Source organism: Nostoc sp., assembly GCF_036918015.1.
GTDB lineage: Bacteria > Cyanobacteriota > Cyanobacteriia > Cyanobacteriales > Nostocaceae > Nostoc.
Map to the genome: position 1 here is coordinate 57,672 of NZ_JBALEO010000091.1, position 115,343 is coordinate 173,014.

Consider the following 115,343-nt stretch of genomic DNA (forward strand, 5'->3'; position numbering starts at 1 on the left):
TAAGACAGCACACCTGCAAAATTTAGGCGGAGCGATCGTTATGGATATGGTAGGTTACGCTTGTTACACTCCTGGTTGTCAGAAATACCCTGCCGGATTGCCTGTTACGCCACCTAGCGACAAGGGCGACTTTTTAGTGGTAGTTGGTGATACAGAACATTTATCTTTGCTGAATGCCTTTCAAAGCTCACAAAATATCCCCTCAACCGCCCTGAATAAACAAGAATCAATGCCAGCAGTTCTAACACTACCAATTCCTTTTAAAGGTTTACTGACACCAGATACCCTACGCAGCGACCATGCACCATTTTGGTACCAGGGTGTGGGTGCTGTGCTGGTGACAGATACCGCAAATTTACGCACTCCGCACTATCATAAACCTAGCGATGTGCCAGCGACTATCGAGCGATCGTTCTTCACAGGAGCAGCACAAATTGTAGTTAATGCGACTAGTGCCTTATTAGAGAAAGACCAGATTTTGGAAACTCAACCACCAAGTTAACTGATGAATTATGAATTATCTTGACTAGCTTTTGGTTCCGGGAAAGTCAACGTCCAATTATTTTTATCATTCACCTGAGAATATAAACCTTGAAGAATAAGGCGTAGAGTTTTTCGAGTTCTAATCGGCTTCTTTACCAAATAAGTTCCTGGTTCAGCAAAGATATCATCAAAGTTTTGTTTATGACCAAATTGTTTTGAACAGTAACTACCAGCACCTTGGACTGTTAACACAAAAAATGGCGCTTGTTTGTATTCATCAGGAATCATAAAGATTCCATATACATGATGACGACCACGCCACGGCTGAACACTAACCTTAGTAGCGTGTACTTGGAATTTTGTAGTTTTGGATGCGATAAAAGCCTCGAAATTGCAATCAGAATCATTCACAGGCCACCACAGTGTAATAATACTCAGAGAGAGCAGAAAAATTAAAATATATGGGAGTCTGCGACGCATAAAGCCAAGAAAAATTGTTGATGCGGCTGGTAGAATTTGATGAGTAACAATCGTGCAGCTACAGCAATCAGACTATTCACCTGCAACACCTCTGCAAAACGTTTTAAAGTGCAAAGACAAAACATTAAGCAGTCGGTTTAATTTTCCTGTCAAAAAAATTGCAGATTGTAGATGCGTAGTTTACCGCCGTAGGCATCGCTTCCCCTGTTCTAGTAGCTCCGTTACAGTATTAAACCTAGCTGAGAAACAATCGAGCTTTTGTGGCTGTTAACACTGATTTATGCTCAAATTTTTAACTGTGATGAATTCTACAATTCGTTACTTTTGTTATGCTTGTAATATGGCTCTGTTTGCATCAGTAGATGCTTTGAGGAGATTAAAACATAGACGTAGCCCGTACTTCTCTACGAGACGCTGCGCGTAACTTGCTTCTACGTTCGTGGAGCGTGCCGTAGGCAAATACGACAAAGCTACTTCTCTGCGTTCGCGCAGCGTGTCGCAGATAGAGGCTGCGCCATAAGCGTAGCTATTTACGACTGCACTCAGCACAAGTCAGTGACCATCGTAGACATTGCCATCAAGTTAAGAAAAAATTTACTTTTATTTCTAGACAATTATTGGGGTAGTCAAATACACAAATATCCGTTATATTCCCGTAAGTAACAGTTGGTATAAAAGTTTATGGGAAAAAGTTGGAGAAGTCTTAAGACAGTTGCGGGTTTATTTAGCGCGATCGCACTTACACAGTTCGGGGCAAATACTGCGGCCATTGCAGCTGACACAGTTGTTGTGCGTTTGGGTTTATTTACAGAATCCATCTCTGTTACTGAGTTGCAAAAAGCTGTAAAAACAGGAAAATTGCCTGGGAGTTTACAGTCTTTATCTGAAGAACAACGCCGCTTCTTCTTGGGGGCGCTGGGTATGAATATACCTATGAATGTTGTCACACTTGATAAGTTAATTAATACCCAGATTGGTACAACTATTCTCAATGACTTTGCCACAGCCTTAGCCCGAAAGGATAAAGCTGGAGTACAAGCATTGAGAGCAGGATTGGTATTAGGTTCTACTGCACCGCAAGGTCTTTCTATACTGAGTTTTATTGCTGCTTATCCTAGTAAACGCTTAGAAATTGATTTGCCAAAGGCTTGGCTTGTTGCAGGGAATTTAAATACCGCTTTTTGGCGTACCCAGCAATTCATGTTAGCGATCGCTCCCCAACTCGACCCGATAACAGCACATCCGAGAACACCGCAGATTGCTTTCCCTTTTGATCCCAGCCAACCAGGAAGCGCCCAAGTAAAAATACTCAACTTAAGTCTGAACGATCAAAAGCGCGATCGTAAAATCCCAGTTGATATTTACTGGTCAACTGCTGCAACTCCCGACAAACCCGTAATTGTCTTTTCTCACGGCTTCGGATCGGTTCGCACGGACTTGCGTTACCTAGCAGAACATTTAGCATCCCACGGTTATGTAGTAGCAGCTTTAGAACATCCCGGTAGTAATGAGGCAAATGCTAACCTAGCATTTCAAGGCAAAACCAGAGTTATGAAGCCTGAAGAGTTTTTGTATCGTCCTCAAGATATTAGTTTTGTCCTCGACGAATTAGAAAAACTCAACCAAACAGCTAATCATCCCCTGCAAGGGAAACTTGCAACCACAAACGCGATGGTTGTTGGCTATTCTTTTGGTGGTGGCACAGCTTTAGCACTTGCTGGGGCCGAGTTACAACTAGAACATCTCAAACAACGCTGCAAAAAGAACCTGACTATCTTGAGTTTGGGAGAAAATATGCAGTGCATCGCTCAAGAACTACCAGAAAATAGCTATCAACTACGAGATCCCAGAATCAAACAGGCGATCGCTCTCAATCCCACAACTTCTCTGATTTTTGGCGAAACTGGGTTAACTAAGATACAAGTTCCTACCATAGTGTTAGCAGGTTCCGCCGATAAAACTACCCCAGCTTTAACTGAACAAATTGTCGGATTTGAAAAAATCCCATCCCCAAAATGGCTAGTTGGTATAATTGGGGGTACTCATCTCAGTGTAAAAGACCCCAGTAAGACTTTGGATCAGATCGGACAACCAAATACACCGATTAGTGGCGGTGAAGTTGTCGGTGAACAAGCAGCAGATATTCGCAAGTACGTTAAAGCTCTAACCTTGGCCTTTGCTTTCCAGATGACTCCAGAAGCTAAAAACTATGCTATCTTCCTGACACCAGACTATGCTCAGTTTGCTTCAACTGCCGCATTTCCATTTCGTCTAATTACGCAGATTCCTCCTGAAGCTATGGCAGTGGTGAAAGAATTTGTTGAGAAATAAGAGACTTCCAATAAACAAATATAGGACTTACGTATCATACATATTGACTATACTAATTTTGGGCTTTGGAGCCATGTCTAACACCCAGAACAGTAAATATGCAACAAAATCGGGGTTGCAATCAGCACCTGAAATATAAATTTGACTTAATGCATATTATGGTTAATTGGTATAGTGCTGTAAGTCCTAAAATATTTAATTTTGTGAGTAGCTTACTTAAGAATAGAGATATAAACGGTAGAAGTCGCCGCTCATTCTGCCTCCCCTTTTTATTTTTATTTTTAGACCAAATAAATATGCTGTGATTAATATACAGTTTATACAATTGGCCTTATACCAATTCTGTGTAAAATTTTTATTTACTACAAGTGTATTACCTTGATAGTAGCCCTAAAGTTGCTGTTAAATCTACACCAAATTTTCACAGTAAAAATAACTATTTACACATAAAATTTATAATATATTCATAAAAATAACAGAAGCTTAAGAGTGTAAAAAACGAGGAGTAGATGCCGAATAATGATGATACATACGTATCCTATAGAAATCGTAAATTCTTTTTGAAAAACTCTCTCAATTAATTGTAGAGTGTATTAGCAAAGTGTAGTACGCGCTACACGTATTTCAATATTCAAATATTAGTTCTGAAGCTATAGCGTTTCCTAATCACATGAGGTACATCTTAGCCCCCTCTCAAAGAGCGGGGAGGGGGTTGGGGGTGGGGTTCTTGTACCTCACAAGGGCCGAGAACCGCTATAACATATTACAAACTAATTTCAAAACAAATGAAAATAAGTTATTTGATGCGAAATATGTTTGTGTATGTAGTGAGGTAACTTACTTTAAGTTCGCAAAACAAAATGGGCGATCGTTGTTATCTTTTGCAAGTCACATATTAACCAAAAATCAACAACAAAGGGCTTGTTTTATTTACTTAAATAATTAGTTTTACCTATATGTGTATTGTAAAACTAATTTGGGATTCAGAATTAAACAATTATTCCATTTCACTCAAGCTTATGCAACTCTATACAACTCGTGAAATTGAACAACTCCAGCAACACGAAGACCTTTCTGCCTTAATTGAAATTATGGAGTGGGTGAAAAATTTTTTAGGAAGGCCTCATCCTAACTTAGGTAGACCCGGCGCAGTTTGCCCCTTTGTACCTTACTCTCTTAAATCAAATAGTATTCGTCTAGCAGTTATTCACACAAAAGATTTGTATCCAGAACAATTAGAAGAAATTGTTGGACGCTATCGAGATATATTTCTGCAAATAGATGTTAAAGAGCAGGAATTAGCAATTAATAAAGCTTTTTTACTTATTTTTCCTGACATCCATATAGAAGACGCTTCTACAGTAGTAGATAGTGTCCAACAAAAACTTAAACCTTTGTTTGTTGAGTCAGGACTGATGATAGGAGAATTTCATAAACGTAATGAAAGTCCTGGTCTGCACAACCCAAATTTTCGTCCACTTTGTAGCCCCATCCCCTTGTTGGCTATTCGGTTTATGGTTGAAGCTGACCTCCCTTTTCTTCAGAATCCAGCCGACCCACACTTACGTATTCGGTATTTGGAAGCTTATTTAAATAATTTTGAGCATAAATTTACAGATGAAACAAAGTTTAAGAATGCTCATCAAGCATTGGCTTTAGCAAAAGAACAAATTAAACAAGAAAATTTGGTGAGTTCTTGTATATAACAAATGTTTTAATTCAGGGCTAGTGATTGAGCATGGGTATGGAGGGTTAACAGTCTTTTCAATTCGCTGCACCTTGAAATAAGTGGAATAAAAATGACGAATTTACTGCTAGTTGCAATCGCTTAGTGCAGATAGCATAAAATTGTCATCAAGATGTAAATTATCGTACTACAGTAGAAGCGATCGCTAATTATCAATTAGTCAATATCAATACTTCAACAACTTCACTCTGATTTGTAATAATTGCGCACACATTTTTGTGAAGAAATTTAGGATTGCTATATTATTTGTGATATAAAAAAGCAAATAATTTGGTAAATAAAATGGCGAAAGAAATAGAGCGTAAATATTTAGTGAGAGGAGATAGCTGGAGAGGATTAGCTGAAGGTAGTGTATATCGTCAAGGATACATTGCTACGGAAGACAAAGCAACTGTACGTATACGTGTAGTAGGTGAAAAAAGTTATTTGACTATTAAAGGCCCCAATATTAAATATTCGAGATTAGAGTTTGAATATCCTATTCCTGTTAAAGATGCTCAAGAAATACTTGAGATATTATGTCAACGTCCCTTTATAGAAAAAACCAGATATAAAATAGAGTCTGGTGGTTTGATTTGGGAAATAGATGAGTTTGATGGTGTTAATAAAGGACTGATATTAGCAGAAGTTGAACTCACTGATGAAAATCAGCAAATTGAATTACCGAACTGGATTGGACAAGAAGTTTCTGATGACTCCAGATATTTCAACAGCAATTTAGTAAAATACCCTTTTTCACAATGGTAATAGCCTGATTCTGACTCTTGAATTCTGACTTCTGACTTCTTCAACAGATATTGATTTTAACTGCTTCTTGACAACAGGATGCTTATTTCGTTGCGTAATTGATTCCTTGGGAGTCTCATTAGGAAATACCGTATCTACGGACGTGTAATTACTTGGTTAGCAAATCAAGAAAGTATAAAAATTCTAGTATATTTTCGCCTATCAATTCAGCATTAGTCCCAATAGGATGTAGCGAAATACATATCACTCGCCAGATTAACAGGTGCGTTCTTAGCTAAATGACCATTAAGAAACCTTTGCTAATCAAGCAACCGGAAGTTGGAAAGCTCATCCATGAATTTCGTGGCATAACTAGTCTTACCCAAGAACAGTTTGCAGCATCTTTAGGTATAACTTATTCGACGGTAAACCGTTGGGAGAAAGAACATCCCAAGTCTTCATCTCTAGCTATGCAAAAGATTGAGGGGATGTTAAAGCAGATGGGTGAGCTGGGGCAGAAAGTCTCGGTGAAGTATTTGTCGAATTAGAAAGCAGGCTGAGAGGCAAATTAATTGAAGTTACTTTCCCCCAATTAACAGGTTATCGCTACGACATAACCACAAACAACTCAATTCTAATTTTATCGATGTTTGCAGATATGCATATTTGGCGGATTACTCAACCTTTGGGTTTGAGTTTACCGTAGCCGATATTTTTTGCAATTTTGAAGACGAGTTTAGGTTAAAAACGCGCAAAAACTCCCAAAATTTTTTTCTTAATTGAGCGCCAATATTTTTCAGTCAACCTTATCTGAACTGTACAATGTTTGATTATTCTACCCCCGCTTTAGCTACATATCTTAATATTTCTTCGCCAAGAGCAGCTTGCACTAACGGCAGCAAAGTTGCGGTCATCAATACTGAAGGTGTATGGGAAGTAGAAAGTAATGGGACGAAAAAACTAATCCCAAACTCTAATTACGATGCTCGTGACATTGTAGCAATTGACGGCAAAACTTATGTATTAGCCGTTCCAACAGGACTAGTAAAAATAAAAACTGACGGAACTAGGCAAAAAATAGTTAGCAATACAGCTAATTCAAAGACACGGGTAAAATTTTTGCAAAATTGGATTATTTACCAGTCTGCAAATACTCTATCAATTTATGACAAAAACCTCAATTTTAAAGCCAAACAGAGTTATGGCGTAACTGAGGTAATGGATTTTGAGTATAAAAACGGGTATCTCTACACTAGTGGCTACCAGCAACAAAAGAGGTTAGGCATTCCCGTCCAAATAGCTTTTCTTTACCGAATGGTTTTCGACGGAGCGAAAATATTTGCTTTGGCAAATTTAGCAGGAAATAACCAAGGCAAGCTTTGGGGCTACAATTCTGCTGCTCTTGCTAACGATATGGCAGATACAAGACTTAACCGATTACATATTTATGAAGACAAGCTTTATGTCCTCGGTTCAGTTTATGGGGGTAACTCAATCTACAGGTGGAATGGCAAAGACTTATTAACAAAGACTTTGATAACCACAGACTCCTATACCAATGCTGCACAAACCCGTGATGAGACAAAGGTATATATAGGAACTGTTAATCTGACTAATTTTACTGTCGAGCGCGGCCAGCTAAGTATTCCAAGAAGGCCTACAACTGCGGGGATGGGAGACGGCGCTAGCAATTTCCCTAAAACTATTTACTCAGATGGCAGTAAAATTTTTGTGGGTTCCTCTGCTGCTTATGCGATCGCCAATAGAGATAATCAAACCTTCATGGGTAAACCCATCTCGCCTTACCGTGGAGATGCATCTCTTTTAGTTGTCTCCAAAAACCTAATGACTCGCCACGCTTGGGTAACACCGGGAAATGGTGAAGTATTGCTATTTACTGATAAGTTTGCAGTCATCAAAACAAATAATAAAATCAATGACTTGGCTACAAATGTAGGAACTGCCCAAACATTACCAACAAATACTTATTTCGTTAAGTTTTAATTGAGCAACTAGATTGTAGAGACTCTCGTTGCTCAATTCTTTTTTGCAGAAAACTGTCAGCCAATACAGTTCAGATAAACCCAAAACCCGGATGTAGAGACGCGATTTATCGTGTCTGTAAAGACCAATTATCTACACCAATAACCCTTAACCCAGGCTTCTGGGACTATGAGCAAGATTAATTATTAGTTTTGTTCGCGTATATTTTACGCGAACAAGTTACTTTTTTATCCAAAGCCTAATACGTACTTTACATAACTATAATATGCATAGCAAGCTTGTTAAGCTAAAAGTTTTGCCCTGTCTCATCTAACTCTTATTCGATGCAGGATATATTATTTTAACCATTGATGACAAGAACTATACTTGTCCTTTATTTTTTTGAGAAAGTTTTCGCCACAGGCTGCATTTTATTCAAGGTAATATCAATAAATTTTAATAACCCCTTGTTTTTTAGCACAATCTATGTAAATCTCATAAATATATAATACGGTAAGCCGATACACTTATCGTATTATACTAGAAAATTAGGTGGGTTAGCCAATCAACTCAAAATTTAGTGGCAAGTAAACTTTTTAGGAGATGTAATCGTGACCCGGATTTCTCACAAGTGAGAAATCCAGGGGTTTAGTAGCTAGGTTGATTCCTGACCCTGGATTTGCATTTAATTTTGAGTAGAGAAATTGGTGATGATGATGCTCATGCGATCGCCTTTTTTTAACGAAGCATTGACTTTACAGGAAGCGATACCATCGACAATATCCGTAATGAAAAGTTACTTAACAATGCACAAGTTAGAGATTTTATTAACAAGCAGTATTAAGGGCGAATACTACCTGTATTTTAAAGATAGCGAAAGAATGAAGAATGACAAATTTGTTACTTCGTCTTTCCTAAATTAGGAGTTACTAAACTTAAAATTGAACATTCGTGGAGGTCAAATCATGTTTTCTGGAAAAATTGAAAAAGAATTATTTGATGGAGAAATTTGGTCAATTTGGCAAACAACTAAATTACCAGATCATCTACAGTTATTAGTGGATCAAGAACTAGGAAAACGCGATATCTGGGAATTGCAGTCTCAAAAGCCTGACAATCAGCCTATTTATCCAAATCTCTATGATGACTCTAGTCATTCAACAAATATTTAACAAAAGAGGCAGTTCTTGCGTAGGGCAGGATAGCGTAGCGGTAGCGAGTCCGTGAGCGTCGGCTAGAGGAATACTACCCTACTCAAGAACTACTGTAGTAAATTACGGGCTGAAAGTAAGGGTTTAAGTCCCCTATCAAAATCTTCTCTTATTCCCACTCTTAACCAAACTGGCTATGCAGTAAGACTATTATTATTAGTTATTTTGGGCGATAGTATGGCACTCCGTTGCTTAATTTTCACTATGCTAAATTGAGTTCTGTGCGACTGGTAGAGGGATAAACGGGTTTAAGTCTCCCACCAAATTTTGATATTTGCTGGGAGACTATAAAGTAAAGTGGTGGGTCTAAATTATCCACTGATTGCATTCTGAATTTTGACTTCTCTATTTAATTAATGCGAAATCGAATTCATGCTGCAAATCCCTCGCCAATTTATTTTACGTAGCAAGAGAAGGAATTAAGATTAATGGCACATCTATTTGAACCATTCAAGATTCGTGAAGTTGTTTTTCGCAACCGCATCGCCGTTTCACCGATGTGTCAATATTCCAGTACAAATGGATATGCTAATGATTGGCACGTTATTCATCTAGCTTCTCGCGCAGTTGGCGGTGCAGGAATAGTGTTCACAGAAGCGGCAGCTGTGGAGGCGCGTGGACGCATTAGCCCGCAAGATTTGGGAATTTGGTCAGATTCACATATCGAAACTTTAGCCAAGACTGTGGCATTAATTCATAACTTTGGCGCTGTTGCAGGTATTCAACTAGCTCATGCAGGTAGAAAAGCCAGCACTGCCAAACCGAGTAAAGGAGGGAAAGCACTAGATGAATCTCAGGAAGGTTGGCGGCCCTTAGTTTCGAGTAGTGCGATCGCTTTTAGCCAAGATAGTCCAGTTCCAGAAGCCCTAAATCTTGAAGGAATTCAAGAAGTTATTGATGCTTTTGCCCAAGCTGCCAAACGTTCTTTACAAGCTGGTTTTAAGGTAGTGGAAATCCATGCTGCCCACGGTTATCTACTGCACCAATTTCTCTCGCCTCTTTCTAACCACCGTCAAGATGATTATGGTGGCAGCTTTGAAAATCGGACTCGTCTGCTTAGAGAAATAGTTCAAGCAGTCCGAGAGGTTTGGCCCCAGACACATCCACTCTGGGTACGCATCTCCGCCACTGATTGGGTAGATAATGATGGCTGGGACATTGAGCAAAGTATTGCTTTAAGTGACAAACTCAAGTCTTTAGGAGTCGATCTCATCGATACTTCATCAGGCGGTATTATACCGGGCGTTCATATCCCAATTAAATCTGGCTATCAGACTCAGTTTGCCGAACGCATCCGCCGCGAAGCTAATATTCATACAGGAGCCGTGGGTTTAATTACATCCCCTGAACAAGCTGACGAGATTATTCGTACAGAAGTCGCTGATCTAGTTTTGTTGGGACGCGAACTACTCCGCAATCCTTACTGGCCACATCTGGCAGCCAAACAACTTGGACACGATAAACTCTGGCCTGTTCAATACGATCGCGCTTGGCTGTGATGTCAACTGTGTTTAATTGAGCATCAACCACCTCAAACCTTTGCTGTTTAGCGCTAGGGGTTGGGCTATTCGACCAAACATGGTATAGTATGCATTCTGGTCGTAGTGCCCACTTTTTTTTGATTCAATACTAAGCATACAAACTTTCTGAGTTGCTAACATTAAGCTTTGCTAATATTATTTCAAGGCTGGTGATATGCAAGTCTGCTAAAACTTCATCAAAAAAATTAGTAGAGACATTGAAATGCAATGTTTCTACCAATGCCCTCATCGGTTCAAATTATCTTAATCCAAAGGTAATAAAAAAGCACTATGAACAGAGTGAACGCAAAGCGGACTTACGCCCTAACAACTAGAAACGTCTATCCCCCTTAACCTAGTTCTCACCCTCGGAAAACAATAATCGAATCCAGCTTCTAAAACTTAGATTGAATCAAGGTTTGAGGCTTTATTTTTTAACAGAAACTAAAATTTATAGACAAAAAGTCAAAGCCAAAGCCTCATAAGAGGTTGTTTTAAAAATATTTGGCTGTGATTTTAGGCACTTATTGATCCCCCCTAACCCCCCTTAAAAAAAAGGGGGAACCGGAATCAAAGTCCTCTTTTTTAAGGAGGATTTAGGAGGATCTAGAACTTTTTGATACCAACAAGAGGACTTTTAAAACATCCTCTAAACCTTTGGGTTATTGCCTTCTCCAAAAGTGACAAAAGAGGATTAAAAAGAGGCTTAGGGGATCTCTTGTGGGCAAGTTCTAACAACGAACGAAGGATGAAAACCTTAAACAGGGTTGCTGTAATTTTCAAATAGGGAAAAGCTGATGATACCAAGTAATAGAGAAAAAATCCGAAAAGACAAGCCAAAGTTTTTTTTTGAACTTCCCCCTGCACTTAAATCTGTAAATTTTTCTTGCTTCGTTATTGGACAAAGCTTATCTTTTTTTGGGTCTTGGATGACTCAAATTGCTTTAGTATGGCTAGTTTATCAAATAACTAATTCGGCTGTATTGGTTGGTGTAGCTGGATTTACAAATCAAGCTATGGGCTTAATTATTACACCCTTGGTAGGAGTATTGCTAGATCGCTGGAACTTACGATATGTTCTATTAACTACTCAGCTAGTATCTATTCTGCTATCTTCTATCTTAACTTTTTTAACTCTTAGCAATAACATCAATGTTGCATGGATTATTGCCATAGGGACGATTCAGGGAATTGTAAAAGCTTTCGATTTACCAGCACGCCAAGTAATTATTCCCAGACTTTTGGATCGGAAATCAGATACTTATAGTGCAATGGCTTCCCATTCATTCTTGATTAATACAGCGAAGTTCGTTAGCCCGATGATTGGGGGTTTACTGATTGCTAGGTCTGGTGCAGCTTCCTGTTTTTTAGTAGATAGTATCAGCTATCTACCATTTCTATCTGCAATCTTAACTATCAAAGTCAACCCAGTTATCAATAATTCCTTATCTCAAAAACCCCAAATGTGGAAAAACCTTAAAGAAGGGTTTGTTTACGCATACGAATTTTTACCAATTAAATATTTATTGATATTACAAATTATTATTTGTTTTATGGGAATGACTCATGTCAATCTAGTGCCGATTTTTGCTCAAGAAGTACTAAATGGTAACGCTGAAACTATGGGTTTTTTGATGACAGCTTCGGCTTTGGGTTCCATAGTTTCAGGTATTTATCTCATCTCTAGAAAAAATGTTATGGGACTGGGAAAAATTATAGCAATCTCTGCCGCACTTTTAGGTTTAGGTTTAATAGGTTTTTCTCGCTCAACAAATTTAGAGATTTGTCTAATACTCATGTTTATCATCGGCATGAATAATACTCTAGCCTTGGCTTCAATCAGTAACTTTATGCAATCAATTCTCCTTGATGAAGATAAAAGAGGTCGAGTAACTAGTATATTTACAACTGGTTTTTTAGGAATTCTGCCTTTTGGTAATTTATTTTTCGGAGCATTGGCAGGTTACTTTGGCGTTGATAATTCTTTATTATTTGGCGGTGTTTGTTGTATTTTGGGAGCATATTTCTTTAGTAGACAACTGCCCAAAATAAGAAAAATAGTGCATCCAATTTATGCAGAGTTGGGCTTAATTACCCAGCCCAATAAAGGCTAATTCCATGTCTACGAGGGCTTACACCTAGTTCTCTCAACTCAACTTTTCAACAACAACCGCCTTTGAGACTCGATGAAAACCCATTGCGTCGCGTTTCATGCACAGTCTCAAGCAGAGAATACGACGCTGTGCGCCTGTTTCTCTGGGGCTTTCACGCTCTTGCTAAGTTTATTGTAAAAACCTCTTGATTTTTATCACCGATTGTGAGAAAGTCTGATTTAATGTCTAAAAAATACGGTAAGCCGATAGATTTACAGGATTATTTAGCTTGACTGGAAACAAGCGGTGGTTTTAGCTGTGCTTTAATCCCGGCAACATCCGATCGGACTGATTACAACTACAAAACTATAACAACCATGCAATGAAGGCATAATATCGGCATTTAGTGCTGGTATGACTGTCGGGAGAATCATATCAAGTTTGGGTAATTACTTCTAATAAAATCTATCAATGTAGGTTGAGTTTAACGGCAGTAAAACCCAAGATGAACAAGGATGAAATGTTGGGTTCCCCTGCGGGAAGCCCCTTCTCTACTAGACACTGTTCCCATTCGGTTCTACGTTCTTCAACCCAACCTACAGATATTATTAAATGTTTAACCGAACCTGATATCACTCCTATGCAAGTTACCTTCCAGTAAAGTAATCCCAGATATCATCACCAAATCTCGTTAGATTACCCTGTTTCTCTAGAGGTGGGCATTTTGTGTGTGGCTCGTTGTTCTAGTTTTCAGATGGTCATGTATTCACTTATGACTAAATTTTTGCATTATTTTTTCTAGTGGAGAACATCTCATGCAATTAGATCCAAATTCTCATCAAGGTTCCGAGCAAGATACTCAGGTTAATAGCGAAATAGATAAACTGAAACAACCCCGTGTAGCTAGCAAACGTTTTTTTGGTAGTCATGTCAGCAGACGCTCATTTCTCGGTCGCGCCGGTTTGTTTAGTGCAGCTAGTGTTGTGGCAGGGGTTTTCAGCTCATCCCTTTCCTTGAAGAAAGGAGGAAATGTTGTCCAGGCCCAAAGACCTCCTGCAACGTTTACTCCTGCAACGTTTAACTATAGCAACTTTCGTAATAGAGCTTTTCAAGTACGTACAAGAGCAGCCAAGGTTAATTCGGAAATTCCTATTCCTCCTCATCCCACCAATGGAGATGAGGCGAAGTATGCTAACAAAATTGCGACGGATACACGAGGATTACCCCATAACAAGCTGGGCGAAGTGGATCTGAAGGCTTATCAATCTTTTATTAATGCGTTGAACTCCGATGATCCCAATGAGTATGAAAAGATCATCCTGGGTGGCAAACGGAAGCTGGTACAACCGCTCGGTCCATTAGCGGTTAGCTTGAGTGGGCTGAATCCGACCCAATTGACAATTCCAGTGCCACCTACCCTCGATAGTGCAGAGCAGGCGGCTGAATTCCTCGAAATTGCTTGGCAACAACTGTTGCAGGATGTACCCTTTAGCGAGTTCCGCAATAATACAACTAACCCGCTGATTCTGGCAGCAGTTCAGGATCTGAATCGGTTGTCAGCATTCAAAGGGCCTAAACAGAACGGACGAGTTACACCCGAACTCCTATTTCGAGGCACCGCGATTTACGTTAATGGCTCTGGTGGAACGACTTACTACACATTACCAGGGGTAGATGTGGGGCCTTATGTCTCCCAGTTTTTACTGCGTCCTGTGCCCGCAGGAACACAGAGTTATGTTCAGCTTAACCGTGTTCCCCTAGCTATTCCCGAAAACAGTTTTCAAACCAACTATAACGAGTGGTGGCTGGTGCAAAATGGTGGCGATTCTGGTCGAACGATTAAGTTTGACTCAACCCCTCGCTACTTTATCAACGGGCGCGACCAGTCAGAGATTGCCCACACGCCACCACCCGTCTATGCAAATGCTGCTCTAATTCTACTCGCCAAGCCAGCCATTGATAACCTCCTAGCTGGTGGCGTTGGCTCACCTTACAATCCCGGTAATCCTTATAACAACTCGAAGACCCAAGCGGGTGGTACTGCGACATTTGGTCCAGGGTATTCACAATCTCTCATCGCTTGGGTTGCTCCACATGCAATCAGAGCGGCTTATTGGCAGAAGTATTATGTTCACCGTCGTCTGCGAGCAGAGGCTTATGGTGGGTTGGTTCACAACAACAAGGTGAATAAAACAAACTATCCGATTCACCCCGATGTTTTTAACTCAGAAGTACTAGACCGCTTCTTCAGCAAAAACAAATCCTATCTGCTACCGCAAGCTTTTCCTGAAGGGGCACCATTCCACTCTTCTTATCCAGGGGGTGCTTCGGTGTCCGCAGGTGCCAGTGTCACGATTTTGAAAGCACTATTTGATGAGAGTTATGTGATTCCGAATCCGGTGGTACCCAATCCCAAAGATCCCACCAAGTTAATTCCCTATCAAGGCCCACTGCTGACCGTGGGCGGCGAATTGAACAAACTGGCGGCAAATATTGGCTTGGGTCGTGATAGCGCTGGGATTCACTGGCGCACAGATGCAGCAGCGTCGTTGGCTCTTGGCGAAGCGATCGCCATCAGCATTCTCAGAGATGAAAAGCTCACGTTCCGCGAAAAATTTGCAGGTTTCACCTTCACCAAGTTTGATGGTACAAAAATCACAATTTAAAGCTTTAACTGTTTAGAAAATATAGAGACACGATATTTCGCGTCTCTATATTTACTTAAATCCTATTTAGTTTCAGAGTTTTACAATGTCTGATCTTCGGAGATTTTACTCTCGGTCGCGATCTATGTTATTGAGCATAGCAGTAGCGATCGCGTTCTTGATATCTACAACACAAGCACTCAATCCCAAAAATATAGTATTAGCAAAAGAAGCATCGCCGGACATAGAACTAGCTAAGAAATTAGGTAAAGAAATTATTGCTGCTTGTCCCGTTGTCTCTGATACTAAAAATTTAGCTGCCTTCAACTCATGCGCTGACAAACTCACTAAGCTAAGAACTCTCCGCGAAACTATGAATGCACCCTTCTTGTGGGGCGCTCAAAGCAAAGTCGGTAATTACAATCTCAAAGATAATCAAACAACTGAATTTGATCCGCTAGTTTGGCGTCGTATATATCTAGCCACTTTTATGTTCAAAGGTGAACCAAAAGTTGAACAGGTAAACAATTTAATTGTGATTCACCTTCCCATTCAGTTCCGCAATCAGCTTGATATTGGTGCTTATCCTTATCCTTTTTGGCACTCATCGAAAAAGTGGAATTCTTACCAGCAAAGTACTGAATTACTTCTGTTTCTAGAACAGAAAAAGCTCAAAGGGGCGCTACGTTCAGCTGTGGTTGACTCACAAAGACCAGTAGTAAATCATGTATGGGATGGTAACTGGGTTTGGAATGATGCTCATAGCAAAAAGCAACCTTATGTAACACTATATACCCGTTTGTTTTCTCCATCGAACCCACACGTTGCTAAAGTTGATGCTGCTTATCGTGCATTTGAGGTTAGTCTACGTCAACACGCTTGTATTGTTTGCCATAGTCCAGATAACGCAGCGAAGCAGAATCCTTTATTATTGCTGAGTTATCCAAATCAAGCGCTCTCCTTACGACACGAAACGGTGCGCCAAATTAAAGAAAAACGAATGCCGCCTCCGACTGGTATCGTTAACGACCAAGAACGACAAAAACTGCTTGAACTCGCCCAAGCATTTGCCCAAGCAGGCGACCAAGCCCTAGCTTATGAAGGAGAAAAAATAACTTCTTCTCAAGTTAATTCAAACAACTGATGATTGAATCTGATGTGGTGCTGTCAGTGCTAGTTCCTGCTGCCGCCACACAGGCAGCCTCAGAAGTCGCTCAAGCAATAGGCAACGTTGGTAAAAGCATTTTCAGTAAACCAAAAGGTTTTTCTCCAAAGAGCGATCGCTACAAGGTCTTGAAAAAATCTACAGTTATCAGTCTTGATGCCTATTGATTGTTTTCTGAATAGTGCTTGACTTATGTTTTCACAAGATGTAATTTATCAATATTAGAAAAACATCGTCAAGTCAATCGGCTTTTAGGATTATACTTAAAATAAATATCTTTATTGTAAATTAACCGTTTATCTAAAATCCAAAATAATATAAGTTTTAAGAAAAGTTAAATCTTTATTAATGAACTACAGGTATTCAATTAGAAATAGCAAAAGTGAGAATATTAGGTACGGAAAAAAATATTGCTTTCTCACACTAATATTCATTCAGGGAATAGCGATCGCACTCTTATTCATCAATACAACCGCATTGGCAGCCACAGTCAATCCCTGTCCCCAGGGTATGGCGATGATTTCAGGAGGAACGTTCAAAATGGGGTCTGATAATTCCAGTTTTGTGGAAGAGCGATCGCCTGGAGATGTAACGGTGACTAACTTCTGTATTGATAAATATGAGGTAACAAATGCACAATTTGGTGAATTTGTCAAAGCCACAGGATATGTAACAGTTGCAGAGCGTCCCTTATCTCAAGAACAGTTTCCCGATTTACCCAATGAGCAGCGATTACCGGGTTCTTTGGTGTTTGAGATGGTAAAACCAGGAGTCAAGGAAGTTTCCTTTTTGAGTTGGTGGCATTGGACTACTGGTGCGAATTGGCAACATCCCTTTGGCCCAGACAGTGCTATCACTAGCAAATCCAACTACCCAGTTGTTCACATAGCTTACGAAGATGCCCTAGCCTACGCCAAATGGTCAGGAAAATCCTTACCCACCGAAGCCCAATGGGAATACGCCGCCCGTGGTGGCTTGGATGGTGCAACATACACTTGGGGCAATCAATATTCTGAACATAGAGCCAACACTTGGCAAGGAATTTTTCCCTTTTTCAACACCAAAGCCGATGGTCACTTGGGTATTGCTCCCGTCGGTTCTTTTGCACCCAATGGTTATGGACTCTATGACATGACCGGCAATGTTTGGGAATGGACTACTGATTTCTTTCAAGTAAGACGCGATCGCAAATCCCATCAAATTAATCCTATTGCCTTAAATCAAAGCTTTGATCCCAATAAGCCTGATGAGTCAGCGTTACACGTCATCAAGGGGGGATCGTATCTCTGCGCTCCCAACTACTGTAGCCGCTTCCGTCCGGCGGCGCGGGAATCAGAATCACCTGATACGGGAACTACTCATATCGGGTTTCGGTTAGTTAAAAATTTACCGAACAGAATTCAGGAGTCAGAATTCAGAATGAATTCTGAATTCTGAACGACTGGCGGATAGCGCAGCGTTAGCGAGTCTGCGTTCGCTTTTAGCGTCTCGTAGAGAGCGTCTGAATAATCGGCGTTTTTGCACCCCCACATTTATCTGTGAAAAAAATCCAAAATCCAAAATCTAAAATCCAAAATTGTATGACTGATCCTCACAAAAGAGATTCTTTGTATGCATCTCTCAAGTTAACTTCTGGTGCGATCGCCTTTTTGACAGCCCTGACGCTAATATTTTCTACTCTGTTACCTCTACCTGCTTGGGCAGACTATGGTGAGAAATTACCATTACCCCAACCATCTTTTAAAGGCAAAATTGGTCTGACTTACAAAGAATCCGAACCAGACTTCCCCAAACCAATAAAGGCTCCAGAAAATGCACCAAACGTTTTGCTGGTATTGCTTGATGATGTCGGTTTTGGACAAACCAGTACCTTTGGCGGTTCGATTGATACGCCTAATTTAGACCGTTTAGCAGCAAGGGGATTGCGTTATAACCAATTCCACACTACAGCACTCTGCTCTCCTACCAGAGCCGCATTGCTTACGGGACGCAATCACCATTCTGTGAATACAGGTGTGGTTGAGGAGTTAGCCACAGGCTATCCAGGTTATACAGCGATTTTACCTAGAAGTGCGGCAACGATCGCTGAAGTATTGCGAAATTATGGATATAATACGGCGGCCTTTGGCAAATGGCACAATACCCCAGACTATGAAACCAGTGCAGCCGGCCCATTCGATCGCTGGCCAACAGGTTTAGGTTTTGAGTACTTCTATGGATTTCTGGGCGGTGATACCAATCAATGGAGTCCAGCTTTGGTGGAAAATACCCAACATATTCAGAAACCAAATCGCCCTGATTATCACCTTACCCCCGATCTAGCAGACCATGCGATTAAGTGGATTCGTACCCAACAAGCGATCGCTCCTGATAAACCCTTCTTTACCTACTTTGCTACTGGCGCAACCCATGCCCCACACCATGCGCCCAAGGAATGGATCGACAAGTATAAGGGTAAATTCGATCGAGGTTGGGATAAATTACGCGAAGACATCTTTGCTCGTCAGTTAGCCTTGGGTGTAATTCCCGCCGATACTAAGCTGACTCCTCGCCCGGCAGAACTCCCGGCTTGGGATTCCCTTACTCCCACAGAGCAGAAAGTTTATGCGCGTCAGGCGGAAGTATTTGCAGGTTTCCTCAGCCATACCGATGCCCAAATTGGTAGAGTCATTGATGCCATAGACCAACTAGGCAAATTAGATAACACCTTAGTCTTTTTCATCGCTGGCGATAATGGTGCGAGTGCTGAAGGCGGCTTAACAGGTAGTATCAATGAACTAAAAGTTTTTAATGGCGTAGCAGAAAATCCTCAAGAAGTTCTCGCGGCCTTAGATGATTTAGGTGGGCCAAAAACCTTCAATCATTTTCATGCAGCTTGGGCTTGGGCAGTGGATAGCCCCTTCCAATGGACAAAACAAATTGCTTCTCACTTCGGCGGAACCCGCAATGGTTTAGTTGTAGCTTGGGGCGATCGCATCAAAAATCGTGGTGGACTGCGAAGCCAATTCCATCATGTAATTGATATTGCCCCTACAATTCTGGAAGCTGTGGGGATTGAAGAACCAGAGGTTGTCAATGGTGTAAAACAACAACCCATCGAAGGTACTAGCCTTGTTTACAGCTTTGATAATCCTGCTGTACCATCCCATCACAAAACCCAGTATTTTGAGATGTTTGGCAATCGGGGCATTTACGATCGAGGTTGGGTAGCAGCTGCCCGTCATGGACGCTTACCTTGGGAGCGTGTCTCCAAAACTACCTTCGATGAAGATAATTGGGAACTATACGATATTACCAAAGACTTCAGTGAAGCCAACGATTTAGCCAAGCAGAACCCTGACAAGTTAGCGCAACTACAAGATTTATTTTTGGAGGAAGCAAAGAAATACAAAGTTCTGCCCTTGGACGATCGCTTACTTCAACGGTTTGATGTCAAAATCCGTTCCAACCTAATCACAGGACGCAATAGCTTTACTTATTACACATCTGTTGCAGGGATTCCCGAAGGTAGCGCTCCCAATATTAAGAATCGCTCCTTTAGCATCACTGCCGATGTGGATGCTGCCAAAGATGGTACTGAAGGCGTTTTAGTTACCCAAGGCGGACGTTTTGCGGGTTGGAGTTTCTTCTTGCAAGAAGGTAAACCCACCTTTGCTTACAACTTATTAAATAGCGATCGCACAATCATTCAATCTTCTCAACCAATTGCGATCGGCAAATCCCAAATCAAATTTGACTTTACTTATGATGGCGGCGCTCCGGGAGCAGGTGGTACTGGTAAGCTCTTGATCAACGATCAACAGGTTGCCGAAGGCCGCATTGATAAAACCGTAGGCTACCGATTTGGTTTAGATGAAACCTTTGATGTTGGTCAAGATACTGGCACACCTGTGGTAGATACTTACCAAACACCCTTTGCATTCACCGGCAACTTACAGCAAGTCACCCTGGAATTGAAGTAATAGGAATTGGGCGTTAGGAGTGCTGAGTGCTGAGTGCTGAGTTAGGAGTTAGGAGTTAGGAATTAAGAGTTAAGAGTTAAGAGTTTTGTTTATCTCCTTGTCCCCTCATCTCCCCGCTCCCCTGCTCCCCTGCTCCCCTGCCCCTCTGCTCCCCTGCTCCCCTGCCCCTCCGCCCTCTGCGTGAAAAAAATCATGAACGAAATCTTGTCACTAATCGATAAACTCGCACTTTTCACATTTATTGTGTTCACCATGCTGGGTGCAGGGTTAAGTCTCACCGTACAACAAATTTGGGAACCACTTCGCAGCCCCCGCTTAGTTATCTCATCGCTGCTGACAAATTTTGTGCTAGTGCCGCTTTTTGTATATTTACTATTGCAAGTAGTACATTTAAGCGAACCACTCAGAGATGGCTTACTGATCATGGCAGTAGCATCAGGGCCTCCAGCACTACCTAAACTTGCCCACATAGTCAAAGGCAATATAGCTTTCTCGGTGGGATTAATGATGTTGCTAATGCTGGGCACAATTTTTTATATGCCGATTGTACTGCCCTTAGTGGTGGAAGGTGTGCAAATTAACTCCTGGGACATTGCCAAACCCTTATTATTAATGATGGTTAGCCCATTGATTATTGGGTTATTTATCAAAGCAAAATTGAGTGCGATCGCCCCCATTATCCAGCCGATTTTGTTCAAATTATCTAATGCTGGATTGCTTTTAGGTCTGGTAGTCAGGCTGATAGTTCACACTGGCGATATCATTGGCTTATTACAAACAGGTGCAATTTTAGTTTGTGCTGTTTTCATAGTCTTCTCCTTTACCGTAGGTTATCTTTTGGGCGGCCCTGGTATTGATACTCAACGAGTGCTAGGAGTAGGAACAGCTCAACGTAATTTTGCCGCCGCATTATTAGTAGCTACAAGTAATTTTGAAGATCCCAGCGTCGTCAGCATCATCATGGTGACGAGTATTTTAATGATGATTGTAGTTCTGATCGCCGGGCCAAAGTTCATAGAACTAGACCAAGGAACGGGTGTAGAGATAGAACAGGTAGAAGTTTGAAACCCTCCCTAAGAACTGTGATTGGCAAATACGCTAAGTCAATAGTTTTATCGTATTATGTATTAGATACACAATTAGATGAAATAAAAAACTATATAGGATTACTATTTGATTTTTGAACAAAATTAGATACTGTAGTGGCGTGTCAAGGCTAAAATGTTGCAAAAAAATTGTAGGTTGGGTGGAGGCTTTGCTCCACCCAACATCCTGATATCTGTTGGGTGGAGCAGAGCGCAACCCAATAAAAGTCTAATGTACAATTTTTTTGCTTGCCAGACCACTACATATACTTAGATTTTTTCAGTAATCAAATCGAATTCTTATATGTGAGGTAGCAGATGATTCAATCACAAGCAAGCTCATTTGATGCAATTAGTCCAACAGCTTTGATGGTAGCTTATACTAGGCAGTTTACTGATATCCCTTATGGCAAGGAATTAGCTCAATTAGTTAATGCCGAAAGCTTCATGGAACAACTGCAACAAAAAAAATTAAGTCAGCCGAGTGAAGTGTCTGTTCTTGTTGAAGCTCGTTACAAAGCTGTTAATCAAGTAATATCTCAACACTTGCAATTTGAAACTACCCAAATTATCGAGTTAGCATCTGGATTATTGCCTCGTGGTATGGCAATGTCTCAAAATCAAAATATCACTTTTGTTGAAAGTGATTTACCTGCAATGATTAGTCAGAAGCAGCAACTCGTAAAACGATTGATTGGAGAACGGCAGAATTTGTATTTTGAAGCAATTGATGCTACTAATCAACCTAGTCAGTTTCCTTTGAACGTAAATTATTTACATCAAAATCAACCTGTAGTTGTTTTATGCGAAGGATTGTTAACATACCTAACCTTAGCAGAAAAGCAAAAAGTGTTTGCTAATGTTCGTGAGATACTGCGAGTTTACGGCGGTGTATGGATTACACCTGACCTAACCACTTTTGATGGCTTGAATCAACTACGGCAAATTAGTCCTGGGTTGCAAAGACTCAATCAAACTGCAAGTAATGTCTCAGGTCGAGCTATTAATAATTATCACTTTGAAAACATCGGCCATGTGAAACAGTTCGCTGATGAACAAGGGTTTGATATTAAAGAATATAGTATGCTCGAAGTGATGAATCAAATTACTTGTTTAAAGCCTTTAGGGATTGAGCCAGAGGTTGTTAAATCAATGTTGGCTATTGGCTCTACTTTTGTTTTAACTAACTGCTTTTGAAGTATTTCGTAACCGTTTGGTCAAATTATGGTTCAAATCATAAGGGAGAAATTGAGGGTATGACAAATATTGCATTGATTGTTGGGGCTGGTAGTGGACTCAGTGCCTCACTAGCCCGTTTATTGGCAAAAGAAGGCTTTACTATTGCTTTAGCGGCGCGACAAATTGATAAGCTCAAAGCATTATCTGATGAAATCGGAGCCGTCAGTTTTACTGCTGATGCTTCTCAACTAGATGAAGTTGAACAACTATTTACAGATGTCGAGCAAAAACTAGGAGTACCAACATTAGTTGTGTATAATCCTAGCTGGCGGGTTCGGGGTTCATTTGTGGAACTTGACCCAGCCGATGTTGCCAAAACACTAGAAATTACTGCCTATGGTGGCTTTTTAGTAGCACAAGCGGCGGCAAAACGTCAGTTAGCTGTGGGTGGAGGAGCGATCTTTTTTACAGGTGCTTCCGCCAGTGTTAAGGGTTATCCTCAGTCTGCACCGTTTGCAATGGGTAAATTTGCTTTACGCGGTTTGGCTCAAAGCATTGCTCGTGAATTGGCTCCTCAGAATATCCATGTGGCGCATTTTGTGATTGATGGAGGAATTCGTTCTGCTACCCGAATAGAACCAGACGATCGACCAGATAGTTTTCTCGATCCAGATGCGATCGCTCAAACTTACCTGAGTATTCTCCGCCAACCTCGCAATGCTTGGACATGGGAAGTTGAATTGCGACCTTGGGTAGAAAAATTTTGATTTTCACTCTGCTCTAGATATACATAGCAAAGTAATCATTGTAGATTTCTGTATTAGTCATGACTGTGAGTTCTATTTGTTTCTGTTCTTCATCTATTGCCGAACTTGTAGCCTGGTCTAAGCTTTCTTGAGGAATAAAATCACCACAGTATTGATTCGCAGGTACTGTTGCATTCATCTTTTGGGGATAACTCAAATTGAGATTATTCATGATGGTAATGAATTGACTACGACTGCGATACTCGTTCCGAGTCGCTCCGCGAACGCTAAATCTAGGATTAAGCCGTTTTTCTTCGCCAATGGTGGAAACAGTACGTCCTTTATAATCATGGGCAGGATATACCCAAGTATCATCTGGCAAGGTGAATAAGCGTTGTGTCACCACATCGTATAAAGTTCCAGGATCGCCTCCCTGAAAATCTGTGCGTCCACAACCACGAATAAACAAGGCATCACCAGTTAACAAATGGGTTTTGTTTACCAAATATGCTATATGACTGGCGCTGTGTCCTGGTGTGAAAATTGTTTCGATGATTACCGATCCTACCTCTAGGATTTCGCCACCGACAAGGGAGCGATCGGCTTTTGTCACAGCAGTATTCTGGGGAACGATTACCTGAGCGCCTGTTTGTTGCCTGAGTTTTCCTGCCCCTGTAATGTGATCGGCATGGAGGTGAGTTTCTAGACAGTAGCGTAGCTTTAATCCCAGTTCATCCAAAGATTCCAAATCGCGGTCAACTTGCTCTAATACAGGATCGACTAGAACAGCATCTCCTGTTTGCTTATCGGCAATTAAATAAGTGTAACTACTAGTTGCAGGGTCAAAAAATTGCCGGAATAGGAAAGTTGACTGCGGTATCTCTGCACTGCGCTCGTTTAACAAAGGCATCGTCGGAATAGTCCGTACACGCACTGGTAGCGACTGCAACAACGCCTTAGATAATTCCTGCGCTTGTCCCCGCAATTCTGGTACAGCGATAGTTTCCCACAAGTCGCCTTTGCGCGGAGTTCCCAAGGTATAAAACAGCGTCGAAACGTTACCGTCTGCTGCATATAAAGCACCGTGGGTATCTGTATCTAATCCTAAACCGATGGCATTGGGGCGAATTAAATGCTGCGATCGCAAATCAGTAATCAGAGGATGAGGCGATCGCCGATAATCTGCTGCTACCCCTGTACAATTCACCACCCGGTGGACGTGCAAGATATGATTAGCTTGGGTTTTGCGCTGGCATACGGTTACAGCTACACCGTCCGGCAAAGCTTGATATTCTCGAATCCGCCCGGCAGAGATGGTAAGTTGACCAGAATCCAGCATTTCAGTGACAACATCTGCTACCCTTGGGGCAATGCGGTGACGATGCACATCCCAATAGGGTGTTAGATGACGCAAAAAACGTTGCTGTTCTTCAGTTGGTAGTTTTTGCCAGATTTTCTGATTTATGGGGCGCAGAGAATCAATTACTGCGCGCCAGTCGTAGCCTTGGGCAGCAGCAATTTCCACCTCGGCACGCAGTTGATGTAACCAAGTGCGTACACTTTTTGGTGAATTTTCTGGCGTTAAGAAGCAGGGATAAGGTTGAGCCGCTTGATGTTTGAGGGGAAATAATCCTCGTCGGGACACAGCATAAATTTTACCGCGATGTTGGCGATCGCTCAGAGATAAAACCATATCCACCATCGTCAGTCCCGTACCAATTAGCAACACAGGCGCATCAGCATCAAGGTCTGCTAGGGCATCGGCTGACCAAGCATTCCGCAGATAATCATCATTACTGTTGGCGTTTTGTATGGTGGGGGGTGCAGAGGGTGAGTTCCCCAATGCCAACACAACTCTGTCTGCGGCAAAACAGCGACCACTACGCAAAGAAATCATTGCGCCTTTTTCTTCAGGCTGTACTCCTACAACTTCATCGGTGAAACGTTCTAGTCGCACATCACTAGGTGCTGTGGCTTCTGCTTCTGCTAAAATCGCTTGAATGTATAAACCATAGACCTTACGAGGTATGAAGGTACTGGCATTGACTTCTTCTGAAAAAAATGCTGTCAACTCATTGCGGTTCTGCTGAAGCCAACGTAACAAATGCCCTGGCTCGTAGGCAAATGCACTCATGTTGCCTGCCGATACATTCAGCAAATGACAGTTGGTATCTGTGCTGTAGGCAATCCCCTTGCCAATTTGATCGCTGCGCTCAATCAGCTTAATGGTGAGGGGTTGGGTGGCATTTTTCAATAGGTGGGTAGCGACTAGAGAACCACTAAAACCTCCGCCAACAATAGCGATCGTGGTTGGAGTATGGGCAGTTAAAAAACTAGGGGTCATGGCGGTTTTAGTTAGAATCAATAGTTATACTGATTTCATCAAGTCTCTTGACTGGCACTCAATGCTTTTCCAACCCAGATGAAAGAATTAAGATTTGATTTGCTTATAGATTCTTATAATACCTGCTTTCAGCTATTAAATACATCTAATTGATAAATTAACCGTTGTTTTGGGTTACACAGTAGACTTCTTGCAGAAGTGGCAAAAGGATAAGGGGTAAAGGTATGGAATTTTCCCAAACCCAGTAACCTTTCCCCAACACCTTGTAAAAGTAATTTTTGCAAGAGGTCTAATAGTGTAGCATTCACCCCCGATGGGAAAACCATCGCTTTTGCTAGTGATGACAAAACCGTGAAACTCTGGAATATATAGCCAAATCACCTTAAGAATTTAATAATTTCTAGTAGCCTCAACAAGCTAATGAACTACAGTTGCGATTGGCTAAATGCTTATTTACAATCAAATCCCAATGTAAGCGATCGCACCCTCTGCGATGGCATTGGTACTAAGAGCAATTAAAATGTTCCCTTCCCTGCGGGAAGCAAGCTACGCGGAGCGTCTGTCTGCGACACGCTGCGCAAACGTAGAGAAGTGCGGACGGTAGCCATTACATTTTGGCTTTGACTGAGGAGCGATCGCACAGGTTTTGATAATGCGCGGTGAAAAGATGGCGATGGGCTACGCCCCGTCGGAGACGATCGCACGCATCCACAGAACTAGAGAATTTGAGGCATTGTTGCTATATTTCATAACAATCTTTAGGGTAAGGGAAGAATTTTTGCTATGATATCTAAGCTCATAAACAATGTGAATGTAAAACTTTAACAAAGGCAATGAAAAAGGTTACACTAACGGAATTAAGTAATAATATTGAGCGTTTACTAGATGAGGTACTAGAAACAGGTATTCCACTAGAAATTAACAAAAATGGCAAGTTATTAAAAATTGTTCCTTTAGAAAAACAAGATAAGCTTCAAAATTTGACATTTAAATCTGATGCTATTCAAGGAAATCCAGATGATTTAGTTAATATCAGTTGGGAACAGGAGATTAATATTGATTTATCTTGACACTCGTATAGTAGCATGGCTCTATGCTGGCTTGACAGATAAATTAACTGATATTGCTAAAACTTTAATTAATGATAATGACGTTTACATTTCGCCAATTGTGAGATTGGAGTTACAGTATTTATATGAAATAAAACGTCTTAAGGATGAACCGGATGTGATTATTTCTAATCTCTCGCAGCAAATTGGTTTAAAGATATGTAACCAAAACTTTAATGATATTATCAGTACTAGCTTAACTATTACTTGGACTCGCGATCCTTTTGATCGGATTATTACAGCTAATGCTCTGTTAAATAATAATATATTACTGAGCAAAGATGAAAATATTCTGAATAACTATCTGTATGCAAAATGGCGTGATTAAAATTTATATTAATCACAACAGCATAATGCAATGCACAACAGCGCTCGCATAATTCATAAACAAGTTATTATGATGCGCGGTGACAAAATGGCGATGCCTGCGGCGGGCTGCGCTTACGCACCCTCTGCGATGGCATTGGTACTAAGAGCAATTAGAATGTTCCCTTCGACTCCGCTCAGGGAACGTTTTGCTTAAGGAAATCAATTACTGCTACTGCGATGCCTGCGGTGGGGTAGACATCGCACTTTCGGGATTTTGGAGCGATCGCTTCACTGGTATTTGCTGACTTAAAGTTGACTCCTGTTCAAATTTTACAAGGATGATGAAAATTCAGAAGGAGCGTTCCCTGAGCGAAGTCGAAGGGAGCGACTGATCTTGTAGCAACTTCCGCTTTGGTTGCAGCAACTTCTGCTTTCACGTTTCCGTGTTTCGCGCAAGCTGTAGCAACTTCCGCTTTGGTTGCAGCAACTTCTGCTTTCACGTTTCCGTGTTTTGCGCAAGTTGTAGCAACTTCCGCTTTGGTTGCAGCAACTTCCGCTTTCACGTTTCCGTGTTTCGCGCAAGCTGTAGCAACTTCCGCTTTGACATTATATTAATTCATAATTCGTAATTTAGAATTAGTAATTACGAATTGGTATAAAGCAAATAAATTTTAGGCTTTTTTAGAAAAATCAACAATTCTACGTATGACAACCTTTTCAACAATTGTCCACTATAGAGTTATGAGAAATTGAGAAAATGAGTATTAATTATGGGAAGGCGAAAACGCAATTCACGTACTCTTGGCAAAGCTGAACTACGTCTAGCAAGCGTTAAATCTATTAGTCAAACTCTCGATGTCGGAGAGGGGCTAACAGTCAAAGATTATACTGAAAAAATCGATAGGGTGCGGCAATCTCTAGAAGCATACAATACCACCCTCTCCACTATTGATGTTTTACTAACCCAACTCGTCGAAAATGAACAGGAATTAGCAGACTATTCTGAGAAACTTTTACGTGGTATTGCTTATAAATATGGTAATAATAGCCACGAATATCAGATGGCTGGAGGTACTCGTAAAAGCGATCGCAAGCGTACTGTGCGTCAAAGCGTGGTTTTGTCGAAATAATACCATTTTGGATTGAGAATTGCTGTCTGCGTCTAAGTTTGCCAATCCATCTGGGTTTTGTCTGGAAAGCGATTGCATCCTTTGCAGACTCAAGCTGTTGATTCAGCTTTGCGTTTGGGATGCGATCGCCTATGCAATATCTTGAGGTGTAGCGTCTGTTACTAACATCGTTATTTTTTGGTCAGGTTGGGGAACTCTATAAATACGGTTTAGTAGACCTCTTGCATAAATCAAAAATAAGAAAGAACCCCACCCCGCCAAAGCTACGCTTTGTCTCCCCTCCCCGCTTGCGGGGAGGGGTTGGGGGTGGGGTGTTAGGGACTTTTGCAAGAGGTTTAGTAATTGCCCAGCGCTAGATGTGGGCTGCTCTGAACCGTGTTGTAACAATATCTGGAGTTTTGAGGATCGGCTGATGGATAAATCAATTATTCAGTTGGTTGACGAGTTACCGACTGACAATATTACTGTCAAAGTTTTAAAAGCTCTTGATTATGTAGCACCAGGTGAATGGAGCAATTTGACGGGGTTTGACAATAATATCCGCGCCATTACTGGAGAAACCGATGCTAAGGTAATTCAGAAAATCCGCGATCGCGCTGTTGTTCTCTACGAAGATCCTCAAAAAGGCTACCAGTTTGCCATCAAACTTTATCAAACAATTGATAAGGCAGACACAGCGATGGCAGCGGCGGCTTTAGCGAATAAAGTTAGTGAGAAAATCGGCTTTCTCTCTTTTTTAGGTAAAATTACTCCTAAAGCTGATGTCACTCAATCTATTGACTTAGTATTGAAAATTGCCGTCGAAATCATTGCCTTTTGCAAACTAAATGGTATTCCTCAACCTAATCCCCAAGAGTTTGCTAATTCCCTGACTAACAACTATCAAAATGCATCTCTAATGCGGATGGTAGCTTTAGTTTGTCTAGATGGAATTCTGCCCTTGGGGCCTGATTTTCTCAACAAAATTCACGGAGTTATTAGTGGTACTGATTCTAGTGCAATAACTCAAAATCCGGTTTTCTTAGCCGTTAATAACTTTCTTCCAGGCAGTAATCCTTCTGATAAAGTTGGTTTTATCAATCAGAGTTTCAACTCTGTGCAAGGCTGGATGACTAATTTAGTATCCAAGACAGGCGTAACCCCGCAATCAATTTCTAGTCATTTGGGTAATTTTATTCAGATTGCTGATGATAATTTAGATTTAGTTGCAGCATTCCTAGATCAAACTACCAATTACTACGAGCATACAGGAATTCAAACTGTCGCTCGCAGTTTGATTTTGCAAGCATACACTCTAGTAAAAGAGGAAATCAAACAAGAGGAACAAAAGCCGATTCAAGATGTCTCATCTGCTGTTAAATCGGATAAATCAGATAAGACTCAGTATGAAGTCAGCAAAACAGTAGAAGTCTGGGATAATGATGACGAGGATTGGTATCAGGGAACTATTGAGAAAATCCAAGATGACCAGTTCTTTGTTCATTACCTTGGTTACGGTTCATCTTATGACGAGTGGGTAGGCGAAGATGACATTCGGACTCGCGATCTTCGCTCCACTGATGAAAATGGATATGCAGTAGGTCAAAAGGTAAAATGTTGGGATGATGACCAAGAAGCTTGGTATTCCGCAACAATTGAGCAAATCCAAGGTCAGCAATACTTTCTTCACTACGTTGGTTATGACTCATCTTATGACGAGTGGGTTGATAGCGATGAGATTTCTTAACTCTTGAATTAGCATGGGGTTGACGAGAATTGCAACCCGCAGATCCCCGACTTTTCAAAAAAGTCGGGGATCTTGTTTTTCACGAATGGATTCAGAATTGCTGTAGTACTTTTAAAAATTCATAATTGACAATTCGGTAATCAATTACGAATTACGAACTTGTACTGAGCGTAGCCGAAGTATTACGATTTACGAATTATCTTGATACTTGCGCTACGATATCCCCTATTGCTTTCGTGCAATGTACGTGAGGAGTAGTACCTGACTTTTCACGTTATGTGGAAAAGCCACGAAAAACCTAACCCCCTAACCCCCTTCCCTACGAGGGAAGGGGGAATATTCAAAGTCTCTCTCCTTTTAGGAGAGAGATTTAGAGAGAGGTTTTCCAGATACCGTGAAAAGTCAGGAGTAGTACAGGTCAAACAGATGATAAAAGAATTTAATACACAGGATACCCGGAATCTGGTGGCGATCGCTAACCAATTCGCCCAACTGGGGAAGGTTATAGACGTTAAAGCATTGGGCAGTGGTAATATCAATGACACCTTTTTAGCAACTCTAGATTCCTCAAAAGAACAACATTTTGTCTTGCAACGCATCAACACGCAAGTGTTTCGTCAGCCAGAACTGATTATGCAGAATATGTGTACCTTAACTGAACACGTTCAAAAAAGGTTGCAGGATACACCCCTGAATCGTCGCTGGGAAGTGCCACGCGTACTGTTGACCAAAAACGCTCAAGACCACTGGAAGGATGCAGACGGCTCATTTTGGCGGGCAATCAGCTTTATTGAAGGCTCCCAGTCTTTTGATAGTATGCGCGATCGCTCACACGCCAAAGAAATCGGTTATGCCTTGGGGATGTTCCACAATCTAATCAGCGATTTGCCAGCAGAAAAACTTGCTGACACCCTTGAAGGCTTCCATATTACACCGTTTTATCTCCAGCATTACGAGGAAGTTTTGGCGAAAACTAGTGTGAGTCAATCTTCTGAAGTTAATTATTGTTTACAGTTTGTTAGCGATCGCCAAACCTTTGCACATATCCTAGAAAATGCCAAAGCTGAAGGCAAGCTACCCCTGCGTCTGATGCACGGCGATCCAAAAATCAATAACGTGATGTTTGACATTGTTACCCAGCAAGCCGTTAGCGTCATCGACCTGGACACCTTGAAACCCGGTCTGGTACATTACGATATTGGTGATTGCCTGCGATCGGGTTGCAATCCGGCTGGTGAAGAAACCGAGAATTGGGAAAGTATTTATTTCGATACCGATCTGTGTCAAGAAATCCTCCAAGGTTATCTTGCTGTGGCTAAGGCATTTCTGACCGAGAATGATTATGCATACATCTATGATGCCATCCGTCTAATTACTTTTGAACTAGGACTGAGATTTTTTGCTGATTATTTAGCAGGGAATGTCTACTTTAAAGTTAAGCACCCAGAACATAATTTAGCAAGAGCGATCGTCCAGTTTAAGCTGACTGAAAGTATTGAATCTCAAGAAACGCAGATTCGCAAAATTATCCAAGATATGAAATGAACAACCAGACATTTTCTCTGCAACCTTTCCCTTCTACCGAGTCCTTTCCTCATTTGAAAATTACAGGCAATATTTTCCGAAATGCTAATCAACTTACCATCTGCTACAACCTTGGAGGCGATTTAAAAGAAATTGCAATTGTTCCACCATCAAATGCACCATCACGCAAGTACGAATTATGGGAAGACACTTGTTTTGAGTTCTTTCTTGGCATCAAAGATTCTGCACGGTATTGGGAATTTAACCTCTCCCCCGCCGGACACTGGAATATCTATCGTTTTGAAGGGTATCGTCAAGGGATGCAAGAGGAAACAGCTTTTAAAAAGCTACCATTTAGTGTTCAGAATCAAGTTGATAGTCTAGAACTGGCTTTAAATGTTGATTTGGATAAAATTGTCTCGGCAGAACAAGAAATTCAAGTTGCCATTACTACAGTTATTAACCACAGAAATAGTGATATTACTTACTGGGCGTTAACTCATCGAGGCGCGGAGGCTGACTTTCATCTCCGAGACAGTTTTATCGTTGAGTTGTGAGATTTACTGGTATCAATATGCCAGAACGAGAAGGTGGTATACAAGTCATTCATTGGGATGAGAAACAATTCAACCGTTTGGGTGAGCCAGTTGTATGAGTTTTATTTTTATAAATAAGATTAATATATTAGTAGAAACTATTGATTCTACTTTAGTCTTGTTAAGGAGTATGTTATGAAATTAACAACATTGATAACTTCTACAGCGATCGTTGCTTCTCTTGCCTTCACATCTGGCATCGCTAGCGCTCAAACAGGCGCGAACAAGAATACAAGTACTAATGCCACTAGTGAGAAATCAATAAACACAGCAGTTAATTCTGATGCATTAGGCAGTAATTCCAGCAATGTCAGCTATATTCAGCCGTTTAATCTTGTTAATCTTGCTTACCAAGGTGGTTTTAAACAGCAAGGAGTTCCTAGTGGAGGAACTTTGATTTCTAAAGGTCAACGCGGAAATATTACTGCGAAAGATTTAGTCAAAGCTGCGATCAATGCTAAAAAATTACCAGCACAAGTTTTAAACAATCAAGACTACATCAGTGCTGTTAATTTACAATTGGGGGTATTAACCGGAGTAGATTATCCTGAATAAGCATAGTTTTGTCTATGGCCATGTTTAAGTTTCCAATTGGATGAAATACAAGTTAACCTTTTCCTTGAACCATTCCGCGCAAGCTGAAATAACCCCTGTACATCTAAGGTATGGGGGTTTTAGATTAGGTGTCTGCTAAATAATTTCGGTTAAGGCAAGAGACGCGATGAATCGCCGTCTCTACAATAATCAGATAATAAATAAACTAATTTACTTCTTTCGTTTGATAGAGTTACTTAAAAGATAAGTAAGATATATAAATAAAAGCCAATTATCATATATTAGCTTTATGCAAACAAAATATGGCAATCTTCAGGGTAGAAAATCTAGTAAAACAAAACAATTACAACTATTTTTTAAACAAAGTCAACCAAAAGATAGATTCATTTTGTCGAAATTTATTGAAGCCTTAGCTGCAATTACTAAAGAAATTGTCTTTGACCAAGATTGGATGCTGCTGGCAGGAGTGCAGACAGAAAATGTATCTGTGCAACTGTTTAAGGGTGCGGTTTATGGGAGGGCTAAATGAACTCACAATATAACTTTCAATACTTTCAAGGGAGTTCTCTTTCCGATCTGTTTGCTCAAGATATCACAGATGCATCTTATGGGTTTATTCTAAATTACCCTGCAACTGCTAGTTGGGCTGCTTATCCCAACCTGGAAAAATATTTTATTCAAGATGGCAGTAGTGAAGCCACCAAAACCTCCTTTGACAAGATTTGCCAAAAGGAACCTTGGAAAATTTTAGCTGTATTAGGCGATCGCATTCCAGGAATTATGATTAATCCGCCGCCAAAGTCGCTGCTTGCATACTGGCAAGAGCATTTCGGCTTCAGCTACTCCAATAGGTTGATAATGGATCGCTTAACTTATTTGGACGATCTCAGCCACAGCGAACGCTTTGATAAACTCATCACTCTATTTCCTTTCGATCGTCTAAAACCTGAAAAACACGCTATTGATTCAGACACTCATTACCGTTTACTCAGCAAAGTAACCCTAGCCGAACTGGGGGTGCAATGTCCAAAATACGAGAGTTACAATTTACACACCTGTAGTCTAGAAGATATTCAGTTACCACAATTTCCCTACTTAATTAAAACGTCCCACGGACTCTCAGGGGAAGGCACTTATATCATCAAAAGCCTCAGCGATCTGAACTACTGTCTTGAAGAAATCAAGAAATATCTGGATATTAAGTTACTCGATAGGATTATTGTCTCGGAGTTCGTTAAGAATGAAGTGCAGAATTACTGCGTACAGTTTTATGTCAACAAAACGGGAGAGATAACCCTCATTGGCACTACCAGCCAACTCGTCACTCCAGAAGGTAACTATTTAGGAGGACTGATTGACTACCGTAACACTGACATGAGCAAGTTCTTTGAGATGATTGCCGCCATTGGTGAGTATGCTTACAAACATGGTTATTTCGGCGTAATTGGGTTCGATGTGCTGGAAGATCGGGACGGGGAGTTTTATGCAATCGATGCCAATTTCCGAGTCAATGGATCGACTCCGTTGTGCTTGCAGCGCCATACCCTACTGGGACTGGGAAAGGAAGTTGCTAAATATTCTAGTAGCTACCGCATGGAAGGAACGTTAGATTCAATTTTAGTGACTTTAAAACCAGAACTAGATCGCAAGGACTTAATCGTTCTGTCGGCTTTAGAGAGGGTCAAATACGGAAAAATTTACACCGAAATTTATGCGATCGTGACTGGAGAAACTATCCAGGAAATGCAGCAGATCGAGCAGAAACTACAGAATAAGGGATTACAATGGCTCCCTTAAACTTAGCAGTCCAGAGACATTCCAGCCAATGACAGACTATCAACGCACCTTACCGCCTCTGTGGATAGGTTTGGCGATCGCTTTCTATGCCTTTATTGCCATTGGCATCGCTGAAGCAGGATTAGGAGTTCTTCTACCCTCGATTCTCTCTACCTATAACCTGACTCCAGCAACCGTCACCCTGCTGTTTCTCAGTCAAATTAGCGGCTACATTCTGGCCGCATTCACCAGCAGTCTGGTGAGTAGTCGGCTGGGGTTAGCGCGAATGCTGTTGATTGCTGCGGGTGCGCTGACGATGGCACTGACAATCTATGCCATCTCACCTTCCTGGTATCTCATGGTTGCCGCTGGATCGGCGTTGGGATTGGGCATTGGGTTGATTGATGCAGGCATTAACACCTACATTGTGCAAGATTCCCGCAGTGCCAATTTGATTGGTTTGCTCCATGCTTTCTATGGTATTGGCGCACTTTCGGGCCCTGCGATCGCTACTACTTTATTAGCGGTTGGCATGAACTGGCGACAAGTTTATGGGGTATTAGCCGGGATTGTCAGCCTATTAATTGTGAGCGTGCTGGGCATCATCATCTTCAACTACACGCCAATGACAGTACGGGTATTGCCATCAAAGACAACTGCGTTAGAAAATCTGGGCAGAGCGCTGCAAACTCCGATAGTACTGCTAACTGGACTACTTTTGCTGGTTTATGTTGGTACTGAAGCCTGTATCGGCAACTGGGCATACACTGTGCAGTCTGTCGCTCGTCACACTCCCGCGCTAATTGCTGGTTACAGCGTTAGTGCCTACTGGCTGGGATTAACATTGGGACGTTTCATCTTAGGTTATTTCTTGCGATCGCTTGGGGCAGTCCGCACAATCAGTATGTCGCTCAGTCTTGTAATAATTGGATTGCTTGCTTGGTGGCAACTGCCAGATCAATGGATTAGCTTACCGTTAATTGGCTTCGGGTTGGCAGCCATCTTTCCTGCAACCATTTGGTTAATCCCTCAACGATTGCCAGACCCCCATGTTCCTGCGGCTGTTAGCATTGCCACTAGTGCCGCCAGTTTGGGGGCAGCGATCATACCCACTGGAGCCGGTTGGGTTGCAAGTTGGACAAGTTTAGAAATCATCCCAATGTTGATGCTGCCATTAGCGTTTCTAATGGTAGGCTTACATTTCTGGCTGGTGCAACATTCGGTAAAAGGCAAGTAATACCAATTTGAAAAAAGAATGCGACAAATAGACCATTTGTAGAGACGCGATTCATCGCGTCTTTAGCCAAGGATGTAGCTCAGGCGATCGCTACATACATGACAATTTTACACAAAGTTATACTTAGTGAGACAATTCAGCTTTCAGATGATCAGCTAATCGAATTGCCAACGCAATAATGGTAAGCGTCGGATTAGCATAGCCTCCTGTAGGGAAAACAGAGCTACCTGCCATAAATAAATTAGAGATGCCGTGTACTTGACAATTTGCATCGACTACTCCTTGTTTTGGGTCGTGATGCATACGCGTTGTACCCATATTATGATGAGTACTAAGAGAAGCAACTGGACGATCTCCATCCAATTCAATCTGCAACTCACCCAGTCCGGCGCTCGCAAACTCTTGTGCAAATACTAGCTGCGATCGCTTCACACTGCAAATATCTGTTTCGCTCCAATAATTAGTTAATTTTGCTTGCGGACAACCCAGCTTATCTAGTTGATCGCTGAGTGTCACTCGATTATTTGGATTTGGGGTTTGTTCAGTTTGGCTGAGAACTTCAAACTTTATATATTTCTGTTCATTACCTTCACGCTCAGACCATCCTCCATGACTCAAATCAGGGAATAAATATTCTTTTTTGAGATTATATTTATACCAATCAGCTACTAAATCATCAATATTCGTCATGACATTTTGCAAATGTTGAAAAATATTTTTAGGTAACTGTCTTTGTCGAACTGAAGAGAACAAAATTTTTGCAGAAGCCTTTGCAGCCGATCTATACCTTTCATCTCTGGGATATAACAACGCGGTCATATTTAGTAATTTCTCCCGGCGCATCACTTGTTCCGTCAGAGCAAATTTACCCATGACTGTGACATTATTCACGCGGCGTAAGTCATACAAAGCCATCGAATTAAAGATTTTGCGATTTTGCGGAACAAGCATACCACAACGGATAAATGGATGATCCATGAAGAATCTACCCACTAAATTATGTTGGTTGCCTAATCCATTCTTTTGAATTCTGTTTGATAGTAATAATAAACGCGCGTTTTCAATCCCACCTGCGGCTAAAATAAATACTTTTGCAACAACCCAAAATTTCTTACCAGATAAACAAGCAACTTGCACGCGTTTCACTGTTTGGGTTGTTTCGTCTGCCTCAATTTCTACCACATTGGCGTTGAGGAATGTAGTTATATTAGGAGATTGATTGATTTGATGGCGATATTCATTGGTGAAAATATCGCGTGGGCCAAACTGAAACATACTGGTAGTAACTCGGTCACTTGTGAAATGTGTCCGAGGAGATTGAGCATTTTCCCAAGCCTCAGCTTCATAAGCAAAAGAACCGAGTTTACAGACTGCTTGAGCGCGCTCATAAAATGGATTCAGGTAAGATTTACTAAAAGGCCAGCCACTGTATGGAATCCAATCTCGTTTTTCAAAATCTATTGCGTCTAACGGTACGTGCCTCAGACCAAGTTGATTTTTATTAATTTCAATATTCCAGACATTAGCCATCCCACCAAATTGACGATGACGCATATCTTGCAGTGGCGGAAAAGGATCTCCAACGGTTTCGCCTTCACCAAGAGATGCAGTTTCTTGATTAAATTCCAAATCACCACTTTCTAGTAAGCAGACTCGAAAATCTTGCCCAATTAATTCTCGTGCAAGTGTAATTCCTGCTGGGCCAGCACCAACTATACAAACTTCAGTATTGATAATTTCATCTATTGGCAATTTGCGGCTATCAATCAACATTGATTTAATTCCTTTTGCATAAATATTTTTTATATTGCGCAGATGCATAGAGGGTATTAATTATGAGGTAATACGGTTCAGTTAAGGCTAAAGCTCTTTGTCGAAGTCAATTTTTTTAACGAACCGCGAAGGACGCAAAGGACGCAAAGAGAAAGAAGAAATACTTAACTGAACCGTATTGAATTATGAGGCGTAAATGCTTTTGTAGTAAGGACTTTAGTCCTGGATTTTTAAGCACTAAAGTGCTTACTACAAACCTATTAAAACTTCTGTGATAGAGGACTAGGCATTACAGAACGAATTGCATTAATAAAATTTTGGGCATAATTCTGCGTTGAGAAATCGAGGGCGCGTTGTCTAGCAGCGACTCCCGCACTTCGGGCAAATTCTTGCTCGTCAAGATAGCGGAGAATTGCGATCGCTAATTTATCCGCATCGCCGTAAGGTGTTAATAGTCCATTCATGCCATCGGTAATAATCTCTGTCGGGCCGCCTGCACTGCCAGCAATTACAGGTTTACCCAGCGCCATCGCCTCAATAATCACAATCCCAAACGGCTCTTTATCTGATGCATGAACAAATACATCCATCGCCTGCACCCATTCCGGGATATTGCGTTGTAGTCCAGCCATAATTACTTGGTCTTTCAAGCCTAAAGCGGCGATTTCGGCTTTTAAGAAGTCCTCATAATCCGGTTCCAAATCGTGCTTACCGCCAACCACTACACAATGGGCATCAGGATACTTCTGTAAAATTTTGGGCATCGCTTGCACCAATACGTGCATTCCCTTCCATCGTTGCAATCGTCCCACAATTCCAATCAATGGCCCGTGTAAAGGTAAACCTAATTTCCGCCGTGCTTCTTCTGGAGTTGGTAAAGTATTAGGCTCAAATCGGTCTAATGCGACACCAGGATAAACCAAAGGTGTTGGTCTGTGGGGCCAAATCTCTGCCTGCGCTTGCTTGCCATCTTGTGAAAGAGTAATAATTGCACGGGCTGGAATTAAAGTTGCCAGTCGCACCAACCAAGTTTTATCACTAGGTACTTCTAGTTGATACCACACAGCAGGCAAGCCTGCCAACATTGCTGCCAAACCTCCAGATATATGCGTAATCCACATCCAATTGACAATTATATCTGCACGTTCGCGGCGTGCGATCGCAGCAATCCGCAAAACAGCGCCAATAAAACGGTGGATTTGGCGTAAACGTCCACTTTCTACAACTCGCGCATCAATACCGAGAGACTTTACTTGTGCGACCATCGGGCCGTCTTCTAAAAATATCACCAGCCACTCAACACCAGCATTACGTCCCTGCTGCACCAAATCCCAAAGCATCATTTCACCACCGCCTCGTTGTTCGGCCAGTGGCATGACAATAATTACTTTCATAATCTATATCAGTCCTATTTAAGTTATAAGATTTATGAGATTCTCGATTTATTAGAAAAGTTAGGAATATTGGAGAGCGTCTGAGGATTGCTATAGTACTTATGCCCTGCCATAGCCATAGCTAAAAATCCCCAAAGAATCATCCCTGATACGCTCAACATCCCGCTACCGATAACTAACTGTGAAGCGGCACTGATCCCAATGGCGCGGGCAGCACTGACAAAACTATCGAAACGACCTTCACCATAGCTGCTAACAGTAATAATCAAAAAGATTAATCCACCCATATAAAATATGCCTCCAAACCAACCAAGGGTGAAAAACATATCTAAAATGCCACTATCAATTACCACTACTTCAATTTGACCAGTTTTTTCGTTGACCTTCCAAATATTTCCTAAACCGTTACCTAGAGCATTAGAAAGGGCTAAACCGAGATTTCTATCATAAGTTCCCGATCTATCTTTAAAGCTGCCATCTTCTTGAATATTAGAAAAAGTTTCAAAACGTGCTGCTACTACTCCAGCAATTGGTTCGATAGTTGTCAATGGCACAACACAAATAGCCATGACCACAATTATGGTAATTAAGCGCATTTGAATTTTGGCTTTGACTGAACCCATAATCATAATTATTCCAAATAACCAGCCTCCCCAATTAGTACGTGCTTGTGTCAATAGAAAAGATAAGTAACCAACAGCTGAAGCCGGAAAAATTAAGTTTCCTGAACTCGTAAATAACAACAGTAACCCAGCCTGCATAACAGAACCAAAGGGGCCGACTGAGTGTAATGTACTCCAGACGCGCATCCCAAAAGGTACAGGGTTTCCAGAACTCATAAATAATTTAGATTGTATGAGCCAGTACCTATCCCACTCAGGAGCTACCACAAATTGATATACGCCATAAGTTCCTAAAATCAACACACACCAGAGAAATGTTCGCTGAATGTTCTGGCGATAGCTGGGATAATCTCGCCAGTTGATAAATAAGTGAAAAGCGAAAATAATCGGACTGAGCCAATCCATCAATCCGCGTGCTACAGGGATAGGTGCGTTGTAAATTAGACCGATGAGAAAGCCATAGAAAACTCCAATAAAAGCCAAAACAAACGGCAAACCCCCTTGGCGAGAAGCGCGGGGAAAGTGTCGCAAAAATGTTGCTATGGTAATAAACACCACTAAGTAGGGTGCTATGAGCATTTGACGGCTAGCATCCCACCCTACCCGATAATCAACTAAGCGAGTCGCTAAGGGTGTGAGAAACCAAATCCACCAGGTAAAGCCAATGTAGAGAATGGGATGCCGCAAGTATAAAAATAAGCCTACGACTAAGGCTGTCGCCGGGTAAATTAGGCGCAATCCGGCAGTAACACCACCAAAATAGCAAACTACAGTTAGTAATATAAAGCCTGCGATCGCCATCCAACCCTGTAGCGATCGCTCTTCGGGAGAATAGTTTTCTTGTAAAAAACTATTGAAAAGTATCTGTCTAGAATTCATTCAATTTTAGATTCTGAGGTTTGTAGTAAGCACTTTAGTGCTTAGAAAATAAGGACTAAAGTCCTTACTACGAACTTGTTTACCCATCAATTTCAACTTGGCTGTTTTAATTACGAATTACGAATTACGAATTACGAATTGTTTATATCCCTGCCAACGCCCACGCCAAGATGCTAATAACTTTTTCCCTGCCAACTGCCCTTGACTAGGTAAAAATCTCAGCCATTGTACTAAGCCCAAACTATCGCAAGTACCCACAAATATTGCCCAGAACAAAAATGCAATCCGGCGAATAAATGGTAAATGCTCTAGTAAAACTAAGGTTTCATTATGGACTAAATTAATAAAGGCAATTTCATTAAAGTTATTTCGCTGATCTTCATCAAAACGTTGTGCTGGATAATGATCTACAGCAACGCTAGGATCGTAAATTATCTTCCAACCAGCCCGCTTTAATGCCAGGGTGAATGCCATTTCAAAGTGTACCTGCGCTCCAGTACCACGCATCCGCTCGTCAAAGCGTAGTTGTCCGATAGCTTGGGTACGAAAACTCATGTTCACGCCCTTGAGAATATCGACTTCGCGGGGTTCTCCCACTCCCAGGTGATGGTTGCCAATGACTCGCCCAAACCATTGCAACTGTCCTACTACTGGGCGGGATTCGTCTTCTAATTTGCTGCCGTGGTATATCCAATCACGCCCTCCCAGACCGCCGAGGCGACGATCGCAGGTAAAGTAAGCTGCAATCCGCTCTAACCAATCAGGGTGGGGTGCGGCATCATCATCAGTAATGGAAACAATATCGCCCTCCACTGCTGCTAATCCGGCGTTGAGAGCTGCTACTACCCCCGGTTGTGTCACTTTCACGGGATGCAGTGGCAAATTGTGCGCTGTGTATTGCGCCAGAAATTGCCAAGTTTCTGCATCCGTATCGCGGACAACCACTATCACCTGATCGACTGGTTTAGTTTGCTCTTGTAGCGCCAAAAGGCAGCGTGAGAGGTCTTGTGGACGGCGATAAGTCGGTATCAGAACGGTGTTCCGCATTCTTGCTTAACTCCTCGAATAAATCCACATAAGTTTGTGCCATAGTAGTCCAGCTGTGTTGTTCTGCCACAGAACGAGCAGCTTGACTCATTTGCTGCATGAGCATATCTACACTTACCAAGGACATCATCGCCACAGCCAAAGCATCGATATCATTTGAGTCGGTTAAGACGATGCCACATTCTGGTGTCACCAACTCTGCACCCCCGGTAGCTGTGGCAGTAATTACTGGTAGTCCTGAAGAAAGTGCTTCTAACAATACGAGGCTACAAGCTTCATATCGGGAAGGAAAAATAAATAAATCTACTGACCGCATAATTTCGGGGATATCACGGCGAAATCCGACAAAATGCACGCGATCGCTTAATCCCAAGGATGCCGCTAGTTGTGGGAAGGGACTACCTTCGATATGACCTACCACCGCCAAATGTAAGTCGGGTACTTTTACCAAGGCGTGTAGGACTGTATCTAAATTCTTTCTAGGTGTGCGGATGTCTCCAGCAAAGAGGGCTAGGGTGACATTCTCCGGTAAACCTAATTTTTGGCGATTGCTTTCACCAGGGGTAAACTCTTCTAAGTCAACGCCATTGACAATTACTTTAATCCGAGAACGCGGTACACCAATATTGACTAATTCTTGGGCTACCTTTTCAGATACAGCCACCACAACCTGCGCTTTTTGGAAAGCTTGTTTTTCCCAACGGGCATTAAAAGCCGTAAATAGCCACTGGTAGAAACCATATAAATCGCGGCGGTTGCGAGAAATATGAACAGGCGATCGCAACCATGAACTGTGGACAAAATGTACAGCATTCACATCAGCCGCAGCCAGATTAATTGCACCATTGACTTTAACTAAATCAATGTCAGAGCGATGCTTACGCAACCAATCTGCGCTTTTTTGGGCAAAGATAAAATTACGTAAAAATTCTGTAGGATAGCCTTTGACTGGAATTTTAATCCAATTAACTTGGCTATTGTCTTCTAGTTCTGGTGCGACTTCACTAGCTAATAATGTCAATTGATGACCGCGACGTATTGCTTCTTTAGCAACCTCATAGTTTACCCGCCCCTGACCATCACCTTTTTTGATTTTATGAGTAACAATACAAAGTTTCATACACTACTTCCTTAAGGATAAAATCCTTGAATCACCTCTCCCGTTGGGAAGGGCCTACGGTGTACACACAAGTCGAATTACCCCCCTTAATCCCCCCTTATAAAGGGGGGAAACAAGAGAATCTTGTTCCCTCCCCTTTACAAGGGGAGGGTTAGGGTGGGGTAAAATAAATTCCTCAACTCAGAGATATTGAGATATTATTTCGATATTCCTATTAACTTACTTGTTAAAAATCGCGGCGTAAAACTAAGACTAAGTGCTGCCATAGTTCGCACATTAAATTTTTGTTGATTCAGCGCTTGCCAAAAATAAGGACGTGCTGCGGCTATCTGTTCGCTTCGTAGCAAACCAATTCCCAAAGTAGTATTAGCTTCTAACCATTTCTGTTGAAAATGAGTTCTAAATTCCTGTAGTCGAGGATCTTCCATAAATACTTGATAGCAAAACATTTCGCTTTTCGCTTTGCGAATTTTTGCTTGTACATCTCGACTACCACTGAGCATAGTATCAGTTTGTTCATGGGCACGATATTGCGTCAATCTTTCTGGACAATAGTAAGCGCCATAACCAGATATACAAAATAGATAGGTTAAATATAAATCCCACATCCCAGCAACTTCTGAGGGAATACTATACCAATCCACCAAATTATTCCGAATCACGCAAGATGCAGCAGTAGGTATACTTTTATCTACTAACCCAATTTTGGAAAAAGGTTTATAAATTCCTTTGGCGAGTTTGTCTCGCTTGTAAGCGCGTGTATTTTCTTCAGTACCAGCATGATTAATTATGCCATTAGCATCTATAATATATTGGTCAGAAAAAGCGAGAATCAAATCAGAATTTGCTTCTAGTGGTGGTACAAGCTTTGCTAAAAAGTCTTCATTCCAAATATCATCGTCATGGAGACTAGCAACATATTTACCTTGCGCTATGTTAAAGCCATACTGCTGATTAGCTAACATCCCCACATTTTGCGGATGCTGCCAAAATTTAATGCGTGAATCACCAAAAGATGCGACAATTGCTTGGGGATTTTCGGAACTACAATTATCAGAAATAATAATTTCAATATTTTGATAAGTTTGTTTTATCGCACTTGCGATCGCTTGCTTGAGATAGTGTGGTCGATTATAGGTGGGGATAACAACGCTGACTAAAGGTTGTTGAGATTCTTGATGTAATGACATATTTTTCTCACTTTATATTTTCTAAGTAAAAGATGTACTATCTAATTCAGCTTATTTAGCTGGAGAGATACTATATACTTTGTTGGCTTGGGAAGAGAATTCAGCTATTTTTTTTGCATAAATTGTTCGGAGATTATTGACATGAGCAGCCATTGTAAATTCCTTCATCAATAAAGTATGACCTTGCTCACCCATATATCGGCTTTTTTGATAATCTCTAGACAATTCATTAATAGCATCAGCCAGCTTTTGGATATTATTGCTTGGAACAAGAATACCCGTTTCTCCATCTCGTAAATGTTCTGGAATCCCTCCAACTGCACTACCAATTACAGGTCGACAACGAGAGTATGCTTCCAGAGTTACAAGACCGGCAGGTTCAGGCCAAACGCTGGGAAAGATGACTGCAAAACACTGTTGATAAAGTTTATCTAATTGATCCGAATCGCACCAACCATGCCAAGTGATTCGCTGATTCAATCCGAGTGTAGTTGCTAACTTTTCTAACCGTGGTCTTTCCCAACCTTCACCTGCAATATCGAGTTGAATTTTCGGGTCTGTATGTATTAAGGTTTTCAGTAACCATTCCAGACCTTTATCAGAAACAATTCTTCCAGCAAACAAAATTCGATGATTTTGATGTACTTCCAAGCTTAGGGGTGAACTTGCTGTTTCTGGTATAGAAATTCCACAATGTAGCGTTATAACTTGTTCAGGGGATACACCGTTTTGAATTAACTCTTGCCGTACATATTCGCTATTGGCAATGAAAGTAATTTTTAGCCTTTTCAAGACATCTAAAAACTGATGAGTGGTTTGAAGTTCTCTAATAGTTCTTAAAGGTCTACGGCTACCACATTTATCGACTAATTTACCCCAGGTACATCCTAAGTAAGAGAAGTTGCGATCGCAGATTGTCCGTTGCTCTGCTAAATACTTTGTGCCACTAGGGCAGTAAAATGAGTGATTATGAACGCTGAAGATAGCAGGACATTCGCCTGTAAGCTGCAATAGCAAATCTGGACTGTGTATGTGCAGCAGTTTGAACTGTCTTTGATCGATATTTTTAAGTGATTTTATCACGCGATCGCTAACATCATGTGGTCGATGTTTAAACAAAGAAGCTAAATAAGTTTCAACACCTCCGCTCCCACCGACACCGAAACTTGAGCATTGATAAATTAGGTCTTTGTCAAATATTCCCTGGGACATACTTTCTATGACTTTTAAGTATATAGGACTAATTTTAATAATTTACAATTTTGCAAAACTACTGATACATATTTAGTAGTTTACGGCTGTAGAGATTTACAGCCGATAAATATGTTGTAAGTGTTTTGTAATTGGATGTTGTTTCTAATCTGGCTGCCTTAGTTCATACTGCATTTGATGATATTTCCAAAGCTTGCCTTTTAGTTCCAACAGTTCTTGATACTTACCTTGCTCTACTATCCGTCCCTGTTCTAAAACTACAACTTTATCTGCTTTAGAAATAGTAGAAAGACGGTGAGCGATCGCAATTACTGTTTTACCAACAGATAGCTTTTCTAATGAATCTTGAATTAAGCGCTCAGATAGCGAATCTAAGGCACTAGTTGCTTCATCCAAAATCAAAATTTCTGGGTTCCGCAGTAAGGCTCGTGCAATAGCAATTCGCTGTCTTTGTCCTCCAGATAACCTAACACCCCGATCTCCTAATTGGGTATCAAAACCTTCGGGCATTTCCAAAATAAATTCTAGTGCATTCGCTAGTTTAGCAGCTTCTTGAATTTCCTCATTCGTCGCCTCTGGAGTGCCGTAAGAAATATTCTGCCAAACATTAGTATTGAAGATGAAGGTATCTTGACTGACGACAGCTATTTTGCGACGTAGAGAGTTAATTTCAAACTGCCGGATATCGATTTCATCAATGAAAAGATATCCATCTGTAGCATTATAAAATCGGGGAATCAAATCAGCAAGGGTTGTTTTACCAGCGCCAGACGATCCGACTAATGCTGTCATCTTTCCCTTTTCAATAGTCAGGGTAATATTATGCAGTACTAGATTTTCATCATCATAGCCAAAATCCACAGATACTAAATCTATTGACCTGTTTAATCCCTTAAACTCAACTCTGCCATTTTGAAAGTAATACTTTTCATCACTTTTCAACAGATTTTTAATATTGTCTGCTGAACCATGTAAAGTGCTAAGATATGCTCTCGTGCCATTAATATCTTGAACAAATGGGATAAAGCGGAATAGTACAAAGAAAAAGGTTAGCAAAGAAGCAACTTGTAGCGTTCCATTAGTGACAAGACTAGTGAATGCCAAAATAATCATTCCGATCAATACCGTAGTCGCTACCGCTTCGGCAATTGGCTTCACAAGTGTCCAGGTAAATACAACTTTTGTTGTGCTACTTATTACCTTATCGCTAGCTTTATAGTAACGCTGACGCTCAAATTCTTGAGTACCACAAGAATGAACAGTACGAATCCCATTAATAAATTCGATGGCTGTTGATGTAAAATTAGCATTAGCAGTTGTCATGCCAAAACTCGATTCTCTGACTCTGGCATTCAGATTTGACAACCCTACACCTAAAAGTGTAAATAGTAATGCTGAGATTATCGTCAATTGCCATGAGATCAAAAACATTGATATTAAGTAGACAAAGGTTGTTAGTCCTCTAGTTACTAAAAAAGCTCCGCCACTAAAACCTTGTCTGATCCTTTCAATCTCGGTGGTAATTGTGTTAATTAGTTCGCCAGAACGAGTTTTACTAAAGTAACTTAGCGATAAGGATTGTAACTGTTCAAAAATTTGCTTGCGTAAGCGATCGGCAAGATGTAGTTGAGATAATTCAGTATAAACTTGAGAAAAATAATTGAAGGTGGCACGTAACCAAGTACTCAATAAAATCAGCAAAGATACGCGATATAAACGATTAATTGCTGATGTCTTGGCTCCCAAAATCCAAAGATCGAACCATTCTATTCCTGTTTGGACGGGTTGAGCATTGGGGCTAGTTAAGCTTTGTAAGAAGGAAAGTAAGAAACCAATACTTACACCTTCAAAAGTTGCCGCCAAAATTGAGAAACCCAGAGCTAAAATTGCAATTTTGCGAAAGTGTTTAAATTCTCGCAATATCAAATAGTTGTCCTGCCAAAAGCTGCTAGCTTTGAGCAGATTACTGAGTGGTTGAGGAAGCTGTAAATTCATGAATTTTATCATAGTAGTTTGGCAAGGTAGATAGACCTCTATAGATCGATACAGTTCAGAATGAGCAACAAAACCCTGATGTAGAGATACAATTTATCGCATTTGGAAAACTAATTATCTAGAATCGTATGCTACATAAATAATTTTTCTGAGCCTCAGTGCGATAAATGAAATCATCAATTACCGCACCGATAAATTACAGAGTTTGGCTATCCAGATGTAACAGATGAGATTGTGCCTCTACTTCCCAGGAAGCTGTAATTTCTGGTAATTTATTTAGCTGTACTGCATCTTCCAAAGTCCAACAACGAGATCCGGTTAAACTCATATCACCCCGTAGCACGTTAAATAACTGTGGCAGATTGTCGAGATTGTATTTACCCATCCAACGCCCTAGTGGTGTGTTATTGTGGGTGCAAAAGCTGATCGCTTGAAAAAGTTTACCCCGTTCTCCAACACGCCATTCATGACAAAAAAGTGACCCTGGCGAGTAAACCTGCATTAATACAATCAATCCCAACATGACTGGACTTACTAATAGCAGCAATATAAAAGCAGCAATCCAATCAATTACTCGCTGCAATTGTCTCAAGGGTTGGTTAGGAAGTTTTTTGCCAGCGGGTATGCTTAGGAATATTGGTTTTTGAGCTGCTTCACATGCATCTGCCCAAAATTTGAGCAAAGTCTCACCCAATTTTGGATCTATGCTGACCAAACTTACTGGAGAATGTTGTAAGCATTCTACTAGCGATCGCTTATTATCTAATGAAGCCAGATATGGTTGTTTCACTCCTCCAAGCGGCTTCACCAAAAGCTTACCCCGTCGCCACAGGAGTGTGCAGTACCCACGATTATCTTGCTGTGACTGGGTTACATCATATAAATTCTCTAGAGTTGGAATTATTGAAGTTGTCATAATGTCTTTGGGTTTATACAGGAGTGAATTACTGAGGCGTTATCAAAGGCTATTAATGCCAAAGACCCAAATCCGAATCTTGTTGTAAGTCCAAAAATATGCTATAGTATTTGCCACTCAGCCAAGCACGTATTGCGTAGAATTCTGCTGGTGTAGAGATTTACAAATTAGACAGATACTAATTACATAGGTAGCAATCACCGCTACTATTAACATTCATGGGCAAATCTTGATTTTCCGGAAACTACTGACAGTAGAGAAGTGTAGAGGGAAATTACCCATGAATCTATATCTACGTTTAATTACGCTGAGGTGTTCATTGTCTCGATAGATTTGAAAAACCAGTCTGCTCTTGTCTTCTAGCCTTTATGAAGGTGCTTTAATCTCTAGAATATAAGACTCTGTAGAAATAGCGATCGCTCAAATAACTTCTTTATTTATTCTTTAAAAAGTCAGTGATTTCTCTGAAAAATCATAAAGATAGCATAAATATACTGAATTCTTCCCGATAGCAACAAAATTCAATTTGGTTCATCAAAACGCAGAGGCAATTCATGAATCATTGCTGTCAATTTAAGCTAAAAGCCAGTCTATAAACAGCTTTTAGCAGATTGCCTCGTTCTCAATCTGAGACTTGGAATGCCCGTCCTTGAGGCTCCGCCTCTTTTACTGACAGCAGCAGCCCAATGAACAGCATTTCTAACCAGAGGCTAAAAACGAGAAAAAATGCAAAACGCAAAATCCCCAACTTCTCTAGGAAGTCGGGGATTTATCATCTAGCCCTACTAGTACAGCACGGCGGAAATAAGCCACCCATTTGAAATGTCTAAAACACTTACGTAATGGTAATTACGAATTACGAATTCCGAATTCCGAATTCCGCCAAGCTGTACTAGCTACTTTTCTACAGCTTGACGTAGAGCTAATTGCTGTTGTTTGATATTAGGTACGTAATTACTACTAGAGTTTGATACCCCATTAGCTACAACCCCAATCAGATTTAACTTACTCAGCATAGCTGTCGCTTGATTAAGCTGACTTCGCGTCACAATACCAATGCTTGCCACCATAATCACACTACGACAAGATGATGCGGTAAGCATGGCATCCACCAAACCGAGAACTGGGGGCGCATCTATCAGAACCAAATCATAGTTTTCCTCAAATGCTGCCATTAATTGCATCATCCGCGGGGAACTCAACAGATTAGCTGGGTCGGCAGGTTTGGGGCCAGCAGTCAAAATATCGATGTAGGCGGAACCTGAGTATTGAAGACTAATTTGGTTAGGTAGAGTTGTATCACTCGCCAATAAAGTTGAAAGTCCCTGCTCATTAGGAAGATTCAGCTGATGGTGCAAACTGGGATCGCGTAAGTTGGCATCAATCAGCAGTACCCTTTTGTGTAAACGAGCAGCACTCATTGCCAAACCCAACGCCAAAGCTGATTTACCCTCATCCGCTAAAGCCGAGGTAATCATCAAAGATTTTAAATTAGTAACAGTATTTAAAAGTTCAATGTTTTTGTAAATCAGATCCAGTGATTCCCAACGCGGTGGAGATTGCAATACCTGAATCGTCCAAGGAGCGAGAACTTCTGGCTTACCAAAAGGCAACTTGATCATTGATTCTCTGGGTTTGGCTGGCGGTAACTTGGGAGTTGTTCCCAACAACGGCATGGCCATTTGCTTCTCTAATTCAGCAGTAGTGTGAACTGCATCATCAGCCGATTCCCGAATAAAGGCAGCAATGCCTCCTAACATTAACCCAACTACAGCACCTAACAGTAAATTCTGTTGGAGATTGGGGCCTAATTGTGCGCCTTTTTGCGGATCTTCTACTACTTCCCAATTAAATCCACCCTTGGAAAGTTCTTGCCTTAATTGCTGTTCTGCTCTTAAAAGCTGCTCTAATCTTTCACGACTAAATTGCAACTGCGGTAACATCCGATTGTAATAAGCCAAGAGAGGCGGGAAGCGTTTGATTTCCAAACGTAGCTCGTTTTCTTTCTGAGCCAAAGTTTGATCGCGAGCAGTTAAAGCAACTATAGTTGTCTGCGTTTCTACTAACTGACCGGCAAGGCTGAGATCGATTTGGCCCAGCTGTCCTTTTTCGAGAAGAGAGTCTCCATTCGTGAATGCACCAGCAGACTTTTCGCCTAAAGTTCTTCCTACCTCTTGTTGCAATAATTCCTTCTGGCCCTGAAGCTGCTCTTTCAGCTTTTGCACACTCGGAGTTTGATCTGTAAACCGTAAGCGTTCTTGTGCTAATGCCAATTCGCTTTTTTGGATTTCGTTTAGTAAGCCTTGATAGCGAGTAGACTGACTCAAACGAGAAGCAACTAGGGCATTTTGGGGAGAACGGTTAAGTTGTTCTTCTAAAGATTTTTGGCGTGCTAAAGCTTCCCCATACTGAGCGCGAGTTGTCTGTCTTTCTTGGGAAAGATTGTTTAAAGCTGTTTCAATTGCTTTGGCCTGTGACTCTGGATCGATTAAGTTCTGATTTCTGCGAAACCTTTGTAAATTTGTCTCAGATGCGTTTACTTCTTCACTGGCTTTACTTAACTGTTCCCTGATGATTTGCAGACCTTTTTGTAAACGCGAACTTTGTTGTTGTTTGTTATATTCCAGATAAACTTGTCGAATTGCATCCAGAACTTTTTGGGTCTTTTCTGGATCGCCAGCGGTATATTCAACTTGAAAGATTTTAGTAGCGACATTATCTTCTTTGCTCCTGATTTGAGTTAAGACCAAAGAAGCTTTAATTTCAGCCGAAGTTATATCTGGATAATTAGACTGAAGTTTATCAACTGCTTTCTGGATGAGTCCCGAACCTTGCATCAAGTTAAGCTGAGTGGCAGTATCTATGACCACGTTAGAGTCAGTAAACTGATTGTCTACCCCCGCACCACCTTCCGTTTTACCTTGATAGTTAGGTTCTACTAGCAGTTGCATAGAACTTTTATAAGTAGGCTTTGTTTTTACAGTTACTATGCTAGCAATAGCAATAGAACTAATTAATACTGCTAAGAACCAAGGAAATCTCCGCACAAATACGGCAAACATTTGCCCGTAACTTGGTTCACTTTCAGAAGCTAGAGCTAGGTGAGGATTTAGACTATTTTGAACCACTTTTATATCCTTGTCTTCAAGACTTACGCTAAGAGATTCTCCGAAGAATACCTATTTTTTTTACGAACCGCCAATGAGGAGAGAGCAAATAAGTAGGTAATCTGATAGTGGAAAGAGATTCAGAAATCAAATGAATAATTGCTGCACATTACAAGATTGATTGATAATTTGCTCAACCTTGCCAAAAAATGCATTTTCTGAAAAATTTGCTACTGCATGATTACGGATGCGATCGTAATCCCAAGAAATGCCGTTGGCTTCTTGTAATGCAATTTGTAGAGATTCGGGTGTTTGTCTTTTGAAAAAGACTCCTGTTTCACCTGGTATTTGAGTATCTAATACTCCACCCGCTCCATAAGCTATGACTGGTGTACCGCTTGCATTAGCTTCTACTGGAACTAATCCGTAATCTTCTAAGGCTGCGACAATAATAGACTTGGCTTTGGAAAACAAGTCTTTGCGGGTTCTATCACTTACGTGTCCCAAGAACACAATATTTTGTAATGCTTTGGATTTTAACCGTGCTAGTTCTGGCCCGTCACCAGATATTAATAGCCGCCACCCCAACCAATTAAAAGCTTCGACTATTATATCAAGTCGCTTATAACTGATCATCCGGGCGGAGGCCAGATAATATTCATCTTTTATATCTGAAAAAACAAATTTACTAGTATCAATTGGATAGTTCACCATCATTGCCTTTTTGCCATAAATCTTTTCAATTCGGCGGGCAACAACACTAGAATTAGCAATGTAAAGGTCAGGCTCCTGTGCATATTTCAAGTCTACCTTTCTCATGACTTGAAATACTTGTTCGATTAAAGGAGCAAAATATCTATAGTCCCCGTACTCTCTTAAATAAGTTGCTGTATCCCATAAGAAACGGGTGACGTTATGGCAAAAACAAATGTGGTGGGCATTGGGATTTTTTCGCACTGCTTTGGCGAAGCTGGTGCTACTACTAATAATTAAATCGTAGTCTTGCAGATCCAAGGCACGAAAGGCAGGAAAATATAGAGGAGCCATTGACCTGAAATATTTTGCTGCACCAGGAATCTTTTGCAAGAAGGTTGTATTAACGATGCGATCGCCTAGATCGATAGTTTTTTGGGGATCGTACAAAGACGTGAAAATATCTGCTTCAGGATAGCGCTTACAAAGCAGTTCAAACACACGCTCTGCCCCACCTCGCTGGGTTAAATAATCATGGACGAGAGCAATTTTCATGAAATTTGACCTAAAGTTTCGATCGGGTTTGTTTAAACGCTCCCCAGCAAGTTACTATCAACAACTTTAGTGTCCCGCAGTATAGCTTTCTATCCTCTTGATGAAATTCTGGCGACAAACATATAGGGGCGTACAGCTGTACACCCCTACAGCCAATTCATTGGTGGCAAATGTTTTGAGAACCGATATTATCCAACTGCTACTAAGATTTTTTCTGGAGCGAAATAGGCGTTTTGCTCAGTTCGTAGTTGGTCGCAAAGTCTGCCTTCAGGTAATTCTACATCCTCATAAGTGAGGACTTGATCTTTAGAAATATCTCGTTTGAGGCGGCACCCTTCAGCTAAACCCATTGGTAGAAGATTTTGCTGTTGGACGATATCGGAATTTTCACATTGTCCGTAGGTCATGTAGTAGCCAATGCCATCTAAGGTTTCTCCTGCTTTCAGGTCGATTTTGGCGGTGGTGACAACATCTACTAGCGGGCCTGCTAATGGAGACATAACGGCATCACCAAATAAAACAGCACGCGCTACGGACAAGGGAACTTCAAAATGACAGAGGTGATAAGGAGTATAGAAGCTGTAAAGTGGGCCTTCGCCTAATTTATATAAGTTGAGATAGTGGCGTTGCTTGGGGTCGTCGTGAGTGGCAAATACATATACGCCTGGGCCTGGTTTTGCTCCAACTACATAATCGACAATACCGCCCAGTTCTTTGAGTTGTTCAACATCATATAACTGGGTCATTTCATCGACATGACCGCTGAAGTCATATCCCAACATTCCCCGTTTGGCGACTTTCATGCCTGTGGCATTGGCAACGATCGCTTGCTCGAAGGAAATTTTGCTTCCGTCGGCGAAGCTAGCCACCATGTGGGGCTTTTGACCCCAACGTTTAGCAAATCCTTCCTGGGTGGTGGGATTGCGATAGGGGTCTTGGAGTCCTTTAATGTTACCGCACAATAAGGGAGTTAAACCAATGCTTTTTACAAAGCGATAAAGGTTCATTTGTACCCCTGGCTGATCGCCATCACAAGCGCTGAGAATCACGCCTGCTTTGTCGGCATACACTTTCAGGATGGGGCCAATGGTGCCATCGAGTTCGGCATTCATCATGATCACATGTTTGCAATGGGCGATCGCTTCCATAACGATCTGAGCGCCAAATTCCACTGCACCCGTGACTTCGATTAATGCATCGATGCCTTCAGCCCGACACAGTAACTTAGCGTCTTCTGTGACTGCATATTTACCGTTAGCGATCGCATCTTCTAATTCGCTGACAGTTGCAACAACTTGAATATCTTCAATTCCTGCTTCCGAATAAGCTTGTTTAGCTGCACTAATCTGGCGATTAGAGATAGCAACTAACTCCATTCCTGGCACTGAATTGACAATTTGGTTGGCAATTCCTCTACCCATAAAACCAGCACCAATCATTCCCACCTTAATAGGATTTCCTGCTGCTGCACGGGCTTGTAAGGCGCGATCGATAATAATCATGAACTAAACTCCTTTTTGGAACTGTTTGTTGTGTTACAAATTCTCGATAATTTTGCACTTAATAATTTATTACAACTAGATATTAAGTACATTTTCATGGAAATTATCATTAATGATAGCTACTAACTGGTTGCTTGCTAGATGCTATAACAGCAGTCTGTTTTTCTGGCTATAATTTTTGATAATTTGCTCCACAGCATTTCTGTAGGCTTGGGCAAACTTTTATTTGGTATGATTTGCTCTTGCTCCCCCTGCCTCTATAGCAATGGTATATTTTTTGGAAATACCTTACCTCATACAGAGGAGCCAGTGTGTTGTGTGGAAAACACCTGGCACAGAGAAATAGTCTATACGCCAACAGTCATCATTCTCAACAAGGGCCAATTTAAATCTTTCTCGGAGATTTCAGTCACATCTAGAGGCCAATCAATGTTAAAGAATGGATCGTCATAGCGTAAACCTCTTTCATATCCTGGGGTGTAAAATTCACCCACTTGATATACAACTTCAGTCTCATCGGTGAGCGCTTGATAACCATGAGCAAACATTTCTGGAACATATAAAGCGCGGCGATTTTCTGGGGTTAGCTCTACACCAATATGTGATAAAAAGCTAGGAGATTCAGGACGCATATCAATAATTACGTCGTAGATTGCGCCTTTAGTACAGCGAATTAATTTTGTTTCTGCTGCTGGCAGAACTTGATAGTGCATTCCCCGGATAGTGCCTTTTTTGTAATTAAAAGACAGGTTACATTGGGCAACTGTTGGCTTTAATCCGTGTGCTTCAAATTCTTGAGCGCAGAAAGACCGAGCGAAAAAACCACGGTGGTCTGGCTTTTCTTCTAAATCAATGATGAATGCGTCTTTGAGTGCAGTTTGAGTGAAGATCATGAATGAATAACCTTGATAGGAAGATTGACGACAACAAAACTTGGCAAATTTGAAAAGTTAACTTGTTATAAACCTCATCAAGGATAGTCTTGAGCGGTTTTTTAGATTAACAATTAGTTTGCTTTAACTGAATTAGATGGCGCTATTACTGACTGGTTCAGTTAACTTTGGTTGGGGAAAAGTATTGTCTCGATATTGAGTACAAACTTCTGGACGATCGGGAGAAGTAGAAGTGTAGCAGGAGAATAGAGTTAGCCTGTCTTCTGTGCGTGATGTACCGTGATGTATGGCTTTTTTGGGATCGACAATAATCACTGTCCCTGCCGATCCTGTACAAGATTTCCAAGCCTCTTTCGGGATAATTTCATTTAGTTCTTCATCTGTGATACCTAAATGACCAGATTGCCAAAGCTTGTAGTAAGTACGGTAATAGTTTAATCTAAATAAAGAGGTTAAAGAGGCTGGGATATATTCAAATGGCCCGTGCTTTTCTTCAACATCATTTAAGTAAATAATGATTTTGATCATGCGGCGGTCTTCTGCATCTTTATGCCATAGTTGTGTCCCAAACTGATTTTTATTAGGGAAATCTTTGCGGAGATGTACACCATGAAAAATGATTGGCAGACCAATGTAGTTTTCAATGATGTTTAGGAGCCTTTTTTCGCTTCCCCAAGTAGCAAATTCAGGTAAATATGTAACTGTGTAAACTTGGGGAAATTTTTCATGTGAATCGTCATGATTGCCAGATTCCATTTGGGACGAATAACCATAAGCTGCCTTGAGCAATTCTGGTGTTGAATCGAATCCCAGTTCAGCAAGTGTGGTAATATGAATACCATCACATTTAAGGTCATCAAGAATTTTGCGATCGCTTGCTTCTAGTGCAGGCAAATGAGCAGCGTGTTTCAAAAGTGCTAATCTATAAACTAACTCAGATCCCAGTGAAGATATTTTGCGTTTAATCTTGATCAGCATTGCATGACTACCTTTAATACCTATCGGCTATTTTCGACTTGCTGCCTTAACTCTGCTCTGGGATAAGTATCATCCCAGTATTGGGTGCAGAGTTCTGGTTTTTCAGGAGGGTTGGCGGTGTAACAAAAGAATAGTGTTAAGCGTTCTTCTGTGCGGACTGTGCCGTGATGCAAAGTATTTTTCGCATCTACAATCAAGACAGTACCTGCTGGGCCTGGGCAGGATTTCCAAGCTGATTTGGGGATGACTGTTTTCACTTCCTCATCATCGATGCCCCTATAGCCTGACTTCCAAAGTTTGTAGAACAGCCGAATATAATTCCAACTAAATAAGGAAGTCAAAGAGCGGGGAATGTATTCAAAAGGCCCAGTTTTTTCTTCGACATCATTCAAGTAAATAAAGATTTTGATAATGCGACGGTCTTCAGAATCGCCATGCCATAGTAGTGTGCCAAACTGATGTTTGCTAGGGAAATCTTTACGTAAATGTACACCGTGAAAAGCAATAGGAAGACCAATATAGTTTTCGATGAGATTGAGAAGTCTTTTCTCCATTCCCCAGGCATAAAATTCTGGTAAACCTGTAACTGTGTAAATTTGTGGCAACTTTTCGTCTAGATGGTCGTTGTTGGGATTTTCCATCTGAGACAATTGCTGGTAAGCAGCTTTGAGTAGTTCGGAGCTAGAAGTTAACCCTAAATCTGCTAGGGTTGTGACGCAAACGCCATCTTTTTTGAGAGCCTTGAGGATATTGCGATCGCGCCCTTCCAATGCTGGCAGATTTCTGCTATGCTTCCAACGAGCTAGATAATATTCAATGTCAGCAGATAGTGTAGATAATTTGCGTTTAATTAGATTAAACATCTGGTAAACTCTTTCTAATTTCAATGTCGATTTATCAGTAATTTAGTAGCTTATGGCTTATAGTTCCGTATTTCTTGAGCAGGTATTTCACTTGATTCTGCTAAACTAAATTCTTTAGAAATCATCACGTCAAAAGCACATAAACCGACTAAAGCCAAAAATGGGACTACTGTCTGAATAGCAGACATAGGCCATCTTCTTAAAGCACCTAAGAAAACTTTCAAGTTGACTTCTTTGCCGTTTTGCAAAAGCATCCGTCTACAAAACTGCTTAGAATATCCACTCTGTTCCAATTTCAAAATTACTTCGGGTATGTGTTTGTATTGCATTAAAAGTGCCGATTTTGGTTCTTTCTGCCAATAACTCACACCCACAACACATTCCAAATAAGTCTCTTTCGTGACAATTACACGACCATTAGCAGCACAATACCCGGCTAAATATGCTAAAGATATCCAATTATTCTCAGCATCTTGCCAATTTTGTAGAGCGCGTTTCACTAAATCAGTGCGGTAGATTGTCGCAGTCAGAAAAATGACTGCACCGACACTTTTTGAGAAACAATGCTCAAATATAGCTTTACCATCACCATCACCATCTTCACTATCTATATCAAACCAGCGATTACCAACAATTGTTGGTGGATGAACTGGTTCACCAGTAATTTGGTTCCGACCGGAAAAGTTGAGAAACAATAATGATAAATCTTCATATTGCTTAAGTTTACTAATCACATAAGCAATGGCTCTATCTTGAATTGGGTCATCATCACCAATCGTCCAAACATATTTGGTTGTAGTAGAATTTAGGCAATACATAATATTTTTGACAACGCCTAAATTCTGAGGATTTTTATTTGATTTAAATGGGATACTGCTAAGTATTATTTGCCATTTTTTAATCACATCCTGAGTATTGTCTGTTGAACAATTATCAGAAACTAAAATTTCACAATCATCTTCAAAACCTTTAATAGCTTGAGCTAGCCATGCTAACTGTTTATCCAGTAATTCAGCACGATTATAAGTCGGTATAGCAATGGTCAGTAATTTTTGCATGGTAAAAATAGTAGTTAACAAATTGATATATGAATGGTTACAGGTTAGTTTCTAGCTGTTTGGGTGGAAAAAGAATTGCCCAAGCTGATATGCTTAACAAACGTAGGTAAGGAATAAATATCTTGATTGTCAATAAAGGCCAACGTTTTAAAGCACCTAATAAGATTTTCAAGTCAGTTTTTTGATGGAAATTCTGCCAAATCATTTCCTGACAAAATTTATGAGGATATCCTACCTTTAGTAGTTTTATATAAACTTCAGGTATGTAGGCATATCGCATTTTAAAGTTCCATGTCGGGTCGAGATCCAAAAGACTAGCGCCCATAGTACATTCTAAATAAGTGTCTTTCGTGACGATGACACTCCCATGAGCAGCACAAAATGCAGTCCAATATGCTTGAGATGCCCAATTATTAGTAGCAGACGGCCATTTTTGTAAAGCGCGTTGCACTAGATTTGTGCGATAAATTGCAGCTGATATAAAAAGTACACCACCAAAATTTTCATTCAGATAACTTTGAAATACAGTTTTACCATCAACTCTTAATTCGTCGTTATCACTATTCAACCAGCGTTCGACAACAAGTTGACCTGTTTGTTTTTGACGACCAGAGAAGTTTAAAAACATTAGTGCTAAATCTGAATGTTTTTTTAGTGTTGTTAACACATAATTTAGGGTTCTCTCTTGAATTGGATCGTCATCACCAATTGTCCAAACATATTTACTAGTTGGGGCTTTTAAGCAACAAGCAATGTTACCCATGACCCCGATATTTTCACTATTCCTGTTTGATGTAAATGTTACATTGCTAAGAATTATCTGCCACTTTTTAATAACTTCTTGGGTATTATCTGTAGAACAATTATCAGAAATAAATATTTCACAGTCAGACTCAAACCCTTTAATAGATTTGGCTAACCAAGTAAGTTGTTTATCTAAAATCTGGGCACGATTGAATGTAGGAATTGCGATAGTCAGCAATTTATTCATCTTCTGCTTTGTTTCTTTGGCTTTTTCTCAAAATGTAGCGATGCAGTCCAGCGGCAATCTGTTTAGCTTTCAGATGGCTAACTCGTTTCTTAATACTGAGATGAGCGCCATCAAATTTAATTCACTGATTGCAAATAACTTGATGGATGGAATAAGTCCGAATCAATACTATTTGATTCGGAAGCTTAGATTCTTTTCCCGTTGCGGCTAGGCAACTTTAGCTATTTTTTATTCCAGAAGAAATCTTTGTCAATTTGCTCTGTGCGAATTAGATACTCTAGCTGTTTTAAGCGAGTAAATCCTCTAAATAAGAAAGTATCTTCAGCCATGTGTATCTGACTGAATAAATCAAATAGCTGCTTGGCACCAAGTTGGGCATTCCAATCACATTTAAATCCAGGTAGGATTGTGTTGATTTTCTCGAAGGATACGCGATAGCTGCGGTTATCTGAGCCGTTATCACCAAAGGACAATTTACAATCTGGGAAAACATCAGCAATAATTTCCGCGATTTCTTTAACGCGATAGTTATTCGCTGTATCTCCCACATTGAAGATTTGGTTATGTACAATGTCGCGTGGTGCTTCTAAGGTGCAGACTATGGCTTTGCAAATATCCAATGCGTGAACTAATGGCCGCCAAGGTGTGCCATCACTAATCATTTTGATTTCTTTGCTAGTCCATGCCAACCCTGCTAAGTTGTTTAAAACAATATCAAAGCGCATTCTGGGAGAAGCACCAAAGGCTGTTGCATTCCGCATAAAGGTGGGAGAGAAGTCATCGTCAGCGAGTGGTCTGACATCTCTTTCTACGAGAGTTTTACATTCTGCGTAGGCTGTTTGGGGATTAACTGGGGATTCTTCTGTGACATCACCTGCGGTTGCAACACCGTAGACACTGCACGAAGACATATATACGAAGCGACGCACACCCATAGCCTTAGCCAGACTAGCTAGACGAACTGAACCTACATGATTAATTTCGTAGGTAATATTTGGTGCCAATTGTCCGGCTGGGTCGTTGGAGAGTTCCGCCATGTGAACTATGGCTTCAATACCTTCCAAATCATCAGGGGTGATGTTGCGGATATCTTTATTCAGGGTTTTGGGTGTGACTCCACTAGGGTTGTACAGCCAACCAACTTTATAGAAGCCGGTATCTAGACCAATAACTTCATGTCCTCGTTCGATTAACAGAGGCGGTAATAATGAACCTAGATAGCCTTCTGTTCCAGTTACTAATATTTTCATTGTGGTTAATTCCTTTGTATTGTGTTGATGAGTTAAATTCTTCGTTTAGCTGGACGCACAGATGTACGCCCTAGAGTGTGTTGCATCTAGAAGGGAACCGCTATATTTTTCGTTTGTATGCAATAACTTGACCTCTCTCGAAACCTCTCTACTTTTAGGAGAGAGGCTTTGAATCTTACCCCTTTTCTTGACATTGGAGGTCATTGGACTCAACCTAGAAGCGCTATATATAAAGTCATTACATAGTTTGCCGACTAACCCATTGGGTAGAAGCACTCTATAGCGGTTCTGAATTGATGCACGACACTTTTTTGTTTGTTGTAGGATGGGTATCTTACTCGTCCCTTATATTTCGAGGCAGGCAAAGAAAGATGCCTACTATACAAGATTCATCCCTTAATTCAGCAGTCCCGGAAATAACAACTATGATATCTATGCAGTGACTACACTCTCTAGATGCGAAAGTTGGGGAATTTCTGCCACAAGCGCTTTGCCGATTTCTAGAGAAGATGTGGCAGCAGGAGAAGGAGCATTGCAAACATGAATGGAGTTGTGACCGGAAACAATCAAAAAGTCGTCTACAAGCTTGCCATCGTTCATTAAGGCTTGAGCGCGAACTCCTGCATGGGTGGGAACTAAGTCTTCTGCTTGCACTTCGGGAATTAGTTTTTGTAAACTTCTGGTGAAGGCTGCTTTGCTAAAGGAACGAATAATTTCTTGAATGCCTTCATCAGCGTGTTTGGCTGCTAATTTCCAGAAACCGGGATAGGTGATAACTTCCAAAAAATCCCGTAAGTCAAAGTCGGTTTTTTTGTAACCTTCGCGTTTGAGGGATAAAACCGCGTTTGGCCCTGCATGGACGCTACCATCAATCATCCGGGTAAAGTGGACACCCAGGAAGGGGAAATCTGGATTGGGAACTGGGTAGATTAATGTCTTGACCAGATAGCGTTTTTCTGGGGTGAGTTCGTAGTATTCTCCCCGGAATGGCACAATTTTTGCTTGGGGTTCAACTTGCCCTAGTTTGGCGGTGCGATCGCTATGCAATCCAGTACAATTAATTACAAAGCGGGTTGCAAAGTTACCTTTGTTTGTTTCCAATACCTGATTTTTACCACTTTGAGAGATTTTCAGGACTTTTGTATTCAGGTGTAAATCTCCACCCTGCTGTTGAATTAGCTGGGCATATTTTAAACAAACTTGCTTGTAATTAACAATACCAGTTGAGGATACCCGAATTCCACCTACACATCTTACGTGAGGTTCAATTTCCTTGACTTCTTCGGGGCTAATTCTCTGGACTTCTATGCCATTGTCTAAGCCGCGTTGGTAGAGATTTTCTAAGCGTGGTAGTTCTTGTTCTTCAGTCGCAACAATTACCTTACCACAAACTTCATGGTCAATTCCATGCTCTTGGCAGAATTCTACCATTGAACGAGAACCATCACGACAAAATTTAGCTTTGAAACTCCCTGGCTTGTAGTAAATACCAGAATGAATTACCCCGCTATTATTGCCAGTTTGGTGAAATGCCCATTGACTCTCTTTTTCTAGTACTAAAATACGCGCATTGGGATAGCGTTTTCCTAAAGCCAATGCTGTCGAGAGTCCAACTATTCCCCCACCGATAATCGCAAAATCATACATTAGTATTATCGCACTTAAAATTACAGTAAATCTATAAAGTCATTTGTCATTTGTCATTTGTCATTTGTTATTTGTCATTTGTCATTTGTTATTTAACTCCTGACTCATGACTCCTAACTCATGACTCCTAACTCCTAACTCCTAACTCCTAACTCCTAACTCTTCTCTTACCATACCTTCCAAGGAGCCTGATTGTTCTTCCACAGCCCTTCGAGATAGTTTTTATCGCGTAAAGTATCCATCGGTTGCCAAAATCCATCATGTCTGAAAGCAGATAGCTGTTCCATATCAGCTAGCTTTTCTAATGGCTCTTGTTCCCACACTGTAGAGTCATCAGCAATTAAGTTGATTACTTCTGGTTCTAACACAAAATAACCGCCATTAATCCAAGCTCCATCACCTTCAGGTTTTTCCCGAAAGCTGGTAATTTTGGTTTGCTCATATCCTAAAGAAATAGCACCAAAACGTCCGGCTGGTTGAACAGCAGTAAGTGTTCCTAAGCTATTTTGTTCTTTGTGAAATTTAACTAGCTCGGTGATATTAATATTACTGACACCATCGCCATAAGTAAAGCAAAAAGTTTCATTACCAAGATGTTCGCTGATTCGCTTTAAGCGTCCGCCTGTCATTGTATTATCACCCGTATTTACTAAGGTGACGCGCCAGGGTTCTGCATAACCAGAATGCACATTCATCTGGTTAAAGCGCATATCAAAGGTAACATCTGACATGTGTAAGAAGTAGTTAGCAAAATACTCTTTAATGATGTAACCTTTATAACCGCAACAAATGATGAAATCATTAATGCCGTGTGCAGAGTAAGTTTTCATTATGTGCCAGAGAATTGGCTTACCACCAATCTCAACCATCGGCTTGGGTCTAACACTGGTTTCTTCACTGAGGCGTGTACCAAGACCTCCAGCCAAAATCACCGCTTTCATGCAATTACCTCGGAGATTTGTAGGGATATGATTATTTGACTTTTTCGAGATGAAGCGGATGCACTTAAAGGGAGAGAAATGTATTTCTGATTTCTGTTTCTCCGTCAATAATCTAACTGTAATTTCCGATGAAATTATAAAGGTAACATAAATTAAAATCTTTTCTATATAAAAGCTCTATGAATATCTATAAATACAGAAACAAATTACTCAAGGAAATAAAAATGTTACCTATAAAATAACTAGGATTAGCTGGCGCTAACCCTAGTCAGGCTTGATTTTTTCAATCAAAACCAATAATATGCTAGTAATAAAACTTACTTGTTTCTAGTTAGTTTTTTCCACATTACTTGAGCCTTGGAATAAAGGGTCACATTTGTTTTCGATGACTACACACATATTACTGAGTGCTTGTTGATAATTATCCATGTCATCTTGCTCAAGAAATATTTTGGCAGATGCCTGTATATCTTCGACAGCTTTCGCCTGATTTTTGTTAGATTCACTACCGCCATATTGTGCCAATTCATAGCGAACCATACCTCGTTTGAGATATGCTTTTGCTAGTTTAGGACTTAGGGTTAATGCTTGGTTAAAGTCAGCGATCGCTTGATTATATTCTTGCTGATAATTGCTGCTATATTGAGCAATTTGATAATAGACAACACCCCGTTGGAAGTAAGCTTCGGCTTTCGAGACATTAAGTTTTATTGCTTGAGTAAAATCTGCGATCGCTTTTTTGTAAGCTTGTTGAGATTCACCGCTATATTTAGCCATTTGGGCGCGGACAATGCCCCGTCTGACATAAGCTTCAATTTCATTATTATCCAGACCAATGGCTCGATTATAGTCTGCGATCGCTAGATTATATTCTCGATCGGGATCGTTGCTATATTCAGCAAGCATATAGCGGGCATTGCCCCGATTTACCAGAGCTTTGGTTTGATTGGGATTGATTTTCAGAGCTTGGCTATAATCTGTAACTGCGCCTTCATAGTCTTTCAGGTTATAGCGGGCATTGCCACGATTTACAATTGCTCTAGCGTGTGTCGGTTCTTGGTCAATTGCTTGGCTAAAGTTGACAATTGCCTTGTCATAGTCTCGCTCTTTGTAAGCAATATAACCTTGTTGATAAGAATCAGCGAAGCTGAGTTTATTATTTGGCTGGGAAGACTTGATTGTTTGTTGGGTGTAAGCATTTTGGGAAACCAACGGCTGAGTAAATTTAATCATTACATCTGCATATCCCAATAAACCAAAACCCAGCAAACAACAAATAACCGGGTAGAATTTTGACTTTTTGGAAGGTTTATATGAACCGCTGGGAGTCATTGGCTGCCAGTAATTAGCTAGCTGCGGTGACATGGCTCGCTGGGGAAAATGCGGTGTCTGATTGTAGCGTTTTCTCGCTTTGATTCGCGGTTGGAGATGTTCTCTAGCTTCTATAGCCCGATGTGATGGGAAGGGGTCGCGTCCACCTAATCGCACTGTACGTTCGCACCACGGACAGCTACGCATGTGGTTGTTGTAGCGATGCTGGGGATTTGTCGTACAGGTAATCAGGGACTCTTCGGCTTCAGCGATGGCTGAGAGCCAAGTCTGGGCACTGGGGCGTAGTTGTGGGTTGTTATGACCCTCTTCAAAACAACGGACAAATAATTCCTGTAAGCTGGGATGGAGAATTTCCCAAGGGGGGGCAATGGGTGTCGGCAGGTAGGGTACGTAACGCTTTTCGCTGTAAGTGAAATGACCCGATGCAATGCGTGCTTCGTAAGGTGGTGGCTCAATTGCACCTTGAAAAATCCCCGAAAATGGGTGGGTGCCTTCCATTAAGAGTTGAAATACTAGCACCCCTAACCCAAATAAATCGTGAGAGATTTCGCGATCGTGCTGGGCAAAAGTTTTATTCTGTAGTTCTGGTGGAGTAAACTCTGGTTTACCTACTGGGCAGCGATAAACAACATTACTGTTTGGGTCGGTTACTTGGAAAGAGTCTGTGTCTATCAAAGTCACCAGTGCTGTATCACTGACGAGGATATTAGACTCGTTCACATCACCAATGCAATATCCACTAGCGTGCAAAGCGGCAAAAGCTGCCGCCAAGTTACGAGCCGTGCGGAGCAGGTACTGATAGTTGAATAGGGGGCAATGTTGCCGACGGGTTCTGGGGTTGTAAAAGTCGATGATTGGACGCATCCCCTGAATACGTGGCATCAAAAAGCCCAGGATGCTATTTTTGCCATCTGCCGCCCGTAATAAATCCTCTGGCCAAGCGATAGAGATATGCCCTAAACTCGCCGTCGGGTTTTCTGGCGGGTTAGCAAGCATCGCCTGGAGTTTTTCAGCATGGGCAGTGGTTGGCTTGTGGTAAATCTTCGCCACCAAGTCGTTATCGGATGGCACTGCATAAACACAAGCTTCACCGCCACGTCCCAAACTGACATTGAGACTGAGGATTTCTTTTCTGGGGGAACAACGTAGTACCTGCATAATGAAATTACCGCTAACGGAAGTTATTGTAAGATGTGAAACCTGTAAATCGATTGCTCATGAGTCGTTGAATGCGGCTATAATGAGTGTTAAATCATCATCAGTGCGTTGCGTAATCCGCTCTGAGCGTAAAAATTTTACCAATTGCTCCTTCGCTTCTGTCTTATCCTCGGTATTGGCGACAAATTCAAACAGCGGAAAAAAGAATGGTTTGTGAGGTTCGCCAACAACCATATTCAAAGCCAGCATTTGTAATCCGTCGGTGATGATACCAACGTTTACTATGTCTGTGCGCCATAATCTCATTTGTGCTGTATCTAAGGCATGAGGCGAAGTTAAAAAAGTGGTTTCGTTGATGTATTCACCACTGTCAGGCATAGTCAGCGCCAGCAGGTTGCCCATACTATCTTTAGCCACTGCCAAACCATCGCCTATCTGAACTACAGCTACAACTTCTGGTGTGGCAACCATCATAATTAAGGTAGTTGCTAAATCTTGAGGCTGTTTGTCACAAGTAGCCGCCTCATCCTCTACAGCTTTTTTGGCAGCTAATATGGCATCATTTAAGAGCGATCGCACCAATGTATCATCAGTCAAACTTTTTCGGGTCAGCCCTTTGGTAGAAATGTTTTCGATTGCTGTCTCCACAGCAACCATCGCTCCCACTTTCCCAAGGCTAGCAGAACCCGCACCATCTGCTGCGGCTGCCACTAAAACATTATCTGACAATATCTGCCAGTGATGAGCATCCTGACATAATTGATTGTTTTTTAAGTGACTTGTACCACATACAGACGCAGCCACAATCCGCCATTGAGCAATCTGTTTTGATATGTTCATAAATTTTTTTTTCAAGCAGCTAGTTGTGTAAACATCAAGCTGCAATTTTTAGTTAAACAGTCCCCCAACCAATCGGCGGTAGTGCTACCTGTTCGTCTACTTGTGAATGAGAAACAGCCGACATACTAGTTGACAGCCAGACAAACATCTCGATAAAATTTAATCCTTTAAGCTTTAAGGGAGTACGTACAGTTATTTGATTTAAACGCGTCATATTCGCATTTTCTACTCCAACTGTAAAGAACGCTACTCGCTTGTTCGCCTCGTCTCCCTGTAGGCGTTGGGATGCTTGCTCTACCACTTGCTCTAACTCACCTTGGGGTTCTCCATCGGTAATCATAAATACCCAAGGACGATAGTAAGCAATCCCGTTGGCACGATACTGAGATTTACGCTCTTGAATTATGTCCAAAGCTTTATGAATTCCCGCACCCATTGTTGTCAAGCCCTGTGCTGTCAAAATCGGCGGATTGAATTGATCGGCAGTCACAAAGTCTTGTACTACATTGATATTACTATCAAAAGTGACAATCGCCACTTCCACCCGTCTGGCAGCTAAGGAATTTTTGACTAATTCATCCTTTAAGCTTAGTAAACCTTGATTTAAAGCCTCAATCGCCTCTCCTTGCATCGATCCAGATGTGTCTAATAAAAGTACACAAGGACAACGTGGTTCTGGGTTCTCAGCAAATTCTACTACTTCATCAAGTCTTAATGTATCATGCATAACTTTTTGTGTTATGGTAAAGTCCAAAGCTTTATTTCCCTTTGCTCAGAGTATGTAGTTTCAATCGCCGAGGCGACTACAGAATATAGTATCTATTGGTAGATGCTCTAATCTTTATTAAACAAATTATTTTCATGAAGTTCTCTATATATTTAAGATGAACTTGAGTACAGCTTAGTTTAGCAAAAAAGAGTTTATCAAAACCCAGCATTATCTGTTGTAATGTATCTACCAAAAAGTTATATCCATTAAACCTACAGTACAATAAATACGTAAACTTTCCTAGATAATTTTTTAAAGATTTTATGTAGAAGAATCGTTTCTTTAAGGAAAAGTAATTAACCATAATTAAGCTCGTTCACTCTAGAAGTATACCAGTGTAACTGCGCGAACTTGGAATCAAATTTGCCTCTTGAAGTGAGTGGGCATAAATAAACATCATTATTAAGGTCTTCACTCAAGAGTTGTCAGTAGTTAGTAAAATCCAGAATTAACCAACATCTACTGATAATCTAGCTATGATAGATGCTTACCTTTATTCACACCTACTTGTTTTTTGAGATAGATTAAGTAAAATGTGCCAAATGTAACAAAGGACTTAGAAGCCTTACATTTTTTAATATATGTACATATTTTCAAATAAATAATTTGTGGTTAGAAAAATATTACAAAGAAGAGAATACTTTATAGATCATATTTTCAATCTACAAATGTTCGGTTGTTGATTCCGCAAAAAACTTGAAAAATATGAATAACTCAGGTACATTCACCAAACTACGCCCTCTAAGTTTGTTAAGACAATTATCAAATTGTTCCGACAGTACTTGTTTACAAGTATTGAGTAACTCAGTTTCTTGGTCGATTTACTTAGAACAGGGCAAAATAACTTACGCTACCCATTCCGTGGAACCCTTCGATCGACTAGAACGCCATTTGCGACGCCTCAGCCAGCAAATTCCACTCTTGACTAATGAGGTTCGCGTTCAAGTAAGGCTGATGTTTGAACCTGACTCACACAGTCAGTTAATCCAAGATGACACTAATTCCAGAAGCAACCCTCCTGAGTATCAGGCTATATCCTGGCTTGTTAGTCAACAACATCTACATTCTACACAAGCAGCAGTGCTGGTTCAAGAATTAGTTAAAGAGGTCATTGAATCATTTTTGCTCATCAAAGAAGGTACTTATGAATTAACAGAACCAATTGAGAGAATGCCAAAAATTTGCAGGCTAGGTGTAGAAAAAATTCTAGAGTATTGCCAAGTAAGATTACAGAATTGGCAGGCTTTTATACCTAAAATTTCTTCTCAATATCAACGTCCATATCTGTTGATTAACAGTAAGTTTGACGAGCAAGATTTACCAAATCTACAGCCAGATTTAATTAACTGGATGAAGGGTTTTAGCCTGTGTCATCTGGCTGTCATTTTGAATCAAGATGAAATTCAACTAGCTCGCAATTTATACCCTTACATCCTTAAGGGTGCGATTATCCTTCATGAACCCGATCCACCATTTGATAAATTACCAAAGATTTTTGAGGAGCAATCGCTTTTCTCAAAATTGATTTCAGGGTTAGTTGACACCAAACAAGAACTAAGTAGCACTGTCAATTCTTACCCAAATATTCCTGAAGAGAAAATAGTTCCTGTTCAGCGATTACCACAGATTTCTACTCCTTTAAAAGAAAACTTTCAGGAACCAACAATATCAAATAACATAAATTCTGCTTCCCAAAGAGTAACGGCTGCTACGGTAACAGTAAAAAAAGTCCACAAAATCGTTTCTGTAGATGATAGCCCTACAATTCTTAAAGAAATTAGTTATTTCTTAGAAAATGAAAATTTTTCTGTAGTGACTATTAACGATCCAGTGAAAGCCGTTTTGTCAATTATAAGGCACAAACCGGATTTAATTTTGTTGGATTTAAATATGCTAGGAATTGATGGCTATGAGTTGTGCCGCATTATACGAAATAATTCACTATTTCAAAACACTCCGATTATCTTTGTGACTGGGAATAAAGGGATTGTGGACAAAGTAAAAGCCAAATTAGTCGGGGCTTCTGGATATCTGACTAAACCGTTTACTCGCGCCGAATTACTGAAAATAGTCTTTATGCATTTGACTTAAATTAACTACTCCAATGAGTTTTTACTGCACATTCCTTTGTGCGATAATCTACACATGACTACTAATCTCGAAATTGACGAAAACTTAATTAAGGAAGCTCTCGAACTTGGTGGTCATCCAACTAAGGATGCTGTTGTTGAAGAGGCATTGCGAGAGTATGTACACCGTCGAAAGCAACTGAAAATTCTGGAGCTATTTGGCACGATTGAATACGACGATGATTATGACTACAAGCAACAGCGCCGGAGTGGATGAAAGTCATTGTTGATACTTCAGTCTGGTCTTTAGCTCTCAGACGCAATTATAAAGTTGACGACTCACCCCATGTTACAGTGTTGCGAGAATTAATTACTGATGGTCGAGTTGTTTTGCTAGGTGCTGTCCGACAAGAGGTACTCTCAGGGATTCGTGATGCCAACCAATACAATCAGCTGAAAAATTATCTCCGCGCATTTCCCAATCTGGAGTTAGATATGGAAGACTATGAACTTGCTTCTGAGTTTTATAACATTTGCCGAAGCAATGGTATTCAAGGCGCAAACACAGATTTCCTCATTTGTTCCGCAGCCGCTCGGAGAAATTACACAATAATAAGCACAGATAAAGATTTTGAGAATTTCAGTCAGCATATTCCGATAACCTTATTTCAATGCTAGGTCTACACTACTTCCTTGCACACATAAATCGTAGAAAAATTCAATATTTTGGATTATTATTTATATATATTATCCTTGAGCAGTTTTAAATTGCAAATGCTTTCTGGCAAGGAGCGGAAAAAATTTTCATGAGCATCTATGTATTGAATACTTTGTAACCTACCAATGCTTTCTGGTAAATATTCTAAAGCGTTGCTACTTATATATAGGTCTTCAAGACTTTCCAATTCACCCATACTTTCTGGTAAAGATGTTAATTTTTCATTTCCTGTAATAGAAAGAGTTTTTAATTTTTTCAAATTATCAATTGTATCAGGTAATTGGTGGAATTCCCAATTTCCACTAATGTCTAAATATTTCAGGTTATCGAGATTACCAATTGTATCAGGTAATGATTGTAGCGCAGTTCCGTGAATTTCAAGGTAGGTCAAGGATTTAAGTTGTCCAATAGTATCAGGAAGTTTATCAAAATGATTAAGATCGCTTATACAACCCCAAATTTTTAGTTTTTTAAGATATTTCAACTTGCCGATAGTTTCTGGTAGTTCTTTAAGTCTCCAACAATCACAAATATATAGAGCGGTTAAACTTGTAAGATTGCCGATACTTTCAGGTAGATACTCAAGTTGACGATAATCGCAAATTGTAAGTTCTGTCAAATGACCAGATTTTATTCTATAGTTTTCAATAATTTGCTCAACTTCTTTTAGTTCTAGAGTGTGAAAAGAACTCATAAAAATTCTCCGTAGATTTAGGTGGAACAAAGTGATCTGCATTCACAAGCTACATAATTTTTAATCTAGAAGTGTCGCGGCTTACTAGGGGCGATCGCAAAAAATGTAAAGATAAAGCAAAAAAGCGATATTGTTCTGCCAGTCTAACGTAGTAGGATTGTTCAAGTGAAAGAGTACGCCTTGCGGGACGAATAGCCATCGAGCGCTTCTTGCACCCTAAAATAAGAGCAAAAGACGATTCCTAAAACAAGCACACTCCATGCGTATTTCTCTAAATTGGCTGCGCGAACTAGTAGAGATAAAACTTAGTCCAGAAGACTTAGCCGAAACCCTGACAATGGCGGGGTTTGAGGTAGAAGAGATTGAAGACCGCCGCACTTGGGCAAATGGCGTGGTGATCGGCAAAGTGCTTGAGCGTCAACCCCATCCCAACGCCGATAAATTGAGTGTTTGCCAAGTCGATATCGGTGCCGGTGAAACTTTAAATATTGTCTGTGGCGCTGCCAATGTGAAGGCAGATATCTATGTCCCAGTAGCAACTACGGGTACTTACTTACCCAACATCGATTTAAAAATTAAACCTGCAAAACTACGTGGTGTCCCATCTCAGGGCATGATTTGTTCTTTAAAAGAACTCGGTTTGCCCACTGATGTTGATGGAATTCATATTTTTACTCAGGAAAATTTACCATTGGGTAGTGATGTGCGGCCGTTGTTGGGTCTAGATGATGTAATTTTAGACCTCACCGCAACTGCCAATCGCGCTGATGCTTTGAGTATGGTAGGCGTAGCACGGGAAGTAGCAGCTTTAACGGGTGGAAAGTTGAGCATTCCTGAACCTGGTGAAGTTTCTATTAGCAAAAATGCCGGAAATTTAACTTTAAAAATTGCCGATACCCAAGCTTGTCCTGCATACATTGGCACGGTAATTGAACAGGTCAAAATTGCTCCATCTCCTGAATGGTTGCAACAGCGTTTGCGGGCGGCTGGAGTCCGTCCCATAAGTAATGTTGTGGACATTACTAACTACGTTTTGTTGGAATGGGGACAACCACTACATGCCTTTGACTGCGATCGCATACAATCTGTTGCAAGTAGCGAAAATTTAAGCATCGGCGTTCGCTTCGCTAATAATGGAGAATTCCTCAAAACCCTAGATGGACAAACTCGCACCCTCTCAACCCAAAATTTGTTAATTACGGCTAACGAAAAACCCGTTGCACTGGCGGGAGTCATGGGTGGGGAAGAAACAGAAGTCCATGAAGGTACTCAAAGCCTAGTTTTAGAAGCAGCTTTATTTGATTCCGTGGCAATTCGCCGTTCTTCCCGGAGTGTTGGATTAAGAAGTGAGGCTTCTGGCAGATACGAACGGGGAGTTAACCGGGCTGAGTTGGAAATAGCTAATCGCCGCGCTTTATCCTTAATTAGCGAATTAGCGAGTGGAATTATAGTCCAGCAAGAAATTGCCGACACCCGCCCCGATCCGTCTACCTGGAGTCGTTCTATCGCCCTGCGTTTAGACCGAGTTAATCAGATATTGGGGCCCATCGATTTAGAAGAAGACACAGGTGAACTGCAAGGACAAGATGTTGAGCGCATCCTGACTGCATTGGGATGTAAATTAACACCTTCAGGAGAAGATAGCAGCCATCAACCTACATGGTCAGTTTCCGTCCCACCTTATCGTTACCGCGACTTAGAGCGAGAAATTGATTTAATTGAAGAAATTGCCCGTCTCTATGGTTACAACAAATTCTGCGATACCTTACCAGAAAAAGCGGAAGCGGGTTATCTACCTTTAGATCAAGAACTAATTCGCAAGTTACGGGCTTTCCTCCGGGCTGAAGGATTGACAGAATTAATCCATTATTCTTTAGTCAAACCAGGAGAAGACAGAAATATAGTCCTGTCCAACCCCTTATTTGTTGAATATTCAGCACTGCGAACCGATTTGATCTCTGGGTTAATTGATGCCTTTCAATACAATTTAGAGCAGGGTAATGGTGCGCTGAACGGCTTTGAAATCGGGCAAATTTTCTGGCAAGAAGAAGACGGTTTGCAAGAAACAGAAGCCCTGGCGGGAATTATGGGAGGCGATCGCACCCTTGGCAAATGGTCAAAAAGTGGACGCGAAGAACCCATTACCTGGTTTGAAGCCAAAGGCATTTTAGAAAGTGTATTTCGGCAACTTAGCTTGCAAATCGAATTTCAACCCGATCGCCGCGACGAACGCTTACATCCAGGACGCACCGCTTCTCTGTGGATTCGGGGTAACAGACTGGGTATTTTTGGGCAACTTCATCCCCAACTGCGACGAGAAAAAGGTTTACCAGATTCCGTTTATGTTTTCCAGTTGGATCTAGATGTGCTTTTAGATTCTCTAGAACAAGATGAAGTTCTCGTCCCCACATTCCAGCCTTATTCTACATATCCAGCTAGCGATCGCGACATCGCCTTTTTCGCACCCGTGAAAATCTCAGTTGTCGAAATTGAAAAAGTAATTACCAAAGCGGGTAAAGATTTGCTCAAATCGGTGGAATTATTTGATGAATATCGTGGTGAAAACGTCCCCGAAGGACAGCGGAGTTTAGCATTCCGGTTAATTTATCGGGCTAGCGATCGGACTCTGACTGAGGCTGAAGTTGAACCAGTACACAATAAAGTCCGCGAAGCTTTGGTGGAAAAATTCGGTGTCAACTTGAGAAGTTAGTCATTTGTCATTTGTCATTTGCTAGGAGTGAGAAATAATCATTTCTTACTCCCCGATGCACTGGCTGCAAAATCCAAAATCCAAAATCCAAAATCTAAAATCCAAAATAGTCTTAGTTATGCCTAAATATGTACTCTGGGGAACTTACTGCGAAGACGTTATCGAAAAACGCGCCCCCTATCGTCAAGCTCATTTAGACGGATTAGCAAAACAGAAAGAATCCGGTGTGCTGATTACCATCGGCCCCACCAAGGATGTTACAAAGATTTTTGGAATTTACGAAGCCGAAGACGAAGCCACTGTACGCCAGTTGATTGAAAACGATCCTTACTGGAAAAATGGCATCTGGACTGAATATTCAGTCAAAGAATGGATTCAAGCTTTTTAAATTGGTATGGGGCATTCTTGCCAGGTTAAGGTAAATAGACTTTTGTCAAATGGTAAAGCTAATTCATCAGCTACCGCGTCTCCCAAGTCAACTAATACTGCATAAAAATCTATTTAATTTTTCGTGCAAGCTTAAGTAATCGGACTCCTGCCATATTTTTCAAATAAATCATTTTAAAGATTCTGCCAGCAATGCTTGACTACTTCGGTCTTTGTCAAGTGCAAATTCATCCCGCCTTTATACAACTTTAAAGATTGAGTAAAGGTTAGAGAAAGCACAATTTTTTTCTTTGAGATCAAGCACACTTGTGTTTGTTAAGACAACTTAAAGATAAGTGATGTCACTTGAGAAATAAATGTTCAAAATGAACTACAAGTACGCGATACTCTTGGGAATCGTGGCATTCTCCAGTCTTCAAGCTCCAGCAAAAGCCGCTTCTCTGCTGGGAACGGCGAATGACTTCGGGGTTTTGGGTGGCTCGACGGTGACTAATACCGGCCCGTCCGTCATCATGCAATCTCTGGGTGTCAACGCAGGTTCTTCAGCCACTGGCTTTTCTCCAGCGGTCGGGGTCGTGAACGGAGGGATATTCACATCTGATGCAGTTGCGGCTCAGGCTCAACTGGATAACGCAAGTGCGTACAATTATTTAGCAAAATTGAGTCCCACTAAGGAGTTGACTGGTCTGGATCTGGGTGGAATGACGCTCACACCTGGCGTCTATTCTTTTAGCTCATCGGCTCAGTTGACAGGAAAACTCACGCTCGACAATCTAGGCGACCCCAATGCGCTCTTCGTTTTCCAGATAGCCAGCACGCTCACCACCGCAAGCTACTCGTCTGTTGTCACGACCAACGGTGAAGCTCCCAATGTGTTTTTCCAGATCGGCAGCTCCGCGACTCTCGGAACCTACACTCAGTTCCAGGGAAATATTCTAGCGCTCACGAGCATCACCCTGACTACTGGCGTAAACATTGACTGCGGTAGAGCCTTGGCACAAAATGGTGCCGTGACGATGGATACCAACAAGGTCTCCAGCACCTGCTATACAAAGCCAAAGGAAGTAGCAGCAGAGGTTCCAGAACCTGACTCATCACTTGGTGTTATCGGCTCCGGGATGGTGGGTCTATTATTCGCCTTCAGCAAAAGATTTAGAAAAGGGTGGTAGGTTGCAAATAGTTTTTTGAAATACTTGATTGGCAAAGAGTGTAGCAATCTATGGTAGAAAAAGATAGGCCCCGAATTGTTAATCAGACTTATCTGTTTAAAATGTTACCAGTATTTTACCAAAAGCATAATAATAATTAAATAGAGGGGGATGAGGCGAGCGATGTTCGCCTCATCCCCCTCTCCTCATACCCAATTATCATTCTTATTAAGAGTGTTTTGAGTATTTTAACTGATTGATAAAAGGCACTTTATCTTAAACTCTCATGAATGCCCCACTCCCCACTTATGAAAATTTGGCAGGTTGATTTTTATCGTCGTCCCTCACAAGATGCATCTGGACAAATTTTATGGGAGTTGTTGATTTGTGACGCAACTCGCAGCTTTGAGTATGAAGCTAGCTGTCTCCAGTCAGCAGCAAATTCTAATTGGGTTGCGACTCAACTTGAGCTAGCTGCTGGTGAAAAATTGCCAGATGTAATTCAGGTATTTCGTCCTCAGTCACTAAGTTTAATTGAGGCGGCTGGACGCAACTTAAGTATTAATGTCGAACCTACACGCCACACCTTGGCGTTAAAGCAGTGGTTACAAGAAAAGCAATACCCCTCAACACTGGATAAACCACCCCCAGCACCATTACCAGAAAACCTCTGGGGAGAACAATGGCGTTTTGCAAGTTTAACTGCTAGTGATGTAGAAACGAGATTTAGCGATCGCCCCATTCCCATTTTGCACATTCCAGAACATCTCAAACCAATCAATTTGGGTTTAGCATCAACAGTTCCTGTTCCTGGGGTAGTAATTTATGGGGGACGGCAATCAATGCGCCTAGCACGGTGGTTGCAGCAAGCCCGTGCCGTCAGCTTGAACTACATTTCTGGCGCACCGGATGGCTTAATATTAGAAGCTAGCTTGGTGGATAGGTGGATTGTTGCCACATTTGAAGATCCAGAAGTTACAACAGCAGCCCAAGCATTTGAACAACGCAAAAAGCATTGCCGAGGATTGCATTTTTTGTTAGTTCAACCCGATGATTCTGGTATGACTTATAGCGGCTTTTGGTTATTGCAGACAGAAAATTGATATTAATTGCCAAAAATATTTGTCTGCTTAATTTTTATAGATAAATAAATGCTCTGCTTATGGGCAAGGTGTATAAGTCTAGCAAATTTTAGTATGATGATAAAGTCATACTAAATAGTAATACTAAAAATTAACTATAGATGCTCAAAGTCACAATCACCTTAGAAGAAGACATTCTGCAATTTGTAGATCAGTATGCACAGGGGAACCGTAGTGCATATATCAATACACTGCTGGCAGAACACCGCCGCCGAATTTTAGCAGCAGAAATGATTACAGCGCTAAAGCAGGATGTTGAAGATGCAGAGTATCAAGCTGAAATTGCTGCTTGGGAGGGCGTTGCAGGAGATGGCATAAATGCCTGGGAGTAATTTAACTTATCGGCGAGGAGAAATACGTTGGGTGAATCTCGATCCAACAGTGGGAGCTGAAGCAAAAAAAATCCGTGCTTGTTTGATTGTGCAAAATGACATCATGAATCAGTATGGATTATTGACAATCGTCATACCATTTCGCCCCGGAAGTAAACAAGCCCCCTATGTTGTCAATATAAAAGCAACACTAAATAATGGACTAGACCAAGACCGTTTTATTGATGTTGGGCAAATTCGTGCTGTTGATCGTAGTCGTATTTTGGGTTTGGTTGGTGTACTAGAGTCAGACTACTGGGAACTTATTCATACAGCTTTAAATGTAGTTCTGGGATTTGTGGTTTAGGGGTGTTAGGGAATAAAAATAGAGATAAAACTGAGGCGAAGGTGATGAACAAATTAAACTATTTCTTCCTGCTTTTGACTTAAATACATCGCAATTCCTTTCTCGTAGTAAGCCGCTTCATTAATAAAAATAGGATAAACAGTAGACGCTCCTTCATAGAAAATATCTTTTCCTTCAAAAGTCAGAAACATTGGATCGCCTGGATGCAAAGGTTCATAATCCCTAAACTGAAGCTGGGGGTGAATCATGGCTTGAATTTCCCCGCGTAGGAACCGCCCACTGTAGGCATCGCTTCTAGGATAATCGACAGTTCCAATGTATTTATAAAGTGTAAGGTGATTGCTTGTCTGCGGAATATTCCCTTGATTGCACCCGTCAAAATAATCTAAAACTGCATAAATAAGCTGTTCTGTTTCCTGAAATAATTCGGCGTTTAAAACATTTTGAGCCACAGCCCCAACTTCTATCACAAAACCCAATTCGCACAAAGAACGGAGAAAACCATTTTCTTTGGATTCTTGATTAATACAGACTTTCACCAAAGGATTGATAGAACTTAAATAAGCGCCTAAGCGAAGTAATAAAGGATGCATATCACAAAAGATCAGAGTTAACCCCATATTGGCAGTTGTGCTATGCAAATCAACAATTACATCTACAAAGGGCTGATTTTGCGGTTGCAATATTTGTTGAATTGCTTTTGCCCGCGTATCTTCATAACTTGAGAGTTGGGGATTTTGTAAACCTTGATTAGTGAAACAACGATTTAAATCTTTTTCAATGTATCGTTTGCCTTCTTCAATAGCTTTGAGATTACCAAGTAATGCCAGAGTTTCAAAACTTGCCCTGTTAATTAAATTAGGATATTGCTGAAACTTTTTGACTAAATGTACTCCTGTTAACTCATTACCGTGGTTTCCTCCAACGATCGCAACTCGTTCAATCTGACTCATAACAACCTCATATCTAAAAAACTACCCTACGGTTATTGAGAATTGGTGCAAGATACAAGATAGAAGTATACCTGCTGCTGACTAAATCTTGTAAAAGACTGACGCGATGTCTACGACGGGCTACGCCTAGGCTCCATGTTCGAGTCAAAATATGATAACTGTTAAACTGTTGGTTTTGGTATAAAAGGGGAGCAAATTTATGGAGAAGGACTTTCAAGCGATGCCTGCGGCGGGTTATGCCTACGCTGAACTTTACAAAAACGCCCTCCTCAACGACGTACTCCCCTTTTGGGAAAAATATTCTCTCGATTGGCAGCAAGGCGGCTATTTCACCTGCCTCGATCGCGAAGGCAAAATTTATGATACAGACAAATTCATCTGGCTACAAAACCGCCAAGTATGGACTTTTTCCATGCTTTACAACCAGCTAGAAAAGCGCGATAACTGGCTAAAAATTGCCAGTAATGGCGCTAATTTTCTCGCCCAACATGGTAGAGATAGCGATGGTAACTGGTACTTTGCCCTCACCCGTGAAGGGAAACCATTGGTTCACCCTTACAACATCTTTTCTGATTGCTTTGCGGCGATGGCATTTAGTCAATATGCACTCGCAGGCGGCGAAGAATGGGCAAAGGATGTGGCGATACAAGCTTACAACAACGTATTACGCCGCAAAGATAACCCCAAGGGCAAATATAATAAAACCTATCCCGGCACACGCCCGATGAAATCATTGGCTGTACCGATGATTTTAGCCAACCTGACTCTAGAAATGGAATGGTTGCTGCCAAAGGAAACACTAGAGAATGTCCTAGCTGAGACAGTCCGCGAAGTGATGACCGATTTTCTCGACCCAGAACGGGGACTAATGTACGAAAATGTTGCCCCTGACGGTTCTCACATCGATTGTTTTGAGGGACGGCTGATTAATCCAGGTCACGGCATCGAAGCGATGTGGTTCATTATGGACATCGCGCGTCGCCAAAACGACACCAAAACTATTAACCAAGCCGTTGATGTAGTGCTAAATATCCTAAATTTTGCTTGGGATAGCGAGTACGGTGGATTGTATTACTTTATGGATGCAGATGGTCATCCCCCACAACAATTGGAATGGGATCAAAAACTGTGGTGGGTTCACTTAGAATCTTTGGTTGCATTGGCGATGGGTTATCGCCTGACAGGGCGTGAGGTCTGTTGGGAATGGTATGAAAAGATGCACGATTACGCCTGGTCACACTTTGCTGATTCAGAATACGGTGAGTGGTTTGGTTATCTCAATCGGCGTGGAGAAGTATTGTTGAACCTTAAAGGTGGCAAATGGAAAGGATGTTTTCACGTACCGCGTGCATTGTACCTTTGTTGGCAGCAATTTGAGTCATTGCAACGCCTGCGGCAGTAAGCAACGCAGTCAGTTTAATCTTTAGGGAAAACGCATCTTATTTTTTATGCTCAAACAATTATTTGATGGCGTAGACTATAGAACCGATCCACTTTAGATAGTCAAGTCATACTTTAATGTAATAGCGGCTATCTGCAACAGCAACGTAAAGCTGAATTGTCTCGTCGTGCGATCGCTTGTTTTTAAGCTAACCTCACAAAATCGTGTTGTTCCAATGTCTTGTTTGCAAGCTACAGTAGCTATGCCAGTTGAGCGTTTCATACAATTGATACCTGAGCATCAAATAAATCTCAGTGTAAATAGCCAGAAATAATTTAGAAAGTTTATTAATAAATTTAAATAAATCCTGTAAGACTATAATTAATTCATAAGGATTATATAAATATTAGTTATATATGTAAATACCTGAAAAATATTGCATTTGAAAAGCTTGATAATTATAAGAATAAAGACTATATAGCGAATACAATTCCATATATTTACTTACTAAGCTTAGTTTGGGAAAATGAGCAATATAAATACTGAATCAAGAGCAAAAAAATTGTCATGGATATCTGCTATCTTTCAAAAGTTAGATTGTCAAGTCTGTGTATATAGATTCTTTTGGATTAATCTAATTAATAGCTCAAGCCAAAAAAGTATGATTTTCTGGTTCAAGAGTTGACAAGTTAACTTTCGTATTTATTTTGGAGAATAACGATTATGTCTATAAACAAAAATGAAAGCTTGACAATTGAAAACCAAGAAGAATTGTTTGAAGTCTTATCAGATGAATGCTGCGAACAATTAACAGGAGGTAAAAGTTTTTGGAAGAAAATAAAAAAAGGATTCGATCATGTCGTAATCAAAACTTTGAATAATTCAGGCAACGCAGTGGTTTCGGTCGGAGGCACGTCAGCACTTGGACTCTACACAGCAGGTGAGCTAGCTTTAGAAACAACTGGATTGGTGGGAGACGGTCAAATAGACGGAAATTAGACTAGCAAAACTCAAACAACTTATTTACCTGATTTCTCAACTCTAGCCGAGAAATAAAGTTACTCAAGCTCTGCCTCCTTCAAACAACTAAAGGCAGAGCTTTTTGCTTACTAATTCTCAAGTACAACTGGAAAATTTATAGCTTCTCAAACTTGTTTTATTCTACTTAATTATGACTAATATTGATATCTCTTTCGTCCCAAATTCTCATTCCTTACCCAAGGTAGAAAAAGTAATACCTCACCCAGAAGAAATTAATCTTAACTCTCTAGCTGCTGCTACTCCAGAGGATTTTTTACCTCCGATTGGTAAATGGACAACTATTGGCGGTTTGATACTTATAGCTACCTTTGTTGCAGGCGTTACCCTTACAAGTATCCTCAAATATAAAACTACAGTTAAAGTAGCTGCTACCATTCGTCCTGCGGGAGAACTCCGCCTAGTACAAGCTGCGACGGAAGGGATAGTAAAAGATATTTTAGTAAAAGGAAATCAGCAAGTTAAACAAGGAGATATCATCGCTATACTTGATGGCTCTCGCTTACAAACTAAAAAAAGTCAACTTCTTGGCAATATTCAACAAACTACAGTTCAATCAACTCAAATAACTGCTCAAATTTCTGCTTTAGATAGACAGATTCAAGCAGAAAACGAACAAACAAACCGTGCCACATCTGCTGCTCAAGCTGAACTACAACGCACTCAAACGGATTATCGCAATAGTGAAATTAGCACCAGCACGGAAGTAGAAGAATTAGTAGCTAACTTAAAATTAGTTCAAGATGATTTAGAAACAGCCAAAGCAGAATTAAAGTCGGCTCAAGCGAATTCACTCGCAACCCAAGCTTCATTCAAAGGAGCGATCGTCAAACGCGATCGCTATAAACCGATAGTCAAATCTGGTGCGCTTTCTCAAGACGCATACGAAGAAGTAACTCTCGCAGTTCAACAACAACAACAAGCACTCTTGTCTCAATTAGCAATAGTAGAAGCTCATAAGCAAACTGTAGAAAAGCAACAAAGAGCTGTTGAAGCAGCCCAAGCAAGGCTAAAAAAAGCCGAAACTACCCTTAACTCTACAGCAGGAGTGGCGATCGCTCGTGAAAGAATTGCTCAAGAAAAAGCTAGAGGAGAATCAACTTTATCTCGACTCCAGCAAGAAAGAGAACAGCTAATTCAACGACGAACAGAATTAGAAAATCAATTAAACAGCTACCAAAAAGAACTTAAACAAATAGAAATTGAACTTCAAAATATCATAATTCGTGCTTCTGCCTCTGGCACAATAGCACAACTCAATCTACGAAACGTCTCTCAAGTCATTGGTTCTGGACAGATGATTGCCCAAATTGCTCCTAGTGAAGCACCATTGGAAATTAAAGCCGATATTCCTGCTGAGGAAATCAGTAAAATTCGGCTGGGACAAAAAGTATATATGCGCGTATCTGCTTGTCCCTATCCCGACTATGGCTCTTTACAAGGAACAGTGAGCAGCATTTCTCCAGATGCAATAGAACCTCAATCTAACTTTAATTCTTCTAACTCTTCTTTCGGGATGGGACAAATTTCACAAACAGGTAGTTACAAGGTGAATATTAAACCAGAAAACTATGTATTGAAGATTGCGGGAAAAGAATGTGCCATCCAATTAGGAATGGAAGGAAGCGCTGATATTATCTCTAAAGAAGAAACTGTATTGCAATTTATTTTGAGAAAAGCAAGATTAATAGCCAATGTATGATAGTTATGCGTTTCCTAGTCTACTGAGGTACAAATCTCTGCGTACCTCTGCGCTTTACTTTGCGTCCCTACCCTACGGGAAGGCGAAGCGCCTATGCGTTTCAAAATATTATCTGTACCTCACATAACTGAGAATCGCTATAAAAACTTTTACTTCAGAATATTAGGGAGTTAAAAATTTCAAGTGCTGACCGGGTAGCTGACGTAATTCATTGGGAGTACCAGTCAGCTTCAACTCTCCTGTTTCTAACAAAACAATGAAATCAGCCCGCTCAATTACTCTAGGGCGGTGACTAATCATAATAGTTGTTTGACCCTGACGATCTGCTAATAAATTATCTAAAACTTTAGTTTCTAATGCTGGGTCTAAAGCGCCTGTAGACTCATCTAATATTAACACTGGTGGATTAGTAACAATTGCCCTAGCTATTGCTAATCTTTGCTTCTGTCCTCCAGAAATATTTGCACCAAATTCTCCTAAGACCGTTTGATATTTATCAGGTAAATTGCTAATAAATTCGTCTGCGCCAGCTATTTGACAAGCTCTCACGATTTGTTCAAAGTTAACTGAAGGATAGGCAAAATGGAAATTATCAATAATTGAACGACTCCAAAAGTGCGGTTCTTGAGGAATCAATATTATTTGTTGACGGCGACAGTCTAAAGATATATCTTGCTGATTATAACTTCCATAACGAATATTACCAGATTGCAAATCATATAATCCCGCTATTAACTTAACTAAAGTACTTTTTCCACAACCTGATTGTCCGATTAAGGCTGTTACTTTTCCCCCAGGAATGATAAGAGAGAAATCTTTTAATAAATTAACTCTACCTTGATGATGAAAATTCAGGTTAGTACAAACAATATCTGTATTAGCAGTGATTTCCGCCCAAGGTTTTTTACACTCTTTCTCATCCTCTGTTGTAGCATCTAAGACTTCTGTGAGGCGTTGAATTACTACTTGAGCAATAATAAATTCATTAACTAAGCCTACCACCGAACTCAAAAACCCTAAGAAATTTCCACTCATGCCGTTAAAAGCAAGTAATTGACCTATACTTAGAGTGCGATTAATTACAAAGTAGCTGCCTAACCAAAGTAAACCAATATTTGTCAAACTATTGAATAGAGTTGTAACGGTGGTACTGTAAAACCCTAGCTTCATGGTACTCCACTTAAAATTAGCGAGGCGACCGTAATTAGCTTGATACTCTTCCCAAGCTTGAGGAGTACCTTGGGTAGTCTTAAGTATTTGGATACCGCGAAAAGTTTCTACAAGAAAACCTTGAATTTCTGTATTTAAAATAATAGAAGCACGGGTTTTTTGTCGTAAAGCTGGTAAAAATAGCCAATTAATACCCATAACTATTATAAAGACAAATAAAGAAGCTAAAGAAAGCTGCCAACTATAAAAAATCATGATTCCCAAAGATATGACAGCGATAAAAAATTGACTGGGTAAACCCAAAACAATTTGAGAAACTAGATTATGAACTCTTTCTATATCATCAATGCGGCTAACAACTTCTCCACTGCGACGGGCTTCAAAATAAGATAAGGGTAAGCGCAGGAGTTTATACCCGTAATCTAGAATTAATCCCAACTCTAGCCTTTGAGCATATTGTCCGACTAAGTGAGATTGAACAATACCAATAGCAGCTTGAAAAATATTTAAGGTAATAACCGCAATGGCTACGGTAGTTAACAACTGTATATCTCCCCTCACCAAAACGTCATCTGTGAGGATTTGCATCATTAAAGGAGCAGCCAGAGAGAGAAGTCCAACTACAATATTGATTGCGATCGCTTCCGCAAGTATTTTGCTATAGGGTAAAACTCTTTTGAGGAAACGTCCAAAGCCGTCTATTTTATCCGACTCCTGTTGATAAAAACGAGTTTCATCTGGAGTTAATAACAGCATGACACCATTCGTCCATCCCTCTAATAACTCTTGATGGTTGAGCTTGCGAATACCTACTGCTGGATCGGCGATAACATATTTCCGATCTTGTTGTGCGTACAATACAACCCAGTGATATCCTTTCCAGTGAATGATGGCAGGCAGAGAAATTCTATCCAAGCGTTCTATTAATTCAGGAGTTGCTCTCACTGGACGGGCATTAAAACCTAAGTTTTCTGCTCCTCTTTTTAAACTAAGCAAAGTAGTACCTTGCTTACCTGTAGCTACTAGTTCCCGCATTTTATTAATACCGAAAGTTCTACCATAGTGTTGTGCTATGGTTGCAAGACAAGCAGCACCACAATCTTCTTCACTGTGTTGTAAAACCGCTTTCATCACAGAAAATACCCAATTTTTTACTTTATGTTTCCCAATTGGGTTCTGAAATGAACACATTTCCCTAATGCTTATTGCTAGTTTAAGTAATTTTACAGTGGGGCAGTAACAAACAGGAAAGTTATAAAAGCGACAAAGCTTTGGAGTCACGAGCAAATGACAAGTCAAGAATCGCCAGATTCTCACCAAGAAATCCTGTTGGAAAGGTATCAAGTGCAACAGGAACTAGGCAAAAAAGCCGGACGGCGATCGCTGCTAGCTCGTGACTTGCAAACTCAAGAATTAGTAGTGGTCAAAATACTGTCCTTTGGTAATGAGTTTGAATGGAACGACCTCAAGCTGTTTGAGCGGGAAGCTGAAACACTCAAAGCACTCTCGCACCCATCCATTCCCCGCTACCTTGACTACTTTGAGCTAGATTAACCCAACAGTAGAGGATTTGTACTCGTACAAAGTTATATCCCAGCCCAATCTCTAGAAGCACAACTCAAAGCTGGGCGTAGTTTCAGTGAAGAAGAAGTTAAGGAACTAGCAAAAGCGATTCTAGAAATTCTCAAATATCTGCATGGCCGTCAACCGCCCGTAATTCATCGTGATATCAAGCCAAGCAATATTCTATTAACAAATCGCTCTGGTAATAGTGTGGGTGAAGTGTACTTGGTAGATTTTGGTTCAGTGCAAACCATCGCCAGAAGAAGTAGCACTATGACACTTGTGGGAAGTTACGGCTATATGCCACCAGAACAATTTAATGGTAGAGCTACTCCAGCTTCAGACCTTTACAGTTTGGGCGCAACTTTAATTTATTTAGTAACAGGTCAACATCCAGGCGATTTACCGCAAATAGACCTACAAATTCAATTTGAACAGGCTGCTAATATTAGCCTTAGTTTTAGCAGCTGGTTAAGGCGGATGACAGAACCTATTGCGAGTCAACGTTTAACCTCTGCTAAAGACGCTTTACAAGCTTTAGAACAACCTGGAAATGCAACTCAGACTCAGGGAAGAGTGCCTAATTCAAGAGTGGGCAAACCTTTTGGTAGTAAAGTTGTCGTAAAAAAAAATGATGATATTTTACAAATTATCATTCCGGGTGTAGGTTTATCTTCATTGACATTTGCAATGAATTTATTTACTAGTTTTCTATATTTAATATTATGTTCTACATCTTTAGATATCATGAATGGGAAAGCTTTAAATGGAATATTTTCCGTTGGATTAGGAATAATTTTCGGTTGTTTTCTTACTTCATTTTTGCGCTCTATTATGTGCTTATTTGGCGAACGGAATATTTTTATTGATTCGCATAAATTTGTATCAAATTATTATTGTTTTGGTATTAACTTCAAAAATGATTTATCATCATTAAAAACACATATTAATAGAATAGAAAAAACTAAAAATATGTTTAATCAACCTTACTTAATCATTTGGAGTGGGAGAAATAAGTCTGAAATATTCACAGATTTCGGGCGTGCTTTTAATATTACTACCCCAGAACTTGACTGGCTAGCTCATGAACTCAGCGATTGGCTAGGCTTACCAATTACTAGAGAGTAAACTACAAACTAAATTCTGCTGCGCCATCCTCATCTACATCTGCATCCTCACCCATAGCAGTGGGTTTAAATTTAGAACCATGAATTAATTCAGCAAACACAATTCCTGGATTTTGGTGAAGAATATTCAGCACACTCATAAAATCTCGCACAATTTCCCCTGGTGTCAGTAATGCTTCTGCACCCAAGCGATTAATAATTTCTTGCACAAACTCCTTCAACTCACGATTTGTCAAAGTCTGTTCATACCCAAAATTGAGTGCATGAATCTCAGCTAAACGTTGCAGAAGCGTTAATATTTCTGCTTCACTCAACGGGTTCAACCGAATCACTGGCCCTAAATGTTCCTGAACATTAGCTTGGGCAACAAAACGACTTTCTTTTGTGCGTCTTTGCCAAGCTTGGTCTGCAAAAAGTCCGCGTTTGGGGTCTTCTAAAAATTTAGTTGTTCCACCAACGACAATGCCAAGATGTTCTGCTTTACATTGCATGGTGTCGTTAAACATTGCCAGGAGTCGATTATAATTCTTTTCTCGTGTAACAGTGGTAGATATTTGATATAAATGTACAGCTTCATCAACTAAGATTAACAGTCCTTTATAGCCAATCTCAGCGACAAATTTCGCAAACAGTTTTATATAATCATACCAACTATCATCATCAATAATAACGCGCACTCCTAAAGCAGCTTTCGCCTCAACCTTAGTAGTAAATTCTCCCCGCAACCAGCGCATCGCTGCATTTTTTAAATTATCATCATCCATTCGGTAGCCACGCCAATAAGCGATAATCACACTACCAAAATCGAAACCGTGAACTAAATCTTCAATATATTGAACTACTTCCCTAATTTTTGATTCAACTTGGTCATCAAAACCATCGTCATTGGGACGCATTCCAGTTTCTTTAACCACTTCTTGTTGAATTTTATTAATCCATCCTTCTAAAATTGAGACTAAAGCACCACCATCAGGACGAGTTTTTGTAGCTAGGTGGCTCATTAATTCTCGGTAAGTCGCTACACCTTCATGGTTGCTTCCAGCTAATCGACGTTCAGGGGATAAATCAGCATCAGCTACTACAAAACCTTGCTCCATCGCCCGGTTACGAAGTAGTTGTAATAAAAAACTTTTACCAGAACCGTAGTTACCAATTATGAAGCGAAATGCTGCGACACCTTCTGCAATATCATCTAGATTTTGTAATAGGCTTTTGAGTTCTTTTTCTCGTCCAACTGCTATATATTCAACTCCCACTCTTGGTACTACCCCCGCACCAAGGGAATTGATTAAAGCAGTGGATATTTTTTTCGAGATTTTGAGCTTTGCCATGTATTACACTTCACTTTATTCTAAACGCAGAAGCACGTAGTAAGTAGGTAAGGGATATCATCTTACTATTAAATCTTACGACGGCAATAACAATTTAATTTGACGAAGTATGTCTAGCCATGAGGCCTTCATATATCGCAATCATTTTTTTCACATCTGTTATATGCTCCTGATAAACTTTTGGACTTTCGGAATCAGAATTAATTATTAATTCACCAATAGTATCATTTGCCCGTTCATTTATAGAATCGATTAATAAATTTGGCATAGTGATATTTGCTTCGGCAATTTTTTTAATAGCACTATTGGGATTATCTTGTTCAACTATAGCTTTTAATACTTGTAACTCATGTCCTGGAAGATTTTCGAGAAAATTAGTCCATTCTTCGGGGATATTTCCCGATGTCTCAACTTCCGAATTTTCAATTACATCTGAAGATTCAATTATTTCCGAAAATGGAAACAATTCAATATCATCTTCTTGGGAATTATCCGACAAAGGCTCTGGATTGAAAGTTTCTACTTGTTGTAGTAATTCCCATACTTGATTTTGTAATGAGTCTCGTTCTTCTTGCAATAATGAAACTTGGCCTTGTAATTGCTGTAATTCAGCTTTGTGTTCTGCTAGTTGAGTTTGTGAAGAATTAAGAATAGTTTGGATATTTTCTCTTTCGGTTTTTGTCGCTACAAGCAATTGATTGTTTTGGGTTGTCTCAACTTCTAGCTCTTGAATTGTAATTCGCAGTTCGTATAATTTTTCTTCTAATTGAGGTTTAAGTCTGCCTAAAAGAGTTAAATTACTTTCAATTTCTTGTTTCTCGTGTTGTAGCTCAGAAATTTGACTTTGCAATTGGGTGATTTCAGCGCGAGATACATTACAATTTGACTCTAAACGGCGCTTCTCTGCTGTGAGGATAGAAAAAGCATTGTTCAATTCATTTTGATTGTTCTGCAAATTATTAATTTCAGTTTGCAGGCTACTAACTTCTGTTTCTAATTGCTTCTTTTGTCCGGCAAATGTTCTTAATTCTCGATGTAGACTATCTCTTTGGCTACGGCTTTCTATGACTTGATTTTGCAGTTGTTGTGATTCAGCATATAGTAAATTATGATGTTCTTCAATTTGATTTATTTCTCTGACAACGCGAGCCTTTAATCCCTCCATCTCTTTAATTCGCTTGCGGAGAGAACCTAAAACAAACATTTCATAATTTCTGCGTCGCTTGTCTATGAATAATGCTGTTGTATGGATAGTAACGGCAGTAATTACACCTGTGAGAAAGGCTTTATTAAAATCCCAGCTTGGGACAAGGCTAAGACCAAAACTCACACTAAAGGCAACTATCACTAGTATAAATCGATTGCTGATCGTTACTGATTGCATATTGCTAGTTTTTAGCGTAGTTAAATTATCTGAATAAGTAGCTCTCATAGTAATTTATAATTCGTAATTCGTAATTCGTAATGGGCTTTTCTGCGAGACGCTAAAAGCGAACGCCCCGCTACGCTAACGTAATTCGTAATTAAAAAACACATACACATAAAATACTTAATCCAAGTGGTTTATTTAGGAAATCAAGATATTTTTCTCTATCTTGGTATCAGAATTGTTATGAAATCTCTAATTTTAGTTAATGTTGCATAACATTGTTCTGTAAATTACAAAAAAGCGTAATCATTAATGAAACAATATTAGTGTTAAGTGTTGGATATGTTTTTATTTGCATGAAAAAGTGTTAAATCTGCTTTTAAAAAATCAACAAACTGCCGTGCTGTACGTCCAGAACGACCATTATGACGAGTTGCCCATTGTAATGCCTGAAATTCTAAATCTTCTTGGGTAATATTAATTTCAGCTTGTGCCACTAGATGTTGTACAATATTTAAATAAGTTTTCTGATTGGCTGGTTCAAAAGTCAAGGTTAAACCAAAGCGATCGCTAAACGAAAGCTTCTCCTGCATCGTATCCCAGGCATGGATTTCTTCGTTATCCTTGGGAGTAGGTCTATCTACAAAAAACTCCCGAATCAGGTGGCGGCGATTAGAAGTAGCGTACACAACTACATTTTGCGGCCGCGCGGTTAAATTACCTTCTAAAACTACCTTGAGAGCTTTAAAGGCATCATCATCTTCTTCAAATGAAAGGTCATCGACAAAGATAATAAATTTTTGTGACACACCTCGTAAATGTTCCACGATTTCTGGTAAGTCTTTTAAATCAGATTTTGCCACTTCTAATAAACGGAGGCTGCGATTGCTATATTCATTCAACAAAGATTTCACCAAAGAAGATTTGCCAGAACCGCGACTACCGTAAAGTAATACGTGCAGTGCCATCTCTCCTGATAATAAAAACTCTGTATTTTTCAGCAAAGCATCTTTTTGAGATTCATAACCGACAAGGGCACTCAGCTTAATTTGGTCAGAATACCGGATACCGATAAACTGCCCAGATTGCCATCGCAAAGCGCGATATTCTGCAAATAAACCAGAGCCACATTGCCGATAATAAGCTGCTAACTCTTGTACAGCATCACCCCAATTATCTAACTCTTGTAGATATGTAGTGAATTTTGTCTCTACTCCTAGCAATTCTTGCTCTTTATACCACACTACTGGTGAAATCGGCATATAAGCTACGTCTTGTACCCATTCGCTCAAAGAAGCGCTGCTACATTCATAGAGACTTTGTAATATTTGTAAATCATGCTGAACTGCTGTTACTAAAGCTGAGGGCAAATCTTCAAATTCTCGCACTCCCGCCAGCCTTGTAAAGGGATTCTCACAGAAGAGAAGTTGAGTAATTAAATAGTCTTCCCAGTTTTGATTTCTAGCAGCTAAAGCATGGAAGTAACTGCCGTAGGCTTGGAGACAACCTCGTGCATCGGTGTTAGTGTAACGTATAGCTTGCAACAGTTCCAGAAACGCCATCCCGACTTCGCCTTGGAGAACAGACTGGTACAGTAAAAGTGAGGCTGCTTGGCGCTGGAGAAATTGAACCTTTGTATATAAGGAAGTACTTGCCATTGGTATCGCTAGATTATCCATCAATCAACTGTGTGGTATAGCTAAATAGCTATGGTAAATTGTCTGCTGACCCTGGCAGTAAAGTCAAAGTCTACATAGGTTTTAACAATGAATTTAGGTATAGTTGCTGCTTTTGCCTACGGCATATTAGCGATTGTTGGTGGCGTTATTGGCTATATTCAAGCTACAAGTAGAGTTTCACTCCTAAGTGGTAGCATTAGCGGTTTATTACTAATACTTGCCGCTTACTTTCAACTCCAAGGACAAACCTGGGGTGCGATTTTAGCAGTGTTGGTTACTGCTGTTTTAGTAGTTTTCTTTGCATTTAGACTGGCAAAAACACGCAAGTTTATGCCTGCGGGATTAATGACGATTTTGGGTATGCTGGCATTGGCGGTGATGGTGAATCAATTTGTGGCTTTAAGGTAGCATTAGTCTCTAAGCAATAACCACCCTCCTGTGTTTTTGGTATGGCATGACTTTCCCTACTTTGAATCATATTAGTACATTTATATTACTGTGACTTGTTACCCTTGCCTTTGAAAAATTTTTACGCATCACGCCCCATAAGGTGCGCTCATGTAGGCTTTGTTTGCGATGCCCATAGTCATCTACAATGTGTAGGTGACAAAAATAACGTGACAACAAGGTTTCCAGACATCAATTCTGAAAAGTAAATCAAAAAATAATTACTAATTGCTAAAAAACTCCGGTTTTTTTGGCTTTGTGATGATAAATAAAAGTAATAGTGTTGAATGTCATGCTTCGTATCGCGAAGGATTACTCAGATTCTTCGCTGCTTTGAGGATGACTACTGAACATCAAACAACATCTGCTACCAATCAGTTTTTTTGCTGGGGATGCTTCTTTGCCACAAAAAAGGCTTTACCACAAAACTTACTCTAGATGTATCTAAGTAACTATGCTGATAAAGTGTAAAGATGTCACGGTATCTGGGAGCCAATTTTAAAGGAATTGCAAAGGACTTGGTGCCATTTTGGCAGGTTTTTCTCCCAAATATGAGATATTAGTAGATTGTAGAAATCTTTATTGTTATTCACATCTCTCTTCTTGCATTAGTTCCTATCTACTGAAAACTCTTAAGACCAAGCAAATTTGACACGATAAGTTTAAGTAATTTAATGAAGTAGGAAATAATACATGGTATTATCACTGTCTTCTCATAACGTTATCCAGTATCTGCAAGACGCGGGTCTGTGTAGCTCAGAAGATGGCCCATCAGACAAATCTGAGTTGCCAGGAATTAGTCAGAACAATTTCAATTTACTAGTGACTTTAGCAGATAATCGCCAGCTGCTCATTAAACAAGAACGTAACGTTAACAACAATGACGGCGCGCCTCATGAATTGTTTCAGGAGTGGCTGTTTCATCAGTTGCTACAACAGTTTCCAGTTCTAGGTAATACTTCAGCGATCGCGCCATTGGTAGTGCATTTTGACGAAGAAAATTCTATCCTTGTCCGTAGCTACTTGAATGAATATCTAGAGCTTGCGACATTGTACCACAACAATGAGATTTTTCCACAAGAAATTGCTTCTGCCATCGGCACAACTTTGGCGGGACTGCATCGCGCCACCTACAACCGCCTAGAATATCGGGATTTTATGGCAACTGCTCCCCAAGGAGAGTTTCGCTACGGGTTTTACAATCCAGCTCAAGGGATAGGGTCGATTGGGCCGGAGATTTTTGGGACTGTTCCCACAGATGCACTAAAATTCTATGTTCTCTATCAACAATACGAGAGTTTGGAATCTGCGATCGCAGATTTGGCATATAGCTGGAATCCTTGCTGCTTAACTCATAACGACCTGAAATTGAACAACATTTTGGTTCATTCCAGATGGGAGCAACTAGACAATTGCCTAGTACGACTAATTGACTGGGAAGCTTGTTCTTGGGGAGACCCAGCCTTTGATTTAGGAACTTTACTGGCAAGCTATTTAGGAATTTGGCTTAAGAGTCTGGTAGTAGACCCCACCATTGAGTTAGAAGAATCTCTAAATTTGGCGTTAACACCGTTAGAGATTTTACAACCTTCAATTATTGCCTTAATTAGGGCTTATATAAATGCTTTCCCGATGATTTTAGAATACCGCAGTGACTTTATTTCGCGCGTTATCCAGTTTGCGGGGCTGGCACTAATTCATCAAATTCAGGAGATGATTACGTGCCGGAAACACTTTAATAATGTTGAACTTTGTATGCTGCAAGTAGCTAAAAGTTTACTTGTAATGCCAGAGCAAGCTGTACTGACTATTTTTGGGATGTCAGAGTCAGAAATCCTGAATCCTGTGGCAAAGATTCATAAATTTCCTCAGCCTGTGAAAGAGCAGCAGTTACTTCGGATTTATTACGAAAAAACTCGGCTACGTGGTTGTTAGTAATAGGTAGCAGAACAATTTAAATCAGAACACAAAATTCTGTATTCTGACTCCTGAATTCTATTTTTTTAAAGTTTGATTTCTGAATGGATTAATGCTAAATTCCTCTATCAATCAATCGCTAAATTCTCTATTTGATATTGCTCAGAATATCCAAATTGAGTCTAATTTTTGTATTTACCATCCCAATTATCAACCCTTCGCTCTGCCGACTAAAGTAGCCGATAGATTTCAGCAAAATTCCGTAGATTTACAACAGAAGTACCTCACTCTCCTGCTGCGAAATTTTCTCTACGGAATCTATTATAATGGCTCCCTGCAAAGTACTTTGGCAGTCAATGCTGATAATACTAATCGCCCGCCAAAGCATAATTTAGCAGATAATTCCATTTTGGAGATTGATTGGGACTTTTACGAGCAACTGCACGCCAGCAATCACGGCATAGGTTACTTTGACCCTCGATGGCAGGTGTTGCGGAAAGAACCTGATGGGACTATGGCTGTGACTAAAGGCGGTTTAACACTTTATGTTGAGCCAGATTGCCATCTAGAATCCAGTAAGAAATCTACCAAAGTTGGTGATATGGTAGCAATCTGGATGCCCAAAAATCGACTGCAAAATGGCTGTTACTTAGCAGTTAGCAATGTTGGACAGGAACGGCAAAGCAACCCAGACGCCGATTTAGGAGCAGGGCGAATCTACTTTAACTTTACGGCATTTGGTGCGATCGCTCTCATGGAAAGCTTGACACTGCAACTAAATGCAGCCTCGATTCCTTTTAGCTTTCAGGTTCTCCACAACCCTTCTGCATACGGACGCTATGATTCGGGGCTACTCTACTTTGAACTCCCCGACTATCCAGCAATCCGCACAATCCTTCAGACTGTTTATATCGAAAATCAATCCCATTTCCAGCCCGAAATTCCTTTGTTTACCAAATTTTTAGCTCCAGGGTTAGGTTTAGCTGAAGAACCAACCCAAAAATTTGCGGCACAAGAAAGTTTTGGGATGAACCGTTGCCAAATCGTTGCTAATGCTTTGTTGGAGGCTTGGCAAAAAGGTAAAAATGCAATGGAGGAAAGGATGAGGGTTATTGACCAACACTTTGCTCGCCACTTAATAGATTTGCAGCGTCCTTATCTCAATCCCAGTTCTAAGGATATATACAAGCCGTTAAATTGATGGGGATTGGGAAAGAGGCAGGGGAGCAAGGGAGCAGGGGAGCAGGGGAGCAGGGGAGAAGTTGCAGTAAGTTTTTCCCCTCTGCTCCTCTGCCCCTCCGCACCTCTGCCTCTTAATGCCCCGCCCCATCCATGCCCAATTCAAAATTCCACAATTACCGGCACATGGTCGCTAGGTTGAGTTAACTTTCTGGGTGCGACATCAATAATGCAACTTGTAGCACGCTCATATAGCACGGGTGTCAGATATTGATGGTCAATTCGCCAACCTAAGTTACGACGAAAAGCAGCAGAGCGATAATCCCACCAACTATAATTTCCACCTTCTGTGGTGAATTTGCGAAAAGCATCGGCAAATCCCAGTTTCAGAATATCCCGTAAGGCTTGGCGCTCTGTTTCTGTTGCCATAATGTGATTTTCTGTACTCACTTGCTCGTGAATATCCTTATCTTCCAAGGCGATATTGAAGTCGCCGCACACACAAATTGCGGATTCTGACAACACCAGCAATCGTAAATACTCGTGTAGCGCTGTCAACCACTGCAATTTGTATTCGTATTTCTCCGTTCCTACCGCTGCGCCATTAGGAACATATAAGTTTACAATCCGAATACCATCAATTACACCTGTAATCACGCGCTTTTGCTCGTCCCATTCGTGATGTAAATCTGGCAAAATCGCCCTAAACCCGCTACTGACATCTAGAAGTGGCTGGCGGCTAATCAGGGCTACGCCGTTATAAGATTTTTGTCCTGACATATAAAGGTTATAGCCTAACTGCTCAAAAGGCGATCGCGGAAATTCAGCATCCACAACTTTGGTTTCTTGCAAGCAGAGAACATCAACGGGATTTAGGGTTAACCAATCGATAACCTGTTCAAGGCGAGTGCGAATTGAGTTGACGTTCCAAGTAGCGATTTTCATTAGTTAATTATCAGAATTTTTGTAAATTACTAATTACAAATTATGTAATTATTGTACAATTACTTAATATTTATAATTTCTTTCCTCTTTCCCAATTACCTTTAAATGAAGCTTTAATGACTTGATCCCATTGAATATTTTAGTATTGTCAGCTACCAAATATTCAATTTTGTAAGTTCTGCTACAAAACATTCTACCTCTTTATGATCCCCAAGACAGATGCAACAACTAATAGATTAGCGATACGGTTAGAAGTGTAGCTCAGAGTTGACTTTTGCCGATAGTCCGTTAGATTTGTTAGTAAAAAATTTGCGGTACGGTTAACCGTTATTGCGCTTTTGATAGCCTGTTAGGTTAATTTAAATGTCAAAAGAGTAAGTACAAATGCTCTTTACTCATAAAATAATGATCTAGCTCATTATTGAGGACAATTTCATAGACTGAACCAGAAAAACTTATGAAAATCGCTCAAGTTGCCCCCTTATGGGAAAGGGTTCCACCTCCTAATTATGGAGGAATAGAACTGGTAGTGAGTCGCTTGACTGATGAACTTGTTCGTCGCGGTCATGAGGTAACTTTATTTGCCTCTGGTGATTCTCAAACTTTGGCTCATTTAGAAGCAGTTTATCCACGTGCATTACGCTTAGACCCAAATGTGAAAGAGTATGCAGTGTACGAAATGCTAGAACTAAGCCAAGTTTACCAGGGTGCCGACCAATTCGATATCATTCATTCTCATGTAGGAATTTCGGCATTACCTTTAGCGAGTTTGATAACAGTAACTGCTACAGTCCATACCCTGCACAATAATTTTACAACTGACAACCGTCACGCATTTAGCTACTACCAAAAGCAACCATACATCAGCATTAGTAATTCGCAGCGTCAAATCGAACTCAATTATGTTGGCACGGTTTATAACGGAATTGAGCTAGCAGATTACCCATTTGTAGCTCAACCTTTACAACCTCCGTATTTAGCGTTTTTAGGTCGTTTTTCGCCAGATAAAGGCCCACACCATGCGATCGCCATTGCTAAACAAAGTGGTTGGCGGTTGAAGATGGCAGGCAAGGTTGATGCAATAAACTCTGAGTTTTTTGAACAAGAGATTGCTCCCCACGTAGATGGTCAGCAAATTGAATATCTCGGTGAAATTAACCACACTGAAAAAACTGAACTTCTGGGTAATGCTGCCATAACTCTTTTCCCCATTAACTGGCAAGAACCTTTTGGTTTAGTAATGATTGAATCAATGGCAACTGGTACGCCAGTAATTGCCATGAATTTCGGCTCCGTACCTGAAGTTATTGCCCACGGTAAAACAGGTTTTATCTGCAATAGCTACGCAGAAATGGCGGCAATGATTCCACCAGCTTTGGAACTCAATCGTCAAACCTGTCGAAAACATGTAGAAAAAAACTTTAGCGTTAGCCAGATGGTTAACGGATATGAAGCTGTTTACAGACAAATTATTAAAGACCGCATAGAATCGAATGGCCGCATTCATGCAGGTAACATTCAATTTTAATCAACTGCTTTTTTACTTAGCTTAAAACAACAATTTTTTAAGGAGGACATTGGTATGAGTACGAGAGCCAACACTTGCCACTGCTGCGGTGGTTCGCTCCTGCGTCATGCCCGTCATGGTGAACTATATTGGTTTTGCCTGTCGTGCCGACAAGAAGTACCACTATTAACTGTACCGCTATTAAATACTACTCGCCTGCCTAATGTGGAAACCCGGAACACTGGAGTGGTTCCTCAGCCAGCGGTGAATACCTAGTACCGCAAGGCGGAAGTCAAAAGTCAAAAGTTTTGTATATCAAGGCTTTTGCAAGTTTTCAAATGGTAGCTTGATTTGCGCCACGCTGTACTAGTTTTTCGCCATTTTCGATTCATAAAAGCTTACTATAAATCAAGACTAATTTGTTTAAACCTATCAACCAACTTCAACTGGTAAAATCGGATGGAGCTAATTGATAGGTTTTAAAGTTTTGCTAGCAGCGTTACTTCATGGTCAAGAAGATTTACGCCTAGAGGAAGTTTCTGACCCCACTCCGGCGGCTGGCGAAGTTGTCATCCAAGTAGGGGCAGCAACAACTTGTGGTACAGATTTGAAAGTCTGGCGGCGTGGTGGTCATGCCAGGATGCTGATACCGCCAACCCTGTTTGGTCACGAAGCGGCTGGGCGAATTGTTGCCTTGGGTGCTGGGGTGACAAATTGGCAAGTAGGCGATCGCATCGTTGCGAATAATTCTGCTCCATGCATGAAATGCTTTTTTTGTCAACGTCAAGAATATTCTTTATGTCCAAATTTGACCTGGAATAATGGTACCTTTGCCGAATACCTGAAAATTCCTGCACCAATAGTAGAGCATAATTTGTTGCAGATTCCCAATGAGTTGCCGTGGGAATTGGCAGCGATGACGGAACCTTTAGCTTGCGTGTTACATGGTGTAGCCCGTTCTAATATTAAGCCCAAAGATAAAGTCGTCGTGTTGGGAGATGGGGCGATCGGGTTAATGTTTGTGGCGGCGCTGAGTGATAAAGCTGAAGTTTTGCTGTGGGGAGGTAATAACCACAGACTAGAAATTGGTCAGAAATTGGGTGCAACCCAGACCTTTAATTATCATCAAATTCCAGAGATTCCCAGTGTAGTGAAAGAACTTACCCAAGGATGGGGTGCAGATGTAGTAATTGAAGCCACTGGTGTCCCAAGTGTCTGGGAAACTGCGATCGCTTGTGCCCGTCCTGGTGCAACAGTCAACTTATTCGGTGGATGTCCACGGGATACCAGCATTACTGTGAATACAGAACAGCTACACTATAGCGAACTTACCATCAAAGGCGTGTTTCATAATACACCAGAGTATGTGCGATCGTCCCTTGCACTCATAGCTAGTCGTAAAATTCCCTTTGAGTTACTTATTAGCGAACAACGACCATTAAAAGATTTAGAACAGGTGTTTTCTGATATGAAGGCGCGTAAAGTAATTAAGGTAGCAATGATTCCTTAGTATTTTGCGCCGTGTGCAACTTTCTTTCAAACCTAACCCCCAGCCCCTTCCCTGCGTTCGCGTAGCGGCACGAAGTGCGCGAAGGGGAGCAAGAATCAAAGCCTCTCTCCGTTTCGGGGAGAGGTTTGGAGAGGGGTTCTAAGAATAACTTGCACATCGCGTTATTTTGGCAACCAATTCATAGGGCACACTACAATGACTATAGCTGCCAACATCGTGCAACCAGAATAAGACAACGATCTCCTATAAAAAGGTATGGCGCAAAACCACAATTTGAGTCATCATCATCTTCCATCTTGTAGAAGATAATCTCGTCTCCTAACCAAGGTTGCACAGACTTGAGCCATATATTAAGTGCTTCCTCTTCTGACTCATCTGGACGGAATGTATCTTGCATCCAAATTGCAAAATCAAGCGCCTCAAGCACTTCGCCGGCATCTTGCATATCTTCCTCAGTCCACCATTCAGGTAATTGGGAATAATCATAGTCATTTGGATAAAGATTTCGGCAAAGTGTCAATAAATCAATAATTTCAATTTCTGTAGTCTCTTCGTCACAATCAAACAGGGTAAAGTCTTCAGGTTTTGTAAAAACTCGAATATCAACCACTCCGTGGTTCCAGGTTTTTCTGCCACCTAGCATTAAATCTAAAGAATTTTGCATTGCTGCATCAAAACCAAAGTTTGGAATTATGTATGTATTGCCAATTTCGATAGCCTCATTCGCGTAGGATTTAGCAGTTTCACCATGCTGCTGAATTAATTTTTCCAAATTGATCATCTGTGATGTTTTCTTCGTCGGCACGAGATTCGTAGTACTCCTTCATCCACTGTTTCTGAATTTGCAGCTTTAGATTACTGATAAAAGAGCCTGTTTCATTTGCTAACCAGATAAAGTAATCTGCTACGTTAAAACATGACAACACTACAACCACCCCCTTCAGTATGCTAGATAATAGTTAGCTTTTATTTGCTCTACTACATCACCTTAAAGAGTTATCACAGCAAGAGCTTGGAAGAATTTCTCTGCTTCTTATAGTTTAATTGAGCGATCGCTATAATTGCGTCTCTACCACCTAATAACTAAATCCTTATGGCAAACACTATTTCAATTACCGATTCTCTAGTTCCTAATCCCGTTCCTAAATCAACAATTATTCGTTTGGAGAATATCTTTAAAATATATGGCAGTGGCGAAACTGAAGTTAAAGCACTTAACGATGTGAATTTAACTATCAACGAGGGCGAATATTGTTCAATTATGGGGCCTTCTGGTTCAGGCAAATCCACAGCTATGAATATTATCGGCTGTCTAGACCGACCCACAGGCGGACATTATTACTTAGATAATATTGATGTGGCGCAAATGGATGATAAATCCTTGGCACACATCCGTAATAAAAAGCTGGGCTTTGTCTTCCAACAATTCCATTTATTACCCCAACTCACAGCATTAGAAAATGTGATGCTACCAATGGTCTATGCTAGTGTGAATCCAAAAGAAAGAAGCGATCGCGCAACAGAAGCATTGACACGAGTAGGTTTAGCAAATCGCCTCAACAACAAACCAACTCAACTATCTGGCGGACAACAACAAAGAGTAGCGATCGCCCGTGCGATCGTCAATCGTCCCGTGGTACTCCTCGCAGATGAACCCACAGGCGCACTTGATTCGCACACAACCCAAGAAGTCTTAGATATTTTTGGCGAACTCAATGCCAGTGGAATCACGGTTGTTATGGTGACACATGAACCAGAAGTTGCCCGTCAAACCCAGCGCATCGTTTGGTTCCGTGATGGTCAAGTAGTACACTCCAACCTCACCCCAGCCGACTTGAGTCAGTTAGCTGTCTCGTAGTTTGTTAAAGTCCGCCCCCGCGGACTTTAGTTTGGGTAGCCGCGACTTCTAATCGCCAAAGCTGATTACAAACTTGATGTTTTTCCAGTTTCTGCTTGCGTTGCGATCGGTTTAACATCGGTGTAACCCACTTCACCAGCTATTGTCCGAAACACTGACATTTGCTCTTCAAAATCTAGTCCTTCAATTTCGGAAAGCAGATCGTTAACTGCCTTACTTGCCTGGTAGCTAGCTGGCATTCCCACCACCGTATCCCCCATAGCTACTGCCCAAGCATACCAAACTAACAGCTGGTTGTTTTCTTTTATCGCCCCATAAGCACGGGAATATTCTGTGTCTTTGCGGTTAACGATATCCCGCATAATATCTAGTTGCTGCTCATCGGATAATTTAAAATAATCTCCTAGCAGAAGTGGTGCTAACTCTGGTTCAGCCGCAGCTGGCGCAGCTGGTGTGATCGAATCACCCATTTTTTTATAAACAAAATAGAACCAGGCTAATTTGGCATCGGTATCTAAGGCGTTAAACCTATCCACCAATTCTTGAGTTTCATTGCTCTGAGCTTGAGAAATAGTTTTGTCGTAACTTGCAGTCATTATTGTTTGTCTCCAAAATAATTTAATAGGCCAAACTAATTGTTACCAGAGTTCGACAATCAGATTCTACTATCGATAGAAAGAGTTAAATTTATGTAAAATTGCAGCTTTAATCTACCTTTTAATAGAGGTAAAAGTCTCTCTATAGGAAGCAATAAAGCAACCAATTGCTTTGCTATGATTACTCAAGTAAGCAATAAAAAATTTACCTAAAGGTTTTAATTATGCCCGATCAAGAAGTAAAGCCCAATTTAAATGAAGCTTCCACCCAGGATGCACAATTAGCTGCCGAAAGCATAGCTAGTGGTGAAGAAAAAGCGCCAACGGTGAATTTTGATGCTGATTATGCAGCTGCACAAAAATTCAGCGTTAGTGAAGTCGATCGCACAGGTCAGGGTGCAGCAGCAGCTGAATCAGCTACTGCGCCTAAATATCAAACCTCTAAGCCACAAGAGACAAAAGCTCAAACACAGTCAACTGGCAATCCTGATGATTTTCTGGAGTCAGCAAAAGAAATTGGGAATTCTCAGACTGGGGGTGCAGCTAATGTCAGTGATGATTTAGTAAAACAAGCTTTAGAAAAGGGTGAACGGAAAAATTAATTTTTCCTGATATCTTGCTATTTTGTCAGATGGGCAATGTCACCAATATGAAAATTGAGGTTCTCGGTATTAGTAGACATTGCCCATTCTACTGTTTCGATCGATTGTTAATCCGCTTTTGATTATTAATTAACGACTGTTCATGACTTCTAGCAGTTCGCTAGGTTGCTGAATTAAATAATCTGGATTTTGCTTGGCTAGTACTTCCAGTGAGTTAAAGCCCCAAGTGACTGCAATCACTTGGATATTTGCTTTTTTTGATGCTTCTATATCTCTGGTTTCATCTCCAACATAAATAACTTCTTGAGGTTTGAGTTGCTTTTGCCTCAAGACATTATTTATAATATTTGTTTTGCCAAAAATTGTAATTCCTGAGTAAATAAAATCAAATAGGTGATTTAAATCATTGATTGTGAGGAATTGCGTAACATTTTCTTTAGAATTAGAAGTGATAATACCCAGTTTATATCCTTGATTTTGGAGTTCTGTTAATGCTTCCTTAATACCCAGAATGGGCTTTAATTCTGGTATTTTGTTTTTTAATTCCCCTTTAACTTGTTTAACTAGAAAAGGGATCTTAAATAGAGAAACTCCTGAGTACTTAATGATTTCCCTAGATGTTAAGTTCTTGAGAAAGGCTAATTGTTCTGGGCTTATTTGTTTATAACCAAAGTCTATAGCTAAACGATTAGCAATACTTACAAGGGCATCTACTGTATCAGCAATTGTGCCATCAAAATCAAAAATAATTACTTTCTGGGTCATTCTTCTGCCTGGATGCGTCAAGATTAGCTAGGGCGTTGCGTCGTAACATTTCTGGCTTAATCCGCCGCAAGGCAGATGCTGGAAATCGTTTATCCCACTCCCGATCTGAGATTTGGGCTAATTCTAGCAGGTGGGGAGCAATATTCCCAGGATAAGGCTGAAACTCTTCAATATCAGTTGTTTGGGCAAAACGTTGATTCCAAGGACAAACATCTTGGCAAATATCACAACCAGCAACCCAGCCTTGCAAATGAGGTGCGATCGCCTCTGGCAATTCCTTGTCACGATTTTCAATGGTATGATAAGCAATGCAACGATTAGCATCGACAACAAAAGGCTGAGTAATTGCACCTGTGGGACAAGCCTGAAGACAACGAGTACAGCTACCACAGTGTTCTGTATGTGGGCGATCGCTTTCTAATTCTAAATTTGTCAACACTTCTCCCAAAAATACCCAAGAGCCATATTCCCGTGTAATCACATTACCATTCTTGGCAATCCAACCAATTCCGGCAAGTTGAGCCAACACTTTATCTGGCACCGGGCCAGTATCTGCATAATAAAGAGCTAATACGCTTGGATCAAGTGATTTTAGCCATATAGATAGCTGCTTGAGTTTTCCATGCATCACCTTGTGATAATCCCTTCCCCAACCATAACGGGAAATTTTGGCGTATTCCTCACTTTCAGGACGTTGATGTGGTGTGTAGTAATTCAGCGCTACACACACTAGCGATCGCACCTCTGGCATCACTAAGCGGATATCCTGACGCTTTGGATTAGCCATCCATTTCATATCAGCCTGATAACCTAGTTCAATCCATGCTTGCAACCTCTGCGCTTCTGTGGCATTTATCCGATCTACAGCAGTAATTCCAACTTTATGAAAGCCCAACTCGCTGGCTTTTTCTTTCACCAGACTGCTGCTCGTTACAGAATACTGATTCATTTTTTTTATCTGGATTTTGCCCAAATAAACGCGTATTAATTATATACTATGTAGCCAATACATTTAATTAAGATTTTAATTAAGATTTGTTAATTAACTAATATATAGCCTGTTTTAAGCTGCATAGCAGTTCAAGACTTCCATCGTTAGGAAGATTTATTAATATGTAGCAATTATCTCAACAGCAGCTTTTTTTTTACTTATTTTTGTATTGAAATTAATATTCAGATAGCATAATACAGGTAATTTTATGACCTCTGCTGAATTTATATCGCCAGCGCAGTTTAAAGAAGAATTCCAGATTGAGGGAATTACAGAACCAAGCGTACTGCGTTATTTTGAAACCTTAAATGCAGGAGAATTTGAAGCAACTGCTGCCTTGTTTGCGATAGATGGTGTAATGCGTCCGCCATTTGAATCTGATATTGTGGGGACAGATGCGATCGCAGCCTACTTAAAACAAGAAAGTCAAAACATTAAAGCTTACCCGAACAAAGGAATAGCCGAGACTTTAGAAAATGGTGATATCCAAGTCCAGGTAACAGGCAAAGCACAAACTTCGTGGTGTAGTGTCAATGTCTTGTGGCTATTTATCCTCAACCAACAACGGCAAATTTCTTATACTAGAATTAAACTTTTAGCTTCCCCCAAAGAGTTACTTACTTTACGTCGTGAAAAGTAAGTAGCAAATAACTACCAAGGGCAAAGTTTTAAACCAATATTTCTCACCTACTCACACAGGATTCATGGCTTTATTCTGAACGGCAGTTGCTACCCTGTAGGAACGCTAAAAGCCAACAAGTCAGGATAACGCTTACCCCCCTGCTGACTCCTGAATTCTGAATTCTGAATTCTGACTCATAAATAGCATGACTTGAAAAATAGTAACTTTTTGTCTATTGGACTAATTCGGGTAAAGTAGCTTCTAACTTCAGACAGTTAGCACCATTAACCTGCAATTTGTAATCTACTTTATCCATGAGACGATTCATAATCAGCCAACCATAACCACCTTCTTGCTTTTCCATCGGGTTTGGAGCGTAGTAGTTAGACATATCAAAGCCTTCGCCGTAGTCCCAAATTTCTAGGGCAAAATCCCGGTCTTTCACTTCTAAACGTAGTAAAATGGGTAAATTTGGTTGATCCTTGTGGGCGTGACGGACTGCATTAGAGTAGGCTTCCACTAAAGCCAGTCTCAAACGACTTGATTGCCGCGACCAATCCACAGATTCTCCTAGCTGAATTTTTAAACATCCCAACAACCAGTTTTCAACAATATTCAGAAAATTCAAGTCGCTTGGTACATGAAGCTCACTTTTCATGACTTACAAAATCTCCAGTGAAAGTATAGTTTGATCGTCTTCTTGAACGTGATTATCTGCCTGGATGCGAGCTAGTAAATGGTTAAGAGAAAGTGGTTGTTGCTCTTGTTGTAAGAGTTGCCAAAGACCATCTTGATTCAGCATCGAACGGTTCGCTGGCTCAACCCCAGCCTCAGTTTTTACTGTTGAATCAGGATTATTTGATACCATTGCTTCTGTAATTCCATCGCTGGCTAGTAACAATGTGTCTCCAGCAGCGAGAACCAAGCGACCAGACTGTGCCTGCCACTTAGGCAAAATCCCCAAAGGAACGCTGCGAACTTTCAAGTAATTGGGATTTTCAGCTAAAGCATCTTGCCGTGACCATAATATTGGATAAATATGACCGGCATTAGTGTAGACCAGTTCTTTAGTGTTAGGGGTATAACAAGCTAACACAAGAGTGACAAAATAATTGTTGCTAATTAAATCTTCACTGAGAGCGTGGTTGAGGTTCTGCATGACCACATTCGGCTCTGCTGGTGTCTCTTGAGATAATTCTCGGCGCAAAACTGAAATAATACTAGCCATAAATAAAGCTGCTGGGACGCCCTTGCCAGAAACGTCACCCACTGCCAACCACAAGTCGCCTTTAGGATGGACAAAAACTTCAAAAAAATCGCCTCCTACTTCGCGCGCCGGATAGCAGCAAGCTTGTACCTTTACACCTTTAATGTCAGGTAAACTTTGGCGTAGCAGGTTGTATTGAATTTGACGAGCCACCTCTAACTCAGTGTGAATCTGCTGTTGCTTTTCTTGGAGACGTTGGTAGAGTTTTGCTTGAGAGAGAGCTAAGGCTGCTTGTTCAGCAACACCTGCAATTAGTTGGATGTCTTCGTCTTCCCAAGGGCGATCGCGTCCCCATTGGTGGAGGGTCAGCACAGCCAACAGATGCTGATGGTAGCTAAGTGGCACAACTAGATGATGACCAGGATTACCGTTATATACATCTTGAGCAAGTTGATAATGACGGGTTTCCAGCACTTTTTCGATTAAAACACTGGAGTCGAAGAAGGAATCTAATACATCAGATTTCGGATCGCGGTAGAAAAACTCATCTTGTGTGAGGCGATCGCCCTCCACTGGTTTGAGCAAGCAACTGCTAGCTTCAAATGTTTCTCCAATAGTTGCGACAATTTTTTGCAGCATACTATCGTAGTCTAAAGATTCCCGAATTGCTGTTGTTACCGCATTAAACAAAGATTCTCGCCGTAGGGCGCGACGCAACTCTTGGGTGCGCTTCTTTACTAGGCGATATGTATCAGTGGCTTGCTCAACTAAGCCTCTGAGCCGTTCTGGATTCCAGGGTTTGGTAATGTACTTGAATACCTGACCGGAGTTAATCGCATCTACCAAATCTTCGACATCAGTAAAACCAGTTAACAAAATCCGAATCGTGTCTGGAAAGCGCTCTACGGTGCGACTAAAAAATTCAGTCCCATTCATTTCTGGCATTCTTTGGTCAGAAATAATTACCGCCATTTCGCCAAATTGATCCAAGATTTCCAAAGCACCAAAGGCATGATTGGCTTTATATACTTGAAAATCTCGTCTAAAAGTACGGTAGAGTAAATCTAGATTATCTGGCTCATCATCTACCACCATGAGCTTAAGTTTTTCCGTCCCAATCTCAGCCATATTTGACTTTTGTTTTCATATATTTGAATGGCGAGATAGTATGATGTTTATCTCACCTAATAAATAAGAGAAAATCAGAGAATTCATTCACTTTGAAAATATAACTTTTCAAAGTTGTGAGTTTCCCTTGATTATCCTCAATTGATCCACACCAAAATTAAATTTATCCAACTAACCCAGAACGCAAGGCGCGGACTGCTGCTTGGGTACGGTCATCGGCACATAGCTTATTCAAAATATTGCGAACGTGAGTTTTAACAGTGCCAACTGTAATGTAAAGTCTTTCCGCAATGACTGCATTACTACAACCTTCGACAATCAACTGTAACACTTCCAATTCCCTTTCTGTCAGGGTGTAAGGTTGAATTCCTTCCAGATTCTCAAAAGAATCAGCGTTAGGAGCAATAGTTTTAGAATCGACCAAAGCCGATTCCAACTTTTGAGGATTTTGTTGCGCTTGTTGTAATACAATCCGAGCGATCGCTGGATCGATCCAGGCGTTGCCATTGTAAGTTACTCGTACTGCTTCCAGCAAATTATCAAATTTGATATCTTTCATACAGTAAGAATCTGCACCAGCGGCAAAAGCTGCCAACACCGCTTCTTTGTTATCCCGCAGCGTCAAAATTAATACTTTTGTAAGTAACTGCTGGCCGTTAGTAGTAGATTTTACCTCCCGTGTTAACTCAATGCCATCCTTATCTGGTAAACCAATATCGACAATGGCAATATCTGGTTGTAGCATTTTTAACATTTTTAGACCATCAGCAGCATTAGCAGCTTCACCTACAACTTCAATTTCATCCTTTTGCTGTAGTGCTGTACGAATACCCACACGAGTTAGGTCATGATCTTCAATCAGAGCGATACGAATTTTACTCATAGCCAACTTCAGCCCGTTACACTATAACCATAAAGTCGAGTTTCGTGACATACTCCCACACTAACTGCAAGCAGTATAGTGGGGGCTTCTATTCCCGGAACCAGAGTTGCGAGTTGAGCGTTTTATACTGAGTGAATATTACACTTTAACAATAAAAGTTGGACTGGTTCAGCCCAAGTACAAGCGCCCAAGATTAATAGACAGAGGAGTGAAATTAATTATGTGTTATTTAAAACCCTTATATATACGTAGCACTGCTACGTATATACATTCTTCTTCACTCTTATGTCTATTTAGTTTAATTATGCTTGCTCTCGTTGCAGGGCAAAGGGGAATCTCTTTTGCCTAAGTTCTAATATAAAAAAATTTGATAAACTTAACATTCATGCAAAATCTGGTGTGAGTATTACTTAAGAATAGGCTATGTCTAACGGCAATCAAGCATTTTCAGTGTTGGGAATACCAGTTCATGTGATGGCTGACTATCCAGGCTGGTTGTTAGAATGCCTGCACACAGGCAGAGGAACTCATGTCGTAACGCTCAATGCAGAAATGACTATGCAGGCAGAGCGAAATCAATTATTAGCTCAGGTGATTAAAAATGCTGAACTGGTGATTCCAGATGGAGCTGGGGTTGTTCTGTATTTACGATGGCTGTTATGGCAAAAAGTGCAGCGTTTTCCAGGGATTGAATTAGCAGAAAAACTTTTGCAAGCACTTGGGCAACAGAAGACAGGGACAAAAATATTTTTCTATGGAGGAGCGCCTGGAGTAGCAGCAAATGCGGCAGATTTTTGGCAGCAGCAAATTCCAGGTTTGAATATAGTCGGCACTCACTCAGGCTACCATTCCCCAGAAGAAGAAGCACAATTGCGACAAACTCTTGCTCAATTGCAGCCACAAGTGATTTTTGTTGGTTTGGGAGTGCCGCGTCAAGAGTTATGGATTGCCGAAAACCGCCATTTGTGTCCCCAAGCAATTTGGATTGGCGTTGGTGGCAGTTTTGATATTTGGTCGGGAACTAAAACTCGCGCTCCCGCCTGGTTAGGAAATAATAATTTGGAATGGTTGTATCGCCTTTATCAAGAACCTTGGCGCTGGCGGCGGATGTTGGCTTTGCCAGCGTTTGCTGTGAAAGCGTTTGTTTATCGTTTGACAGCAAGGGGTGCAATTAGTTAAGAGTGCTGAATTCTGAGTGCTGAGTGCTGAGTGCTGAGTGCTGAGTTCTGAGTTCTGAGTTCTGAGTTCTGAGTGCTGAGTGCTGAGTTCTGAGTGTTGTTACTTAGTTAGCATTTAAAGTCTTCAAAAAATTTTAAATTTTCTTTGTTGAAATTTAAATTCCCAGGCAAAACCTGGGAATCCTTATTTTGGGGAGAATGTCACATTTAAGCAGGCAAACTGTTTGGTTGTGGGTATGAGGAAAGTTTAACAATGCCAGTATTAACAACTCAAGTTAAGAAAGACTTTTCCGTTCGCGGAGAGGACAGGGAAACTCAACAGCACGGTAGCAATACTACTACAAAGGTACAATTACAATCTGTAAGCAAGACTTATGCTAACGGCACTCACGCCTTATTGAATGCAAACCTTGAGGTAAAAAAGGGAGAATTTCTGTTTATCACGGGGCCAAGTGGTTCTGGAAAATCAACGCTCTTGAAACTGCTGTATGGCCAGGAGTTGCCTACACAGGGAGAAGTAATTGTTGATGAATGTAATGTAGCGGATTTGCGGGGCGATCGCTTGTCATTATTACGGCGACGAATTGGTATTGTGTTTCAAGACTACAAACTGATTACCCAACGAACAGTAGCAGAAAATGTCACTTTTGTGCTACAAGCTCAAGGGTATACCCGTAAAGAAATTCAACGACGTTTAGAACCAACCTTAAAGCTGGTAGGTTTGCTGAGTAAAGCTGACTGTTTTCCAGATCAACTGTCTGGAGGAGAGCAACAGCGGGTGAGTATTGCCCGTGCGATCGTTGGTACACCACCCCTACTGTTGGCCGATGAGCCGACTGGAAATCTCGATCCAGATAATTCCTGGCAAGTAATCCAGATTCTCCAGAAGTTAAATTCCTTTGGGGCTACAGTAATTGTCACCACCCATGATGAACAATTGGTACGGCGGTGCAATCATCCGATAGTGCAAGTTCGTAATGGAACGTTGTCTCGAAAATAGTTATTTGTCATTAGTCATTGGTCATTGGTCATTTGCAAAGGACAAAGGACAAAGGACAAAGGACAAATGACTAATAAACGTGGTGTTTGACTTTTGCTGATACGGGTACGAAAGGTACTGCTGTTTTGAGGGGTAGTACTTGTAGGCGATCGCAGGCTTGTAAACTCTTAAAAGCTGCCTCTCGCACTACAACTTCTTCCTCTCGACTGAGTAGGAGTTGCAAGCATTGGACAATATCTTGCTGCACTGAAGAGTCAACTCGCTTACGGCTGATGAATTTACTGAGTTGACCTAGAGCAATCAACCGCTTCAATGGATCTTTTTCTGTTAAATTCATCAACAACCGATCGAGATGGTCTTCTTCTCGATTTTCATAGAAGTTGACAATTTGCCATACCAATAAAATTAAAGTTAACAGGGTTCCCGCACCTTGCGCGATCGCACCAGCAGCAATCCAGTGACTGTGAGAGTCAACCCATATTGCCGCTGCCATGTAAGTGCTGACAGTAGCAATACCACCACTGATAACTGCTAAAGCTAACCGACGATTTGAACTATTTAAGAAATTACGTATTTTTGACCAGCGCAATTGCCAGTCCCACTCCTGCATTGAGTAAACCAATACCATTACTCCAATGCCGATTAAGAGAGCCAGTAGCAGTTTCCAGTTCCACAACAACATGGCAATGATAATTGTCAGGAACCCAAGAAAGCCCCCAGGGCCAGAGAAACGTTTAAATGTTTGCTGCTTTATGGCTCCCTTTGTCTTGAATTTTGGAAGCGACCAGTTCCAGTTGGGGATTTGGTTGATCAATTGCTGCCAAGAAGACGAAGCCTGTGCCACAGTGTTTACCTACTTGATTATGAAATTACCTATTGTATAAGTTTTACTATGGATGAAGGAAGGATGAAGGCTCAAAGCATAAAATGCCCGATTTTATAGACGGATAGTAGACTAATACAGCACAGCGCAAATAAGATACCATTTTCAATTGCTAAGAGCAAGGGCATCTTGTACGTAAGTCTTACTTAAAGACAAAAACGAAAGTTATCAAGGGTGAATTGACCATCAAAAGTACAAAAGGTAACGCTGTGAATGTTATTCACATTTATAGATAATAAGGTATTGGGGGAAATTGGCGAGTCGGAATTAGCAAGATTAGAGCCTGGTAGCGCAGTTTGAGCGAGTAATTGCCGATCGCGATCGTAGGCGGAAAGCACTAGCCGTTGCGAACTAGTGACAAAGGCACTAACCGAATTAACTGGACGCAAGAAAGTAGCTTCTAAAAATCCGCTTTTGGGCGCTCCCATTAAGACTATTAGCCCTGAATAGGTTGGAAATGCTGGATTTGATGGCTGTATTGCTAGAGAATTGTGAAAAATGACTCCCCAACGTTCATATTGGCGCTCTACCGCTTCAAAACACTTCAAGTCTTCTAAGTCTAAACAAATACAAGTAGGTACAGTAAGTTTGGCAGCATCAAAAACTGGCTCGACCTGACCCCGCCTAGCTGAAGCTTTAATTTCGTTTTGTATATTAAAGTTGTCAAGCGCAAATTTAGCATCTTCAATCGTTGGTAGTTTATTTGATTGAAGAGTAGCCTGCTTTACCATGACATCCCGCCTTACTATTACTTAGATAAAAATCAGATTAGTTATACATCAAAAGCTGTGCTTTCTACATATATAAGTAAAATTAACAGCTTATTAAAATAAGCGTTCTAACTATTTTTGACGTGTTGACGGTCAAAATTATTTATCGGTTTTTTGATAGACTACCATAAAAACTTATGCTGGATTCACGCTGGAGCGAGCCTCGCTACCATGCAAAACCCTTATAGAACAGTAATTTCAACGTTCAGTTACTTTATTTTTATGAAAAAAAGCACCAAATCTTTACAAGTAATCCAGTAATTTTATATCTACTTAATCTGACGCTAGCGAGAAGTCTGAGAGTGATTGCTTCGCTGATAATAACAATGAGTGGGGAGTTTGAACTAGACACATGAACCCGGATTTCTCACGCATAGTGTAGGTAGAGGGGGAAGAGGAGTGTGGGGAGTGTGGGGGGTAAGACTTCTTCCCCATCCTCCCACACCTCCCACACTCCTTGGATTTCTCACTTGTGAGAAATCCAGGATGAAGAGTGCTGAGTTAAAAGACTGCCTACAAGGGACGTTGCTCTTACTAAGTACACAAATATTAAGTGCTTTTTAATTTACTCAACACTGAATGCGGTAAACATTTAGGGTGACAAAAGGAGAGGCGGAGAAATTACCGAATCTTCTCTTTGTGTGCCTGCCTCCCAGGTATATTGTCTTACTTGTGCCAACGAATCACTACAGTCAACAAAAAAGACTTATGTTTCAACCACTAGGATTTGAACAACGCTCTATAGGTACCTCACTAGGTAGAATGGTATATTATACTGCTGCTGGAGCGCCTTGGGAGGATGATGTGACAGCCAAAGACGATCGCGAAACTTTGGTATTTCTGCACGGCTTTGGTGGTGGGTCTTCTGCTTATGAGTGGTCGAAAGTTTATCCGGCTTTTGCGGCTGAATATCGGGTCATTGCGCCAGATTTGCTCGGTTGGGGTAGGTCTGAACATCCAGCACGGAGTTATAAAGTTGAGGATTATTTAACCACGATTCGGGAGTTTTTCGAGCAAACTTGTACTGGGCCAGTAACAGCGATCGCTTCTTCTTTGACCGCAGCATTTACAATTCGGGTAGCAGCAGATCGTCCTGATTTATTCAAGTCTTTAATTCTTACCACCCCCGCCGGAATTTCTGACTTTGGCGAAGACTACTCCCGTAGTTTTTTTGCCCAGTTAGTCAGCGTTCCCATTGTCGATCGTTTACTTTACAGCACTGGAATTGCTACTAGTGGCGGCATTCGCGGCTTTTTAGAACAAAGGCAATTTGCTCAATCCAATCGAGTCTACCAAGAAATTGTAGATGCTTATCTAGAATCTGCCCTACAGCCTAATGCTGAGTATGCAGCACTGTCCTTTGTCCGTGGCGATTTGTGCTTTGATTTATCCCTTTACATTCAACAATTAGCCACTCCCACCGCCATTATTTGGGGACAAAAGTCAGAATTTACAGGCCCCTCAATTGGTCGCCGCCTTGCTGAAATCAATCCCCTAGCGATCCGATTTTTTCAACAGTTGGAAGATGTCGGATTAACACCACAGTTGGAATTGCCAGCAGTGACAATCGGTTTAATTCGCAAGTTTTTGCCTTTGCTTAATTAACATGAGTCATAGAGACGCGAAATTCGACTCCGCGAACGCCCCGCTGTGCTAACGCGTCTCTACATTCTTTTTCACCAGATGTTTAATAAGATTTCTAGAGAAAACATTATTCACAAAAGTGATAATACTATTTGTCTTTCAATCTGATATCAATGACAGTTGCATTGAAGTTGTAGTTAAAACCTTCTAACTCAAATGGCATCCCAATTTTTACTTTACTGTTACCCAAAACTGGGCCGCTTTCAGTGACTTGAGCTTTGCCATCTAAAGTTAAAAGAAAATCTGTACTGTAATTATTGCTCTTGGGATCTGGCAGTTCTTTAACAGTGCCATCAGGTTGAAAAACATTGACTGTTCTAGGTAGCTGTTGAATAGATTTAATTTCAATCTGTCCATAGGGTTGATTGCGGATAATCACATTGGTTTTTCCGCCTTTTTTTAAACCATTGTCAATTAATTTTTCCGGGTCGCGTACATTCAAACCACGAACTACTAAGTCTACTTCTATGGGTACTGTTTTCGCCCCAACTTGGGCGACAGAACCAGAAGTGCCAGGAAAAACAAAGATGCCAAAGATAACTAGCAGAATTACCAGCACAGCACCTAAATCTAGGAGATTGATTTTGCCAAACAAGCGACCTTTTGAATCTAAAATAGCCATAAAAAGTTTTCCGAGGTAATAGCGAAGTAATGGATTGTAGCCAGAAAGTTTTCGATGGAAACAGTAATTTTCCCTATTTGGTAATAACTCAAAGTATTCGGGGGTTGCGGTTATGCGACAGTTTATCACAAGTTCGTAATTTCCGAGGCACGGCAGCTAACCCTCAAACTTTTACCAGTTAATACTGACGCACCTAGAAAGTAAAATCTAGTTTTTAAGACTATCTCTAGAGAGAATCCCTAGCATTACGCAATTCGGTAGATTTGCATCAAGATTATCTGTATGACAACTCCTTTGGTCTTGAGTTAAGAATGCAACTTAGAATCCTCTAAATCCGTCTCATAATTTGTCCCCTCATTTTGTGTTCTCCCGAAATAATCTTCAGAGCGTATTATGTTCAATTGGAAAGGTTTTGCTGCAAATTACCGTATATGGCGGCGTCGCTGGTTTTATCCCCTAATTTCAGTGGTAGTCGCCCTGAGTCTGTGCCTAAGTACACCCTTGCCTGGAAGAACTTTAGATTTCTTACCTCTTCTACTCCAAGGAGTTCAGGCATTTCAGCTTTCTAATATATCTCCTAATCAAGAAGTTGATCTTGGTAAGCAGATTAATCAGGAATTGGTCGGCAGTCAAGTCCGACTTTACCGCAATCCCGAAGTTAATCGTTATGTAGAACAAGTTGGTCGGCGTTTAGCAGCAAATAGCGATCGCCCCGATCTCCCCTATACTTTCCAGATAGTTGAGGATGACGCTATCAACGCCTTTGCGACTTTGGGCGGCTATGTATATGTCCATACGGGTTTGCTGAAAACCGCAGATAATGAAGCGGAACTGGCAAGTGTACTCGCCCATGAAATTGGTCACATTGGCGGGAAACACGTAGTTAAGCAGATGCAGCAAAAAGCCCTCGAAAGTGGTCTATTAACGGCGGCTGGCTTAGATCGAAATTCCGCAGTGCAAATTGGCGTACAGTTAGCGCGAGACTTACCACGCAGTCGTAAAAATGAATTTGAAGCCGATCAAAGAGGACTGCGAACTTTGACACGTACTGGTTATGCCCAGTCTGGGATGGTTTCTTTTATGCAAAAGCTACTGAAAAAGGGTGGTTCTGCTCCGACATTTTTAAGTACACACCCCGGAACGAGCGATCGCATTGATGCCCTCAGACGTGCAATTAACTCTCAACCTAGTAATGGAAAATCTGGCTTGGATAATGCTAGTTATAAAGCAAATATTCGACCATTAGCGAAGTCTTGAGGAAATTGGGAAAGAGGAGGCAGGAGGCAGGAGGCAGAAGGCAGTGTTTCGACTCCCTTCTCTACGAGAGGCTGCGCCAACGACTACGCTCAGGGCAAGCGGCTCAACAACCAGGCAGGGGGCAGAAATTCTTTAATTTTGAATTTTGAATTTTGAATTTTTAATTGATTTCTCCCCCTCATTTCAAATATTCCTCAATTCCTATTGCGGCGATCGACTTTAATTTTGGCTGGATCAATGTTAATTACAACCTCTTCTAAAGGCAGGATACGGATATAGTTTTTAAAGATATTAACTTGATAAACCAACTGATTTGTGACATCTAGTCCAGTCAACCACCCACTCCGGGGATGATAAGCGCCAGTATCTATGTCTAGCCATCCCTTTCCTTGGGCCAGTTTACCAGGAGAAACACCAGGCAGGGTAAAGGTAATGGTGTGACCGATGATAATTTGTTTATCTGGAAAGTAGGGTTTTTCAATACTGTGAAATTCCTCTCGTATCCAGCACAGTTCATCGGCAGTTTGTTCTGTCACCGACTTGGAAGGGTCAACACCAGCATGAGTTAACCAAATATCCCCTAAGTCAAGGTATGTAGGCAAAGCTTTTAACCAATCCAGATGGTCATCAGGAATTGGAGCCTCTTGGTAACTGGCCACGGTCGCTTGCCCTCCACCAAACAGCCATGCTTGCATTGTCGAAGAGGAAGTCCTTTCATTCGTCAGAATGTTTAGTAACATCTGCTCATGATTTCCCAACAAACATGAGTAGTTATTTTCCTTGACAAAATTAACTACTTGTGCACTGTGAGGTCCGCGATCAATTAAGTCTCCCAGAAAATAGACTCGATCTTCTGACGTGGGGGCGATCGCCTCCAACAATGTCATTAAACCTTCATAGTGTCCATGCACATCCCCAATTACAATTCGTCTGGGGCTAGTTTCGCTCATTGTCTCTTAGCTGCAATAGTTTTGGCTAATACTTCTGCTACAGTTTACGCTGTCTGGTTTCCGCAATGAAAGGTAAAAATACTGGATAATGCTTATTTTTATTTAATTTTTGTACGAGTAATACAATTAACTTATCAAATATATACAACGACAATTGTTTTTTAGATATAACTTATAATATCGATGGCGTAAGACTAGGTTTTTCTGCTAATTTAAACTACTTAGCCGAGAATTTAGGCTCTTGCCATATTCATAACTTTTAAGTTCACAATGTCTAATGGTTTCTCTGCTGAAATTAGTTCGCGCATCTGCAAGCACATGAATGACGATCATGCTGATGCTGTAGTTATTTATGCTAAAGCTTTTGGTGGTGTCACTGATGCGATCGCAGCCGAAATGCTGTCAATTGATGCACAGGGTATGGATTTAACAGCGCAAGTCAATGGGGAAACTGTACCAGTTCGCATTCAATTCGATCGTGTTTTAGTAGATGCGGAAGATGCTCATCAAACTTTGATTGCAATGGTGAAGCAGGCGCGGGTGAAGGCTAAATAGGAAATTACAAAGTAATTGACACTAAATCTGCGATACATTTAATCACATATTTTTGTACATATAGCAATACTGAATCATTTGTGAAAAACAAGATCCCCGACTCTGTAAAAGTTGTCGAGGATCTGCCGTTTGGTTAAGCTTAGAGTCAAAACTGTGTTATGTCATGTCCGCTTGATTGCTTATTAAACCCGAAGAACCCCACCCCGCCAAAGCTACGCTTTGTCTCCCCTCCCGAAGAGCGGCTACGGTGTACACACAAGTGTTGGTGCAGTGTATCTATCCCGCCTCGGAATAAATTCCGAGTCTCATAGCGAAAGTCTTCTAAAAGAAGACTAAACAAGAAATTTAGTTCAGTCCACGCTTAGTGGACTTTAGCTATCAGCCCGGAACTAAAGTTTCGGGCGTAATATTTGCTCAGTGTGCGACTTTCACTTGAACAGAAATATTGGGTGGGTAGGATTTTTAGAGATGTGTGTACACTGTAGCCGCTTGCGGGGAGGGGTGTAATGACTGTGGTTAGCATAACTAATTACGCGGACATGATATTAAACCTCATCTATGTTAAAATCTAGAGTTTTTTAAAAGATATATATATTTATGTAGGTTGGGTGGAGTGAAACGCAACCCAACATTACCACCTTATTTTATTTATGTTGGGTTACGCGATCGCTGCACCCAAGCGACAAAACTACGGTTCTCAAGGTAGACGAGGTTTATCTCGTAATTGCTGTAAATACTCACCCCGCCAGCCGATACATAATCACCTTTCCTTTCCAATTTTCTTCCACAAATACCAGATGCTCACCATTGGAACGCCGAAAAGCCCGAATACCGTAGGGTATATCAATCCAGCCACTTTCGCTGCCAACTTCTGGGCCTGGTTTTAACTGTTGTACTTGCGCTCCCGTCTTGGCATTGTAGACATATACCTCTGCGGTTTTGACTGTCACGGCAAATACATAGTCTCCCGTCACACTGATTGCTGCTGTAGACACTTCACGCTTCCCGGTGCTGTCGTAGGGAATTACAATCCGCCATTTGGGAGTACGATTTCCTTTACTCCAATTGTCAAAACGGGCA

The 115,343-nt window shown here is 40.8% G+C and carries 104 protein-coding genes and 1 pseudogene (2 of these 105 cut by a window edge); 55 read left to right on the plus strand and 50 right to left on the minus strand.

The window, feature by feature from the left end; genetic code table 11:
• Window positions 1-502, plus strand: the 3' portion of a protein-coding gene (locus V7K61_RS28000; protein ID WP_335058548.1) for a M28 family peptidase. The gene continues 548 nt to the left of window position 1, outside the view; the window shows 502 of its 1,050 coding nt (coding positions 549-1,050); its start codon lies off the left edge, out of view; it ends in the stop codon at window positions 500-502.
• Window positions 503-510: 8 nt separating this feature from the next.
• Here the strand turns inward: V7K61_RS28000 and V7K61_RS28005 are convergent, their stop codons facing one another.
• Both V7K61_RS28005 and V7K61_RS28010 read right to left on the minus strand, forming a co-directional pair.
• Window positions 511-963 (minus strand): hypothetical protein, encoded by a 453-nt coding sequence (locus V7K61_RS28005; RefSeq protein ID WP_334880129.1) that lies wholly within the window; start codon window positions 961-963, stop codon window positions 511-513.
• A 327-nt stretch (window positions 964-1,290) separates the two neighbouring features.
• Window positions 1,291-1,512 (minus strand): hypothetical protein, encoded by a 222-nt coding sequence (locus tag V7K61_RS28010; RefSeq protein WP_335058550.1) that lies wholly within the window; start codon window positions 1,510-1,512, stop codon window positions 1,291-1,293.
• Window positions 1,513-1,644: 132 nt separating this feature from the next.
• On the opposite strand from V7K61_RS28010, the gene V7K61_RS28015 reads away from it, so the two are divergent.
• The 16 genes from V7K61_RS28015 to V7K61_RS28090 all read left to right on the plus strand — a co-directional run bounded on the left by V7K61_RS28015 (window position 1,645) and on the right by V7K61_RS28090 (window position 23,377).
• Window positions 1,645-3,294 (plus strand): alpha/beta hydrolase, encoded by a 1,650-nt coding sequence (locus V7K61_RS28015; RefSeq protein WP_335058552.1) that lies wholly within the window; start codon window positions 1,645-1,647, stop codon window positions 3,292-3,294.
• A 1,019-nt stretch (window positions 3,295-4,313) separates the two neighbouring features.
• The gene (locus tag V7K61_RS28020; protein ID WP_335058554.1) at window positions 4,314-5,000 is read left to right on the plus strand and encodes a DUF6875 domain-containing protein; all 687 of its coding nucleotides are present in this window, start codon (window positions 4,314-4,316) and stop codon (window positions 4,998-5,000) included.
• 323 nt (window positions 5,001-5,323) lie between these two features.
• The gene (locus V7K61_RS28025; RefSeq protein ID WP_335058556.1) at window positions 5,324-5,788 is read left to right on the plus strand and encodes a CYTH domain-containing protein; all 465 of its coding nucleotides are present in this window, start codon (window positions 5,324-5,326) and stop codon (window positions 5,786-5,788) included.
• A gap of 278 nt (window positions 5,789-6,066) precedes the next feature.
• Entirely contained in the window at window positions 6,067-6,315 is a 249-nt protein-coding gene (locus V7K61_RS28030; RefSeq protein ID WP_335058558.1) for a helix-turn-helix domain-containing protein, read from the plus strand.
• A 274-nt stretch (window positions 6,316-6,589) separates the two neighbouring features.
• Window positions 6,590-7,771: a hypothetical protein gene (locus V7K61_RS28035; RefSeq protein ID WP_335058560.1), complete on the plus strand. Its 1,182-nt coding sequence runs from the start codon at window positions 6,590-6,592 to the stop codon at window positions 7,769-7,771.
• A gap of 944 nt (window positions 7,772-8,715) precedes the next feature.
• A complete protein-coding gene (locus tag V7K61_RS28040) occupies window positions 8,716-8,922 on the plus strand; it encodes a hypothetical protein (RefSeq protein WP_292730903.1) in 207 nt (68 codons plus the stop codon).
• Window positions 8,923-9,389: 467 nt separating this feature from the next.
• Window positions 9,390-10,460 carry an NADPH dehydrogenase NamA gene (gene namA, locus V7K61_RS28045; protein WP_335058562.1) on the plus strand — a complete coding sequence of 357 codons (1,071 nt, stop codon included), beginning with the start codon at window positions 9,390-9,392 and terminating at the stop codon, window positions 10,458-10,460.
• A gap of 818 nt (window positions 10,461-11,278) precedes the next feature.
• Window positions 11,279-12,595 carry an MFS transporter gene (locus V7K61_RS28050; protein ID WP_335058564.1) on the plus strand — a complete coding sequence of 439 codons (1,317 nt, stop codon included), beginning with the start codon at window positions 11,279-11,281 and terminating at the stop codon, window positions 12,593-12,595.
• Window positions 12,596-13,389: 794 nt separating this feature from the next.
• Window positions 13,390-15,240 carry a vanadium-dependent haloperoxidase gene (locus tag V7K61_RS28055; RefSeq protein WP_335058566.1) on the plus strand — a complete coding sequence of 617 codons (1,851 nt, stop codon included), beginning with the start codon at window positions 13,390-13,392 and terminating at the stop codon, window positions 15,238-15,240.
• An 85-nt stretch (window positions 15,241-15,325) separates the two neighbouring features.
• On the plus strand, window positions 15,326-16,363 hold the full coding sequence (locus V7K61_RS28060) for a hypothetical protein (RefSeq protein WP_335058568.1): 1,038 nt from the start codon (window positions 15,326-15,328) through the stop codon (window positions 16,361-16,363).
• Window positions 16,363-16,551: a hypothetical protein gene (locus V7K61_RS28065; protein ID WP_335058570.1), complete on the plus strand. Its 189-nt coding sequence runs from the start codon at window positions 16,363-16,365 to the stop codon at window positions 16,549-16,551. The genes V7K61_RS28060 and V7K61_RS28065 overlap by 1 nt, the downstream gene beginning before the upstream one ends.
• A gap of 373 nt (window positions 16,552-16,924) precedes the next feature.
• A complete protein-coding gene (locus V7K61_RS28070; protein ID WP_335058572.1) occupies window positions 16,925-17,821 on the plus strand; it encodes a formylglycine-generating enzyme family protein in 897 nt (298 codons plus the stop codon).
• A 143-nt stretch (window positions 17,822-17,964) separates the two neighbouring features.
• The gene (locus V7K61_RS28075; protein WP_335058574.1) at window positions 17,965-20,346 is read left to right on the plus strand and encodes a sulfatase-like hydrolase/transferase; all 2,382 of its coding nucleotides are present in this window, start codon (window positions 17,965-17,967) and stop codon (window positions 20,344-20,346) included.
• A 192-nt stretch (window positions 20,347-20,538) separates the two neighbouring features.
• Complete coding sequence (locus V7K61_RS28080; protein WP_335058576.1) at window positions 20,539-21,411, plus strand: bile acid:sodium symporter family protein; 873 nt, start codon at window positions 20,539-20,541, stop codon at window positions 21,409-21,411.
• A 338-nt stretch (window positions 21,412-21,749) separates the two neighbouring features.
• On the plus strand, window positions 21,750-22,628 hold the full coding sequence (locus tag V7K61_RS28085) for a class I SAM-dependent methyltransferase (RefSeq protein WP_335058578.1): 879 nt from the start codon (window positions 21,750-21,752) through the stop codon (window positions 22,626-22,628).
• Window positions 22,629-22,687: 59 nt separating this feature from the next.
• Window positions 22,688-23,377, plus strand: a complete 690-nt coding sequence (locus tag V7K61_RS28090) for an SDR family NAD(P)-dependent oxidoreductase (RefSeq protein WP_335058580.1) — start codon at window positions 22,688-22,690, stop codon at window positions 23,375-23,377.
• Between the two features lie 13 nt (window positions 23,378-23,390).
• On the opposite strand, the gene V7K61_RS28095 is transcribed toward V7K61_RS28090, so the two are convergent.
• On the minus strand, window positions 23,391-25,700 hold the full coding sequence (locus V7K61_RS28095) for an FAD/NAD(P)-binding protein (RefSeq protein ID WP_335058582.1): 2,310 nt from the start codon (window positions 25,698-25,700) through the stop codon (window positions 23,391-23,393).
• A 128-nt stretch (window positions 25,701-25,828) separates the two neighbouring features.
• Window positions 25,829-26,047: a hypothetical protein gene (locus V7K61_RS28100; RefSeq protein WP_335058584.1), complete on the minus strand. Its 219-nt coding sequence runs from the start codon at window positions 26,045-26,047 to the stop codon at window positions 25,829-25,831.
• Here V7K61_RS28100 and V7K61_RS28105 point away from each other — a divergent pair.
• From V7K61_RS28105 to V7K61_RS28115, 3 genes are all read left to right on the plus strand, one after another.
• Window positions 26,025-26,072 carry a hypothetical protein gene (locus tag V7K61_RS28105; protein ID WP_335058819.1) on the plus strand — a complete coding sequence of 16 codons (48 nt, stop codon included), beginning with the start codon at window positions 26,025-26,027 and terminating at the stop codon, window positions 26,070-26,072. The genes V7K61_RS28100 and V7K61_RS28105 overlap by 23 nt on opposite strands.
• Before the next feature lie 461 nt (window positions 26,073-26,533).
• Window positions 26,534-26,770: a type II toxin-antitoxin system Phd/YefM family antitoxin gene (locus V7K61_RS28110; RefSeq protein WP_335058586.1), complete on the plus strand. Its 237-nt coding sequence runs from the start codon at window positions 26,534-26,536 to the stop codon at window positions 26,768-26,770.
• Window positions 26,757-27,137 (plus strand): type II toxin-antitoxin system VapC family toxin, encoded by a 381-nt coding sequence (locus tag V7K61_RS28115; RefSeq protein ID WP_335058588.1) that lies wholly within the window; start codon window positions 26,757-26,759, stop codon window positions 27,135-27,137. Before V7K61_RS28110 ends, V7K61_RS28115 begins: the two co-directional genes overlap by 14 nt.
• Before the next feature lie 304 nt (window positions 27,138-27,441).
• Here V7K61_RS28115 and V7K61_RS28120 read toward each other — a convergent pair whose 3' ends face one another.
• On the minus strand, window positions 27,442-27,681 hold the full coding sequence (locus V7K61_RS28120; protein WP_335058590.1) for a hypothetical protein: 240 nt from the start codon (window positions 27,679-27,681) through the stop codon (window positions 27,442-27,444).
• A 207-nt stretch (window positions 27,682-27,888) separates the two neighbouring features.
• Between V7K61_RS28120 and V7K61_RS28125 the strand changes: the two genes are divergently transcribed.
• The 8 genes from V7K61_RS28125 to V7K61_RS28160 all read left to right on the plus strand — a co-directional run bounded on the left by V7K61_RS28125 (window position 27,889) and on the right by V7K61_RS28160 (window position 35,662).
• Window positions 27,889-28,248, plus strand: a complete 360-nt coding sequence (locus tag V7K61_RS28125) for a hypothetical protein (protein ID WP_335058592.1) — start codon at window positions 27,889-27,891, stop codon at window positions 28,246-28,248.
• 412 nt (window positions 28,249-28,660) lie between these two features.
• A complete protein-coding gene (locus V7K61_RS28130; RefSeq protein ID WP_335058594.1) occupies window positions 28,661-29,974 on the plus strand; it encodes a Tudor-knot domain-containing protein in 1,314 nt (437 codons plus the stop codon).
• A gap of 426 nt (window positions 29,975-30,400) precedes the next feature.
• The gene (locus V7K61_RS28135; protein ID WP_335058596.1) at window positions 30,401-31,519 is read left to right on the plus strand and encodes a phosphotransferase enzyme family protein; all 1,119 of its coding nucleotides are present in this window, start codon (window positions 30,401-30,403) and stop codon (window positions 31,517-31,519) included.
• Window positions 31,516-32,055, plus strand: coding sequence for a DOMON-like domain-containing protein (locus V7K61_RS28140; protein ID WP_335058598.1), 540 nt, complete (start codon window positions 31,516-31,518; stop codon window positions 32,053-32,055). The genes V7K61_RS28135 and V7K61_RS28140 overlap by 4 nt, the downstream gene beginning before the upstream one ends.
• A 174-nt stretch (window positions 32,056-32,229) precedes the next feature.
• A complete protein-coding gene (locus tag V7K61_RS28145; protein WP_335058600.1) occupies window positions 32,230-32,649 on the plus strand; it encodes a hypothetical protein in 420 nt (139 codons plus the stop codon).
• Between the two features lie 289 nt (window positions 32,650-32,938).
• Window positions 32,939-33,178, plus strand: a complete 240-nt coding sequence (locus V7K61_RS28150; RefSeq protein ID WP_335058602.1) for a hypothetical protein — start codon at window positions 32,939-32,941, stop codon at window positions 33,176-33,178.
• The gene (locus V7K61_RS28155; protein ID WP_335058604.1) at window positions 33,175-34,446 is read left to right on the plus strand and encodes a carbamoylphosphate synthase large subunit; all 1,272 of its coding nucleotides are present in this window, start codon (window positions 33,175-33,177) and stop codon (window positions 34,444-34,446) included. Before V7K61_RS28150 ends, V7K61_RS28155 begins: the two co-directional genes overlap by 4 nt.
• A 28-nt stretch (window positions 34,447-34,474) precedes the next feature.
• Window positions 34,475-35,662 (plus strand): MFS transporter, encoded by a 1,188-nt coding sequence (locus V7K61_RS28160; RefSeq protein ID WP_335058606.1) that lies wholly within the window; start codon window positions 34,475-34,477, stop codon window positions 35,660-35,662.
• Between the two features lie 123 nt (window positions 35,663-35,785).
• On the opposite strand, the gene V7K61_RS28165 is transcribed toward V7K61_RS28160, so the two are convergent.
• From V7K61_RS28165 to V7K61_RS28275, 23 genes are all read right to left on the minus strand, one after another.
• The gene (locus V7K61_RS28165; RefSeq protein ID WP_335058608.1) at window positions 35,786-37,435 is read right to left on the minus strand and encodes a GMC family oxidoreductase; all 1,650 of its coding nucleotides are present in this window, start codon (window positions 37,433-37,435) and stop codon (window positions 35,786-35,788) included.
• Between the two features lie 260 nt (window positions 37,436-37,695).
• Window positions 37,696-38,829, minus strand: coding sequence for a glycosyltransferase family 4 protein (locus V7K61_RS28170; protein ID WP_335058611.1), 1,134 nt, complete (start codon window positions 38,827-38,829; stop codon window positions 37,696-37,698).
• Between the two features lie 32 nt (window positions 38,830-38,861).
• Entirely contained in the window at window positions 38,862-40,331 is a 1,470-nt protein-coding gene (locus tag V7K61_RS28175) for an O-antigen ligase domain-containing protein (protein WP_335058613.1), read from the minus strand.
• Window positions 40,332-40,448: 117 nt separating this feature from the next.
• The gene (locus V7K61_RS28180) at window positions 40,449-41,378 is read right to left on the minus strand and encodes a glycosyltransferase family 2 protein (RefSeq protein WP_335058615.1); all 930 of its coding nucleotides are present in this window, start codon (window positions 41,376-41,378) and stop codon (window positions 40,449-40,451) included.
• Window positions 41,296-42,498, minus strand: a complete 1,203-nt coding sequence (locus V7K61_RS28185) for a glycosyltransferase family 4 protein (RefSeq protein ID WP_335058617.1) — start codon at window positions 42,496-42,498, stop codon at window positions 41,296-41,298. The genes V7K61_RS28180 and V7K61_RS28185 overlap by 83 nt, the downstream gene beginning before the upstream one ends.
• A gap of 197 nt (window positions 42,499-42,695) precedes the next feature.
• Complete coding sequence (locus tag V7K61_RS28190) at window positions 42,696-43,688, minus strand: glycosyltransferase family 2 protein (protein WP_335058619.1); 993 nt, start codon at window positions 43,686-43,688, stop codon at window positions 42,696-42,698.
• Window positions 43,689-43,739: 51 nt separating this feature from the next.
• Window positions 43,740-44,900: a glycosyltransferase family 4 protein gene (locus V7K61_RS28195; RefSeq protein ID WP_335058621.1), complete on the minus strand. Its 1,161-nt coding sequence runs from the start codon at window positions 44,898-44,900 to the stop codon at window positions 43,740-43,742.
• 144 nt (window positions 44,901-45,044) lie between these two features.
• Window positions 45,045-46,895 (minus strand): heterocyst formation ABC transporter subunit HepA, encoded by a 1,851-nt coding sequence (gene hepA / locus V7K61_RS28200; RefSeq protein WP_335058623.1) that lies wholly within the window; start codon window positions 46,893-46,895, stop codon window positions 45,045-45,047.
• Window positions 46,896-47,091: 196 nt separating this feature from the next.
• Window positions 47,092-47,811, minus strand: coding sequence for a heterocyst development glycosyltransferase HepC (hepC, locus tag V7K61_RS28205; protein WP_335058625.1), 720 nt, complete (start codon window positions 47,809-47,811; stop codon window positions 47,092-47,094).
• Between the two features lie 896 nt (window positions 47,812-48,707).
• Window positions 48,708-50,939, minus strand: coding sequence for a GumC family protein (locus V7K61_RS28210; protein ID WP_335058627.1), 2,232 nt, complete (start codon window positions 50,937-50,939; stop codon window positions 48,708-48,710).
• Between the two features lie 126 nt (window positions 50,940-51,065).
• A complete protein-coding gene (locus V7K61_RS28215; protein WP_335058629.1) occupies window positions 51,066-52,166 on the minus strand; it encodes a glycosyltransferase in 1,101 nt (366 codons plus the stop codon).
• 188 nt (window positions 52,167-52,354) lie between these two features.
• Window positions 52,355-53,668, minus strand: coding sequence for an NAD(P)H-dependent oxidoreductase (locus tag V7K61_RS28220; RefSeq protein WP_335058631.1), 1,314 nt, complete (start codon window positions 53,666-53,668; stop codon window positions 52,355-52,357).
• Between the two features lie 347 nt (window positions 53,669-54,015).
• The gene (gene rfbC / locus V7K61_RS28225) at window positions 54,016-54,561 is read right to left on the minus strand and encodes a dTDP-4-dehydrorhamnose 3,5-epimerase (RefSeq protein ID WP_335058633.1); all 546 of its coding nucleotides are present in this window, start codon (window positions 54,559-54,561) and stop codon (window positions 54,016-54,018) included.
• Window positions 54,562-54,693: 132 nt separating this feature from the next.
• Window positions 54,694-55,539, minus strand: a complete 846-nt coding sequence (locus V7K61_RS28230) for a phytanoyl-CoA dioxygenase family protein (protein ID WP_335058635.1) — start codon at window positions 55,537-55,539, stop codon at window positions 54,694-54,696.
• Between the two features lie 20 nt (window positions 55,540-55,559).
• Window positions 55,560-56,402, minus strand: coding sequence for a phytanoyl-CoA dioxygenase (locus tag V7K61_RS28235; protein ID WP_335058637.1), 843 nt, complete (start codon window positions 56,400-56,402; stop codon window positions 55,560-55,562).
• A 50-nt stretch (window positions 56,403-56,452) separates the two neighbouring features.
• Window positions 56,453-57,460, minus strand: coding sequence for a glycosyltransferase family 2 protein (locus V7K61_RS28240; RefSeq protein ID WP_335058639.1), 1,008 nt, complete (start codon window positions 57,458-57,460; stop codon window positions 56,453-56,455).
• Window positions 57,461-57,497: 37 nt separating this feature from the next.
• Window positions 57,498-58,451 carry a glycosyltransferase family 2 protein gene (locus V7K61_RS28245; RefSeq protein WP_335058641.1) on the minus strand — a complete coding sequence of 318 codons (954 nt, stop codon included), beginning with the start codon at window positions 58,449-58,451 and terminating at the stop codon, window positions 57,498-57,500.
• A 221-nt stretch (window positions 58,452-58,672) separates the two neighbouring features.
• Window positions 58,673-59,701, minus strand: a complete 1,029-nt coding sequence (locus tag V7K61_RS28250; protein ID WP_335058643.1) for an NAD-dependent epimerase/dehydratase family protein — start codon at window positions 59,699-59,701, stop codon at window positions 58,673-58,675.
• Between the two features lie 432 nt (window positions 59,702-60,133).
• Window positions 60,134-61,348 (minus strand): L-2-hydroxyglutarate oxidase, encoded by a 1,215-nt coding sequence (gene lhgO / locus V7K61_RS28255; RefSeq protein WP_335058645.1) that lies wholly within the window; start codon window positions 61,346-61,348, stop codon window positions 60,134-60,136.
• A gap of 167 nt (window positions 61,349-61,515) precedes the next feature.
• A complete protein-coding gene (gene rfbF, locus V7K61_RS28260) occupies window positions 61,516-62,289 on the minus strand; it encodes a glucose-1-phosphate cytidylyltransferase (RefSeq protein ID WP_094351583.1) in 774 nt (257 codons plus the stop codon).
• Between the two features lie 327 nt (window positions 62,290-62,616).
• Complete coding sequence (locus V7K61_RS28265; protein ID WP_335058647.1) at window positions 62,617-64,779, minus strand: tetratricopeptide repeat protein; 2,163 nt, start codon at window positions 64,777-64,779, stop codon at window positions 62,617-62,619.
• A 57-nt stretch (window positions 64,780-64,836) separates the two neighbouring features.
• Window positions 64,837-65,619, minus strand: coding sequence for a PP2C family serine/threonine-protein phosphatase (locus tag V7K61_RS28270; protein WP_334880003.1), 783 nt, complete (start codon window positions 65,617-65,619; stop codon window positions 64,837-64,839).
• Between the two features lie 52 nt (window positions 65,620-65,671).
• Window positions 65,672-66,346: a vWA domain-containing protein gene (locus tag V7K61_RS28275; protein ID WP_094351580.1), complete on the minus strand. Its 675-nt coding sequence runs from the start codon at window positions 66,344-66,346 to the stop codon at window positions 65,672-65,674.
• Window positions 66,347-67,093: 747 nt separating this feature from the next.
• Between V7K61_RS28275 and V7K61_RS28280 the strand changes: the two genes are divergently transcribed.
• The 3 genes from V7K61_RS28280 to vapC are packed head-to-tail and all read left to right on the plus strand — an operon-like array spanning window position 67,094 to window position 69,135.
• Window positions 67,094-68,479: a response regulator gene (locus V7K61_RS28280; protein ID WP_335058650.1), complete on the plus strand. Its 1,386-nt coding sequence runs from the start codon at window positions 67,094-67,096 to the stop codon at window positions 68,477-68,479.
• A gap of 54 nt (window positions 68,480-68,533) precedes the next feature.
• Window positions 68,534-68,734 carry a type II toxin-antitoxin system VapB family antitoxin gene (locus tag V7K61_RS28285; RefSeq protein WP_335058652.1) on the plus strand — a complete coding sequence of 67 codons (201 nt, stop codon included), beginning with the start codon at window positions 68,534-68,536 and terminating at the stop codon, window positions 68,732-68,734.
• Window positions 68,731-69,135, plus strand: coding sequence for a type II toxin-antitoxin system VapC family toxin (vapC, locus tag V7K61_RS28290; RefSeq protein WP_335058654.1), 405 nt, complete (start codon window positions 68,731-68,733; stop codon window positions 69,133-69,135). The genes V7K61_RS28285 and vapC overlap by 4 nt, the downstream gene beginning before the upstream one ends.
• A gap of 56 nt (window positions 69,136-69,191) precedes the next feature.
• On the opposite strand, the gene V7K61_RS28295 is transcribed toward vapC, so the two are convergent.
• A complete protein-coding gene (locus V7K61_RS28295) occupies window positions 69,192-69,869 on the minus strand; it encodes a leucine-rich repeat domain-containing protein (protein ID WP_335058656.1) in 678 nt (225 codons plus the stop codon).
• Window positions 69,870-69,918: 49 nt separating this feature from the next.
• Window positions 69,919-70,068 carry a hypothetical protein gene (locus V7K61_RS28300; RefSeq protein WP_335058658.1) on the minus strand — a complete coding sequence of 50 codons (150 nt, stop codon included), beginning with the start codon at window positions 70,066-70,068 and terminating at the stop codon, window positions 69,919-69,921.
• A 60-nt stretch (window positions 70,069-70,128) separates the two neighbouring features.
• Between V7K61_RS28300 and pheT the strand changes: the two genes are divergently transcribed.
• The 6 genes from pheT (at window position 70,129) to V7K61_RS28330 (ending at window position 75,934) form a co-directional block, all read left to right on the plus strand.
• On the plus strand, window positions 70,129-72,579 hold the full coding sequence (gene pheT, locus V7K61_RS28305) for a phenylalanine--tRNA ligase subunit beta (RefSeq protein ID WP_335058659.1): 2,451 nt from the start codon (window positions 70,129-70,131) through the stop codon (window positions 72,577-72,579).
• Window positions 72,580-72,697: 118 nt separating this feature from the next.
• The gene (locus tag V7K61_RS28310; protein ID WP_335058661.1) at window positions 72,698-72,967 is read left to right on the plus strand and encodes a YciI family protein; all 270 of its coding nucleotides are present in this window, start codon (window positions 72,698-72,700) and stop codon (window positions 72,965-72,967) included.
• Window positions 72,968-73,322: 355 nt separating this feature from the next.
• A complete protein-coding gene (locus tag V7K61_RS28315) occupies window positions 73,323-74,135 on the plus strand; it encodes an ice-binding family protein (protein WP_335058663.1) in 813 nt (270 codons plus the stop codon).
• A 287-nt stretch (window positions 74,136-74,422) separates the two neighbouring features.
• Window positions 74,423-75,217 (plus strand): Tab2/Atab2 family RNA-binding protein, encoded by a 795-nt coding sequence (locus V7K61_RS28320; RefSeq protein WP_335058665.1) that lies wholly within the window; start codon window positions 74,423-74,425, stop codon window positions 75,215-75,217.
• Between the two features lie 140 nt (window positions 75,218-75,357).
• On the plus strand, window positions 75,358-75,588 hold the full coding sequence (gene mazE / locus V7K61_RS28325; protein WP_335058667.1) for a type II toxin-antitoxin system MazE family antitoxin: 231 nt from the start codon (window positions 75,358-75,360) through the stop codon (window positions 75,586-75,588).
• Window positions 75,575-75,934, plus strand: coding sequence for a type II toxin-antitoxin system PemK/MazF family toxin (locus tag V7K61_RS28330; RefSeq protein WP_099100459.1), 360 nt, complete (start codon window positions 75,575-75,577; stop codon window positions 75,932-75,934). Before mazE ends, V7K61_RS28330 begins: the two co-directional genes overlap by 14 nt.
• 53 nt (window positions 75,935-75,987) lie before the next feature.
• Here the strand turns inward: V7K61_RS28330 and V7K61_RS28335 are convergent, their stop codons facing one another.
• The gene (locus tag V7K61_RS28335) at window positions 75,988-76,887 is read right to left on the minus strand and encodes an aspartoacylase (RefSeq protein WP_335058670.1); all 900 of its coding nucleotides are present in this window, start codon (window positions 76,885-76,887) and stop codon (window positions 75,988-75,990) included.
• Between the two features lie 199 nt (window positions 76,888-77,086).
• On the opposite strand from V7K61_RS28335, the gene V7K61_RS28340 reads away from it, so the two are divergent.
• On the plus strand, window positions 77,087-78,289 hold the full coding sequence (locus V7K61_RS28340) for an AGE family epimerase/isomerase (RefSeq protein WP_335058672.1): 1,203 nt from the start codon (window positions 77,087-77,089) through the stop codon (window positions 78,287-78,289).
• A gap of 93 nt (window positions 78,290-78,382) precedes the next feature.
• On the opposite strand, the gene V7K61_RS28345 is transcribed toward V7K61_RS28340, so the two are convergent.
• On the minus strand, window positions 78,383-78,550 hold the full coding sequence (locus V7K61_RS28345; protein ID WP_335058674.1) for a hypothetical protein: 168 nt from the start codon (window positions 78,548-78,550) through the stop codon (window positions 78,383-78,385).
• A gap of 441 nt (window positions 78,551-78,991) precedes the next feature.
• On the opposite strand from V7K61_RS28345, the gene V7K61_RS28350 reads away from it, so the two are divergent.
• Window positions 78,992-79,267 (plus strand): hypothetical protein, encoded by a 276-nt coding sequence (locus V7K61_RS28350; protein ID WP_335058676.1) that lies wholly within the window; start codon window positions 78,992-78,994, stop codon window positions 79,265-79,267.
• A 172-nt stretch (window positions 79,268-79,439) separates the two neighbouring features.
• Entirely contained in the window at window positions 79,440-81,008 is a 1,569-nt protein-coding gene (locus tag V7K61_RS28355; RefSeq protein WP_335058678.1) for an HlyD family efflux transporter periplasmic adaptor subunit, read from the plus strand.
• Between the two features lie 162 nt (window positions 81,009-81,170).
• Here the strand turns inward: V7K61_RS28355 and V7K61_RS28360 are convergent, their stop codons facing one another.
• Entirely contained in the window at window positions 81,171-83,309 is a 2,139-nt protein-coding gene (locus tag V7K61_RS28360) for a peptidase domain-containing ABC transporter (protein ID WP_335058680.1), read from the minus strand.
• Window positions 83,310-83,465: 156 nt separating this feature from the next.
• Between V7K61_RS28360 and V7K61_RS28370 the strand changes: the two are divergent.
• A pseudogene (locus V7K61_RS28370) lies at window positions 83,466-84,869 on the plus strand (serine/threonine protein kinase).
• 1 nt (window position 84,870) lies between these two features.
• On the opposite strand, the gene V7K61_RS28375 reads toward V7K61_RS28370, so the two are convergent.
• The 3 genes from V7K61_RS28375 to V7K61_RS28385 form a co-directional block, all read right to left on the minus strand.
• Window positions 84,871-86,199 (minus strand): ATP-binding protein, encoded by a 1,329-nt coding sequence (locus V7K61_RS28375; protein WP_335058684.1) that lies wholly within the window; start codon window positions 86,197-86,199, stop codon window positions 84,871-84,873.
• Between the two features lie 94 nt (window positions 86,200-86,293).
• The gene (locus tag V7K61_RS28380) at window positions 86,294-87,583 is read right to left on the minus strand and encodes a tellurite resistance TerB C-terminal domain-containing protein (protein WP_335058686.1); all 1,290 of its coding nucleotides are present in this window, start codon (window positions 87,581-87,583) and stop codon (window positions 86,294-86,296) included.
• 314 nt (window positions 87,584-87,897) lie between these two features.
• On the minus strand, window positions 87,898-89,247 hold the full coding sequence (locus tag V7K61_RS28385; protein ID WP_335058688.1) for an ATP-binding protein: 1,350 nt from the start codon (window positions 89,245-89,247) through the stop codon (window positions 87,898-87,900).
• Window positions 89,248-89,334: 87 nt separating this feature from the next.
• Here V7K61_RS28385 and V7K61_RS28390 point away from each other — a divergent pair, with 87 nt between their 5' ends.
• The 3 genes from V7K61_RS28390 (at window position 89,335) to V7K61_RS28400 (ending at window position 92,812) form a co-directional block, all read left to right on the plus strand.
• Complete coding sequence (locus tag V7K61_RS28390) at window positions 89,335-89,655, plus strand: TMEM14 family protein (RefSeq protein WP_334818207.1); 321 nt, start codon at window positions 89,335-89,337, stop codon at window positions 89,653-89,655.
• A gap of 732 nt (window positions 89,656-90,387) precedes the next feature.
• Entirely contained in the window at window positions 90,388-91,629 is a 1,242-nt protein-coding gene (locus V7K61_RS28395; RefSeq protein ID WP_335058690.1) for a phosphotransferase family protein, read from the plus strand.
• Window positions 91,630-91,723: 94 nt separating this feature from the next.
• Complete coding sequence (locus tag V7K61_RS28400; protein WP_335058692.1) at window positions 91,724-92,812, plus strand: T3SS effector HopA1 family protein; 1,089 nt, start codon at window positions 91,724-91,726, stop codon at window positions 92,810-92,812.
• 140 nt (window positions 92,813-92,952) lie between these two features.
• Here the strand turns inward: V7K61_RS28400 and xth are convergent, their stop codons facing one another.
• Complete coding sequence (gene xth, locus V7K61_RS28405) at window positions 92,953-93,735, minus strand: exodeoxyribonuclease III (protein WP_335058694.1); 783 nt, start codon at window positions 93,733-93,735, stop codon at window positions 92,953-92,955.
• 457 nt (window positions 93,736-94,192) lie between these two features.
• Here xth and V7K61_RS28410 point away from each other — a divergent pair, with 457 nt between their 5' ends.
• The 3 genes from V7K61_RS28410 to V7K61_RS28420 all read left to right on the plus strand — a co-directional run bounded on the left by V7K61_RS28410 (window position 94,193) and on the right by V7K61_RS28420 (window position 96,752).
• The gene (locus V7K61_RS28410) at window positions 94,193-95,263 is read left to right on the plus strand and encodes a glycosyltransferase family 4 protein (RefSeq protein ID WP_335058696.1); all 1,071 of its coding nucleotides are present in this window, start codon (window positions 94,193-94,195) and stop codon (window positions 95,261-95,263) included.
• Window positions 95,264-95,317: 54 nt separating this feature from the next.
• Window positions 95,318-95,518, plus strand: a complete 201-nt coding sequence (locus tag V7K61_RS28415) for a hypothetical protein (protein ID WP_335058698.1) — start codon at window positions 95,318-95,320, stop codon at window positions 95,516-95,518.
• Between the two features lie 211 nt (window positions 95,519-95,729).
• Window positions 95,730-96,752, plus strand: a complete 1,023-nt coding sequence (locus V7K61_RS28420) for a zinc-dependent alcohol dehydrogenase (protein ID WP_335058821.1) — start codon at window positions 95,730-95,732, stop codon at window positions 96,750-96,752.
• A 199-nt stretch (window positions 96,753-96,951) separates the two neighbouring features.
• Here the strand turns inward: V7K61_RS28420 and V7K61_RS28425 are convergent, their stop codons facing one another.
• Both V7K61_RS28425 and V7K61_RS28430 read right to left on the minus strand, forming a co-directional pair.
• On the minus strand, window positions 96,952-97,524 hold the full coding sequence (locus V7K61_RS28425) for a hypothetical protein (protein WP_335058700.1): 573 nt from the start codon (window positions 97,522-97,524) through the stop codon (window positions 96,952-96,954).
• On the minus strand, window positions 97,496-97,678 hold the full coding sequence (locus V7K61_RS28430) for a hypothetical protein (RefSeq protein WP_335058702.1): 183 nt from the start codon (window positions 97,676-97,678) through the stop codon (window positions 97,496-97,498). The genes V7K61_RS28425 and V7K61_RS28430 overlap by 29 nt, the downstream gene beginning before the upstream one ends.
• Window positions 97,679-97,845: 167 nt before the next feature.
• On the opposite strand from V7K61_RS28430, the gene V7K61_RS28435 reads away from it, so the two are divergent.
• A complete protein-coding gene (locus V7K61_RS28435) occupies window positions 97,846-98,610 on the plus strand; it encodes an ABC transporter ATP-binding protein (RefSeq protein ID WP_335058704.1) in 765 nt (254 codons plus the stop codon).
• 65 nt (window positions 98,611-98,675) lie between these two features.
• Here V7K61_RS28435 and V7K61_RS28440 read toward each other — a convergent pair whose 3' ends face one another.
• Entirely contained in the window at window positions 98,676-99,206 is a 531-nt protein-coding gene (locus tag V7K61_RS28440; protein ID WP_335058706.1) for an orange carotenoid protein N-terminal domain-containing protein, read from the minus strand.
• A gap of 224 nt (window positions 99,207-99,430) precedes the next feature.
• Here V7K61_RS28440 and V7K61_RS28445 point away from each other — a divergent pair, with 224 nt between their 5' ends.
• On the plus strand, window positions 99,431-99,808 hold the full coding sequence (locus V7K61_RS28445; protein ID WP_335058707.1) for a hypothetical protein: 378 nt from the start codon (window positions 99,431-99,433) through the stop codon (window positions 99,806-99,808).
• A gap of 129 nt (window positions 99,809-99,937) precedes the next feature.
• Here the strand turns inward: V7K61_RS28445 and V7K61_RS28450 are convergent, their stop codons facing one another.
• Together V7K61_RS28450 and queG are read right to left on the minus strand one after the other, a co-directional pair.
• A complete protein-coding gene (locus tag V7K61_RS28450; RefSeq protein ID WP_335058709.1) occupies window positions 99,938-100,573 on the minus strand; it encodes an HAD-IA family hydrolase in 636 nt (211 codons plus the stop codon).
• The gene (gene queG / locus V7K61_RS28455) at window positions 100,548-101,522 is read right to left on the minus strand and encodes a tRNA epoxyqueuosine(34) reductase QueG (protein ID WP_335058711.1); all 975 of its coding nucleotides are present in this window, start codon (window positions 101,520-101,522) and stop codon (window positions 100,548-100,550) included. Before queG ends, V7K61_RS28450 begins: the two co-directional genes overlap by 26 nt.
• Window positions 101,523-101,772: 250 nt before the next feature.
• Here queG and V7K61_RS28460 point away from each other — a divergent pair, with 250 nt between their 5' ends.
• Entirely contained in the window at window positions 101,773-102,204 is a 432-nt protein-coding gene (locus V7K61_RS28460) for a ketosteroid isomerase family protein (RefSeq protein WP_335058713.1), read from the plus strand.
• 214 nt (window positions 102,205-102,418) lie between these two features.
• On the opposite strand, the gene V7K61_RS28465 is transcribed toward V7K61_RS28460, so the two are convergent.
• From V7K61_RS28465 to V7K61_RS28475, 3 genes are all read right to left on the minus strand, one after another.
• Window positions 102,419-102,844 (minus strand): ATP-binding protein, encoded by a 426-nt coding sequence (locus V7K61_RS28465; protein WP_094351551.1) that lies wholly within the window; start codon window positions 102,842-102,844, stop codon window positions 102,419-102,421.
• Window positions 102,845-102,847: 3 nt separating this feature from the next.
• Window positions 102,848-104,521 carry a SpoIIE family protein phosphatase gene (locus V7K61_RS28470; RefSeq protein WP_335058715.1) on the minus strand — a complete coding sequence of 558 codons (1,674 nt, stop codon included), beginning with the start codon at window positions 104,519-104,521 and terminating at the stop codon, window positions 102,848-102,850.
• Window positions 104,522-104,684: 163 nt separating this feature from the next.
• Window positions 104,685-105,404, minus strand: coding sequence for a response regulator transcription factor (locus V7K61_RS28475; RefSeq protein ID WP_335058717.1), 720 nt, complete (start codon window positions 105,402-105,404; stop codon window positions 104,685-104,687).
• A 423-nt stretch (window positions 105,405-105,827) separates the two neighbouring features.
• Between V7K61_RS28475 and V7K61_RS28480 the strand changes: the two genes are divergently transcribed.
• Both V7K61_RS28480 and ftsE read left to right on the plus strand, forming a co-directional pair.
• Window positions 105,828-106,583, plus strand: coding sequence for a WecB/TagA/CpsF family glycosyltransferase (locus tag V7K61_RS28480; protein ID WP_334718126.1), 756 nt, complete (start codon window positions 105,828-105,830; stop codon window positions 106,581-106,583).
• A gap of 252 nt (window positions 106,584-106,835) precedes the next feature.
• Entirely contained in the window at window positions 106,836-107,582 is a 747-nt protein-coding gene (ftsE, locus tag V7K61_RS28485) for a cell division ATP-binding protein FtsE (RefSeq protein ID WP_335058719.1), read from the plus strand.
• A 70-nt stretch (window positions 107,583-107,652) separates the two neighbouring features.
• On the opposite strand, the gene V7K61_RS28490 is transcribed toward ftsE, so the two are convergent.
• Together V7K61_RS28490 and V7K61_RS28495 are read right to left on the minus strand one after the other, a co-directional pair.
• Window positions 107,653-108,426, minus strand: coding sequence for an armadillo-type fold-containing protein (locus V7K61_RS28490; protein WP_335058721.1), 774 nt, complete (start codon window positions 108,424-108,426; stop codon window positions 107,653-107,655).
• Between the two features lie 185 nt (window positions 108,427-108,611).
• Window positions 108,612-109,196: a hypothetical protein gene (locus V7K61_RS28495; RefSeq protein ID WP_335058723.1), complete on the minus strand. Its 585-nt coding sequence runs from the start codon at window positions 109,194-109,196 to the stop codon at window positions 108,612-108,614.
• A gap of 747 nt (window positions 109,197-109,943) precedes the next feature.
• Here V7K61_RS28495 and V7K61_RS28500 point away from each other — a divergent pair.
• Window positions 109,944-110,840, plus strand: a complete 897-nt coding sequence (locus V7K61_RS28500; RefSeq protein ID WP_335058725.1) for an alpha/beta fold hydrolase — start codon at window positions 109,944-109,946, stop codon at window positions 110,838-110,840.
• Window positions 110,841-110,967: 127 nt separating this feature from the next.
• Here the strand turns inward: V7K61_RS28500 and V7K61_RS28505 are convergent, their stop codons facing one another.
• Window positions 110,968-111,501 carry a DUF4330 domain-containing protein gene (locus tag V7K61_RS28505; protein ID WP_335058727.1) on the minus strand — a complete coding sequence of 178 codons (534 nt, stop codon included), beginning with the start codon at window positions 111,499-111,501 and terminating at the stop codon, window positions 110,968-110,970.
• A 393-nt stretch (window positions 111,502-111,894) separates the two neighbouring features.
• On the opposite strand from V7K61_RS28505, the gene V7K61_RS28510 reads away from it, so the two are divergent.
• The gene (locus V7K61_RS28510; RefSeq protein ID WP_335058729.1) at window positions 111,895-112,758 is read left to right on the plus strand and encodes a M48 family metallopeptidase; all 864 of its coding nucleotides are present in this window, start codon (window positions 111,895-111,897) and stop codon (window positions 112,756-112,758) included.
• A gap of 194 nt (window positions 112,759-112,952) precedes the next feature.
• On the opposite strand, the gene V7K61_RS28515 is transcribed toward V7K61_RS28510, so the two are convergent.
• Window positions 112,953-113,708 (minus strand): metallophosphoesterase family protein, encoded by a 756-nt coding sequence (locus V7K61_RS28515; protein ID WP_335058731.1) that lies wholly within the window; start codon window positions 113,706-113,708, stop codon window positions 112,953-112,955.
• A gap of 270 nt (window positions 113,709-113,978) precedes the next feature.
• Between V7K61_RS28515 and V7K61_RS28520 the strand changes: the two genes are divergently transcribed.
• Window positions 113,979-114,263: a DUF2470 domain-containing protein gene (locus V7K61_RS28520; RefSeq protein WP_094351540.1), complete on the plus strand. Its 285-nt coding sequence runs from the start codon at window positions 113,979-113,981 to the stop codon at window positions 114,261-114,263.
• A 737-nt stretch (window positions 114,264-115,000) separates the two neighbouring features.
• On the opposite strand, the gene V7K61_RS28525 is transcribed toward V7K61_RS28520, so the two are convergent.
• Window positions 115,001-115,343: the end of a hypothetical protein gene (locus V7K61_RS28525; protein WP_335058734.1), read on the minus strand. 1,955 nt of this gene lie beyond the right edge of the window; 343 of the gene's 2,298 nt are visible here — the last part of the coding sequence; its start codon lies off the right edge, out of view — the gene reads right to left on this strand; the stop codon is at window positions 115,001-115,003.

Excerpts from the sequence above, each read along its gene's own strand:
- V7K61_RS28005 (WP_334880129.1), bottom strand. The coding sequence starts at position 963 with ATGCGTCGCAGACTCCCATATATTTTAATTTTTCTGCTCTCTCTGAGT.
- V7K61_RS28015 (WP_335058552.1), top strand. The coding sequence starts at position 1,645 with ATGGGAAAAAGTTGGAGAAGTCTTAAGACAGTTGCGGGTTTATTTAGC.
- V7K61_RS28020 (WP_335058554.1), top strand. The coding sequence starts at position 4,314 with ATGCAACTCTATACAACTCGTGAAATTGAACAACTCCAGCAACACGAA.
- V7K61_RS28025 (WP_335058556.1), top strand. The coding sequence starts at position 5,324 with ATGGCGAAAGAAATAGAGCGTAAATATTTAGTGAGAGGAGATAGCTGG.
- V7K61_RS28030 (WP_335058558.1), top strand. The coding sequence starts at position 6,067 with ATGACCATTAAGAAACCTTTGCTAATCAAGCAACCGGAAGTTGGAAAG.
- V7K61_RS28035 (WP_335058560.1), top strand. The coding sequence starts at position 6,590 with ATGTTTGATTATTCTACCCCCGCTTTAGCTACATATCTTAATATTTCT.
- V7K61_RS28040 (WP_292730903.1), top strand. The coding sequence starts at position 8,716 with ATGTTTTCTGGAAAAATTGAAAAAGAATTATTTGATGGAGAAATTTGG.
- namA (WP_335058562.1), top strand. The coding sequence starts at position 9,390 with ATGGCACATCTATTTGAACCATTCAAGATTCGTGAAGTTGTTTTTCGC.
- V7K61_RS28050 (WP_335058564.1), top strand. The coding sequence starts at position 11,279 with ATGATACCAAGTAATAGAGAAAAAATCCGAAAAGACAAGCCAAAGTTT.
- V7K61_RS28055 (WP_335058566.1), top strand. The coding sequence starts at position 13,390 with ATGCAATTAGATCCAAATTCTCATCAAGGTTCCGAGCAAGATACTCAG.
- V7K61_RS28060 (WP_335058568.1), top strand. The coding sequence starts at position 15,326 with ATGTCTGATCTTCGGAGATTTTACTCTCGGTCGCGATCTATGTTATTG.
- V7K61_RS28065 (WP_335058570.1), top strand. The coding sequence starts at position 16,363 with ATGATTGAATCTGATGTGGTGCTGTCAGTGCTAGTTCCTGCTGCCGCC.
- V7K61_RS28070 (WP_335058572.1), top strand. The coding sequence starts at position 16,925 with ATGGGGTCTGATAATTCCAGTTTTGTGGAAGAGCGATCGCCTGGAGAT.
- V7K61_RS28075 (WP_335058574.1), top strand. The coding sequence starts at position 17,965 with ATGACTGATCCTCACAAAAGAGATTCTTTGTATGCATCTCTCAAGTTA.
- V7K61_RS28080 (WP_335058576.1), top strand. The coding sequence starts at position 20,539 with ATGAACGAAATCTTGTCACTAATCGATAAACTCGCACTTTTCACATTT.
- V7K61_RS28085 (WP_335058578.1), top strand. The coding sequence starts at position 21,750 with ATGATTCAATCACAAGCAAGCTCATTTGATGCAATTAGTCCAACAGCT.
- V7K61_RS28090 (WP_335058580.1), top strand. The coding sequence starts at position 22,688 with ATGACAAATATTGCATTGATTGTTGGGGCTGGTAGTGGACTCAGTGCC.
- V7K61_RS28095 (WP_335058582.1), bottom strand. The coding sequence starts at position 25,700 with ATGACCCCTAGTTTTTTAACTGCCCATACTCCAACCACGATCGCTATT.
- V7K61_RS28110 (WP_335058586.1), top strand. The coding sequence starts at position 26,534 with ATGAAAAAGGTTACACTAACGGAATTAAGTAATAATATTGAGCGTTTA.
- V7K61_RS28125 (WP_335058592.1), top strand. The coding sequence starts at position 27,889 with ATGGGAAGGCGAAAACGCAATTCACGTACTCTTGGCAAAGCTGAACTA.
- V7K61_RS28130 (WP_335058594.1), top strand. The coding sequence starts at position 28,661 with ATGGATAAATCAATTATTCAGTTGGTTGACGAGTTACCGACTGACAAT.
- V7K61_RS28135 (WP_335058596.1), top strand. The coding sequence starts at position 30,401 with ATGATAAAAGAATTTAATACACAGGATACCCGGAATCTGGTGGCGATC.
- V7K61_RS28140 (WP_335058598.1), top strand. The coding sequence starts at position 31,516 with ATGAACAACCAGACATTTTCTCTGCAACCTTTCCCTTCTACCGAGTCC.
- V7K61_RS28145 (WP_335058600.1), top strand. The coding sequence starts at position 32,230 with ATGAAATTAACAACATTGATAACTTCTACAGCGATCGTTGCTTCTCTT.
- V7K61_RS28150 (WP_335058602.1), top strand. The coding sequence starts at position 32,939 with ATGCAAACAAAATATGGCAATCTTCAGGGTAGAAAATCTAGTAAAACA.
- V7K61_RS28155 (WP_335058604.1), top strand. The coding sequence starts at position 33,175 with ATGAACTCACAATATAACTTTCAATACTTTCAAGGGAGTTCTCTTTCC.
- V7K61_RS28160 (WP_335058606.1), top strand. The coding sequence starts at position 34,475 with ATGACAGACTATCAACGCACCTTACCGCCTCTGTGGATAGGTTTGGCG.
- V7K61_RS28165 (WP_335058608.1), bottom strand. The coding sequence starts at position 37,435 with ATGTTGATTGATAGCCGCAAATTGCCAATAGATGAAATTATCAATACT.
- V7K61_RS28170 (WP_335058611.1), bottom strand. The coding sequence starts at position 38,829 with ATGAAAGTAATTATTGTCATGCCACTGGCCGAACAACGAGGCGGTGGT.
- V7K61_RS28175 (WP_335058613.1), bottom strand. The coding sequence starts at position 40,331 with ATGAATTCTAGACAGATACTTTTCAATAGTTTTTTACAAGAAAACTAT.
- V7K61_RS28180 (WP_335058615.1), bottom strand. The coding sequence starts at position 41,378 with ATGCGGAACACCGTTCTGATACCGACTTATCGCCGTCCACAAGACCTC.
- V7K61_RS28185 (WP_335058617.1), bottom strand. The coding sequence starts at position 42,498 with ATGAAACTTTGTATTGTTACTCATAAAATCAAAAAAGGTGATGGTCAG.
- V7K61_RS28190 (WP_335058619.1), bottom strand. The coding sequence starts at position 43,688 with ATGTCATTACATCAAGAATCTCAACAACCTTTAGTCAGCGTTGTTATC.
- V7K61_RS28195 (WP_335058621.1), bottom strand. The coding sequence starts at position 44,900 with ATGTCCCAGGGAATATTTGACAAAGACCTAATTTATCAATGCTCAAGT.
- hepA (WP_335058623.1), bottom strand. The coding sequence starts at position 46,895 with ATGAATTTACAGCTTCCTCAACCACTCAGTAATCTGCTCAAAGCTAGC.
- hepC (WP_335058625.1), bottom strand. The coding sequence starts at position 47,811 with ATGACAACTTCAATAATTCCAACTCTAGAGAATTTATATGATGTAACC.
- V7K61_RS28215 (WP_335058629.1), bottom strand. The coding sequence starts at position 52,166 with ATGAAAATTGCTCTCGTCCATGATTATTTAACCCAGCGAGGTGGGGCA.
- V7K61_RS28220 (WP_335058631.1), bottom strand. The coding sequence starts at position 53,668 with ATGATTATTATCGATCGCGCCTTACAAGCCCGTGCAGCAGCAGGAAAT.
- rfbC (WP_335058633.1), bottom strand. The coding sequence starts at position 54,561 with ATGATCTTCACTCAAACTGCACTCAAAGACGCATTCATCATTGATTTA.
- V7K61_RS28230 (WP_335058635.1), bottom strand. The coding sequence starts at position 55,539 with ATGCTGATCAAGATTAAACGCAAAATATCTTCACTGGGATCTGAGTTA.
- V7K61_RS28235 (WP_335058637.1), bottom strand. The coding sequence starts at position 56,402 with ATGTTTAATCTAATTAAACGCAAATTATCTACACTATCTGCTGACATT.
- V7K61_RS28240 (WP_335058639.1), bottom strand. The coding sequence starts at position 57,460 with ATGCAAAAATTACTGACCATTGCTATACCGACTTATAATCGTGCTGAA.
- V7K61_RS28245 (WP_335058641.1), bottom strand. The coding sequence starts at position 58,451 with ATGAATAAATTGCTGACTATCGCAATTCCTACATTCAATCGTGCCCAG.
- V7K61_RS28250 (WP_335058643.1), bottom strand. The coding sequence starts at position 59,701 with ATGAAAATATTAGTAACTGGAACAGAAGGCTATCTAGGTTCATTATTA.
- lhgO (WP_335058645.1), bottom strand. The coding sequence starts at position 61,348 with ATGTATGATTTTGCGATTATCGGTGGGGGAATAGTTGGACTCTCGACA.
- rfbF (WP_094351583.1), bottom strand. The coding sequence starts at position 62,289 with ATGAAAGCGGTGATTTTGGCTGGAGGTCTTGGTACACGCCTCAGTGAA.
- V7K61_RS28265 (WP_335058647.1), bottom strand. The coding sequence starts at position 64,779 with ATGCAGGTACTACGTTGTTCCCCCAGAAAAGAAATCCTCAGTCTCAAT.
- V7K61_RS28270 (WP_334880003.1), bottom strand. The coding sequence starts at position 65,619 with ATGAACATATCAAAACAGATTGCTCAATGGCGGATTGTGGCTGCGTCT.
- V7K61_RS28275 (WP_094351580.1), bottom strand. The coding sequence starts at position 66,346 with ATGCATGATACATTAAGACTTGATGAAGTAGTAGAATTTGCTGAGAAC.
- V7K61_RS28280 (WP_335058650.1), top strand. The coding sequence starts at position 67,094 with ATGAATAACTCAGGTACATTCACCAAACTACGCCCTCTAAGTTTGTTA.
- V7K61_RS28285 (WP_335058652.1), top strand. The coding sequence starts at position 68,534 with ATGACTACTAATCTCGAAATTGACGAAAACTTAATTAAGGAAGCTCTC.
- vapC (WP_335058654.1), top strand. The coding sequence starts at position 68,731 with ATGAAAGTCATTGTTGATACTTCAGTCTGGTCTTTAGCTCTCAGACGC.
- V7K61_RS28295 (WP_335058656.1), bottom strand. The coding sequence starts at position 69,869 with ATGAGTTCTTTTCACACTCTAGAACTAAAAGAAGTTGAGCAAATTATT.
- V7K61_RS28300 (WP_335058658.1), bottom strand. The coding sequence starts at position 70,068 with ATGGCTATTCGTCCCGCAAGGCGTACTCTTTCACTTGAACAATCCTAC.
- pheT (WP_335058659.1), top strand. The coding sequence starts at position 70,129 with ATGCGTATTTCTCTAAATTGGCTGCGCGAACTAGTAGAGATAAAACTT.
- V7K61_RS28310 (WP_335058661.1), top strand. The coding sequence starts at position 72,698 with ATGCCTAAATATGTACTCTGGGGAACTTACTGCGAAGACGTTATCGAA.
- V7K61_RS28315 (WP_335058663.1), top strand. The coding sequence starts at position 73,323 with ATGTTCAAAATGAACTACAAGTACGCGATACTCTTGGGAATCGTGGCA.
- V7K61_RS28320 (WP_335058665.1), top strand. The coding sequence starts at position 74,423 with ATGAAAATTTGGCAGGTTGATTTTTATCGTCGTCCCTCACAAGATGCA.
- mazE (WP_335058667.1), top strand. The coding sequence starts at position 75,358 with ATGCTCAAAGTCACAATCACCTTAGAAGAAGACATTCTGCAATTTGTA.
- V7K61_RS28330 (WP_099100459.1), top strand. The coding sequence starts at position 75,575 with ATGCCTGGGAGTAATTTAACTTATCGGCGAGGAGAAATACGTTGGGTG.
- V7K61_RS28335 (WP_335058670.1), bottom strand. The coding sequence starts at position 76,887 with ATGAGTCAGATTGAACGAGTTGCGATCGTTGGAGGAAACCACGGTAAT.
- V7K61_RS28340 (WP_335058672.1), top strand. The coding sequence starts at position 77,087 with ATGGAGAAGGACTTTCAAGCGATGCCTGCGGCGGGTTATGCCTACGCT.
- V7K61_RS28345 (WP_335058674.1), bottom strand. The coding sequence starts at position 78,550 with ATGAAACGCTCAACTGGCATAGCTACTGTAGCTTGCAAACAAGACATT.
- V7K61_RS28350 (WP_335058676.1), top strand. The coding sequence starts at position 78,992 with ATGTCTATAAACAAAAATGAAAGCTTGACAATTGAAAACCAAGAAGAA.
- V7K61_RS28355 (WP_335058678.1), top strand. The coding sequence starts at position 79,440 with ATGACTAATATTGATATCTCTTTCGTCCCAAATTCTCATTCCTTACCC.
- V7K61_RS28360 (WP_335058680.1), bottom strand. The coding sequence starts at position 83,309 with ATGAAAGCGGTTTTACAACACAGTGAAGAAGATTGTGGTGCTGCTTGT.
- V7K61_RS28375 (WP_335058684.1), bottom strand. The coding sequence starts at position 86,199 with ATGGCAAAGCTCAAAATCTCGAAAAAAATATCCACTGCTTTAATCAAT.
- V7K61_RS28380 (WP_335058686.1), bottom strand. The coding sequence starts at position 87,583 with ATGCAATCAGTAACGATCAGCAATCGATTTATACTAGTGATAGTTGCC.
- V7K61_RS28385 (WP_335058688.1), bottom strand. The coding sequence starts at position 89,247 with ATGGATAATCTAGCGATACCAATGGCAAGTACTTCCTTATATACAAAG.
- V7K61_RS28390 (WP_334818207.1), top strand. The coding sequence starts at position 89,335 with ATGAATTTAGGTATAGTTGCTGCTTTTGCCTACGGCATATTAGCGATT.
- V7K61_RS28395 (WP_335058690.1), top strand. The coding sequence starts at position 90,388 with ATGGTATTATCACTGTCTTCTCATAACGTTATCCAGTATCTGCAAGAC.
- V7K61_RS28400 (WP_335058692.1), top strand. The coding sequence starts at position 91,724 with ATGCTAAATTCCTCTATCAATCAATCGCTAAATTCTCTATTTGATATT.
- xth (WP_335058694.1), bottom strand. The coding sequence starts at position 93,735 with ATGAAAATCGCTACTTGGAACGTCAACTCAATTCGCACTCGCCTTGAA.
- V7K61_RS28410 (WP_335058696.1), top strand. The coding sequence starts at position 94,193 with ATGAAAATCGCTCAAGTTGCCCCCTTATGGGAAAGGGTTCCACCTCCT.
- V7K61_RS28415 (WP_335058698.1), top strand. The coding sequence starts at position 95,318 with ATGAGTACGAGAGCCAACACTTGCCACTGCTGCGGTGGTTCGCTCCTG.
- V7K61_RS28435 (WP_335058704.1), top strand. The coding sequence starts at position 97,846 with ATGGCAAACACTATTTCAATTACCGATTCTCTAGTTCCTAATCCCGTT.
- V7K61_RS28440 (WP_335058706.1), bottom strand. The coding sequence starts at position 99,206 with ATGACTGCAAGTTACGACAAAACTATTTCTCAAGCTCAGAGCAATGAA.
- V7K61_RS28445 (WP_335058707.1), top strand. The coding sequence starts at position 99,431 with ATGCCCGATCAAGAAGTAAAGCCCAATTTAAATGAAGCTTCCACCCAG.
- V7K61_RS28450 (WP_335058709.1), bottom strand. The coding sequence starts at position 100,573 with ATGACCCAGAAAGTAATTATTTTTGATTTTGATGGCACAATTGCTGAT.
- queG (WP_335058711.1), bottom strand. The coding sequence starts at position 101,522 with ATGAATCAGTATTCTGTAACGAGCAGCAGTCTGGTGAAAGAAAAAGCC.
- V7K61_RS28460 (WP_335058713.1), top strand. The coding sequence starts at position 101,773 with ATGACCTCTGCTGAATTTATATCGCCAGCGCAGTTTAAAGAAGAATTC.
- V7K61_RS28465 (WP_094351551.1), bottom strand. The coding sequence starts at position 102,844 with ATGAAAAGTGAGCTTCATGTACCAAGCGACTTGAATTTTCTGAATATT.
- V7K61_RS28470 (WP_335058715.1), bottom strand. The coding sequence starts at position 104,521 with ATGGCTGAGATTGGGACGGAAAAACTTAAGCTCATGGTGGTAGATGAT.
- V7K61_RS28475 (WP_335058717.1), bottom strand. The coding sequence starts at position 105,404 with ATGAGTAAAATTCGTATCGCTCTGATTGAAGATCATGACCTAACTCGT.
- V7K61_RS28480 (WP_334718126.1), top strand. The coding sequence starts at position 105,828 with ATGTCTAACGGCAATCAAGCATTTTCAGTGTTGGGAATACCAGTTCAT.
- ftsE (WP_335058719.1), top strand. The coding sequence starts at position 106,836 with ATGCCAGTATTAACAACTCAAGTTAAGAAAGACTTTTCCGTTCGCGGA.
- V7K61_RS28495 (WP_335058723.1), bottom strand. The coding sequence starts at position 109,196 with ATGGTAAAGCAGGCTACTCTTCAATCAAATAAACTACCAACGATTGAA.
- V7K61_RS28500 (WP_335058725.1), top strand. The coding sequence starts at position 109,944 with ATGTTTCAACCACTAGGATTTGAACAACGCTCTATAGGTACCTCACTA.
- V7K61_RS28505 (WP_335058727.1), bottom strand. The coding sequence starts at position 111,501 with ATGGCTATTTTAGATTCAAAAGGTCGCTTGTTTGGCAAAATCAATCTC.
- V7K61_RS28510 (WP_335058729.1), top strand. The coding sequence starts at position 111,895 with ATGTTCAATTGGAAAGGTTTTGCTGCAAATTACCGTATATGGCGGCGT.
- V7K61_RS28515 (WP_335058731.1), bottom strand. The coding sequence starts at position 113,708 with ATGAGCGAAACTAGCCCCAGACGAATTGTAATTGGGGATGTGCATGGA.
- V7K61_RS28520 (WP_094351540.1), top strand. The coding sequence starts at position 113,979 with ATGTCTAATGGTTTCTCTGCTGAAATTAGTTCGCGCATCTGCAAGCAC.